Source organism: Serratia sp. PAMC26656, assembly GCF_016469055.2.
In the GTDB taxonomy this organism is placed as follows: Bacteria; Pseudomonadota; Gammaproteobacteria; order Enterobacterales; family Enterobacteriaceae; genus Serratia; species Serratia plymuthica.
In genome coordinates, this window is record NZ_CP150486.1 from 5,192,939 (window position 1) to 5,305,559 (window position 112,621).

The 112,621-nt window shown below is 55.2% G+C and carries 122 protein-coding genes, 2 tRNA genes and 4 rRNA genes (2 of these 128 cut by a window edge); 36 read left to right on the forward strand and 92 right to left on the reverse strand.

What is annotated here, in order from left to right; all coding sequences use genetic code 11:
- From aceA to JEM67_RS25310, 9 genes are all read right to left on the reverse strand, one after another.
- Positions 1–632: the 5' end (the start) of an isocitrate lyase gene (aceA, locus tag JEM67_RS25270; RefSeq protein ID WP_199635656.1), read on the reverse strand. 676 nt of this gene lie to the left of the window's left edge; the window shows 632 of its 1,308 coding nt (coding positions 1–632); it begins with the start codon at positions 630–632; its stop codon lies off the left edge, out of view.
- A 47-nt stretch (positions 633–679) separates the two neighbouring features.
- Positions 680–2,278 carry a malate synthase A gene (aceB, locus tag JEM67_RS25275; protein WP_199635655.1) on the reverse strand — a complete coding sequence of 533 codons (1,599 nt, stop codon included), beginning with the start codon at positions 2,276–2,278 and terminating at the stop codon, positions 680–682.
- Between the two features lie 387 nt (positions 2,279–2,665).
- Positions 2,666–3,595: a homoserine O-acetyltransferase MetA gene (gene metA, locus JEM67_RS25280; RefSeq protein ID WP_004948912.1), complete on the reverse strand. Its 930-nt coding sequence runs from the start codon at positions 3,593–3,595 to the stop codon at positions 2,666–2,668.
- A 382-nt stretch (positions 3,596–3,977) separates the two neighbouring features.
- A 5S ribosomal RNA gene (rrf, locus tag JEM67_RS25285) occupies positions 3,978–4,093 on the reverse strand.
- 51 nt (positions 4,094–4,144) lie between these two features.
- Positions 4,145–4,220 (reverse strand) — tRNA-Thr (locus tag JEM67_RS25290).
- 13 nt (positions 4,221–4,233) lie between these two features.
- A 5S ribosomal RNA gene (rrf, locus tag JEM67_RS25295) occupies positions 4,234–4,349 on the reverse strand.
- Between the two features lie 108 nt (positions 4,350–4,457).
- Positions 4,458–7,367: ribosomal RNA gene (locus JEM67_RS25300) — 23S ribosomal RNA — on the reverse strand.
- Between the two features lie 246 nt (positions 7,368–7,613).
- Positions 7,614–7,689, reverse strand: a tRNA-Glu gene (locus JEM67_RS25305).
- Positions 7,690–7,834: 145 nt separating this feature from the next.
- Positions 7,835–9,376, reverse strand: a 16S ribosomal RNA gene (locus tag JEM67_RS25310).
- Together the 16S, 23S and 5S rRNA genes with 2 tRNA genes alongside form the textbook arrangement of a ribosomal RNA operon.
- Before the next feature lie 507 nt (positions 9,377–9,883).
- Here JEM67_RS25310 and JEM67_RS25315 point away from each other — a divergent pair.
- Positions 9,884–10,426: a gamma carbonic anhydrase family protein gene (locus tag JEM67_RS25315; RefSeq protein WP_013814780.1), complete on the forward strand. Its 543-nt coding sequence runs from the start codon at positions 9,884–9,886 to the stop codon at positions 10,424–10,426.
- 36 nt (positions 10,427–10,462) lie between these two features.
- Here the strand turns inward: JEM67_RS25315 and aroE are convergent, their stop codons facing one another.
- From aroE to dprA, 5 genes are read right to left on the reverse strand one after another with little or no spacing between them, the layout of a single operon-like run.
- On the reverse strand, positions 10,463–11,281 hold the full coding sequence (gene aroE, locus JEM67_RS25320; RefSeq protein WP_013814781.1) for a shikimate dehydrogenase: 819 nt from the start codon (positions 11,279–11,281) through the stop codon (positions 10,463–10,465).
- 11 nt (positions 11,282–11,292) lie between these two features.
- A complete protein-coding gene (gene tsaC, locus JEM67_RS25325; protein WP_013814782.1) occupies positions 11,293–11,862 on the reverse strand; it encodes an L-threonylcarbamoyladenylate synthase type 1 TsaC in 570 nt (189 codons plus the stop codon).
- Positions 11,863–11,869: 7 nt separating this feature from the next.
- Complete coding sequence (locus JEM67_RS25330) at positions 11,870–12,415, reverse strand: DNA topoisomerase family protein (RefSeq protein WP_013814783.1); 546 nt, start codon at positions 12,413–12,415, stop codon at positions 11,870–11,872.
- A 25-nt stretch (positions 12,416–12,440) separates the two neighbouring features.
- Entirely contained in the window at positions 12,441–12,914 is a 474-nt protein-coding gene (gene smg, locus JEM67_RS25335) for a DUF494 family protein Smg (protein WP_012147203.1), read from the reverse strand.
- A complete protein-coding gene (dprA, locus tag JEM67_RS25340) occupies positions 12,886–14,007 on the reverse strand; it encodes a DNA-protecting protein DprA (RefSeq protein ID WP_199639682.1) in 1,122 nt (373 codons plus the stop codon). Before dprA ends, smg begins: the two co-directional genes overlap by 29 nt.
- Before the next feature lie 133 nt (positions 14,008–14,140).
- Between dprA and def the strand changes: the two genes are divergently transcribed.
- The 5 genes from def to mscL all read left to right on the forward strand — a co-directional run bounded on the left by def (position 14,141) and on the right by mscL (position 18,987).
- Positions 14,141–14,650 (forward strand): peptide deformylase, encoded by a 510-nt coding sequence (gene def / locus JEM67_RS25345; protein ID WP_013814785.1) that lies wholly within the window; start codon positions 14,141–14,143, stop codon positions 14,648–14,650.
- A 17-nt stretch (positions 14,651–14,667) separates the two neighbouring features.
- Positions 14,668–15,612, forward strand: coding sequence for a methionyl-tRNA formyltransferase (gene fmt / locus JEM67_RS25350; RefSeq protein WP_013814786.1), 945 nt, complete (start codon positions 14,668–14,670; stop codon positions 15,610–15,612).
- A 73-nt stretch (positions 15,613–15,685) separates the two neighbouring features.
- Positions 15,686–16,975, forward strand: coding sequence for a 16S rRNA (cytosine(967)-C(5))-methyltransferase RsmB (rsmB, locus tag JEM67_RS25355; protein WP_013814787.1), 1,290 nt, complete (start codon positions 15,686–15,688; stop codon positions 16,973–16,975).
- A 77-nt stretch (positions 16,976–17,052) separates the two neighbouring features.
- Entirely contained in the window at positions 17,053–18,429 is a 1,377-nt protein-coding gene (gene trkA, locus JEM67_RS25360; protein ID WP_004951116.1) for a Trk system potassium transporter TrkA, read from the forward strand.
- Between the two features lie 141 nt (positions 18,430–18,570).
- Positions 18,571–18,987 carry a large-conductance mechanosensitive channel protein MscL gene (gene mscL, locus JEM67_RS25365; RefSeq protein ID WP_013814788.1) on the forward strand — a complete coding sequence of 139 codons (417 nt, stop codon included), beginning with the start codon at positions 18,571–18,573 and terminating at the stop codon, positions 18,985–18,987.
- Positions 18,988–19,043: 56 nt separating this feature from the next.
- Here mscL and JEM67_RS25370 read toward each other — a convergent pair whose 3' ends face one another.
- From JEM67_RS25370 to fkpA, 42 genes are all read right to left on the reverse strand, one after another.
- Positions 19,044–19,250 (reverse strand): alternative ribosome-rescue factor A, encoded by a 207-nt coding sequence (locus JEM67_RS25370; protein WP_013814789.1) that lies wholly within the window; start codon positions 19,248–19,250, stop codon positions 19,044–19,046.
- A gap of 84 nt (positions 19,251–19,334) precedes the next feature.
- Complete coding sequence (gene zntR / locus JEM67_RS25375) at positions 19,335–19,766, reverse strand: Zn(2+)-responsive transcriptional regulator (RefSeq protein ID WP_199639684.1); 432 nt, start codon at positions 19,764–19,766, stop codon at positions 19,335–19,337.
- Positions 19,759–20,139, reverse strand: coding sequence for a DUF1992 domain-containing protein (locus JEM67_RS25380; RefSeq protein ID WP_199639686.1), 381 nt, complete (start codon positions 20,137–20,139; stop codon positions 19,759–19,761). The genes zntR and JEM67_RS25380 overlap by 8 nt, the downstream gene beginning before the upstream one ends.
- A 147-nt stretch (positions 20,140–20,286) precedes the next feature.
- Entirely contained in the window at positions 20,287–20,676 is a 390-nt protein-coding gene (rplQ, locus tag JEM67_RS25385) for a 50S ribosomal protein L17 (RefSeq protein WP_004929726.1), read from the reverse strand.
- A gap of 40 nt (positions 20,677–20,716) precedes the next feature.
- On the reverse strand, positions 20,717–21,706 hold the full coding sequence (locus JEM67_RS25390; protein ID WP_002919219.1) for a DNA-directed RNA polymerase subunit alpha: 990 nt from the start codon (positions 21,704–21,706) through the stop codon (positions 20,717–20,719).
- A 25-nt stretch (positions 21,707–21,731) separates the two neighbouring features.
- The gene (gene rpsD, locus JEM67_RS25395) at positions 21,732–22,352 is read right to left on the reverse strand and encodes a 30S ribosomal protein S4 (RefSeq protein ID WP_013814792.1); all 621 of its coding nucleotides are present in this window, start codon (positions 22,350–22,352) and stop codon (positions 21,732–21,734) included.
- Positions 22,353–22,382: 30 nt separating this feature from the next.
- Complete coding sequence (rpsK, locus tag JEM67_RS25400) at positions 22,383–22,772, reverse strand: 30S ribosomal protein S11 (RefSeq protein WP_004951128.1); 390 nt, start codon at positions 22,770–22,772, stop codon at positions 22,383–22,385.
- A gap of 16 nt (positions 22,773–22,788) precedes the next feature.
- A complete protein-coding gene (gene rpsM, locus JEM67_RS25405) occupies positions 22,789–23,145 on the reverse strand; it encodes a 30S ribosomal protein S13 (protein ID WP_004951130.1) in 357 nt (118 codons plus the stop codon).
- Between the two features lie 146 nt (positions 23,146–23,291).
- Complete coding sequence (rpmJ, locus tag JEM67_RS25410) at positions 23,292–23,408, reverse strand: 50S ribosomal protein L36 (RefSeq protein WP_002227352.1); 117 nt, start codon at positions 23,406–23,408, stop codon at positions 23,292–23,294.
- 33 nt (positions 23,409–23,441) lie between these two features.
- A complete protein-coding gene (gene secY, locus JEM67_RS25415; protein ID WP_004929740.1) occupies positions 23,442–24,773 on the reverse strand; it encodes a preprotein translocase subunit SecY in 1,332 nt (443 codons plus the stop codon).
- A 7-nt stretch (positions 24,774–24,780) separates the two neighbouring features.
- Positions 24,781–25,215, reverse strand: coding sequence for a 50S ribosomal protein L15 (rplO, locus tag JEM67_RS25420; protein WP_004951135.1), 435 nt, complete (start codon positions 25,213–25,215; stop codon positions 24,781–24,783).
- Between the two features lie 3 nt (positions 25,216–25,218).
- Positions 25,219–25,398, reverse strand: a complete 180-nt coding sequence (rpmD, locus tag JEM67_RS25425) for a 50S ribosomal protein L30 (protein ID WP_020439912.1) — start codon at positions 25,396–25,398, stop codon at positions 25,219–25,221.
- 2 nt (positions 25,399–25,400) lie between these two features.
- Positions 25,401–25,904 carry a 30S ribosomal protein S5 gene (rpsE, locus tag JEM67_RS25430; RefSeq protein ID WP_004951140.1) on the reverse strand — a complete coding sequence of 168 codons (504 nt, stop codon included), beginning with the start codon at positions 25,902–25,904 and terminating at the stop codon, positions 25,401–25,403.
- A gap of 14 nt (positions 25,905–25,918) precedes the next feature.
- On the reverse strand, positions 25,919–26,272 hold the full coding sequence (gene rplR / locus JEM67_RS25435) for a 50S ribosomal protein L18 (protein WP_004951143.1): 354 nt from the start codon (positions 26,270–26,272) through the stop codon (positions 25,919–25,921).
- 9 nt (positions 26,273–26,281) lie between these two features.
- Positions 26,282–26,815, reverse strand: coding sequence for a 50S ribosomal protein L6 (gene rplF / locus JEM67_RS25440; RefSeq protein WP_004951145.1), 534 nt, complete (start codon positions 26,813–26,815; stop codon positions 26,282–26,284).
- A gap of 14 nt (positions 26,816–26,829) precedes the next feature.
- Complete coding sequence (gene rpsH, locus JEM67_RS25445) at positions 26,830–27,222, reverse strand: 30S ribosomal protein S8 (RefSeq protein ID WP_004951149.1); 393 nt, start codon at positions 27,220–27,222, stop codon at positions 26,830–26,832.
- Positions 27,223–27,252: 30 nt separating this feature from the next.
- Positions 27,253–27,558: a 30S ribosomal protein S14 gene (gene rpsN / locus JEM67_RS25450; RefSeq protein ID WP_004951154.1), complete on the reverse strand. Its 306-nt coding sequence runs from the start codon at positions 27,556–27,558 to the stop codon at positions 27,253–27,255.
- A gap of 13 nt (positions 27,559–27,571) precedes the next feature.
- Positions 27,572–28,111, reverse strand: a complete 540-nt coding sequence (rplE, locus tag JEM67_RS25455; protein WP_004951155.1) for a 50S ribosomal protein L5 — start codon at positions 28,109–28,111, stop codon at positions 27,572–27,574.
- 14 nt (positions 28,112–28,125) lie between these two features.
- Positions 28,126–28,440, reverse strand: a complete 315-nt coding sequence (gene rplX, locus JEM67_RS25460; RefSeq protein WP_004951158.1) for a 50S ribosomal protein L24 — start codon at positions 28,438–28,440, stop codon at positions 28,126–28,128.
- A 10-nt stretch (positions 28,441–28,450) separates the two neighbouring features.
- Positions 28,451–28,822, reverse strand: a complete 372-nt coding sequence (gene rplN / locus JEM67_RS25465; RefSeq protein WP_004951161.1) for a 50S ribosomal protein L14 — start codon at positions 28,820–28,822, stop codon at positions 28,451–28,453.
- A gap of 166 nt (positions 28,823–28,988) precedes the next feature.
- On the reverse strand, positions 28,989–29,243 hold the full coding sequence (rpsQ, locus tag JEM67_RS25470; protein WP_012147219.1) for a 30S ribosomal protein S17: 255 nt from the start codon (positions 29,241–29,243) through the stop codon (positions 28,989–28,991).
- A complete protein-coding gene (gene rpmC / locus JEM67_RS25475; protein WP_004951169.1) occupies positions 29,244–29,435 on the reverse strand; it encodes a 50S ribosomal protein L29 in 192 nt (63 codons plus the stop codon).
- A complete protein-coding gene (rplP, locus tag JEM67_RS25480; protein WP_004951171.1) occupies positions 29,435–29,845 on the reverse strand; it encodes a 50S ribosomal protein L16 in 411 nt (136 codons plus the stop codon). Before rplP ends, rpmC begins: the two co-directional genes overlap by 1 nt.
- 12 nt (positions 29,846–29,857) lie before the next feature.
- Positions 29,858–30,556 carry a 30S ribosomal protein S3 gene (gene rpsC, locus JEM67_RS25485; RefSeq protein ID WP_004951172.1) on the reverse strand — a complete coding sequence of 233 codons (699 nt, stop codon included), beginning with the start codon at positions 30,554–30,556 and terminating at the stop codon, positions 29,858–29,860.
- Between the two features lie 17 nt (positions 30,557–30,573).
- On the reverse strand, positions 30,574–30,906 hold the full coding sequence (gene rplV, locus JEM67_RS25490; RefSeq protein ID WP_004951174.1) for a 50S ribosomal protein L22: 333 nt from the start codon (positions 30,904–30,906) through the stop codon (positions 30,574–30,576).
- Between the two features lie 14 nt (positions 30,907–30,920).
- On the reverse strand, positions 30,921–31,199 hold the full coding sequence (rpsS, locus tag JEM67_RS25495; protein ID WP_004929772.1) for a 30S ribosomal protein S19: 279 nt from the start codon (positions 31,197–31,199) through the stop codon (positions 30,921–30,923).
- Positions 31,200–31,213: 14 nt separating this feature from the next.
- Positions 31,214–32,038, reverse strand: a complete 825-nt coding sequence (gene rplB, locus JEM67_RS25500; RefSeq protein WP_004951177.1) for a 50S ribosomal protein L2 — start codon at positions 32,036–32,038, stop codon at positions 31,214–31,216.
- A gap of 18 nt (positions 32,039–32,056) precedes the next feature.
- Positions 32,057–32,359 carry a 50S ribosomal protein L23 gene (gene rplW, locus JEM67_RS25505; RefSeq protein ID WP_004951179.1) on the reverse strand — a complete coding sequence of 101 codons (303 nt, stop codon included), beginning with the start codon at positions 32,357–32,359 and terminating at the stop codon, positions 32,057–32,059.
- Complete coding sequence (rplD, locus tag JEM67_RS25510; protein ID WP_004929779.1) at positions 32,356–32,961, reverse strand: 50S ribosomal protein L4; 606 nt, start codon at positions 32,959–32,961, stop codon at positions 32,356–32,358. Before rplD ends, rplW begins: the two co-directional genes overlap by 4 nt.
- Before the next feature lie 10 nt (positions 32,962–32,971).
- Positions 32,972–33,601: a 50S ribosomal protein L3 gene (gene rplC, locus JEM67_RS25515; protein WP_004951181.1), complete on the reverse strand. Its 630-nt coding sequence runs from the start codon at positions 33,599–33,601 to the stop codon at positions 32,972–32,974.
- A gap of 32 nt (positions 33,602–33,633) precedes the next feature.
- A complete protein-coding gene (gene rpsJ, locus JEM67_RS25520) occupies positions 33,634–33,945 on the reverse strand; it encodes a 30S ribosomal protein S10 (RefSeq protein WP_001181005.1) in 312 nt (103 codons plus the stop codon).
- Positions 33,946–34,326: 381 nt separating this feature from the next.
- Positions 34,327–34,806 carry a bacterioferritin gene (bfr, locus tag JEM67_RS25525; protein WP_013814794.1) on the reverse strand — a complete coding sequence of 160 codons (480 nt, stop codon included), beginning with the start codon at positions 34,804–34,806 and terminating at the stop codon, positions 34,327–34,329.
- A 74-nt stretch (positions 34,807–34,880) separates the two neighbouring features.
- A complete protein-coding gene (bfd, locus tag JEM67_RS25530) occupies positions 34,881–35,075 on the reverse strand; it encodes a bacterioferritin-associated ferredoxin (protein WP_013814795.1) in 195 nt (64 codons plus the stop codon).
- Between the two features lie 132 nt (positions 35,076–35,207).
- Positions 35,208–36,392, reverse strand: a complete 1,185-nt coding sequence (tuf, locus tag JEM67_RS25535; RefSeq protein WP_013811124.1) for an elongation factor Tu — start codon at positions 36,390–36,392, stop codon at positions 35,208–35,210.
- A gap of 70 nt (positions 36,393–36,462) precedes the next feature.
- Positions 36,463–38,577 (reverse strand): elongation factor G, encoded by a 2,115-nt coding sequence (gene fusA / locus JEM67_RS25540; RefSeq protein WP_013814796.1) that lies wholly within the window; start codon positions 38,575–38,577, stop codon positions 36,463–36,465.
- A 97-nt stretch (positions 38,578–38,674) separates the two neighbouring features.
- Positions 38,675–39,145 (reverse strand): 30S ribosomal protein S7, encoded by a 471-nt coding sequence (rpsG, locus tag JEM67_RS25545; RefSeq protein WP_004951199.1) that lies wholly within the window; start codon positions 39,143–39,145, stop codon positions 38,675–38,677.
- Positions 39,146–39,241: 96 nt separating this feature from the next.
- Entirely contained in the window at positions 39,242–39,616 is a 375-nt protein-coding gene (rpsL, locus tag JEM67_RS25550) for a 30S ribosomal protein S12 (protein WP_004930426.1), read from the reverse strand.
- A 143-nt stretch (positions 39,617–39,759) separates the two neighbouring features.
- Positions 39,760–40,047, reverse strand: coding sequence for a sulfurtransferase complex subunit TusB (gene tusB, locus JEM67_RS25555; RefSeq protein ID WP_013814797.1), 288 nt, complete (start codon positions 40,045–40,047; stop codon positions 39,760–39,762).
- A gap of 9 nt (positions 40,048–40,056) precedes the next feature.
- Positions 40,057–40,416 (reverse strand): sulfurtransferase complex subunit TusC, encoded by a 360-nt coding sequence (tusC, locus tag JEM67_RS25560; protein ID WP_006328468.1) that lies wholly within the window; start codon positions 40,414–40,416, stop codon positions 40,057–40,059.
- 8 nt (positions 40,417–40,424) lie between these two features.
- On the reverse strand, positions 40,425–40,814 hold the full coding sequence (gene tusD, locus JEM67_RS25565) for a sulfurtransferase complex subunit TusD (protein ID WP_370576179.1): 390 nt from the start codon (positions 40,812–40,814) through the stop codon (positions 40,425–40,427).
- Entirely contained in the window at positions 40,814–41,536 is a 723-nt protein-coding gene (locus JEM67_RS25570) for a helix-turn-helix transcriptional regulator (RefSeq protein WP_013814799.1), read from the reverse strand. Before JEM67_RS25570 ends, tusD begins: the two co-directional genes overlap by 1 nt.
- 415 nt (positions 41,537–41,951) lie before the next feature.
- Positions 41,952–42,791 carry an FKBP-type peptidyl-prolyl cis-trans isomerase gene (fkpA, locus tag JEM67_RS25575; protein ID WP_004951215.1) on the reverse strand — a complete coding sequence of 280 codons (840 nt, stop codon included), beginning with the start codon at positions 42,789–42,791 and terminating at the stop codon, positions 41,952–41,954.
- A gap of 369 nt (positions 42,792–43,160) precedes the next feature.
- Between fkpA and JEM67_RS25580 the strand changes: the two genes are divergently transcribed.
- Positions 43,161–43,388 carry a SlyX family protein gene (locus JEM67_RS25580; protein ID WP_004951219.1) on the forward strand — a complete coding sequence of 76 codons (228 nt, stop codon included), beginning with the start codon at positions 43,161–43,163 and terminating at the stop codon, positions 43,386–43,388.
- A 58-nt stretch (positions 43,389–43,446) separates the two neighbouring features.
- Here JEM67_RS25580 and slyD read toward each other — a convergent pair whose 3' ends face one another.
- The 4 genes from slyD to kefG form a co-directional block, all read right to left on the reverse strand.
- On the reverse strand, positions 43,447–44,043 hold the full coding sequence (gene slyD, locus JEM67_RS25585; RefSeq protein WP_006318995.1) for a peptidylprolyl isomerase: 597 nt from the start codon (positions 44,041–44,043) through the stop codon (positions 43,447–43,449).
- Positions 44,044–44,167: 124 nt separating this feature from the next.
- The gene (locus JEM67_RS25590) at positions 44,168–44,371 is read right to left on the reverse strand and encodes a YheV family putative zinc ribbon protein (protein WP_004951224.1); all 204 of its coding nucleotides are present in this window, start codon (positions 44,369–44,371) and stop codon (positions 44,168–44,170) included.
- A 16-nt stretch (positions 44,372–44,387) separates the two neighbouring features.
- Complete coding sequence (gene kefB / locus JEM67_RS25595; RefSeq protein ID WP_199638500.1) at positions 44,388–46,196, reverse strand: glutathione-regulated potassium-efflux system protein KefB; 1,809 nt, start codon at positions 46,194–46,196, stop codon at positions 44,388–44,390.
- Positions 46,197–46,198: 2 nt separating this feature from the next.
- On the reverse strand, positions 46,199–46,750 hold the full coding sequence (kefG, locus tag JEM67_RS25600) for a glutathione-regulated potassium-efflux system ancillary protein KefG (protein ID WP_006328470.1): 552 nt from the start codon (positions 46,748–46,750) through the stop codon (positions 46,199–46,201).
- Between the two features lie 133 nt (positions 46,751–46,883).
- Here kefG and JEM67_RS25605 point away from each other — a divergent pair, with 133 nt between their 5' ends.
- Positions 46,884–48,797, forward strand: coding sequence for an ABC transporter ATP-binding protein (locus JEM67_RS25605; RefSeq protein ID WP_013814802.1), 1,914 nt, complete (start codon positions 46,884–46,886; stop codon positions 48,795–48,797).
- A gap of 26 nt (positions 48,798–48,823) precedes the next feature.
- Here JEM67_RS25605 and tauD read toward each other — a convergent pair whose 3' ends face one another.
- From tauD to JEM67_RS25635, 6 genes are all read right to left on the reverse strand, one after another.
- Entirely contained in the window at positions 48,824–49,672 is an 849-nt protein-coding gene (gene tauD / locus JEM67_RS25610) for a taurine dioxygenase (RefSeq protein WP_013814803.1), read from the reverse strand.
- A complete protein-coding gene (gene tauC / locus JEM67_RS25615) occupies positions 49,669–50,505 on the reverse strand; it encodes a taurine ABC transporter permease TauC (protein WP_199638502.1) in 837 nt (278 codons plus the stop codon). Before tauC ends, tauD begins: the two co-directional genes overlap by 4 nt.
- Positions 50,502–51,269 carry a taurine ABC transporter ATP-binding subunit gene (tauB, locus tag JEM67_RS25620; protein WP_013814805.1) on the reverse strand — a complete coding sequence of 256 codons (768 nt, stop codon included), beginning with the start codon at positions 51,267–51,269 and terminating at the stop codon, positions 50,502–50,504. The genes tauC and tauB overlap by 4 nt, the downstream gene beginning before the upstream one ends.
- A 9-nt stretch (positions 51,270–51,278) precedes the next feature.
- On the reverse strand, positions 51,279–52,274 hold the full coding sequence (gene tauA, locus JEM67_RS25625; protein WP_199638504.1) for a taurine ABC transporter substrate-binding protein: 996 nt from the start codon (positions 52,272–52,274) through the stop codon (positions 51,279–51,281).
- A gap of 115 nt (positions 52,275–52,389) precedes the next feature.
- Complete coding sequence (locus tag JEM67_RS25630) at positions 52,390–53,172, reverse strand: PhzF family phenazine biosynthesis protein (protein ID WP_199638506.1); 783 nt, start codon at positions 53,170–53,172, stop codon at positions 52,390–52,392.
- Between the two features lie 10 nt (positions 53,173–53,182).
- On the reverse strand, positions 53,183–53,785 hold the full coding sequence (locus tag JEM67_RS25635; RefSeq protein WP_199638508.1) for a LysE family translocator: 603 nt from the start codon (positions 53,783–53,785) through the stop codon (positions 53,183–53,185).
- A gap of 118 nt (positions 53,786–53,903) precedes the next feature.
- Here JEM67_RS25635 and JEM67_RS25640 point away from each other — a divergent pair, with 118 nt between their 5' ends.
- The 3 genes from JEM67_RS25640 to JEM67_RS25650 all read left to right on the forward strand — a co-directional run bounded on the left by JEM67_RS25640 (position 53,904) and on the right by JEM67_RS25650 (position 56,135).
- Positions 53,904–54,884 carry a hydrolase gene (locus JEM67_RS25640; RefSeq protein ID WP_199638510.1) on the forward strand — a complete coding sequence of 327 codons (981 nt, stop codon included), beginning with the start codon at positions 53,904–53,906 and terminating at the stop codon, positions 54,882–54,884.
- Positions 54,881–55,114, forward strand: a complete 234-nt coding sequence (locus tag JEM67_RS25645; protein ID WP_013814810.1) for a YheU family protein — start codon at positions 54,881–54,883, stop codon at positions 55,112–55,114. The genes JEM67_RS25640 and JEM67_RS25645 overlap by 4 nt, the downstream gene beginning before the upstream one ends.
- 151 nt (positions 55,115–55,265) lie before the next feature.
- Complete coding sequence (locus tag JEM67_RS25650) at positions 55,266–56,135, forward strand: phosphoribulokinase (RefSeq protein WP_013814811.1); 870 nt, start codon at positions 55,266–55,268, stop codon at positions 56,133–56,135.
- A 45-nt stretch (positions 56,136–56,180) separates the two neighbouring features.
- On the opposite strand, the gene JEM67_RS25655 is transcribed toward JEM67_RS25650, so the two are convergent.
- Positions 56,181–56,588 (reverse strand): OsmC family protein, encoded by a 408-nt coding sequence (locus JEM67_RS25655; RefSeq protein WP_004951254.1) that lies wholly within the window; start codon positions 56,586–56,588, stop codon positions 56,181–56,183.
- A gap of 379 nt (positions 56,589–56,967) precedes the next feature.
- Between JEM67_RS25655 and crp the strand changes: the two genes are divergently transcribed.
- Together crp and JEM67_RS25665 are read left to right on the forward strand one after the other, a co-directional pair.
- The gene (gene crp, locus JEM67_RS25660) at positions 56,968–57,600 is read left to right on the forward strand and encodes a cAMP-activated global transcriptional regulator CRP (RefSeq protein ID WP_005969523.1); all 633 of its coding nucleotides are present in this window, start codon (positions 56,968–56,970) and stop codon (positions 57,598–57,600) included.
- 54 nt (positions 57,601–57,654) lie between these two features.
- Positions 57,655–59,730: a YccS/YhfK family putative transporter gene (locus tag JEM67_RS25665; protein WP_199638512.1), complete on the forward strand. Its 2,076-nt coding sequence runs from the start codon at positions 57,655–57,657 to the stop codon at positions 59,728–59,730.
- Between the two features lie 38 nt (positions 59,731–59,768).
- On the opposite strand, the gene argD is transcribed toward JEM67_RS25665, so the two are convergent.
- The 6 genes from argD to ppiA all read right to left on the reverse strand — a co-directional run bounded on the left by argD (position 59,769) and on the right by ppiA (position 66,605).
- Positions 59,769–60,986, reverse strand: a complete 1,218-nt coding sequence (gene argD / locus JEM67_RS25670; RefSeq protein ID WP_199638514.1) for a bifunctional acetylornithine/succinyldiaminopimelate transaminase — start codon at positions 60,984–60,986, stop codon at positions 59,769–59,771.
- Between the two features lie 131 nt (positions 60,987–61,117).
- Entirely contained in the window at positions 61,118–61,693 is a 576-nt protein-coding gene (locus tag JEM67_RS25675; RefSeq protein ID WP_199638516.1) for an aminodeoxychorismate synthase component II, read from the reverse strand.
- A 105-nt stretch (positions 61,694–61,798) separates the two neighbouring features.
- Positions 61,799–63,325: a helicase HerA-like domain-containing protein gene (locus tag JEM67_RS25680; protein ID WP_037433749.1), complete on the reverse strand. Its 1,527-nt coding sequence runs from the start codon at positions 63,323–63,325 to the stop codon at positions 61,799–61,801.
- Between the two features lie 140 nt (positions 63,326–63,465).
- Positions 63,466–64,191 (reverse strand): two-component system response regulator BtsR, encoded by a 726-nt coding sequence (gene btsR, locus JEM67_RS25685; protein ID WP_013814819.1) that lies wholly within the window; start codon positions 64,189–64,191, stop codon positions 63,466–63,468.
- On the reverse strand, positions 64,191–65,876 hold the full coding sequence (locus JEM67_RS25690; RefSeq protein ID WP_199638518.1) for a sensor histidine kinase: 1,686 nt from the start codon (positions 65,874–65,876) through the stop codon (positions 64,191–64,193). Before JEM67_RS25690 ends, btsR begins: the two co-directional genes overlap by 1 nt.
- Positions 65,877–66,035: 159 nt before the next feature.
- A complete protein-coding gene (gene ppiA / locus JEM67_RS25695) occupies positions 66,036–66,605 on the reverse strand; it encodes a peptidylprolyl isomerase A (protein WP_199638520.1) in 570 nt (189 codons plus the stop codon).
- Positions 66,606–66,960: 355 nt separating this feature from the next.
- On the opposite strand from ppiA, the gene JEM67_RS25700 reads away from it, so the two are divergent.
- The 4 genes from JEM67_RS25700 (at position 66,961) to tsgA (ending at position 71,114) form a co-directional block, all read left to right on the forward strand.
- A complete protein-coding gene (locus tag JEM67_RS25700) occupies positions 66,961–67,299 on the forward strand; it encodes a PTS lactose/cellobiose transporter subunit IIA (protein WP_041416656.1) in 339 nt (112 codons plus the stop codon).
- Positions 67,296–68,603, forward strand: coding sequence for a 6-phospho-beta-glucosidase (locus JEM67_RS25705; RefSeq protein ID WP_199638522.1), 1,308 nt, complete (start codon positions 67,296–67,298; stop codon positions 68,601–68,603). Before JEM67_RS25700 ends, JEM67_RS25705 begins: the two co-directional genes overlap by 4 nt.
- A gap of 97 nt (positions 68,604–68,700) precedes the next feature.
- Positions 68,701–69,681, forward strand: coding sequence for a LacI family DNA-binding transcriptional regulator (locus JEM67_RS25710; protein ID WP_199638727.1), 981 nt, complete (start codon positions 68,701–68,703; stop codon positions 69,679–69,681).
- A 248-nt stretch (positions 69,682–69,929) separates the two neighbouring features.
- Entirely contained in the window at positions 69,930–71,114 is a 1,185-nt protein-coding gene (gene tsgA / locus JEM67_RS25715) for an MFS transporter TsgA (protein WP_013814825.1), read from the forward strand.
- Positions 71,115–71,177: 63 nt separating this feature from the next.
- On the opposite strand, the gene JEM67_RS25720 is transcribed toward tsgA, so the two are convergent.
- Positions 71,178–72,446, reverse strand: coding sequence for a cytosine deaminase (locus tag JEM67_RS25720; protein WP_233527850.1), 1,269 nt, complete (start codon positions 72,444–72,446; stop codon positions 71,178–71,180).
- Between the two features lie 303 nt (positions 72,447–72,749).
- Between JEM67_RS25720 and nirB the strand changes: the two genes are divergently transcribed.
- The 4 genes from nirB to cysG are packed head-to-tail and all read left to right on the forward strand — an operon-like array spanning position 72,750 to position 77,906.
- Positions 72,750–75,299, forward strand: a complete 2,550-nt coding sequence (nirB, locus tag JEM67_RS25725) for a nitrite reductase large subunit NirB (protein ID WP_199638526.1) — start codon at positions 72,750–72,752, stop codon at positions 75,297–75,299.
- Complete coding sequence (gene nirD / locus JEM67_RS25730; protein WP_199638528.1) at positions 75,296–75,622, forward strand: nitrite reductase small subunit NirD; 327 nt, start codon at positions 75,296–75,298, stop codon at positions 75,620–75,622. Before nirB ends, nirD begins: the two co-directional genes overlap by 4 nt.
- Before the next feature lie 30 nt (positions 75,623–75,652).
- Positions 75,653–76,453, forward strand: coding sequence for a nitrite transporter NirC (gene nirC, locus JEM67_RS25735; RefSeq protein ID WP_199638530.1), 801 nt, complete (start codon positions 75,653–75,655; stop codon positions 76,451–76,453).
- Positions 76,454–76,502: 49 nt separating this feature from the next.
- On the forward strand, positions 76,503–77,906 hold the full coding sequence (gene cysG, locus JEM67_RS25740) for a siroheme synthase CysG (RefSeq protein ID WP_199638532.1): 1,404 nt from the start codon (positions 76,503–76,505) through the stop codon (positions 77,904–77,906).
- Between the two features lie 51 nt (positions 77,907–77,957).
- Here the strand turns inward: cysG and trpS are convergent, their stop codons facing one another.
- From trpS to pilM, 12 genes are all read right to left on the reverse strand, one after another.
- Entirely contained in the window at positions 77,958–78,962 is a 1,005-nt protein-coding gene (gene trpS, locus JEM67_RS25745) for a tryptophan--tRNA ligase (RefSeq protein ID WP_004951301.1), read from the reverse strand.
- Between the two features lie 2 nt (positions 78,963–78,964).
- Positions 78,965–79,663, reverse strand: coding sequence for a phosphoglycolate phosphatase (locus JEM67_RS25750; RefSeq protein WP_199638534.1), 699 nt, complete (start codon positions 79,661–79,663; stop codon positions 78,965–78,967).
- Entirely contained in the window at positions 79,656–80,333 is a 678-nt protein-coding gene (rpe, locus tag JEM67_RS25755; RefSeq protein ID WP_199638536.1) for a ribulose-phosphate 3-epimerase, read from the reverse strand. The genes JEM67_RS25750 and rpe overlap by 8 nt, the downstream gene beginning before the upstream one ends.
- A gap of 112 nt (positions 80,334–80,445) precedes the next feature.
- Positions 80,446–81,258, reverse strand: coding sequence for an adenine-specific DNA-methyltransferase (gene dam / locus JEM67_RS25760; protein ID WP_004951307.1), 813 nt, complete (start codon positions 81,256–81,258; stop codon positions 80,446–80,448).
- Positions 81,259–81,577: 319 nt separating this feature from the next.
- Complete coding sequence (gene damX / locus JEM67_RS25765; RefSeq protein ID WP_199638538.1) at positions 81,578–82,648, reverse strand: cell division protein DamX; 1,071 nt, start codon at positions 82,646–82,648, stop codon at positions 81,578–81,580.
- A 158-nt stretch (positions 82,649–82,806) separates the two neighbouring features.
- Complete coding sequence (gene aroB, locus JEM67_RS25770; protein ID WP_199638540.1) at positions 82,807–83,904, reverse strand: 3-dehydroquinate synthase; 1,098 nt, start codon at positions 83,902–83,904, stop codon at positions 82,807–82,809.
- Positions 83,905–83,999: 95 nt separating this feature from the next.
- Positions 84,000–84,521, reverse strand: a complete 522-nt coding sequence (aroK, locus tag JEM67_RS25775; RefSeq protein WP_004391482.1) for a shikimate kinase AroK — start codon at positions 84,519–84,521, stop codon at positions 84,000–84,002.
- 348 nt (positions 84,522–84,869) lie between these two features.
- Positions 84,870–86,114, reverse strand: a complete 1,245-nt coding sequence (gene hofQ / locus JEM67_RS25780; protein ID WP_199638542.1) for a DNA uptake porin HofQ — start codon at positions 86,112–86,114, stop codon at positions 84,870–84,872.
- Positions 86,111–86,473, reverse strand: coding sequence for a DNA utilization family protein (locus JEM67_RS25785; protein WP_199638544.1), 363 nt, complete (start codon positions 86,471–86,473; stop codon positions 86,111–86,113). Before JEM67_RS25785 ends, hofQ begins: the two co-directional genes overlap by 4 nt.
- Positions 86,466–86,987 (reverse strand): hypothetical protein, encoded by a 522-nt coding sequence (locus tag JEM67_RS25790; protein ID WP_199638546.1) that lies wholly within the window; start codon positions 86,985–86,987, stop codon positions 86,466–86,468. Before JEM67_RS25790 ends, JEM67_RS25785 begins: the two co-directional genes overlap by 8 nt.
- Entirely contained in the window at positions 86,980–87,516 is a 537-nt protein-coding gene (locus tag JEM67_RS25795; protein ID WP_199638548.1) for a PilN domain-containing protein, read from the reverse strand. Before JEM67_RS25795 ends, JEM67_RS25790 begins: the two co-directional genes overlap by 8 nt.
- The gene (pilM, locus tag JEM67_RS25800; RefSeq protein ID WP_013814838.1) at positions 87,516–88,349 is read right to left on the reverse strand and encodes a type IV pilus biogenesis protein PilM; all 834 of its coding nucleotides are present in this window, start codon (positions 88,347–88,349) and stop codon (positions 87,516–87,518) included. The genes JEM67_RS25795 and pilM overlap by 1 nt, the downstream gene beginning before the upstream one ends.
- A gap of 122 nt (positions 88,350–88,471) precedes the next feature.
- On the opposite strand from pilM, the gene mrcA reads away from it, so the two are divergent.
- Positions 88,472–91,030: a peptidoglycan glycosyltransferase/peptidoglycan DD-transpeptidase MrcA gene (gene mrcA / locus JEM67_RS25805; protein ID WP_013814839.1), complete on the forward strand. Its 2,559-nt coding sequence runs from the start codon at positions 88,472–88,474 to the stop codon at positions 91,028–91,030.
- 59 nt (positions 91,031–91,089) lie between these two features.
- On the opposite strand, the gene nudE is transcribed toward mrcA, so the two are convergent.
- A complete protein-coding gene (gene nudE / locus JEM67_RS25810) occupies positions 91,090–91,644 on the reverse strand; it encodes an ADP compounds hydrolase NudE (protein WP_004951335.1) in 555 nt (184 codons plus the stop codon).
- Between the two features lie 459 nt (positions 91,645–92,103).
- Here nudE and JEM67_RS25815 point away from each other — a divergent pair, with 459 nt between their 5' ends.
- The 7 genes from JEM67_RS25815 to JEM67_RS25845 all read left to right on the forward strand — a co-directional run bounded on the left by JEM67_RS25815 (position 92,104) and on the right by JEM67_RS25845 (position 99,005).
- On the forward strand, positions 92,104–94,239 hold the full coding sequence (locus tag JEM67_RS25815; RefSeq protein ID WP_199638550.1) for an intracellular growth attenuator family protein: 2,136 nt from the start codon (positions 92,104–92,106) through the stop codon (positions 94,237–94,239).
- A 96-nt stretch (positions 94,240–94,335) separates the two neighbouring features.
- On the forward strand, positions 94,336–95,016 hold the full coding sequence (gene yrfG, locus JEM67_RS25820; protein WP_013814842.1) for a GMP/IMP nucleotidase: 681 nt from the start codon (positions 94,336–94,338) through the stop codon (positions 95,014–95,016).
- Positions 95,013–95,420, forward strand: coding sequence for a ribosome-associated heat shock protein Hsp15 (gene hslR, locus JEM67_RS25825; protein WP_199638552.1), 408 nt, complete (start codon positions 95,013–95,015; stop codon positions 95,418–95,420). Before yrfG ends, hslR begins: the two co-directional genes overlap by 4 nt.
- Positions 95,421–95,445: 25 nt before the next feature.
- Entirely contained in the window at positions 95,446–96,324 is an 879-nt protein-coding gene (gene hslO / locus JEM67_RS25830; RefSeq protein WP_004951344.1) for an Hsp33 family molecular chaperone HslO, read from the forward strand.
- 196 nt (positions 96,325–96,520) lie between these two features.
- Positions 96,521–98,140 carry a phosphoenolpyruvate carboxykinase (ATP) gene (gene pckA / locus JEM67_RS25835; protein WP_013814844.1) on the forward strand — a complete coding sequence of 540 codons (1,620 nt, stop codon included), beginning with the start codon at positions 96,521–96,523 and terminating at the stop codon, positions 98,138–98,140.
- A gap of 125 nt (positions 98,141–98,265) precedes the next feature.
- Positions 98,266–98,529, forward strand: coding sequence for a FitA-like ribbon-helix-helix domain-containing protein (locus JEM67_RS25840; RefSeq protein WP_013814845.1), 264 nt, complete (start codon positions 98,266–98,268; stop codon positions 98,527–98,529).
- Positions 98,526–99,005, forward strand: a complete 480-nt coding sequence (locus JEM67_RS25845) for a type II toxin-antitoxin system VapC family toxin (RefSeq protein WP_199638554.1) — start codon at positions 98,526–98,528, stop codon at positions 99,003–99,005. Before JEM67_RS25840 ends, JEM67_RS25845 begins: the two co-directional genes overlap by 4 nt.
- 36 nt (positions 99,006–99,041) lie before the next feature.
- Here the strand turns inward: JEM67_RS25845 and envZ are convergent, their stop codons facing one another.
- Both envZ and ompR read right to left on the reverse strand, forming a co-directional pair.
- Positions 99,042–100,412, reverse strand: a complete 1,371-nt coding sequence (gene envZ / locus JEM67_RS25850) for a two-component system sensor histidine kinase EnvZ (RefSeq protein ID WP_199638563.1) — start codon at positions 100,410–100,412, stop codon at positions 99,042–99,044.
- Complete coding sequence (gene ompR / locus JEM67_RS25855) at positions 100,409–101,128, reverse strand: two-component system response regulator OmpR (RefSeq protein ID WP_004709363.1); 720 nt, start codon at positions 101,126–101,128, stop codon at positions 100,409–100,411. The genes envZ and ompR overlap by 4 nt, the downstream gene beginning before the upstream one ends.
- A gap of 407 nt (positions 101,129–101,535) precedes the next feature.
- On the opposite strand from ompR, the gene greB reads away from it, so the two are divergent.
- The 5 genes from greB (at position 101,536) to JEM67_RS25880 (ending at position 108,051) form a co-directional block, all read left to right on the forward strand.
- Positions 101,536–102,009, forward strand: a complete 474-nt coding sequence (greB, locus tag JEM67_RS25860; RefSeq protein WP_013814848.1) for a transcription elongation factor GreB — start codon at positions 101,536–101,538, stop codon at positions 102,007–102,009.
- A 179-nt stretch (positions 102,010–102,188) separates the two neighbouring features.
- Entirely contained in the window at positions 102,189–104,513 is a 2,325-nt protein-coding gene (locus JEM67_RS25865) for a Tex family protein (RefSeq protein WP_199638565.1), read from the forward strand.
- A gap of 686 nt (positions 104,514–105,199) precedes the next feature.
- Entirely contained in the window at positions 105,200–105,424 is a 225-nt protein-coding gene (feoA, locus tag JEM67_RS25870; RefSeq protein WP_004951370.1) for a ferrous iron transporter A, read from the forward strand.
- 72 nt (positions 105,425–105,496) lie between these two features.
- A complete protein-coding gene (gene feoB, locus JEM67_RS25875; protein ID WP_199638729.1) occupies positions 105,497–107,812 on the forward strand; it encodes a Fe(2+) transporter permease subunit FeoB in 2,316 nt (771 codons plus the stop codon).
- Positions 107,812–108,051 carry a FeoC-like transcriptional regulator gene (locus tag JEM67_RS25880; RefSeq protein WP_199638567.1) on the forward strand — a complete coding sequence of 80 codons (240 nt, stop codon included), beginning with the start codon at positions 107,812–107,814 and terminating at the stop codon, positions 108,049–108,051. The genes feoB and JEM67_RS25880 overlap by 1 nt, the downstream gene beginning before the upstream one ends.
- Positions 108,052–108,097: 46 nt before the next feature.
- On the opposite strand, the gene JEM67_RS25885 is transcribed toward JEM67_RS25880, so the two are convergent.
- Positions 108,098–108,379, reverse strand: coding sequence for a YdgH/BhsA/McbA-like domain containing protein (locus JEM67_RS25885; protein WP_199638569.1), 282 nt, complete (start codon positions 108,377–108,379; stop codon positions 108,098–108,100).
- A gap of 259 nt (positions 108,380–108,638) precedes the next feature.
- Positions 108,639–109,421 (reverse strand): pimeloyl-ACP methyl ester esterase BioH, encoded by a 783-nt coding sequence (gene bioH / locus JEM67_RS25890; RefSeq protein WP_013814853.1) that lies wholly within the window; start codon positions 109,419–109,421, stop codon positions 108,639–108,641.
- A 43-nt stretch (positions 109,422–109,464) separates the two neighbouring features.
- Between bioH and gntX the strand changes: the two genes are divergently transcribed.
- Both gntX and nfuA read left to right on the forward strand, forming a co-directional pair.
- A complete protein-coding gene (gene gntX, locus JEM67_RS25895) occupies positions 109,465–110,148 on the forward strand; it encodes a DNA utilization protein GntX (protein ID WP_199638571.1) in 684 nt (227 codons plus the stop codon).
- A 58-nt stretch (positions 110,149–110,206) separates the two neighbouring features.
- Complete coding sequence (nfuA, locus tag JEM67_RS25900) at positions 110,207–110,782, forward strand: Fe-S biogenesis protein NfuA (RefSeq protein ID WP_012147309.1); 576 nt, start codon at positions 110,207–110,209, stop codon at positions 110,780–110,782.
- A 186-nt stretch (positions 110,783–110,968) separates the two neighbouring features.
- Here nfuA and malQ read toward each other — a convergent pair whose 3' ends face one another.
- Positions 110,969–112,621, reverse strand: partial view of a 4-alpha-glucanotransferase gene (malQ, locus tag JEM67_RS25905; RefSeq protein WP_199638573.1) — the 3' portion only. It continues 438 nt past the right edge of the window; the window shows 1,653 of its 2,091 coding nt (coding positions 439–2,091); its start codon lies beyond the right edge, outside the window — the gene reads right to left on this strand; it ends in the stop codon at positions 110,969–110,971.

Below are 112,621 nucleotides of genomic sequence, written 5' to 3' on the forward strand. Positions count from 1 at the left end.
ATCGCTTCCTGGGTTGGCACCAGCACTTTGCCGCCCATATGGCCGCATTTTTTTACCGCCGCCAACTGGTCTTCGAAATGCACCCCGGCGGCACCGGCTTCAATCATCGCTTTCATCAGTTCGTAGGCGTTCAGTACGCCGCCAAAGCCGGCTTCCGCATCGGCGACGATCGGCAGGAAGAAATCGGTGTAGCCTTTGCTGCCCGGTTCAATCTTGTTGGACCACTGGATCTGATCGGCGCGGCGGAAAGTGTTGTTGATACGCTCAACCACCGTCGGTACCGAGTCCACCGGGTACAGCGACTGGTCCGGGTACATCGCGGTCGCGGTGTTGGCATCCGCCGCCACCTGCCAGCCAGACAGGTAAATCGCCTCGACACCCGCTTTGGCCTGCTGCAACGCCTGGCCGCCAGTCAGCGCACCCAGGCAGTTAACGTAGCCTTTGCGTGATTTACCATTCAGCAGATCCCAAAGTTTGGCAGCGCCGTTCTGCGCCAGAGTGCAAACCGGGTTGACTGAGCCACGCAGGTTGATCACGTCTTCGGCGCTGTATGGGCGAGTGATGCCTTCCCAACGGGCCGATTTCCATTCCTGTTCCAGCTGTTGAATCTGTTGAGTACGTGAGGTAGACATAATTTTTATCCTTTTCAATAATGTAGGGTTAATGTTCAGGAATGTTTTCAGGCCAGTAATTCGTAGCCGGGCAATGTCAGGAAATCGATCAGCTCATCTGAAACGGTGATTTTCTCCATCAGACGCGCGGCCTCGGTAAAACGCCCGTGGCTGAAACGTTGCTCGCCGAGTTCTTCTTGAATAACGAGAACTTCTTCGGCAAGCATCTGACGGAACAGCGCTTTGGTGACCAATTGGCCGTCGCTGAGGGATTTTTCATGGTGGATCCACTGCCAGATCGAGGTACGGGAAATTTCTGCCGTCGCCGCATCCTCCATCAGCCCGTAAATCGGTACGCAGCCGTTGCCGGAGATCCAGGCCTCGATGTATTGCACCGCCACGCGAATGTTGGCACGCATACCGGCTTCGGTCCGTTCGCCGTCGCAAGGCTCCAGGAGTTGCGCGGCACTGATCGGCGCATCGTTTTCACGCAGCACTTCCAGCTGATTGCGGCGCTCGCCGAGTACCCGGCTGAACACCTCCATCACGGTGTCCGCCAGCCCTGGGTGCGCCACCCAGGTGCCGTCGTGGCCGTTATTGGCCTCCAGCTCTTTATCCGCCCGCACCTTGTTCAGCACCCAGGCGTTTTTCTCGGCATCTTTGCTCGGAATAAACGCCGCCATGCCGCCCATCGCGAAGGCGCCACGTTTGTGGCAGGTTTTGATCAGCAAGCGGGAATAGGCGCTGAGGAACGATTTGTCCATCGTGACCGACTGACGATCCGGCAACACCCGGTCAGCATGGTTTTTCAGCGTTTTGATGTAGCTGAAGATGTAATCCCAACGACCGCAGTTCAACCCGACGATATGGTCGCGCAGGTGATACAGGATCTCATCCATCTGGAAGACCGCCGGCAAGGTTTCGATCAGTACCGTGGCTTTGATGGTGCCGCGCGGCAAATCAAAACGATCCTCGGTAAAGCTGAATACCTCGCTCCACCAAGCCGCTTCCTGCCAGGACTGGGTTTTCGGCAGATAGAAGTAAGGGCCGCTGCCTTTTTCCAGCAGTTGGCGGTAGTTGTGAAAGAAATACAGTGCGAAATCAAACAGGCCGCCGGGGATCGCTTCCCCCTGCCACTGCACGTGTTTCTCCGGCAGATGCAGACCACGCACACGGGCGATCAATACTGCCGGGTTCGGCTTCAACTGATAAATCTTTCCGGCTTCGTTGGTATAGGAGATGGTGCCGTTCACCGCATCATGCAGGTTGATTTGCCCCTCGATCACTTTGTCCCAGCTAGGTGCAAGCGAGTCTTCGAAATCAGCCATAAACACCTTCACATTGGCGTTCAAGGCATTGATCACCATCTTGCGTTCAACCGGCCCGGTGATTTCTACCCTGCGGTCGCGCAGATCATCGGGAATACCCAGGATCTTCCACTCACTTTCACGAATGGAAGTGGTTTCCGAAATAAATCCTGGAAGATCGCCTTGATCGATCTTCTGCTGCCAGCAGGCGCGCGCAGCCAATAGCTTGTTGCGCTGTGGAGTAAATTTACCCACCAGTTCCGCCAGGAATTCGACCGCGTCATCCGTTAACACCTGTCGCTCAGCAGCGGTAAAACCCTGCGTAAATGTTAACTCCGTGCCTACTATCTGTTGCGTCATTGTCTTACTCCTTCCCATTGTTGCGCACCCACCGTTGCCAGGAGAGCAGCGCCTCTTCATCAGAAATCAGTGCGGATCAGGGCAGACAAAACGATCCCGACTGGTCAGATCTCAACCCCATTGGATCTAAGAATACTCAACTAAAAATAAAAATCAAAAACGATTTCCATTTTAATATTAAATATTTTATTAATCTTTTATTATCAATACGTTAAATTAACTAACAAACTTAACAGACAAGGAAACCGGTTCCATTAAATATAAAAAGATGAAACAAGTATTTGTTAACAAATGGATTTTATTGAAAATATGAAGGGGAAAATGGGTTCTGGCTAGAAGGGGAAAACATCGGCGGCCTCGATTCAGCCGCCGGTTAAGGTAAAAACGTTACTCGAGAGTGGGGTTCATATGGCGCAGATCGTACGGCGTGATCTGGTAAACATAGTAGTTCAGCCAGTTGGCGAACAGTAGATGGCCATGGCTGCGCCAGGACGCTTTTGGGGTGAGTTCGGGGTTATCATCGGGGAAGTAGTTTAGCGGAACAACAGGGTTAAGGCCGGCCTCGTTATCGCGACAATACTCACCCGCTAACGTCAACGCATCATACTCCGGGTGACCAGTCACAAATGCCAGCCGCTTGTCCTTGCTGGCGAATAAATAAGCCCCGGTTTGCTCCGACTCGGCCAGAATATCCAGATCCGTGTATTGACGAATAATCTCTGTAGGGAAGTCCGCATAGCGTGAATGCGGTGCCAGGAAGGTCTCATCAAAACCACGAGTCAGCAGTGCATGCTGCTGCAATGTCTGATGCTGATAAACGCCCGAGAGCTTCTCCTCACGCGTCATCTTCGGGATGCCGTAGAGGATATTCAGCGCGGCCTGTACCGCCCAGCACACGAACAGCGTAGAGGTGACGTGGTTCTTCGCCCAGTCGATAACGCGTTCTATCTGCGGCCAGTAGGCAACATCACAGAAATCAACCAACCCCAACGGGGCGCCGGTTACGATCAGGCCATCGAAGTTCTGATCCTGAATGTCTTCAAAATCACAGTAAAAATTGTTCAGATGCTCCGCCGGCGTATTCTTCGACTCACGGCTGTCGATACGCAGCAGCTGGATGTCAATTTGCAGCGAAGAGTTGGAAAGCAGACGCAAAAACTGGTTTTCCGTCTCGATCTTCTTTGGCATCAGGTTAAGGATCAGTACTTTCAACGGCCTGATTTCCTGTGTTTTTGCCCGAGAGGATGTCATCACAAAGACATTCTCATTGCGCAAGAAACTGACTGCAGGTAACTCATCAGGAACACGAATCGGCATTGCTTAATCCTCATACATCCGTTTATACGTTTAGACTTCTAGATGCCCAAAGATAGCGTTTTTTTGGCACAATGTCGAGTGTTCAACGGTAAGGTGAAAATGTTTCATTGCAGAGAGCCAGGGGGAGATGAGAGACCGTTATCGTGCAATGCTGAAAAGCCAAGAGGCCATCCTTTCAGATGGCCTCTTGGCTTAAGTGATGCTTGACAGTGTCCTACAATACTCGTCTCATCCTGAGACTCACCCCTTCGGGGCCGCCGCAAACGGCGTTGAAGCCCGTTCCCGACGGGCTTTTCGCATGCCCATGCTCGAGTAGAACGCCGAAAAATAGATAAAACAAAAAGCCCTACGCTTTCACGTAGGGCTTGTTGCTTTAATTGATGCTTGGCAGTGTCCTACTCTCGCATGGGGAGACCCCACACTACCATCGGCGCTACGGCGTTTCACTTCTGAGTTCGGCATGGGGTCAGGTGGGACCACCGCGCTATTGCCGCCAAGCAAATTCTTTTAATTCTTTTTGCCGAACTTCTAAACCCACTTTAAATAAAGTGGTGCTGATACCCAGAGTCGAACTGGGGACCTCACCCTTACCAAGGGTGCGCTCTACCAACTGAGCCATATCAGCACACTAATTTGATGCCTGGCAGTGTCCTACTCTCGCATGGGGAGACCCCACACTACCATCGGCGCTACGGCGTTTCACTTCTGAGTTCGGCATGGGGTCAGGTGGGACCACCGCGCTATTGCCGCCAGGCAAATTCTGTTTCATTCCAACCGCTTCACTCTCGTGTCGCCATTGAAATCAATCTCGGAACTTCGCTGAAAATCTACACCAATCTCTCTAAAACACCTTCGGTGTTGTAAGGTTAAGCCTCACGGATCATTAGTACTGGTTAGCTCAATGCATCGCTGCACTTACACACCCAGCCTATCAACGTCTTAGTCTTAAACGTTCCTTCAGGGGCCTTAAAGGCCCAGGGAAGACTCATCTCGAGGCAAGTTTCGCGCTTAGATGCTTTCAGCGCTTATCTTTTCCGCACTTAGCTACCGGGCAATGCCATTGGCATGACAACCCGAACACCAGTGGTGCGTTCACTCCGGTCCTCTCGTACTAGGAGCAACCCCTCTCAATCTTCCAACGCCCACGGCAGATAGGGACCGAACTGTCTCACGACGTTCTAAACCCAGCTCGCGTACCACTTTAAATGGCGAACAGCCATACCCTTGGGACCTACTTCAGCCCCAGGATGTGATGAGCCGACATCGAGGTGCCAAACACCGCCGTCGATATGAACTCTTGGGCGGTATCAGCCTGTTATCCCCGGAGTACCTTTTATCCGTTGAGCGATGGCCCTTCCATTCAGAACCACCGGATCACTAAGACCTACTTTCGTACCTGCTCGAGCCGTCACTCTCGCAGTCAAGCTAGCTTATGCCTTTGCACTAACCTCACGATGTCCGACCGTGATTAGCTAACCTTCGTGCTCCTCCGTTACTCTTTGGGAGGAGACCGCCCCAGTCAAACTACCCACCAGACACTGTCCTCACCCCGGATTACGGGGCCGAGTTAGAACATCAAACATTAAAGGGTGGTATTTCAAGGTTGGCTCCACGCAGACTGGCGTCCACGCTTCAAAGCCTCCCACCTATCCTACACATCAAGGCTCAATGTTCAGTGTCAAGCTATAGTAAAGGTTCACGGGGTCTTTCCGTCTTGCCGCGGGTACACTGCATCTTCACAGCGAGTTCAATTTCACTGAGTCTCGGGTGGAGACAGCCTGGCCATCATTACGCCATTCGTGCAGGTCGGAACTTACCCGACAAGGAATTTCGCTACCTTAGGACCGTTATAGTTACGGCCGCCGTTTACTGGGGCTTCGATCAAGAGCTTCGCCTTGCGGCTGACCCCATCAATTAACCTTCCAGCACCGGGCAGGCGTCACACCGTATACGTCCACTTTCGTGTTTGCACAGTGCTGTGTTTTTATTAAACAGTTGCAGCCAGCTGGTATCTGCGACTGGCTTCGGCTCCAAGAGCAAGTCTCTTCACCTACGCGCCAGCGTGCCTTCTCCCGAAGTTACGGCACCATTTTGCCTAGTTCCTTCACCCGAGTTCTCTCAAGCGCCTTGGTATTCTCTACCTGACCACCTGTGTCGGTTTGGGGTACGATTCTGTGTTACCTGATGCTTAGAGGCTTTTCCTGGAAGCTTGGCATCAACTACTTCTGCACCGTAGTGCATCGTCATCACGCCTCAGGGTTGAATAAGAGAACGGATTTACCAATTCTCTCCCCCTACACGCTTAAACCGGGACAACCGTCGCCCGGCTAGCCTAGCCTTCTCCGTCCCCCCTTCGCAGTAACACCGAGTACAGGAATATTAACCTGTTTCCCATCGACTACGCCTTTCGGCCTCGCCTTAGGGGTCGACTCACCCTGCCCCGATTAACGTTGGACAGGAACCCTTGGTCTTCCGGCGAGCGGGTTTTTCACCCGCTTTATCGTTACTTATGTCAGCATTCGCACTTCTGATACCTCCAGCAACCCTCACAGGCCACCTTCAACGGCTTACAGAACGCTCCCCTACCCAACAACGCCTAAGCGTCGCTGCCGCAGCTTCGGTGCATGGTTTAGCCCCGTTACATCTTCCGCGCAGGCCGACTCGACCAGTGAGCTATTACGCTTTCTTTAAATGATGGCTGCTTCTAAGCCAACATCCTGGCTGTCTATGCCTTCCCACATCGTTTCCCACTTAACCATGACTTTGGGACCTTAGCTGGCGGTCTGGGTTGTTTCCCTCTTCACGACGGACGTTAGCACCCGCCGTGTGTCTCCCGTGATAACATTCTTCGGTATTCGGAGTTTGCATCGGTTTGGTAAGCCGGGATGGCCCCCTAGCCGAAACAGTGCTCTACCCCCGAAGATGAGTTCACGAGGCGCTACCTAAATAGCTTTCGGGGAGAACCAGCTATCTCCCGGTTTGATTGGCCTTTCACCCCCAGCCACAAGTCATCCGCTAATTTTTCAACATTAGTCGGTTCGGTCCTCCAGTTAGTGTTACCCAACCTTCAACCTGCCCATGGCTAGATCACCGGGTTTCGGGTCTATACCTTGCAACTATTCGCCCAGTTAAGACTCGGTTTCCCTACGGCTCCCCTATACGGTTAACCTTGCTACAAAATATAAGTCGCTGACCCATTATACAAAAGGTACGCAGTCACCCAACAAAGTAGGCTCCCACTGCTTGTACGTACACGGTTTCAGGTTCTATTTCACTCCCCTCGCCGGGGTTCTTTTCGCCTTTCCCTCACGGTACTGGTTCACTATCGGTCAGTCAGGAGTATTTAGCCTTGGAGGATGGTCCCCCCATATTCAGACAGGATGTCACGTGTCCCGCCCTACTCATCGAACTCACAGAATGTGCATTTTAGTGTACGGGACTATCACCCTTTACTGTGCGACTTTCCAGACGCTTCCACTAACACACAAACTGATTCAGGTTCTGGGCTGTTCCCCGTTCGCTCGCCGCTACTGGGGGAATCTCGGTTGATTTCTTTTCCTCGGGGTACTTAGATGTTTCAGTTCCCCCGGTTCGCCTCATACGACTATGTATTCATCGTATGATAGTGCAACGGATTGCACTGGGTTTCCCCATTCGGGTATTGCCGGTTATAACGGTTCATATCACCTTACCGACACTTTTCGCAGATTAGCACGCCCTTCATCGCCTCTGACTGCCTAGGCATCCACCGTGTACGCTTAGTCACTTAACCTCACAACCCGAAGGTGTTTCTGTAAACAGAAAACACTGTCGTGCTGTTTATTTGAGAGACTCTATGACAGGTTACTCCTTACCCCAATACATCTACGGAGGGATAAGTTTCAGCTGTCATGTTTCAATTTTCAGCTTGTTCCAGATTGTTAAAGAGCAATATCTTAAACACGACTCGCAAGAGTCATCTTTAAGATTTTTTCGGTTATGACTAACCGGTGATAATGTCTTTCACTCATTATCGGATTGGCGTCCCCAAGGGGATTCGAACCCCTGTTACAGCCGTGAAAGGGCAGTGTCCTAGGCCTCTAGACGATGGGGACACGAAAATCCGATTAAACTGAACGTCTTAATCGGTTCGTATCAGCATGAGTCAGAGACTCATTACATCAACAGGTAGCGCTTTTGCTCATTACTTTTTCATCAGACAATCTGTGTGAGCACGCCACTCGAATCAATATCATTAGGTAAGGAGGTGATCCAACCGCAGGTTCCCCTACGGTTACCTTGTTACGACTTCACCCCAGTCATGAATCACAAAGTGGTAAGCGCCCTCCCGAAGGTTAAGCTACCTACTTCTTTTGCAACCCACTCCCATGGTGTGACGGGCGGTGTGTACAAGGCCCGGGAACGTATTCACCGTAGCATTCTGATCTACGATTACTAGCGATTCCGACTTCATGGAGTCGAGTTGCAGACTCCAATCCGGACTACGACGTACTTTATGAGGTCCGCTTGCTCTCGCGAGTTCGCTTCTCTTTGTATACGCCATTGTAGCACGTGTGTAGCCCTACTCGTAAGGGCCATGATGACTTGACGTCATCCCCACCTTCCTCCGGTTTATCACCGGCAGTCTCCTTTGAGTTCCCGACCGAATCGCTGGCAACAAAGGATAAGGGTTGCGCTCGTTGCGGGACTTAACCCAACATTTCACAACACGAGCTGACGACAGCCATGCAGCACCTGTCTCAGAGTTCCCGAAGGCACTAAGCTATCTCTAGCGAATTCTCTGGATGTCAAGAGTAGGTAAGGTTCTTCGCGTTGCATCGAATTAAACCACATGCTCCACCGCTTGTGCGGGCCCCCGTCAATTCATTTGAGTTTTAACCTTGCGGCCGTACTCCCCAGGCGGTCGATTTAACGCGTTAGCTCCGGAAGCCACGCCTCAAGGGCACAACCTCCAAATCGACATCGTTTACAGCGTGGACTACCAGGGTATCTAATCCTGTTTGCTCCCCACGCTTTCGCACCTGAGCGTCAGTCTTTGTCCAGGGGGCCGCCTTCGCCACCGGTATTCCTCCAGATCTCTACGCATTTCACCGCTACACCTGGAATTCTACCCCCCTCTACAAGACTCTAGCTTGCCAGTTTCAAATGCAGTTCCCACGTTAAGCGCGGGGATTTCACATCTGACTTAACAAACCGCCTGCGTGCGCTTTACGCCCAGTAATTCCGATTAACGCTTGCACCCTCCGTATTACCGCGGCTGCTGGCACGGAGTTAGCCGGTGCTTCTTCTGCGAGTAACGTCAATGCAATGTGCTATTAACACATTACCCTTCCTCCTCGCTGAAAGTGCTTTACAACCCTAAGGCCTTCTTCACACACGCGGCATGGCTGCATCAGGCTTGCGCCCATTGTGCAATATTCCCCACTGCTGCCTCCCGTAGGAGTCTGGACCGTGTCTCAGTTCCAGTGTGGCTGGTCATCCTCTCAGACCAGCTAGGGATCGTCGCCTAGGTGAGCCATTACCCCACCTACTAGCTAATCCCATCTGGGCACATCTGATGGCGTGAGGCCCGAAGGTCCCCCACTTTGGTCCGTAGACGTTATGCGGTATTAGCTACCGTTTCCAGTAGTTATCCCCCTCCATCAGGCAGTTTCCCAGACATTACTCACCCGTCCGCCGCTCGTCACCCAGAGAGCAAGCTCTCCTGTGCTACCGCTCGACTTGCATGTGTTAGGCCTGCCGCCAGCGTTCAATCTGAGCCATGATCAAACTCTTCAATTTAAAAGTTCGATTTGCTTCAACTCGTGAAGCGATGCTCAAAGGTTACTAAATGAATTTTACTTCAGTAGTCACTCTTCAAGACTTGATATTTTTTCGTACCCGAAGGTACTGGATATCGTCTTGTGGAGTGCCCACACAGATTGTCTGATAAATTGTTAAAGAGCAGTGAGTTAGCCGCCGTAGCTTGCTATCTCGAGGTGGCGTATATTACGCTTTCCTCTTTCAGAGTCAACCCCAATTTTCAGGATTTTTTCTCTTCGAACCCCGGAGACTCTGTGAAGTTGTTCACATGTTCCGTGTCGATGGAGGCGCATTATAGGGATCCAAGTTTTTTGCACAACCCCTTTTTTGATCTTTCCTTACCGTTTGCACACTTTTCAGCCCTTTCGGGTGGATCTTGCGCGATCGGGGCCATTTTCCGCAGGATCCGTCACTTCCATTGGTTGTAATTCCACCGCCAACGTCTAGTATTGCCGGTAAATATGATCCCGACCCGAGGCTATTCTCATGTCTGATGCAGTGCGTTCTTATCTTCATTACTCTCCTCAACTGGGTCAGCGCGTGATGATCGACCCTTCCAGCGTGGTGATCGGTAATGTTGAACTGGCCGATGACGTCAGTATCTGGCCGTTGGTTGCCATCCGCGGTGATGTAAACGCGGTAAAGATCGGTGCGCGCAGTAATGTTCAAGATGGCAGCGTGCTGCATGTTACCCATAAGTCCGATCATAATCCCGAAGGCTACCCATTGTTGATTGGTGAAGACGTAACCGTCGGCCATAAAGCGATGCTGCACGGCTGCGCGATCGGCAATCGAGTACTGGTAGGGATGGGATCGATCCTGCTGGATGGAGCAGTAATAGAAGATGATGTGATGATTGGTGCCGGAAGCCTGGTAGCTCCGGGCAAACGTCTGGCAAGCGGTTACCTTTATATGGGTAGCCCAGCGCGCCAAATTCGTCCGCTGAACACCGCTGAATTAGAAGGGCTGCTTTACTCTTCAAATAACTACGTGCGCTGGAAAGACGAATATTTGTCGGAAGACATCTGAAAGTCCCGTTCCCTTATATAGGGAACGGGAAGCAGGCTATGCCGCCAATTCGCTGCGCAGTTGGCGCAGCACCGGTTCTATGTCCGGCATAACGCCATGCCATAACAGAAACGAATGGGCGGCCTGCCCCACCAGCATCCCTAAACCATCGGCATACTCTTTCGCGCCCTGTTGTAGTGCCCAAGCCAAAAACGGTGTTAATCCCTGCTGATAAAACATGTCATAACAGCGAGTACGCTCGTTAACCGTCCCGGCCGGCAATGCCGGGATCTCTCCGCTGATGCCAGATGCCGTGGCGTTAATCACTAAATCAAACTGCCGCTCAGCGAGTTTATCCATTGGCAATGCGGATATTTCGCCCAGATGCTGGAATACCTGCGCCAGCAACTGCGCCCGGCTAAAAGTACGGTTGACGATCACCACCTCGCAGCCCAAGGATAATAGCGGCAGGATCACCCCGCGCGCCGCACCACCAGCGCCCACCAGCAAGATGCGATCCTTAGGCTGGATCAACTTCTGGCGTTCAAGATCGGTCAGTAAGCCGATCCCGTCGGTGTTATCACCCAACAGGCGGCCTTCCGGCAGTACCTTCAGCGTATTTACCGCACCTGCCAGCGAAGCACGCTCGCTCAGCTCCGTAGCAACCTTATAGGCCTGCTCTTTAAAGGGGACCGTAACGTTAGCTCCTTGGCCGCCCGCCTGGATAAAGGCCTGCAGAGTGGTTTCAAAACCGTCAAGCGGAGCCAACACCCTGCCGTAAGGATGTTCTAGCCCGGTCTGGGCGGCAAATAACGCATGAATACGCGGCGATTTACTGTGGCCGATAGGGTTGCCGAATACCGCAAACTTCTCCATGCATATAACCTCTAGCCCTGACGGATCAACTCACCGGTCAGGACATCTCTGATTTCGGAAGGATTAAGACGGCCACCAACGCTGCCGGCTAACACCGGAAACGCGGCGCCAAATTGTTGCAAAACCTCATCGGCGCTGCGGCAAGGCTCCTGTCCGCTGAGGTTAGCACTGGTCGACACCAAGGGTTTGCCAAACTGCCGGCACAGTTGTTGCACCAATGGATGATCGCTGACGCGCACCGCCAATGAATTGAAACGGCCGGTCAGCAGCCGAGGCGTTTCAGGCCGGGCGGGAATAACCCAGGTCACCGGACCTGGCCAACTGGCAAACATTGCAGCGCGCTGCTGTTCGCTCAGAGCGTCATCATCAATATAGGGTGTTAGCTGCGCATAATCAGCCGCAATCAGGATCAGTCCTTTTTCCCAGGGACGCTGTTTCAGAGCCAATAAGGCGTTGACCGCCAGCTCACTGTCAGGATCGCACCCCAGGCCAAATACCGCCTCGGTCGGGTAAGCAATGACCTGCTGGTTATACAGCGCGTCAATCATTGGCGTTAAGATAGAAGTGAATTCAGAGCTCATGATGTCATTATTCTGTGGTGACTACGGGTTTTCCGCAAAGTTTACTGGCGCAGCAAAGGGTGGGCCCTTTTGCCGTGCGTTTTTCCATCAGCAGCGGGTAGTGGCAATATTCGCACTCACCGGCGACAGGTTTAAAATTGAGGACAAACTGGCATTCAGGGTAGCGATCGCAGGAATGGAATACCTTGCCGTAGCGTGATTTGCGCTGCAGCAGTTTCCCCTGCTCGCACTGCGGACAACTGATGCTGGTTTCATCCGGCTTATCGATCACTTCAGTGTGATCGCACTCTGGGTAGTTGCTGCAGCCGACAAACATGCCATAACGCCCCTGGCGTAATACCAGCGTTGCCTGACATTTCGGGCATTCCTGCCCTTCCAATACCTTGACAATATGGCCATCGGTCTGCGCTTTAAGCGGCCGGATATGTTGGCATTCTGGATAACGGGAACAGCCGAGAAAGGGGCCGTGGCGACCACTGCGGATCACCAACTCGGCCCCACATTCCGGACAGGGTTCATTTTGCCTGGCGGCAAAAATCGCTGTTTTTGTCATAACATCTTCTATGCGTGTTACCGGCTCAGTGCAGATAACCTTCGTTTACTTCAAACAACAGTTCTTCCATTTGCTGATAGGCGCTTTCATATCCTGGGATGTTAAACAACACCATCAGCACCACCCATTTCAGATCTTCGAGATCGAATTCCGTGTTATCTAAAGCCATAACACGATCGATAACCATTTCACGGGTTTCGAGGTTCAATACTTGAATCTGTTCAAGGAACAGGAGGAAACCACGGCAACTGGCATCCAAACGCACGCCTTCTTCTTCGGTGTAGATCCGCATTGCCAGCGGATCGGCATCCATAAAATAGGGCGCATTTTCACCTTCTTGCAGGTCAGCGAGTTTTTCAAGCCAATTCAACGCGTTGTAGATATCATCCCGATGAAACCCCGCCTGAGCGAGATCATCGGTCAGTTGATCCTGATCGACGCGCATCTCTGGTTCATTGTGGATATAAGTTTCAAACAAGTACATGAGTACGTCGAACATGGCCTGCCCTCCTTATTCGGACATAGCCGCCGGGTACAGCTGCGATCCACCCTGCTAACTCCAGATCGAGTAACTTGATTACCACCTCTGGCACAGGTTGGCCGGCACGTTCAGCGACGACGTCAACAGGTGTCACCTCATCTCCTACGTTAGCCAACACATCAGCAAATGGCAATTCAACTTCGGCTTCAGACGCACAAATAGTTGTATTTTCGTTCAACGATAGCCAATGCAGGCCGCTTCCCAGTTGTTCAGCTATTTCTTTCGGCCCCGTGACCAGATAGGCTCCCTGTTGGATCAACCAATGCGTTCCTTCGCTCATCGGATTACCCAGAGCGCCAGGCAACGCGAAAACTTCACGCCCTTGTTCCAGCGCATAACGGGCCGTTATCAACGTTCCGCTACGTAGAGAGGCTTCAATCACCACTACACCCAAACTTAGACCGCTGATAATGCGGTTACGACGCGGAAAGTGATCGGCCATTGGCAGGTCGGTAACCAGATATTCAGAGATTATCGCCCCGCCGTGCTCGACAATTTGTTCGGCCAAACGGCGATGCCGGCGCGGATAGATATTAGCCAGACCGCTGCCCAGCACGGCTACCGTCTTTCCTTCAGCTGCCAGCGCCGCGCGGTGACAGATGCCATCAATGCCAATGGCCAACCCGCTGGTGATGGTAAAACCGCAGTTCACCAGTCCGGTGGCAAAATAACTGCCCCAGTGCTCACCGTAATGGCTGAACTGACGGCTGCCGACCATGGCGATTTGCGGTTGCAGCAAGGTCTCAGGGTTACCCTTCACCAGCAGTATCAACGGGGCATCATCGACAGGAAGCAATTGTTCGGGGTAACCGGCCTCACCATAGGTCAACAGCACGCTATCGGGTTGCTCGAGCCAGGTGAGCGTGGCGGCCAGATAACGTGAGTCAACCTGGCGAAACTGCGCCTGCTGCCGATCATTCAGCCCCAATGACCGTAACAAACGATAAGGATCGCCCCCGGCCGCGACCATTTGTTTTATCATCTGGCTAGCCTGTGTGGCCCCCACCCCTGTAACCCCACGCATCCGTAAGCCAATTTCCTCTGCCTGCATCGTCTGTTCCCTCGCAGAAAACGGTGGTATTACCAATTCGAGCAATTGGTGCGCAATGCTGTCAATCAGGCCGGGAAATGTCTAGAATAGAAGCTAAACCTCGTTTATCACTCGGAAACAGATCTCAAGATATATGTCAGTATTGCAGGTATTACATTACCCAGACGAGCGGCTACGCAAAGTTGCGGCCCCGGTAAAAGAAGTCAATGCAACTATCCAGCGCATCGTGGATGATATGTTTGAAACCATGTACGCAGAGGAAGGCATTGGCCTGGCTGCGACACAGGTGGATATCCATCAGCGGATTATCGTCATTGACGTTTCTGAGAACCGCGATGAGCGCCTCGTGCTGATCAACCCGGAACTGCTGGAAAAAAGCGGTGAAACCGGGATCGAGGAAGGCTGCCTTTCCATTCCTGAGCAACGTGCATTAGTTCCGCGTGCCGCCAACGTGAAAATCAGAGCGCTGGACCGTGACGGTAACCCTTTTGAGCTCGAAGCCGATGACCTGTTGGCCATCTGTATTCAGCACGAAATGGATCACCTGATGGGCAAGCTGTTCGTCGATTATTTGTCGCCGCTGAAGCGCCAGCGTATCCGTCAGAAACTGGAAAAAATGGCCAAGCTGAACGCACGCGCCTAACCGATCAGGAAATCAACGTGTCTGACACTTTACGGATTATTTTTGCCGGTACTCCAGACTTCGCAGCGCGTCACCTTGACGCGCTGTTGTCATCTGGGCACCAGATTGTCGGGGTATTTACCCAACCTGATCGTCCCGCAGGCCGTGGTAACAAACTGACGCCCAGCCCGGTTAAGGTACTGGCAGAACAGCACCAACTGCCGGTGTTTCAACCCAAATCATTGCGCCCGGAAGAGAACCAGCATCTGGTTGCCGATCTCAACGCCGATGTAATGGTGGTAGTGGCGTATGGCCTGATCTTGCCTAAAGCGGTGCTGGAAATGCCGCGCCTCGGTTGCATCAACGTGCACGGTTCGCTGTTGCCGCGTTGGCGTGGCGCAGCACCCATTCAACGTTCACTCTGGGCTGGCGACAACGAAACCGGCGTCACCATCATGCAGATGGATGTGGGCCTGGACACCGGCGATATGATGCACAAGATCGCATGCCCGATCGAATCCGATGACACCAGCGCCACCCTGTACGACAAGCTGGCAAAACTCGGCCCGCAAGGCATGCTGACCACGCTGCTGCAAATGGCCGAAGGTACGGCACAACGTGAAGTGCAAGACGAAGCGCTGGTGACCTACGCCGAGAAGCTGAGCAAAGAAGAAGCACGCCTGGATTGGAACCTGTCCGCCGTTCAGCTTGAGCGTTGCATCCGCGCCTTTAACCCATGGCCGGTCAGCTATTTCACCATTGACGATCAACCGGTGAAAGTGTGGCAGGCAACGGTGCTGGCAGAAACGCCTGGCGCAGAACCTGGCACCATCATCCATGCCGACAAGCACGGTATTCAGATAGCTACCGCGGACGGTATTCTTAACCTGACGCAACTGCAACCGGCGGGCAAAAAACCGATGTCGGCGCAGGATCTGCTGAATTCACGCCGCGAATGGTTTATGCCGGGTAACCGGTTATAAACCGCCCCCACTGCCCGGCAGATAATAGCCGGGCTGTTTCTTTCTTAACGCCGATCGTTATCAGCTTTAGCCTATGAAAAACAATTACAATCTCCGAAGCCACGCAGCCAAAGCCATCGGTCAGGTACTGGATCAAGGTCAGTCACTCAGCACTGTCCTGCCGGCACTGCAAAAAACCATTTCTGACAAGGACCGCGCACTCTTGCAGGAGCTGTGCTTCGGCACTCTGCGTGTACTGCCACAGCTTGAATGGTGCATTCAGCAATTAATGGCAAAGCCGATGACCGGCAAGCAGCGCACGCTGCACTATTTGCTGATGGTCGGGCTGTACCAGCTGCTGTATACCCGTATCCCTGCTCACGCGGTACTGGCAGAAACCGTGGAAGGCGCGGTGGCGTTGAAACGACCACAGCTTAAAGGGCTGATCAATGGCGTATTGCGCCAATTCCAACGCCAGCAGGAGGAATTACTGCAACGCGCCGCCAATAACGACAGCCGCTACCTGCACCCAAGTTGGCTTTTAAAACGCATTCAGCAAGCTTATCCCGCTCAGTGGGAACAGATTATTGATGCCAATAACCAGAAGCCGCCGATGTGGCTGCGCGTCAACCGCCTGCATCACACCCGCGAAGACTACTTGCGGTTGATGGAACAGGCCGGTATTGCCGCCGAACCGCATGCAGAGTACCGTGATGCGCTGCGTCTGCTGGTACCCTGCGCCGTTACCGACCTGCCTGGTTTTGCCGATGGCTGGGTCACGGTGCAAGACGCCTCCGCGCAGGGCTGTGTTGATCTGCTGGATCCACAGGACGGGGAACAGATCCTCGATCTGTGCGCAGCTCCGGGTGGCAAAACCACTCACATTCTGGAGGCTGCCCCCAAAGCCCATGTGATGGCGGTCGATATCGATGAGCAACGCCTGGGCCGGGTCAAAGAAAATCTGCAGCGCCTGCGTTTACATGCCGAAGTGAAACTGGGTGATGGCCGCACTCCGCAACAATGGTGCGGCGACAAGCAATTCGATCGCATTTTGCTGGATGCCCCCTGCTCTGCCACCGGCGTGATCCGTCGCCATCCAGATATCAAATGGCTGCGCCGTGACAGTGACATTGCTGAGCTGGCAAAGCTCCAGGCAGAGATCATTGATGCCATTTGGCCACATCTCAAAAGCGGTGGTGTGATGGTGTATGCCACCTGTTCTATCCTGCCAACGGAGAATGCTGAGCAGGTTACCGCCTTTCTCCAGCGTCATCCCGATGCCCGATTGGTTGAAACCGGTAACGAACAGCAGCCGGGTAGACAGAATCTTCCGCATCCAGAGGATGGGGATGGCTTCTTTTACGCTAAGCTGATTAAAATGTAGCTGTTCAGTGCTTAGGGTACGCCTGTTGTGCCCTATCAGAAAATATTCAGCGGTTTCAGTGTGAAGCAGAGAACCAAATGAAAATAATTATTCTTGGTGCAGGTCAGGTTGGCGGAACACTGGCAGAAAACCTGGTGGGTGAAAATAACGATATCACCGTCGTGGATACCGATTCCGGTCGCCTGCGTCAGTTACAGGATAAATTTGACCTGCGGGTCGTTCAGGGATACGGCTCCCATCCGCGAGTGTTACGTGAAGCCGGTGCGGAAGACGCCGACATGCTGGTCGCCGTTACCAATTCTGACGAGACCAACATGATTGCCTGTCAGATTGCCTACTCGCTGTTTAATACGCCTAACCGTATCGCACGTATCCGCGCACCGGAATATATCCGTGAATCGGAGAAACTTTTTCAGCCGGAAGCCGTTCCGATTGATCACCTGATTTCGCCGGAACAACTGGTTATCGATTACATCTATAAATTGATTGAGTACCCAGGCGCACTGCAGGTTGTCAATTTTGCCGAAGGGAAAGTCAGCATTGCTGCGGTAAAAGCCTACTACGGCGGTCCGCTGGTAGGTAACGCGTTGTCCGCAATGCGCGAGCATATGCCGCACATTGATACCCGCGTCGCCGCGATCTTCCGCCAGGACCGGCCGATTCGTCCTCAGGGGTCCACCATTATCGAAGCAGGGGACGAAGTGTTTTTCGTTGCCGCATCACAGCACATCCGTGCGGTGATGAGTGAATTGCAACGACTCGAGAAGCCTTATAAACGTATCATGATCGTCGGTGGCGGCAATGTAGGTGCAGGCCTGGCACAACGGTTAGAAAAATCTTATAACGTGAAACTGATTGAACGTAATCAGCAACGTGCCACAGAGCTGGCCGAGCAGTTGCATGACACCATCGTGTTTTATGGCGATGCCTCGGATCAGGAACTGTTAGCTGAAGAGCACGTTGATCAGGTAGACGTCTTTATTGCCATTACCAATGATGACGAAGCCAACATTATGTCCGCTATGCTAGCCAAACGCATGGGCGCCAAAAAAGTAATGGTGCTGATTCAGCGTCGCGCCTACGTCGATCTGGTGCAAGGCAGCGTAATCGATATTGCTATATCCCCACAACAAGCGACGATTTCTGCATTATTAGGCCACGTACGTAAAGCGGATATCGTAAGCGTTTCATCGCTGCGTCGCGGCGTCGCAGAAGCTATCGAAGCCATTGCGCACGGTGACGAAAGCACGTCAAAAGTGGTTGGCCGTATCGTTGAAGATATTAAATTGCCGCCAGGTACCACCATTGGTGCCATTGTGCGGGGTGACGACGTTATTATTGCCAATGGTCGCAGCAAGATTGAACAGGGGGACCATGTCATTATGTTTATTACCGATAAAAAGTTCGTTCCCGACGTTGAACGTTTGTTCCAACCAAGCCCATTCTTCCTTTAGAACAAATTTATTAACCGATAGTCTATAATCAGGTTGATATTCGCTGCGGTGGGAAGAGATAAAACACTTTTCTCTCCTTATTGTGGCAAAGGGAAATTGCTTTGTTAAACTTGTGTTATTAATTTCTTTGAGGGGTGTGCTATGAGTATGTTAAAAGAATTCCGCGAATTCGCCATGCGTGGCAACGTGGTTGATCTGGCAGTGGGTGTGATTATCGGTGCTGCTTTCGGTAAAATCGTATCGTCCTTCGTTGCAGATATCATCATGCCTCCGCTGGGTTTGCTGATCGGCGGCGTCGATTTCAAACAATTCCACCTGGTATTACGTGAAGCCCAAGGTGCAGTGCCCGCTGTGGTAATGAACTATGGTTCATTTATCCAGTCCGTTTTTGACTTCGTGATCGTTGCCTTCGCTATTTTCCTGGCCATTAAATTAATGAACAAAATGCGTCGCAAGCAGGCAGAAGAGCCGGCAGCAGCTCCGGCACCGACTGCGGAAGAAAAACTACTGACTGAAATCCGTGATTTGCTGAGCCAACAACAGCAGCCAAAATTGTAATTACGCTTTCCAGTGCCAATAAAAAGCCATCCTATTCAGATGGCTTTTTTAATGTCTTAAAACCAGAAGGCCAGTGGCAAATTATCGTTTAATAGCTTGCCACTGGCCTCCCAGTTACCGCCTTTTGCGTGCTTATCTTTACGCCGATAGCTGCCCTTTCCTTTGGTATTTTTTTCTATCCTTTGACGGAATAATGGATCGTGCAACAGTGCCTCAATGGCATTGTCCTGTATCCGGCCTTTGGTATGTCGATATTGAGTCATGGGAATTCACCTTGTTTGTGTATGGTTATAAAACGTACCGATATTACTGCCGCGCGCATAAAAACTAAAGGCCTATGAGTTCTTTTATGTTCCTTTTTTTACCTTTTCATCACTGGCTCCCTGCTCCAGCGCTTCCAAAATTGAACAATAGCTGCTGGTATGAGCGCTACCACAGCAAGCATCGCTCAGCCGCTTTAACGATGCACGCATCCGCATCAACTCAGTCAGCTTGTTCTCTACTTCGCTGAGCCTCGCGTCAACGATCGATTTAGACTCCTGACAGGTATGGTGCTCAGGATCGACACGGATCGACAGCAGTTCGGCGATGGTTTCCAATGTAAAGCCGAGCTGCTTGGCATAACGGATAAATCGTAACCGCTGCAGATCCTGATCGTTGTACAGCCGATAACCGCCCTCGGTACGAACGTTATGGTCCATCATTCCCTGCTTTTCGTAATAGCGCACAGTATCGGGCGTTACGTCAGCAAGCTTTGCCAGTTGACCGATCTTAAACATCACTCTGCTCCAGTGCGAATTTCTCGTTCAATGTCCGCTCATATTCACCGTGTAAAAAATCAGTGCTCATTCCTGCCTGCCGCAAGCGACATTCCAGTAAGGCCATACGTCTGCTGAGGCTGACATAGTCTGGATGCTCGCTGTTAATATCCTGCAGTAAACGAGCTACAGTGAGTGCCTCTTTACGATCTTCAAGTTCCGCAGGCAAATAGCCGGCGTTTTTAAGTAAGCGAAACCCTGAACGCAGTTCAGCAGGCACAGCGCTGTCATCATCCAACTTAAGCGGCTGTCCTCGGCCCGGCAAATTGTCCAGTTCACCTTTATCTTGCGCCTCACGAATATGACGCTCTGCCCATTCATCGAGTAACCACATAACATGATATCTCAGTTGACCTGACTAATAGCGTTAGCATAGCGGATAGAGGCGGGGATCTTAAGTCTTGCGGGGGAAGAGAGCACATTCGGCTAGCTCTGGACGTAAAAAAACCGGGCAAGCCCGGTTTCTTTACGCGTCTACAGATTACTCTGCAGTTGCCACTTCTGCTTGAGACTCAGCACGATCAACCAGCTCGATGTATGCCATCGGCGCGTTGTCGCCTGCGCGGAAGCCACACTTCAGAATGCGAGTGTAACCACCGGCACGGCTCGCGAAACGCGGGCCCAGCTCGTTAAACAGTTTTGCCACGATCTCGTTATCACGAGTACGGGCGAATGCCAGACGACGATTAGCTACGCTGTCGGTCTTGGCAAGAGTAATCAGCGGCTCAACAACGCGACGCAGCTCTTTCGCTTTTGGCAAGGTCGTCTTGATGATCTCATGACGAACCAAAGAGCCGGCCATGTTACGGAACATAGCCTGGCGGTGGCTGCTGTTACGGTTCAGTTGACGACCACTCTTACGATGGCGCATGACCTTATCCTTCTCAGTAAAACCTTAACCTGTGATCCGGTTACTCGTCAGCAATGCTTGCCGGTGGCCAGTTTTCCAGGCGCATGCCCAGAGACAGACCACGTGAGGCCAGCACGTCTTTAATCTCAGTAAGAGATTTTTTACCCAGGTTCGGCGTTTTCAGCAACTCAACCTCGGTACGCTGTACCAGATCACCGATGTAGTGGATAGCTTCTGCCTTAAGGCAGTTAGCAGAGCGGACAGTCAATTCCAGATCGTCAACAGGGCGCAGCAGGATCGGATCGAATTCTGGTTTCTCTTCTTTAACTTCTGGTTGACGAACATCACGTAAGTCAACAAAAGCTTCAAGTTGTTCAGCCAGGATGGTTGCCGCACGGCGGATCGCCTCTTCAGGATCGATCGTGCCATTGGTTTCCATTTCGATAACCAGCTTGTCCAGGTCAGTACGCTGTTCTACACGCGCTGCTTCAACATTGTAGGCAATACGCTCTACAGGGCTATAGCAGGCGTCAACCAACAGACGACCGATCGGGCGCTCATCTTCTTCCGAATGAATTCGGGCAGAAGCCGGCACGTAACCACGACCGCGCTGAACTTTGATACGCATGCTGATAGCAGCGTTCTCATCGGTCAGGTGGCAGATCACATGCTGAGGCTTGACGATTTCGACATCACCATCATGGGTAATGTCGGCAGCGGTCACAGGGCCAATGCCAGATTTATTCAGGGTAAGAATAACTTCGTCTTTGCCTTGAACTCTCACCGCCAGCCCTTTCAGGTTGAGCAGGATCTCCAGGATATCTTCCTGTACGCCTTCTTTGGTGCTGTACTCATGCAGTACACCATCAATCTCAACCTCGGTCACCGCGCAACCCGGCATAGATGAAAGCAGAATACGGCGCAGTGCGTTGCCAAGAGTATGGCCAAAGCCACGCTCTAAAGGCTCAAGGGTCACCTTGGCGTGCGTCGAACTGACTTGCTCGATATCTACCAGGCGCGGTTTTAGAAACTCTGTCACAGAACCCTGCATTGTGTCCTCTCTTTGGTACTAAGCTTTACTTGGAGTAAAGCTCGACGATCAGGTGTTCGTTAATGTCCGCAGACAGATCGGTACGTTCAGGCATACGCTTGAACACGCCTTCCATCTTAGCAGCATCAACTTCCAGCCAAGTCGGCTTTTCACGCTGCTCAGCCAGCTCCAGAGAAGCTTTAACACGAGATTGCTTTTTAGCCTTCTCGCGGATGCTGACTACGTCATTCGGAGATACCTGATAAGAAGCGATGTTAACAACGCGACCGTTTACCATAACTGCTTTGTGGCTAACCAACTGACGTGACTCTGCACGAGTAGCGCCGAAGCCCATACGGTAAACAACGTTGTCCAAACGACCTTCCAGCAGTTGCAACAGGTTTGCACCGGTGTTGCCCTTCAGGCGTGCTGCTTCTTTATAATAGTTACGGAATTGACGCTCCAGAACACCGTACATACGGCGAACTTTTTGCTTTTCACGTAACTGTACACCGTAGTCAGACAGACGCGGTTTACGCGCACCGTGTTGACCAGGCGGTTGCTCAATTTTACACTTGGTATCGATCGCGCGAACGCCAGACTTCAGGAACAGGTCTGTGCCCTCACGGCGGCTAAGCTTGAGCTTAGGACCCAAATATCTTGCCATTTTCTTTCTCCAACTAACCTAAAAGCAGCGTTATACGCGGCGCTTTTTCGGCGGACGACAACCGTTGTGAGGGATAGGAGTCACATCAGTAATATTAGTGATGCGGAAACCAGCGGCGTTCAGAGCACGAATAGTTGATTCGCGACCCGGACCCGGTCCCTTAACCATAACTTCCAGGTTCTTGATACCGTATTCTTTTACTGCGTCAGCACAACGTTCTGCTGCAACCTGAGCTGCAAACGGAGTTGACTTACGAGAACCACGGAAACCAGAACCACCGGCAGTTGCCCAACCCAATGCATTACCCTGACGATCGGTAATAGTTACAATGGTGTTGTTGAAAGAAGCATGGACATGAGCCACGCCGTCAGAGACTTGTTTTCTTACACGCTTACGTGTACGAACAGGTGCCTTTGCCATTATTCAATCACCCTGATTATTTCTTGATCGGTTTACGCGGACCCTTACGGGTACGTGCGTTGGTCTTCGTACGCTGACCGCGAACTGGCAGACCACGACGATGACGCAAACCACGGTAAGTACCAAGATCCATCAGACGCTTGATGCTCAGGGTAACTTCACGACGCAAATCACCTTCTACAGTGAATTTGGCGACTGCTTCACGCAGCTGTTCAATTTGCTCTTCAGACAGCTCACTGATCTTAACATTTTCAGCAATACCCGTAGACGCACAGATAGACTGTGAGCGGGTTTTACCGATTCCGAAGATCGACGTTAAGGCGATTACGGTATGTTTATGATCAGGAATGTTAATGCCTGCTATACGGGCCACTATGCACTCCTACTATTTTATACGGCAACACCATTCTGAAAAGCCCGTTTTCAGGATACTCAAATAATGTTGCAGCTACATACAAAAGATTGGCTGGCTAATCTAGCCAGCTCAACCCAACTTTGCAAGAAAAATATGCGAGATAATCAGCCTTGACGCTGTTTATGCTTCGGCTCGGCGCTGCAAATCACACGAACGACACCGTTACGCTTAACGATTTTGCAGTTACGACATAATTTCTTGACGGAAGCACGAACTTTCATTTTTACTCTCCGTAACTTCTCAAACGCGCCTGATTAGCGGTTATAGCCTTTCAGGTTTGCTTTCTTCAATGCAGACTCGTACTGACTTGACATCATCAGAGTTTGCACTTGAGCCATAAAGTCCATGATGACGACAACCACGATCAGTAGCGAGGTACCACCAAAGTAGAATGGTACTTTCATTGCATCACGCATGAACTCCGGGATCAGGCAGATGAAAGTAATGTACATCGCGCCCACCAGGGTTAAACGCGTCATTACTTTATCGATGTACTTCGCCGTTTGCTCTCCCGGACGAATTCCTGGTACGAAGGCACCGGACTTCTTCAGGTTATCTGCTGTTTCACGCGGGTTGAAAACCAACGCCGTGTAAAAGAAACAGAAGAAGATGATTGCAGATGCATAGAGTAACACATAAAGCGGTTGCCCTGGCTGCAAATACAGCGAAATCGTTGTCAGCCAGTTCCAACCGGTACCGCCCCCAAACCATGATGCAATCGTGGCAGGGAACAGAATAATGCTGGAAGCGAAGATTGCCGGGATAACCCCTGCCATGTTCACTTTCAACGGTAAGTGTGTGCTCTGTGCTGCATAAACACGACGACCTTGTTGACGCTTCGCATAGTTAACGACGATACGACGTTGACCACGCTCGATGAAAACAACGAAGAAGGTTACTGCAAACACTAATACTGCAACCAACAGCAACAGGAGGAAGTGCAGGTCGCCTTGCCGAGCTTGCTCAATGGTATGGGCCACTGCCGGCGGAAGTCCCGCTACAATACCTGCGAAGATAATGATCGAAATACCGTTACCGATACCGCGCTCAGTAATCTGTTCGCCCAGCCACATCAGGAACATTGTCCCAGTAACCAAACTAACTACTGCAGTAAAGTAGAACGCAAAGCCTGGATTTAACACCAGACCCTGCATACCAGGCATATTCGGCAAACCGGTAGCAATACCGATTGACTGGAATATGGCCAACACCAGCGTACCGTAGCGGGTGTACTGACTAATCTTGCGACGGCCAGCCTCCCCTTCTTTCTTGATTTCTGCTAACGCTGGATGAACCACCGTTAACAGCTGGATAATGATCGAGGCCGAAATATACGGCATGATCCCCAGAGCAAAGATAGAAGCACGGCTGAGTGCACCACCAGAGAACATGTTAAACATTTCAATGATGGTGCCTCTCTGCTGCTCGAGCAATTTGGCAAGCACAGTGGCATCGATACCAGGAATCGGAATAAAAGAGCCGATACGGAAGACAATCAGCGCGCCGATGACAAACAAAAGTCTGCGCTTCAGCTCGCCGAGCCCGCCTTTAGCACTTTGAAAATCTAATCCTGGTTGCTTAGCCATCTGCTACTTATTCCTCAATTTTACCGCCAGCAGCTTCGATAGCAGCACGAGCGCCTTTGGTGACACGCAGACCACGCAGGGTAACCGGACGAGCGACTTCGCCAGAAAGCATAACTTTCACGAACTCGATCTGGATACCAACAACGTTAGCGGCTTTCAGCGCGTTCAGGTCGATTACGTCGCCTTCAACAAGAGCCAGCTCAGACAGACGAACTTCTGCCGTGATCATAGCTTTGCGAGAGGTGAAGCCGAATTTCGGCAAACGACGATATAAAGGCATCTGACCACCTTCAAAACCACGACGTACGCCACCACCAGAACGAGAGTTCTGACCTTTGTGACCACGACCAGCGGTTTTACCCAGGCCAGAACCAATACCACGACCTACACGCTTCGGCGCATGCTTGGCACCTTCAGCCGGAGACAGAGTATTTAAACGCATCTGTTACTCCTCAACTTTAACCATGTAGGAAACCAAGTTGATCATACCGCGTACAGCAGGAGTATCCTCGCGCTCTACAGTGTGACCAATACGACGCAGACCTAAACCGATCAGAGTTGCCTTGTGCTTTGGCAAACGGCCGATGCTGCTTTTTGTTTGAGTTACTTTAATAGTCTTTGCCATGGTTATTTCCCTAGAATTTCTTCGACGGACTTACCACGCTTGGCAGCGACCATTTCTGGGGATTTCATATCTTCCAAAGCAGCGATAGTTGCACGAACCACGTTGATCGGGTTAGTAGAACCATATGCTTTAGCCAATACGTTATGAACCCCTGCAACTTCCAGGACGGCGCGCATTGCACCACCGGCGATAATACCGGTACCTTCGGAAGCTGGTTGCATGAATACACGGGAACCCGTATGAGCACCTTTAACAGGGTGCTGCAGAGTGCCGCTATTCAAAGCAACATTAATCATAGCGCGACGGGCTTTTTCCATCGCTTTCTGGATCGCTGCCGGAACTTCGCGTGCTTTGCCGTAGCCAAAACCAACGCGACCGTTACCATCACCAACTACTGTCAGTGCGGTAAAGCTGAAAATACGGCCACCTTTTACGGTTTTAGATACGCGGTTTACCGCGATCAGCTTTTCCTGCAGTTCGCCAGCTTGTTTTTCGATGTGAGCCATCTTAAACCTCTTCCTTAGAACTGAAGGCCAGCTTCACGGGCAGCATCTGCCAGTGCCTGGACTCGACCATGATATTGGAAACCGGAACGGTCAAAGGATACTTTAGAGATCCCTTTTTCCAACGCGCGCTCAGCCAGAGTTTTACCTACGGCCGCTGCTGCGTCTTTGTTACCGGAATACTTCAATTGCTCTGTGATAGCTTTTTCTAAAGTAGAAGCAGCTACCAGTACTTCAGAACCATTTGGAGCAATTACCTGTGCGTAAATGTGACGCGGGGTACGATGTACCACCAGGCGGGTTGCACCCAGTTCTTTGATCTTACGGCGTGCGCGGGTCGCACGACGGATACGAGCAGATTTCTTATCCATAGTGTTACCTTACTTCTTCTTAGCCTCTTTGGTACGCACGACTTCGTCGGCGTAACGGACACCCTTGCCTTTATAAGGCTCAGGACGGCGGTAGGCACGCAGATCTGCAGCAACCTGGCCAATAACTTGTTTATCAGCGCCTTTCAGCACGATTTCAGTTTGGCTTGGGCATTCAGCAGTAATACCTGCTGGCAGCTGGTGATCGACCGGGTGAGAGAAGCCTAAGGCTAAATTCACCACGTTGCCTTTAACAGCAGCACGATAACCAACACCTACCAGTTGAAGCTTCTTGGTGAAGCCTTCGGTAACACCAACGACCATTGCGTTCAGCAGAGCGCGCGTTGTACCCGCTTGGGCCCAAGCGTTAGCAAAACCTTCGCGCGGGGCGAAAGTTAGTGCATCACCTTCTTGCTTCACTTCAACGGCGTTGTGGACAGTACGAGTCAGCTCGCCGTTCTTACCCTTAATCGAAATAACCTGACCGTTGAGTTTTACCTCTACGCCGGCAGGAATGACGACGGGTGCTTTTGCAACACGAGACATTCTTTCCTCCCGAATTAAGCTACGTAGCAGATAATCTCGCCACCAAGACCAGCTTGGCGAGCTGCACGATCGGTCATAACACCTTTAGAGGTAGAAATAACAGCAATACCCAAACCAGCCATAACTTTTGGCAGTGCATCTTTTTTCTTATAGATGCGCAGACCTGGACGGCTGATTCGTTGAATGCTTTCTACCACTGCCTTACCCTGGAAGTACTTCAGTACCAGTTCCAGAACAGGCTTGGTGTCGCCTTCAATTTTAAAATCTTCAATAAAACCTTCTTCCTTCAGCAGGTTGGCAATTGCCACTTTCAGCTTGGAGGAAGGCATGGTGACCGCAACTTTGTTCGCGGCTTGACCGTTACGGATACGGGTCAGCATATCCGCGATCGGATCTTGCATGCTCATCTGTCTTTACTCCCGTGATTCAATTGGTAATTACCAGCTAGCCTTTTTCAAGCCTGGTACTTCACCGCGCATGGCGGCTTCACGTAACTTGATACGGCTCAACCCGAATTTGCCCACATAACCATGTGGACGGCCAGTTTGGCGGCAGCGTTTACGCTGACGAGACGGGCTGGAATCACGCGGCAGAGTTTGCAGCTTGAGAACAGCATCCCAACGATCTTCGTCGGAAGAGTTCACACTAGAAATGATAGCTTTCAATTCCTCGCGTTTAGCGCGGTACTTGTCAGCCAGTTTCACGCGAACGACTTCGCGTGCTTTCATTGATTGCTTAGCCATCAGTAACCCTGCCTTACTTACGGAACGGGAAGTTAAAAGCAGCCAACAGCGCGCGGCCTTCATCATCAGATTTCGCAGTAGTGGTAATGGTAATATCCAAACCACGAACGCGGTCGACTTTGTCATAGTCGATTTCTGGGAAGATGATTTGCTCACGCACACCCATGCTGTAGTTACCACGGCCATCGAATGACTTGGCGGACAAGCCACGGAAGTCACGGATACGTGGAACAGCAATGGAAATCAGTCGCTCAAAGAACTCCCACATGCGTTCGCCACGCAGAGTTACTTTACAGCCGATCGGATAGCCCTGGCGGATTTTGAAGCCTGCAACAGATTTGCGTGCTTTGGTGATGAACGGCTTTTGACCGGAGATTGCTGCCAAATCAGCTGCTGCATTATCCAGCAGTTTCTTGTCAGCGATCGCTTCACCAACACCCATATTCAGGGTGATCTTCTCGACCCGAGGGACTTGCATGACAGAGTTGTAATCAAACTGAGACATCAGTTGTTTGACTACCTCGTCTTTGTAGTAATCATGCAGTTTCGCCATCGTATTACTCCAAATTACTTGATAGTTTCGCTGTTAGACTTGAAGAAACGGACTTTTTTCCCGTCTTCGAATCTAAAGCCTACACGGTCAGCCTTACCGGTAGCCGCGTTGAAGAGAGCAATGTTAGAAACCTGAATTGCAGCTTCTTTTTCAACAATGCCACCTGGTTGGTTCAGGGCCGGAACCGGCTTCTGATGTTTCTTGACCAGGTTGATACCTTCAACAATGACCTTACCAGCAGACAGGACATTTTTTACTTTACCGCGTTTACCTTTGTCTTTCCCGGTAAGCACGATAATTTCGTCATCACGACGGATTTTCGCTGCCATGTTTCGCTCCTTAGAGTACTTCTGGTGCCAGAGAGATAATTTTCATGAACTTCTCATTACGCAGTTCACGAGTTACCGGCCCAAAAATACGCGTACCGATAGGTTGCTCGCTGTTATTGTTTAAAATAACGCATGCATTACCATCGAAGCGAATGACAGAACCGTCCGGGCGACGTACACCCTTCTTGGTGCGCACCACTACCGCCTTCAGCACATCGCCTTTCTTCACCTTACCGCGAGGAATTGCTTCCTTGATGGTAATTTTGATGACATCGCCGATGCCTGCGTAGCGACGGTGCGAGCCACCTAGAACCTTGATACACATTACGCGACGTGCACCGGAGTTGTCGGCCACGGTCAGCATAGTCTGTTCTTGGATCATGTTAGTGCTCCGCTAATGTCAACTACAACTTTAGGACCTATTACTAGATCGTTGAAAAGCCCCATAACCGAGGGCGCAGCATTATAACACCGCTTCCAGAGTATGGGTAGAAAAAATAAACGGCTCATTTTCTGAGCCGTTTATTAAGTTAGAGGCTGCTACTCTATTACAGAATCGCTTTCTCTACAACGCGAACCAACGTCCAAGACTTAGTCTTAGACAGTGGACGGCATTCGCGGATTTCTACCACGTCACCAATACCACATTCGTTGTTCTCGTCATGTACGTGCAGCTTGGTCGTACGCTTGATGAATTTCCCGTAGATCGGGTGCTTCACCGTGCGCTCGATAGCAACAACCATGGATTTCTCCATTTTGTCACTAATAACACGACCCTGCAGAGTACGGTTAATATCAGTCATTTACACACCCGCCTTTTCAGTCAGTAAAGTCTTAACGCGTGCGACGTTACGGCGCACTTGTTTCAACAGGTGAGTTTGTTGCAGCTGGCCACTTGCCGCCTGCATGCGCAAGTTAAATTGCTCACGCAGCAGGTTGAGCAGCTCAGTGTTCAGCTCTTCAACGCTTTTTTCACGCAGCTCTTGTGCTTTCATTACATCACCGTCTTAGTTACAAAGGTGGTTTTGATCGGCAATTTAGCTGCAGCCAGCTTGAATGCCTCACGGGCGACCTCTTCTGGTACACCGTCCATTTCGTACAGGACTTTACCAGGTTGGATCAGGGCAACCCAATACTCCACGTTACCCTTACCTTTACCCATACGCACTTCGAGCGGCTTCTCGGTAATTGGTTTGTCCGGGAATACACGGATCCAAATTTTACCTTGACGCTTAACTGCACGAGTCATTGCACGACGAGCTGCTTCGATTTGACGAGCAGTCAGACGGCCACGGCCAACAGCTTTCAGACCGAAAGTGCCGAAGCTAACATCCGTACCCTGCGCCAGACCACGGTTGCGGCCTTTGTGCATCTTACGGAATTTTGTACGCTTTGGTTGTAACATCAGCGACTCTCCTTACTTGCGGCCTTTACGCTGCTGCTTTTTAGGTTGAGCAGCCGGTTCCGGTTGTTCAACTGCAGCCATACCACCCAGGATCTCACCTTTGAAGATCCATACCTTAACGCCGATTACACCATAAGTGGTGTGCGCTTCAGATGTGTTGTAATCGATATCCGCACGCAGTGTGTGCAACGGAACACGACCTTCACGATACCATTCGGTACGCGCGATTTCAGCACCGCCAAGACGGCCGCTTACTTCAACTTTGATACCTTTAGCGCCAAGACGCATTGCGTTCTGTACAGCACGCTTCATAGCACGACGGAACATAACGCGACGTTCCAGCTGGGAAGTGATGCTGTCAGCAACCAATTTAGCGTCAAGTTCCGGTTTACGGACTTCGGCGATGTTAATCTGTGCAGGAACGCCAGCGATATCCGCTACGACCTTACGCAGTTTTTCGACATCTTCACCTTTCTTGCCGATAACGATGCCTGGACGAGCAGTGTGAATAGTCACACGGATGCTCTTCGCAGGACGTTCGATAACGATGCGAGAAACGGAAGCTTTCGCCAGTTCCTTAATCAGGAATTGACGAACTTTAAAGTCGCTGTCCAGGTTGTCAGCGAATTCTTTGGTATTCGCATACCAAGTAGAGTTCCAAGGTTTGACAATACCCAGGCGAATACCATTAGGATGTACTTTCTGACCCATTGCTAGTCTCCAGAGTCTCAGCGATCGGACACAACCACAGTAATGTGGCTGGTGCGCTTCAGGATGCGATCTGCACGACCTTTTGCACGCGGCATAATGCGCTTCATGCTTGGGCCTTCGTCTACGAAGATTTTCGTGACTTTCAGATCATCGATGTCAGCGCCATCGTTGTGTTCTGCGTTAGCAATGGCAGACTCCAGCACTTTCTTAACCAGACCGGCAGCTTTCTTGTCGGTGTAGGTCAGAGTTTCCAGAGCTTGCGACACTTTCTTACCGCGGATCAGGTCTGCAACAAGGCGAACCTTCTGAGCAGAAGAACGAGCGTGGCGATGTTTAGCGATAGTTTCCATCTCTTCCTCCTACCTTAGCGCTTTTTAGCTTTTTTATCAGCCGCATGGCCGCGATAAGTGCGAGTCGGCGCGAATTCACCCAGTTTGTGACCGACCATTTCGTCGGAAACAAACACTGGTACGTGCTGACGACCATTATGGACAGCGATGGTCAAACCGATCATGTTAGGAAAGATCGTTGAACGACGGGACCAAGTGCGCAAAGGCTTCTTGTCACCGCTTTCCACCGCTTTCTCTACCTTCTTCAGCAAGTGCAGGTCAATAAAAGGACCTTTCTTGAGAGAACGTGGCATGGCTTATCCTCTAATTATTTTTTGCTACGGCGACGTACGATGAACTTATCAGTACGCTTGTTGCTGCGGGTTTTCTTACCTTTGGTCTGAACGCCCCATGGAGTTACTGGGTGTTTACCAAAGTTTTTACCCTCACCACCACCGTGCGGGTGATCTACCGGGTTCATCGCCGTACCGCGGACGGTAGGACGAACACCACGCCAACGTGCAGCACCTGCTTTACCCAGAACGCGAAGCATATGTTCAGCGTTACCGACTTCACCCAAGGTGGCGCGGCAATCAACTGGAACTTTACGCATTTCGCCTGAGCGCAGACGCAGAGTTACGTAGGAACCGTCACGAGCAACGATTTGAACGTAGGCACCAGCAGAACGAGCCAGCTGGCCGCCTTTACCTGGTTTCATTTCTACGTTGTGGACCGTTGAACCAACCGGGATGTTGCGCATTGGCAGGGTGTTACCCGCTTTGATTGCAGCATCAACGCCAGATTGAATCTGGTCACCAGCTTTCAGGCCTTTCGGCGCCAGGATGTAACGGCGTTCGCCGTCTTTGTACAGAACCAGCGCGATGTTCGCGGAACGGTTCGGATCGTACTCCAGACGCTCAACCACAGCAGGAATACCATCTTTGTTGCGTTTGAAGTCAACCAGACGATAATGTTGCTTGTGGCCACCACCGATATGACGGGTGGTGATACGGCCATTGTTGTTACGACCACCGCTTTTGCTCAGTTTCTCAAGCAGCGGGGCATAAGGTTTACCCTTGTGCAGCTCAGGGTTAACCACTTTAACAACGTGGCGACGACCCGGAGATGTAGGTTTACATTTAACAATTGCCATTGTTCTTACTCCTCCGACTTACTCTGCGCCGCCGATGAAGTCCAGGTTCTGGCCTTCTTTCAGGGTGACGTAAGCTTTTTTCCAGTCGCTACGACGACCAACACGCTGACCGTGACGTTTCACTTTCCCTTTAACTACCAGGGTGTTCACGTCTTCGACTTCGACTTCAAACAGTTTCTGCACTGCAGCTTTGATTTCTGCTTTGGTCGCGTCTTTGGCAACTTTGAGTACGATGGTGTTGCTTTTTTCCATCGCAGCGGATGCTTTTTCAGATACGTGCGGTGCACGCAGCACTTTCAGCAAACGTTCTTCACGGATCATGCCAGCATCTCCTCAACTTGCTTCACAGCATCAGCAGTCATAACCACTTTGTCGAAGGCGATCAGGCTAACCGGGTCGATACCTGCTACATCGCGCACGTCAACCTTGTACAGGTTGCGAGCTGCCAGGAACAGATTCTCATCCAGTTCACCGGTCACGATCAGCACATCTTCCAGAGCCATATCTTTCAGTTTCTGTGCCAGCAGCTTAGTTTTAGGCGCTTCTACAGAGAACTTCTCGACAACGATCAGACGATCTTGACGTACCAGCTCGGACAGGATGCTTTTCAGCGCGCCGCGGTACATCTTTTTGTTTACTTTCTGACTGTGGTCCTGCGGTTTAGCAGCAAAGGTCACGCCGCCTGAACGCCAGATCGGGCTCTTTACAGAACCTGAACGCGCACGGCCGGTACCTTTCTGGCGCCACGGTTTTTTACCGGAACCAGTCACTTCAGCACGGGTCTTCTGAGCACGGGTACCTTGACGGGCACCTGCTGCATAAGCAACAACAACCTGGTGTACCAGCGCTTCGTTGAAATCACGACCGAAGGTAGTTTCGGAAACAGTCAGCGCGCTTTGCGCGTCTTTCAATACTAATTCCATTGCTATCCCCTTACGCCTTCACAGCTGGTTTAACGATCAGGTTGCCACCGGTTGCGCCCGGTACAGCACCCTTAACCAGCAGCAGGTTGCGCTCAGCGTCAACACGTACTACGTCCAGGCTTTGAACGGTTACACGCTCGTCACCCAGGTGGCCAGCCATTTTCTTGCCTTTGAACACTTTGCCCGGAGTCTGGTTCTGACCGATAGAACCCGGAACGCGGTGAGACAAGGAGTTACCGTGGGTAGCGTCTTGGGTACGGAAGTTCCAGCGCTTTACAGTGCCGGCAAAACCTTTACCTTTAGAAGTACCGGTAACATCGACTTTTTTAACGTCAGCGAAGATTTCTACGCTGATGTTTTGACCTGCAGTGAACTCTTCACCTTCTGCAAGGCGGAATTCCCACAGACCACGGCCAGCTTCAACGCCAGCTTTAGCGAAATGACCCGCTTCCGGTTTGGTCACACGGTTAGCTTTTTTGCTACCAGTGGTGACTTGAACGGCACGGTATCCGTCGTTAGCCAGGTCTTTAACCTGAGTCACGCGGTTCGCTTCAATTTCAATCACGGTTACTGGGATAGAAACGCCATCTTCAGTGAAGATACGAGTCATACCCACTTTTTTACCGACTAAACCAATCATTGTTTCAACCTCTCAATCGCTCAATGACCTGATTAACCCAGGCTGATCTGCACGTCTACACCGGCAGCCAGATCCAGACGCATCAGAGCATCAACGGTTTTCTCGGTTGGCTCAACGATGTCAACCAGACGCTTGTGAGTGCGAATCTCGTACTGATCACGCGCGTCTTTGTTAACGTGCGGAGAGATCAGAACGGTAAAGCGCTCTTTGCGAGTTGGCAGCGGGATCGGACCACGGACTTGCGCACCAGTGCGCTTGGCAGTCTCGACGATTTCCGCGGTTGATTGATCGATAAGACGATGATCAAACGCTTTCAGGCGGATACGGATTCTTTGGTTCTGCATGAGACCAGAGCTCCAATTATTTATAAACGTAAATAATTACTCCTCACACCCATTTCGATTGATGGGGGAGTGTAATCGTCAACATATAACCCCCATATCGGGAGTATTGTTCGATGAGCAGAAAGTCCTGCCTATCGACTGATTCGCTAAAATCAGGCTTACCAAGATTAGGTAAGCCCGCGCATTATACGCAAAACAGAACGGGAAGCAAGCCGTAGATGGAAATATGCTCAGGATATCGGCACTTTTTAACGATTTGCGAAGTCGCCTGCAAAAACAGGTCACGGAGAGGGGAATTAGGTATAGCAGGGAAGATGTTGCCGCTACTCCCCTGCCCTGTCTGGAAAACAGCTGCCGGCGGGGAGCGGTATCATAAGGAGACTAGTCTTTGCGTTCCAGTATCTGGGCTTGCGCGTAATTCTGGATACCCAGACGCGCAATCAAATCCAGCTCAGTTTCCAGCCAGTCGATATGCCCTTCTTCATCCGCCAGAATTTCTATCATCAAATCGCGGCTGACATAGTCATGAATCGAATCGGCATAGGCGATAGCTTCACGCAGATTCTTGGCGCCATCCAACTCCAGAGCCAGGTCTGAACGCAGTATTTCTTCGATATCTTCGCCAATATTCAGTTTGCCAAGATCTTGTAGATTCGGCAGGCCTTCAAGAAACAGAATGCGCTCGATGTAGCGATCGGCATGCTTCATTTCGTCGATCGACTCGTGATATTCCTTATCATTAAGGCGCATTAAGCCCCAGTTCTTGAACATTCGGGCGTGCAGGAAATATTGATTGATGGCAACCAGCTCGTTGCCGAGCAGTTTGTTGAGGTGAGCAATGATCTTTTTATCGCCTTTCATAGGTAACTCCTCCTGGCCAGTTCTCAAAGTGTAGAAGCTGTAAGCCAAGAGTCAAAAAATAGCCTTACCTTTAGTTAGGCAACTTCATGCATAGGGATAATGGTTCCGCTTTCCTCCACCATAATCTGTCTTGCCTGTCGAATGCATTTCCCGCAGTCGGTACCAATCGGCACCAATTCACGCAGCTGCTTCATGGTATGAGGGTTGTGCTGACGTACTGCTTTACGGATCGCTTTGTCAGTCACGGCATTACATAGGCATACATACATAGAGAGACTCACTTCTTAACCAATTCCATAATTCTAAATAGGAATGCTTTTTATTTCAATTAAGATTTGAGAAAATCACATAAAAAAAGGGCACCGAAGTGCCCTCATTTTGTGTCGAAAAATTATTCGCGATTAAGCGATAACTTTAGCAACAACACCAGCGCCAACAGTACGGCCGCCTTCACGGATTGCGAAACGCAGGCCGTCGTCCATCGCGATTGGGTGGATCAGGGTAACAACCATGTTCACGTTGTCACCTGGCATTACCATCTCTACGCCTTCTGGCAGTTCGATGGTACCGGTCACGTCAGTTGTACGGAAGTAGAACTGTGGACGGTAGCCTTTGAAGAATGGAGTATGACGACCACCTTCTTCTTTGCTCAGGATGTACACTTCTGAGTCAAACTTGGTGTGCGGCTTGATTGAACCTGGTTTAGCCAGAACCTGACCACGTTCGATATCTTCGCGCTTGATACCACGCAGCAGAACACCCACGTTCTCACCAGCACGGCCTTCGTCCAGCAGTTTGCGGAACATTTCAACGCCGGTACAGGTAGACTTAACGGTGTCTTTGATACCCACGATTTCAACTTCTTCGCCAACTTTAACGATACCGCGCTCAACACGACCGGTAACAACGGTACCACGACCGGAGATGGAGAATACGTCTTCGATTGGCAGCAGGAACGGCTTGTCGATAGCACGCTCTGGTTCTGGGATGTAAGAATCCAGGAAACCGGCCAGCTCGATGATTTTAGCTTCCCACTCAGGTTCGCCTTCCAGTGCTTTCAGCGCTGAACCACGAACAACCGGCAGGTCATCACCAGGGAAGTCGTAAGCAGACAGAAGTTCACGAACTTCCATTTCTACCAGCTCCAGCAGCTCTTCATCATCAACCATGTCGCATTTGTTCATGAATACGATGATGAAAGGAACGCCAACCTGACGACCCAGCAGGATGTGCTCACGGGTCTGAGGCATTGGGCCGTCAGTCGCAGCAACAACCAGGATTGCGCCGTCCATCTGAGCAGCACCGGTGATCATGTTTTTAACGTAGTCGGCGTGCCCTGGGCAGTCAACGTGCGCGTAGTGACGGCTTGGGGTGTCATATTCAACGTGAGAAGTGTTGATGGTGATACCACGAGCTTTTTCTTCTGGCGCGTTATCGATCTGGTCGAAAGCACGTGCAGAACCGCCGTAGGTTTTAGCCAGAACGGTGGTGATTGCTGCAGTCAGGGTAGTTTTACCGTGGTCAACGTGGCCGATAGTACCAACGTTAACGTGCGGTTTGGAACGTTCAAATTTTTCTTTAGACACGGCTATATTCCTTACTCTTATGCTCTCCCCTCATGGAGAGAGCACTGATCAATGTGTTAAACCCGAAAGCTTATTTACCACGGGCTTCGATAACGGCCTGAGCGACGTTGTTCGGCGCATCATCGTACTTCAAGAACTCCATGGAGTAAGAAGCACGGCCTTTGGTCAGAGAACGCAGTTGAGTTGCGTATCCGAACATCTCGGACAACGGAACTTCAGCGTGAATCTGAACGCCAGTAGCGTTGGATTCCTGACCTTTCAGTTGACCACGACGACGGCTAAGGTCACCGATGACGTCACCAGTGTTCTCTTCCGGCGTTTCAACTTCAACCTTCATAATCGGCTCAAGCAAAACAGGTTTCGCTTTCTTAAAGCCATCTTTAAAGGCGATAGACGCGGCCAGTTTAAACGCCAATTCGGAGGAGTCAACATCGTGGTAAGAACCGAAATGCAGACGCACACCGAGATCAACAACCGGGTAACCGGCCAGCGGACCAGACTTAAGCTGCTCCTGGAGACCTTTATCAATGGCAGAGATGTATTCCGTTGGGATCACACCACCTTTAATGTCATTGATGAACTCGTAGCCTTTCGGATTTGAGCCCGGCTCCAGCGGGTACATGTCGATAACAACATGACCATACTGACCACGACCACCAGACTGCTTGGCGTGTTTACCTTCGATATCGGTAACTTTCGAGCGAATCGCTTCACGGTAAGCAACCTGTGGTTTACCCACGTTCGCTTCAACGTTAAATTCACGACGCATACGGTCAACCAGGATGTCCAGGTGAAGTTCACCCATACCTGCGATGATAGTCTGACCAGATTCTTCGTCAGTCCATACGCGGAATGATGGGTCTTCTTTCGCCAGACGGCCCAGAGCCAGACCCATTTTTTCTTGGTCAGCTTTGGTTTTTGGTTCCACTGCAACGGAAATTACCGGCTCAGGGAACTCCATACGCTCCAGAATGATCACGTGGTTTGGATCACACAGAGTGTCACCGGTAGTCACGTCTTTCAGACCGATCGCAGCAGCGATGTCGCCTGCACGAACTTCTTTGATCTCTTCACGCTTGTTAGCATGCATCTGAACGATACGGCCCAGACGTTCACGCTGAGATTTCACTGGGTTAAATACAGTGTCACCTGAGTTGACGAGACCGGAGTAAACACGGAAGAACGTCAGGTTACCCACGAATGGGTCAGTAGCGATTTTGAACGCCAGAGCAGAGAACGGCTCAGAGTCGTCAGAATGGCGAACTGCTGGAGTGTCTTTACCGTCATCCAAAATACCGTTGATAGCTTCAACGTCAGTTGGTGCAGGCAGATACTCAACAACAGCATCCAGCATTGCCTGTACGCCTTTGTTTTTAAACGCAGAACCACAGGTAACCAGGATAACTTCATTGTTCAGAACGCGCTTACGCAGAGAACTTTTGATCTCTTCTTCAGTCAGCTCTTCGCCACCAAAGAATTTCTCCATCAGCTCATCAGAGCCTTCAGCAGCGGCCTCAACCAGTTTCTGACGCCATTCTTCAGCCAGTTCTTGCATATCAGCCGGGATCTCTTCGTATTCGAAGGTCACGCCCTGATCGGCTTCGTTCCAGTTGATTGCTTTCATCTTCACCAGGTCAACAACACCGGTGAATTTCTCTTCCGCGCCGATAGCCAGCTGCAGAGGGACCGGAGTTGCACCCAGACGTTGTTCAATCTGACCAACAACTTTCAGGAAGTTAGCACCCATACGGTCCATTTTGTTAACGAACGCGATGCGTGGAACTTTGTATTTGTTAGCCTGACGCCATACGGTTTCAGACTGTGGCTGAACGCCACCAACTGCACAGTAAACCATTACCGCGCCATCAAGAACACGCATGGAACGTTCTACTTCGATGGTGAAGTCAACGTGCCCTGGGGTGTCGATGATATTAATGTGGTGTGGTTCGAACTGCTTAGCCATACCAGACCAGAAACAGGTGGTCGCAGCAGACGTGATGGTAATACCACGTTCCTGCTCCTGCTCCATCCAGTCCATGGTAGCTGCGCCGTCGTGCACTTCACCGATTTTGTGGTTTACACCGGTGTAGAACAAAACACGTTCGGTAGTGGTCGTTTTACCGGCGTCGATGTGAGCGCTGATACCGATGTTACGATAGCGCTCAATGGGTGTTTTACGAGCCATTTGATTCCTCTATTGCCTTAGGCGTTCAAGTTCGGTTAACCCAAGCGGGTTGGCTTCTTGAAGCGCCCGCTTGGTTAGCATAACTACTGCGTGGCAATTACCAGCGGTAGTGGGCGAACGCCTTGTTGGCTTCTGCCATACGGTGAACGTCTTCACGTTTCTTAACAGCAGAACCTTTGTTCTCAACTGCATCAGAAAGTTCGTTCGCCAAGCGCAGAGCCATGGATTTATCACCGCGTTTACGAGCAGCATCAACGATCCAACGCATTGCCAGAGCATTACGACGGACCGGGCGGACTTCAACTGGTACCTGATAAGTAGAGCCACCAACGCGGCGCGACTTAACTTCTACAGTCGGGCGAACGTTGTCGAGAGCTACTTCGAAAGCTTCCAGGTGATTTTTACCAGAACGCTGAGCCAGGGTCTCCAGCGCGGTATACACGATAGCTTCTGCAGTAGATTTTTTACCGTCTACCATCAGGATATTTACAAATTTGGCCAACAGCTCGGATCCGAACTTAGGATCTGGCAGGATTTTACGTTGGCCTATTACGCGACGACGTGGCATGGAAATACTCCGTTGTTAATTCAGGATTGTCCAAAACTCTACGAGTTTATTTTGACATTAAAGTGAAAATGTTTGGCCTTACTTAACGGAGAACCATTAAGCCTTTGGCTTCTTCACGCCGTACTTGGAACGAGCTTGCTTACGGTCTTTAACGCCGGAGCAGTCAAGTGCACCACGGACGGTGTGGTAACGCACACCTGGCAAGTCTTTAACACGACCGCCACGGATCAGGATCACGGAGTGTTCCTGCAGGTTGTGACCTTCACCACCGATGTAGGAAGTCACTTCGAAACCGTTAGTCAAACGCACACGGCATACTTTACGCAGCGCGGAGTTTGGTTTTTTCGGAGTGGTGGTATATACGCGGGTACATACACCACGTTTCTGCGGGCAGGCTTCCAGCGCTGGAACGTTGCTTTTAGCAGCCTTCACAGAGCGTGGTTTGCGAACCAGCTGATTAATTGTTGCCATTAAAAAAGCTCCTGGTTTTGCTTCGTTTGTTGCTTCGTAAACATGTGATAAATCCCCTCGTATGCACTACTGGCAAAGTACGAGGCCGCAGAATTTTATGGCTGAGCGGTAGAGGTGTCAAGAAATATACAACATCACTCTCATCACCAAGCCATTTGGCTTCGATGTTTTTCGGTTAATTCAACGAAGTGATTATAGCCGATGACAGTGATTTTGTGTGAAAAATGACCAGCCAAGCCTCTGGCTTCCAGGTCGTCCTGCAGCGCATAAAGAGATATGGGGGCATTGAGCAGTAATTCAAGGTGCGCGCTGCCGGCCAACCCGGCCAGTACGCCATCCTGTATCAGCAGCAGATCGTCGCCTTGTGTGGTCAAGCGCAACAATGCCGGCAAATCGCATTGAGTGGGAGAGTGGCTAAGGGTATACAGCATCCGAATGTCCTAAAAAGTCATTACCGCGTCATAACCGGCCAACTGTTGACGCAACGCATCCGGTGCCAGCACCTCGGCCTCCAGCACCCAGTCGGTCACCTGACTCAGACCGCGCTCCTGCAAAGATGCCTGGCACAGATAACACTGCTCGACGTCATACAGCGGCAGCACGCCAAAGGTGGCGATATAGTTGCGCGCCAGAATTTTTTCCGGCTGCTGCCCCGGCAATAGCTGCAATACGCCATCGCCGATAAAAAACACGCCCAAATCTTCGCTCAGCGCCGAAGTCGCCAACAGCGCATCCAGCCCTTCCCTGCCGCCGGTGCCGCCGTGCGGGCCTTGGGTAAAAACAAAAGCGACTCGTTTCATAAATTATCTCAAAACTGCACCAGGCGATCACAACTTAGTGACGCCTCTGCCAGTGAGCCCAATCCTCTAAGGGTAAAACCGGGTTGCAGGTTAGCCGTTTCCAGCCCCTGCTGCGCAGCTTCCTGTTCATCGGTCACACCGCGCCGCAACGCCGCGGCCACACAAACGTTGAGCTCAATACCGTGCTGCTGCGCCAGCTGCGCCCAGCCGCGCACCAGATCGAACTCATCGCTGGCAGGGGATGTCAGTTGGTTGGCATTCAGCACCCCTTCACGGTAGAAAAACACGCTGGAGAGCCGATGCCCTTTCGCCAGCAGGGCTTGTGCGAATTGATAGGCGCTGCTGGCCTGCTGGGTGCCATACGCCGGGCCGGTGACCAAAAGGCAGTAATCCAGCATCAGCGCTCGGTTCCCAGCAGGTCACCGCTTTTGAACTGGCGGATATACAGATACACGGTGTGTTTGGAAATATTCAGGCGATCCGCCACCTGATTAATCGCATCTTTGATATCAAAAATGCCTTTTTCGTAAAGATTCAGCACCACCTGACGATTTTTGGCATTGTTGGAGACATTGCGATCGGCATTAACCTCCTCAATGGTGAACTCCAGCGTCTGCGCCACCAGATCGTCCACGGAAGAGGCAAAGTTGACTGAGGGGGCCACTTCCTGGGTTTCCGGCGGCATGAAAGTCTGCATTACCTGGGAGAACGGCACATCGAGGTTCATGTTGATGCACAACAGGCCGATCACCCGCTGCTCACGATTACGGATGGCGATAGTGACCGATTTCATCAGCACACCGCTCTTGGCGCGGGTGAAATAGGCCTTAGACACACTGCTGTCGTCGCCGGCCATATCATGTAGCATCCGCAGCGCCAGGTCGGTGATTGGCGAACCGATCTGCCGCCCGGTATGTTCGCCGTTGGCGATACGCACCGCCGAGCATTTCAAATCTTCCAGCGCGTGCAGCACGATCTCGCAGTGACCGCCGATCAGCATAGCGAGCCCATCGACCACGGCTTCATAAGACTTCAGGATTTCATGATCCGTCTGGCTAAACGGACGTTCATTCAGCAAATCAAGTTCGCTGGCTTCGCTGGATAAAAGCGAATTAGACATCGAAAATACCACCCTCAAAGATCGCCTGTGCCAGGGGGCGCAGCTAAAACTGCTCGTGCAGGCTCCCTCTTCCACAGGCGGCATACCCTTGAGGATCCACAGGGCAGGCAGGCTGGTATCAGCATGAAACAGCACGACGAGCGTCCGCAGGCCAAGACGGCCGGGAACAGTTTTAGGTACACGCCCTAAGGGGCAGGCGCATGACTCATAAGTCCGGATTATTAGTCTAGCAAAACTACCAGAGTAAAGTCCTTGCGTTTGCGCGTGGTATTGACGTTAAGCCCGATGCCCGGCAGGCGTCAAGCAATCAGTGGGAGGGAGAGTAAAAGTTACGCCTAATCGAGCATTAATCAGAGACACTGAAATGAACACCGCCGCGAAGAAGATTCGCGGCGGTGATGGCAATCAGACAGGCTTATTGCGCTTTGGCGTCAGCCGCTGCGTCAGCCGGTTTTTCAGCCTTGGCGTCTGCTTTCGGCGCAGCTTTCACATCCAGCAGCTCAACGTCGAATACCAGGGTAGAGTTAGCCGGAATACCCGGAACGCCCGTTTTACCGTAGGCCAGTGCCGGTGGAATTACCAGCTTGATTTTGCCGCCTTTCTTGAGGTGTTTCAGGCCTTCAGTCCAGCCTGGGATCACGCCGTCCAGACGGAATGACAGCGGCTCACCACGGGTATAGGAGTTGTCAAACTCGGTGCCGTCGGTCAGAGTGCCTTTGTAGTTCACTACCACGGTGTCGCTGTCTTTAGGCGCTTCACCCGCACCCGGTTTCTCTACCTTGTACAGCAGGCCAGATTCGGTTTTCTTCACGCCTTTTTCTTTGGCGAAGGTCTCACGGTACTTGGCGCCTTTCGTTTCGTTGTCTTTAGCGTCTTGTTCCATCTTCGCCTGAGCAGAAGCCTTCACGCGCGCTTCAAAGCTCTGCAGCGTTTTTTCGATGTCCGCATCGTTCAACTTGCTCTTGTTGGCGAAAGCGTCCTGAACGCCCGAGATCAACTGGTCTTTATCCAGTTTGATACCCAGTTTTTCTTGTTCTTTCAGAGAGTTGTCCATGTAACGGCCGAGGGATGCGCCCAGTGCGTAAGCCGCTTGCTCGTCATCGTTCTTGAACTTGCCGGTGCTTGGTGCTGCTGCAGCGTCCGCTGGTTTAGCGGCTTCGGCCGGTTTAGCCGCATCAGCAGCCATAACCTGAGTCGCATTCAGAGCAAAAGCCATGGTGGTTGCCAGAAGCGTGACTTTAAACAAAGATTTCATCCATTTCTCCAGTGTCTGAAGCGGTGCCCCAAACAGTCATTAAGTAAGATAACCGGGCTACTATAGCTGCCTGAAAGAAAACAAAACAGTCACACAGGTAACCAATCGAGTCAAAGTGTGACTCCAGGTTTAAGGAGAAGTTTCCTTTAATGTGCTACCTGCATGATAAATCAGATTATTCTTCCACCCGACACGATAACGGTAACAAAAACAGCCGCGATAAGCGCTCTATTTTTCAGCACTTTACACAGTGTTCAGCCGCCTGCGGTTATCCCTTGCTCTGCGGGGGCGAAATAGCGCAGCGCAAAGCCGGCGACAGCTGTTAACATAGTGCCAGATTCAGGATTAAACCGCGTCAGAGGTAACATCATGCACAACGCCGATACCCAAAGCCTGTTACTGCGGCTTGAGGAATTGGAAAGCCGCCAGGCCTTCCAGGAAGTCACCATTGAAGAACTCAACCAAACCGTGGTGCAGCACCAGCTTGAAATGCTGAAATTGCAGGAGCACCTGCGCGTGCTGACCGATAAACTGCGCTCGACCCAAACGTCGATGATCGCCTCGCAGTCGGAAGAGACTCCACCGCCACATTATTGATAACCCATAAAAAAGGGCAGCCCTGGGGCTGCCCTCTCTCGCTATTGCTGCGCCGCGATTAGTGGCAGCCGCAACCGCCGTTACCGCAACCGCCTTTCTTAGCCTGATCCTGGTCATGCGCATGGTCATGATCGTGATCGTGGCCATGACCGCCGCAGCAACCGTCACCGTGTTCGTGGTGGTGATCGTGCTCGCCGTGTACGTGACCGTGCGCCAGTTCTTCAGCGGTGGCTTCGCGGATCGCGACAACTTCCACGTTGAAGTTCAGGTTCTGACCCGCCAGCATGTGGTTACCGTCAACCACTACGTGATCGCCGTCCACTTCGGTGATTTCGACCGGAACCGGGCCCTGATCGGTGTCAGCCAGGAAACGCATGCCGACTTCCAACTCGTCAACGCCCATAAAGACGTCTTTCGGCACGCGCTGCACCAGGTTTTCGTCGTAGTTGCCGTACGCATCGTTGGCGCCAACATTAACGTCAAAACGATCGCCTGCTTCGTGGCCTTCGAGTGCTTTTTCCAGACCTGCAATCAGAGAACCATGCCCGTGCAGATAGTCCAGCGGCGCGCTCACCGGAGACTCATCAACCAAAACACCGTCTTCTGTACGTACTTGGTAAGCCAGGCTGACCACCAAGTCTTTTGCTACTTTCATGATATCTCCTACCGTTGGACACTTGGACGCAGCCCATCATCGGGTGCCGCGCCTTTACCGGACAGATTGTATCGGAAATCTGCCCCGCTGTACCCTCCAGCATAAAAAAACGCGCCCGATAACGCTACTCCGGATGGAAAATACCGATTACCTGCTCCTGCGGCCGGACGTGCTTTTCCACCTGTTGTTCGGTCTGGCGCTGATGATGACCGCACTTGACGCACTCCACCACTTCGACCTGGTCTTCACGCCAAACTGCCAGCGTATCCATAGCCTTACAGCTCGGGCAGACCGCACCGGCGATAAATCTTTTACGTGTAGCAGACATCTTTCTGTGCTCCAAATTATTCGTATTCATCCCAGCCGTCGAACTGGCGACTCTCTTTTTGCATTTCGCGATGGAAAAGTTCTTCAAGCTCGCGCCGCGCCTCTTTCACGCGGGAAATCTGCGCCACATCGCCATGATGCGGCGGCATCAGTTCACGCAGCATGCGCATGTCCAGCCGGCGAAAGTGCTGCTGCGCGCGATAGGCCTGATGAGGATGCATACCCAACTCCATCAGCGCCTTGCGTCCCAGTTCCAGTGCGCTGGAGAAGGTTTCGCGGCTGAACTGTTTGACCCCGGCCTGAAGCAGTTCGTGCGCCTCCACGCGGCCGCGTGCGCGTGCCAGAATGCTCAACTCCGGGAAGTGCTGTTGGCACAAACGCACGATTTCCATGGTGTCTTCCGGCTCATTGCAGGTGATGACAATCGACCTGGCCTTCGCCGCGCCGGCCGCACGCAGCAGCTCAAGTTCGGTGGCGTCGCCGTAATACACTTTATAGCCATAGCGACGCAGCACGCCGACCGCGCTGACATCGCGCTCCAATACGGTAATACGCATCTTGTTGGCCATCAACAAGCGGCCGATCACCTGGCCAAACCGCCCGAAACCGACAATGATCACCTGCGGATCGTCGTCCTCCACATACGGCGTTTCTTCGTCTTCATCCGGGGCGTTGTAACGGCGGGCCAGGATGCGATCGATAATCTGCATCAGCAGGGGTGTGGTCATCATCGACAAGGTCACCACCACCAACAGCAAGGCGAGTTGGTCAGATTGCAGCACCTTCTGCGCCCCCGCAGCGGAAAACAGCACGAAGGCAAACTCTCCGCCCTGGCTGAGCACACCGGCGAACTGCAAACGCACCGAACTGCGCAGGCCAAAGATGCGCGACAGCGAGTACAGCACCCCTGACTTGATCGCCACCAACAGCACCACACCCAGCAGCACTTCGACCAGATGGGTATAGAGCACGCCGATATTCAGCGCCATCCCCACCGAGATAAAGAACAGCCCCAGCAGCAGCCCTTTGAACGGCTCGATGGCAATCTCCAGCTCATGGCGATATTCGCTCTCCGCCAACAGCACACCGGCGATAAAGGTGCCAAGCGCCATCGACAGGCCGAGCGTATCCATAAACAACGCCGCCCCCAATACCACCAACAGTGCGGCGGCGGTGAAAATTTCGCGCACCCCGGAAGAAGCGATATAGCGGAACAATGGCCGCAGCAGAAAACGTCCGCCGATCAGCATGCCGCCGAACGCCGCGACCTTGATCGTGATTTCCGCCCAGTCGTCGCTGGTGCCACCGGCGCCGGCCAGGATAGGGATCAGCGCCAGCGCCGGGATCACCGCCATATCCTGGAACAGCAGTACCGAAAACCCTAACTGGCCGCCTTCATTGCGGTTCATGCCCTTCTCGCGCATCAGTTGCAACGCCATCGCCGTCGATGACATCGCCAGCCCGATCCCGCCGATAACGGCGGCCTGCCAGGCGAAATGGGTCAGATAAAGCAGCGCCCCCAACACCGCGGCGGTGATCAACACCTGCCCGGCGCCAACGCCGAATATCGAACGCCGCAGTTCCCAAAGTTTGGTCGGGTTCAGTTCCAGCCCGATGATAAACATCAGGAACACCACGCCCAACTCGGAAAAATGCAGGATCTCATCCACATCGCGGATAAAGCCCAATCCCCAAGGGCCGATGGCAATACCGGCGATCAGGTAGCCCAGCACCGCACCAATCCCCAGACGACGGGCGATCGGCACCGTGACCACGGCGGCAAACAGGAACAGCAAAATTGCGGTCAGTAACGTCGAGCCTTCCATGATCACCTTCCTCCCTGCGGCAGCGGGTTACGCAGCCAGTCGCCATAGGCCGTAGCGTGGCTTTCCAACACCTCCGGCTTCTGCCGACGCGCCCAATACACCAGCATCGGCGTCAGCCAGTGCATATGGCACATGGCGGCGGTCAGTTCGAACGGGCGCAGGATATCTTCCATTGGATAACGGTTATAACCGCCGGTGCGGTAGGCGCCTTCAGGTTCTCCGGTGGTGATCACCGAACGCCAGTATTTACCCGCCAGCGCATTGCCGCCCATGCCGCTGGCAAAACCGCGCGACAGCACGCGATCCAGCCATTCTTTCAGCAATGCCGGGCAACTGTAGGTATAGAGTGGATGTTGAAAAACAATGACCTGATGTTCACGCAGCAGTTGTTGTTCGTGGTGAATATCAATAAAAAAGTCAGGATAGTGCGCGTATAAATCGTGCACGGTGACATGTTCCAACTGCTGCGCCGGTCGAAGCAAAACCCGATTCGCGACCGAGTCATGGGATTCCGGATGGGCATACAGCAGCAAGACCTTGGGCGGCTGCGACATCATTCCCCTCCAAAGCGTCGTCAGGATAGCGGTTTTCCGTTACCATGCTTCGCAAAGACTAATAATAGGACAGTCTGTGTCCTGTTAACTTAGAATCCTCTCAATTTAACATACTCTGAACATACGGCGCTTTATGATTGTATTCTCCTCGCTACAAATCCGACGCGGTACCCGCGTCCTGTTGGACAACGCCACGGCGACGGTTAATCCAGGTCAGAAAGTCGGCCTGGTGGGTAAAAACGGTTGCGGCAAATCCACGCTGCTGGCGTTGCTGAAAGGCGAAATCGCCGCGGACGGGGGTACTCACACCTTCCCCACTAACTGGGCGCTGGCCTGGGTCAACCAGGAAACGCCGGCATTGGACGTGCCGGCCATTGAGTATGTTATCGACGGCGATCGCGAATTCCGCCAGCTTGAAGCCGAACTGGAATTGGCCAACGAGAAAAACGACGGCCACGCCATCGCCACGCTGCACGGCAAACTGGACGCCATCGACGCCTGGACCATCCGCTCCCGCGCCGCCAGCCTGCTGCACGGTCTTGGCTTCTCCAACGAGCAGTTGCAAAGCCCAGTGCGCGCTTTCTCGGGCGGCTGGCGCATGCGTTTGAACCTGGCACAGGCGCTGGTCTGCCGTTCAGATCTACTGCTGCTCGACGAACCGACCAACCACCTGGATCTGGACGCGGTCATTTGGCTGGAACGTTGGCTGAAAGGCTATCCGGGCACGCTGGTGCTGATTTCCCACGACCGCGACTTCCTCGATCCGATCGTCGATAAAATTCTGCATATCGAACAAGAAACCATCAACGAATATACCGGCAACTACTCCTCGTTCGAGCGTCAGCGCTCGACCAAACTGGCGCAGCAGCAGTCGCTGTATCAGCACCAGCAGGAGAAGGTGGCGCACCTGCAAAGCTATATCGATCGCTTCCGTGCGCAGGCCACCAAAGCCAAACAGGCACAGAGCCGCATTAAAATGCTCGAGCGCATGGAGCTTATCGCCCCGGCTCACGTCGATAACCCGTTCAGTTTCAGCTTCCGCCAGCCGGAAAGCTTGCCGAACCCGTTACTGCGCATGGAGAAGGTCAGCGCCGGTTACGGCGACAAAGTGATCCTGAAATCGATCAAGCTCAACCTGGTGCCCGGTTCGCGCATTGGCCTGCTGGGTCGTAATGGCGCCGGTAAATCTACCTTAATCAAAATGCTGGCCGGCTCGCTGGAACCGCTGAGCGGTGAGATTGGCCTGGCGAAGGGCATCAAACTGGGCTACTTCGCTCAACATCAGTTGGAGTTCTTGCGCGCCGACGAATCGCCGTTGCAACACCTGAGCCGCATCGCTCCCCGGGTGCTGGAACAGCAACTGCGCGACTACCTGGGCGGTTTCGGCTTCCAGGGCGACAAGGTCACCGAGGCCACCGAGCGTTTCTCCGGCGGCGAAAAAGCGCGGCTGGTGCTGGCCCTGATCGTCTGGCAGCGCCCTAACCTGCTGCTGCTCGACGAACCGACCAACCACCTGGATCTGGACATGCGCCAGGCGTTGACCGAAGCGCTGATCGATTTCGAAGGCGCGCTGGTGGTGGTTTCGCACGACCGCCACCTGCTGCGCTCCACCACCGACGATCTCTATCTGGTGCACGATGGCCAGGTGGAAGTTTTCGAAGGCGATCTGGATGACTACCAGCAATGGCTGAGCGACCTGCAACGGCAGGAAAACCAGCAGGATGCGCCGGAGAAAGAAAACAACGGCAACAGCGCACAAGCGCGTAAAGATCAGAAACGCCGTGAAGCCGAATTCCGCACCCAGACTCAACCGCTGCGCAAGCAAATCGCCAAGCTGGAACAGCAGATGGAAAAACTGGGCGCCGAACTGGCGGCGGTAGAAGAGAAGCTGGCGGACTCTGCGCTGTATGACATCAGCCGCAAAGCCGATCTGACCGAGTGCCTGCAAAAACAAAGCCAGGCCAAATCCGCCCTGGAAGAGACGGAAATGACCTGGCTGGATGCGCAGGAGCAGTTGGAACAGCTGACAAACGAGTTTGAATTGTAGGAGCGCAGCACGCTGCGCCCACGGCTTCACGCCTTGTAAAAAGGTTTATCCCCTAAAATGGTCGCACGGTGCATGATGCGCCGCTGCGGCAGATAATCCGCGTTGGCGTAATGCTGCGTCACGCGGTTATCCCAAATCGCGATGTCATTCTCCTGCCAGCGCCAGCGCACCTGGAACTCCGGCTTGGTGATGTGGGCGAACAGGAAGTTCAGCAATGCCTCGCTCTCCTTCGGCGCCAGATCCACAATCCGCGTAGTGAAACCTTCATTGACGAACAGCGCCTGTCGCCCGCTTACCGGATGAGTACGCACCACCGGGTGCAGCAGCGGCGGGTTTTTCTGCTTCGCCACCTGCCAACGCTGGTGCTCCTCGTCGCTCGACAAATGCTTATGCTCCGGGAATGACTTGGTGAAGTCATGTTCCGCCTTCAACCCGGCCAACAGTTGCCTGAAGGGTTCAGACAACGCTTCATAGGCCGCGATACCGCTGGCCCACAAGGTATCGCCACCGAAAGACGGCAACGTCTTCGCCGCCAGTATCGCCCCCTGCGGCGGGTTTTCGATAAAGGTGACGTCGGTATGCCAGTTGTCGTTGTCCGGCGGGTTATCGTCATGGGTATCCAGCACGATGATCTCTTCCACGTCGGTGGCGTGCGGGTAAACCGGATGGATGTGCAGATCGCCGAAGCGCCCAGCCAAATCACGCTGTTGCAGCGGAGTGATCGGTTGATTGCGGAAGAACAGCACCTGGTGTTTAAGCAATGCATGGTAAAGCTGCTCAAACTGGCCGTCGCCCAGAGGTCGCGCCAGTGCGACATTTTCCACCAGCGCGCCGATGTAGGGCCCCAGCGGGGTAATCTTCAGACGTTCGTTCATTGCTGTACTCCATGCCACGGGGTCAATCGGCGCTGCAAGGCACGCAGCCCCAGCTCCAGCCCAAATGCAATAATCGCAATCACGCCGATCCCGGCCAACACCACGTCGGTGGCCAGAAACTCACCGGCGGATTGCACCATAAATCCCAAACCGCGAGTAGCGGCGATCAGTTCGGCTGCCACCAGCGTCGACCAACCGACACCCAGCCCAATGCGGATGCCGGTCAAAATTTCCGGCAACGCACTCGGCAGCACCACAAAACGCAGCACCTGCCAGCGGTTGGCGCCTAAAGCGCGAGCGGCGCGCACCCGTACCTGTGCCACGCTGCGCACGCCGGCTACGGCAGATAGCGCAACCGGGGCGAAGATCGCCAGGTAAATAAGCAGAATTTTCGAGGTTTCGCCGATGCCGAACCAAATCACCATCAGCGGCAGATAGGCCAGCGGCGGCACCGGGCGGTAAATCTCAATCAGCGGGTCGAGAATGCCACGCACCGTGTCGTTCAGCCCCATGGCGATACCCACCGGAACGCCGATAATCACCGCCGCCAGCAATGCCACCAGAATGCGTCCCAAGCTGGCCGCCAGGTGCTGCCACAGCGTGGCGTCCATAAAGCCCTGCGGGCTGGCGATGACCAGCAACTGGTGCAACACCTGCTGCGGTGCCGGTAAAAATAACGGGCTGATCAGGTTCAGTGCGGTCACGCCCCACCAGACAGCCAAGACCACCAGCAAGGTAGCACCGCTCAGCAAAAGGTTGCGCGGTATGCGGAAACGACGCGGCGCCGCAACCTGCGGTTGGGCAACCTCTTTGAGGGCGGAATGCAGGCTCATAGCAATGCCTCGCGCTGTTGGAACACTTTGCCCAGCACATATTCGCGCTGCGCGATAAATTCCGGATCGGATTTGATCGAACGACATGCCTCGCCGCTGGCGTAGCGCTGGCCGAAGTTCAGCGAAAGGCGCTCCACCACCTGCCCCGGCCCCGGCGACAACAGCAACAGTTCGCTTGCGAGGAAAACCGCCTCTTCAATATCGTGGGTAATCAGCAATACCTGCTTGCCGGTATCACGCCAAATGGTCAGCAGCAGTTCCTGCATCTGCTCACGGGTGAAAGCATCCAGCGCGCCGAACGGCTCGTCCAACAGCAACAAGCGCGGATCGGCGGCCAGCGCGCGGGCAATGCCGACCCGCTGGCGCATGCCACCGGAAAGTTGCCAGATAAAGTGCCGCTCGTAACCCGCCAACCCCACGCGTTGCAACATCTGCTGCGCCACCTCTCGGCGCTCCTGCTTGCCGATACCGGCCAACTGCAGGCCAAACTCGACGTTATCCACCACGTTACGCCACGGAAGTAACCCCTCATGCTGGAACACCACGCCCCGCTCGGCTCCTGGGCCGTTAACGGACGCTCCATCCAACGTGATGCTGCCAGCTGAAGGCTCAATAAACCCGGCGATCAAATTCAGCAGCGTGGTTTTGCCGCAGCCCGACGGGCCGAGCACCACCACCAGTTGCCCGGCGGCAATCTGGAACGAGACGTCGCGCAGTGCGGGGCGCCCCTGGTAGTCTGCTGAAAGATGGTTAACGTTTAGCATGCGGCTCCCCTACGACTGCGGCGCAGCCTGCACCTGTTTCACAAAGCGGTCGGTCACATAGGCGCTGTAATCGCTGTCGACCTGCGGGATTTTGCCCTGCTGTTTGAGGAACGCGGCGGTATCGCGAATCGCCTTGTCCACCGGCTGACCAAGCTGGGTAATCTGCTCGGCCACCGGCAGATAGGTGTTGCCCTTTACCAGCACCGGCACCTGCTCCTCCGGCACGCCACTCAGGCGGGACAGCGTACCGAGATTGCTTTTGTCCTTCAGCCATTGCTCCGGTTGTGCCAGATAGGCTTTCTGGGCATTCAACGCGCTGGCGGCAAAGGCAGTCACCACCTCCGGGTGTTTTTCGGCGAAGTCCTTGCGCACCACCCAGACGTCGAGCGTCGGCGCCCCCCACTCCCCAACCTGTGCGGAATCTGTCAGGACCTTGCCCTGTTTGGCCAGCTCGTTGACCACCGGCGCCCAGACGTAGGCGCCGTCGATATCACCGCGCTGCCAGGCGGCAGCGATGGCCGGCGGCTGCAGATTGAGGATTTTGACCTGCTCAGGCTTGATGCCCCAATGCTTGAGAGAGGCCAGCAGGCTGTAGTGGGTGGTGGAGATAAAAGGCACCGCAATGCGTTTACCGATCAGATCTTGCGGGCCTTTAATGTCCTTCTTCACCACCAGCGCTTCAGAACTGCCAAGCTGCGAGGCGATCAGGAACACTTCGATAGGGAGTTTCTGGCTGGCGGCTACCGCCAGAGGGCTGGAGCCGATATTACCGATCTGCACGTCGCCGGAAGCCAGTGCGCGCAACACGCTGGAGCCGCTGTCGAATTTGCGCCAGTCAACGGTGGCACCGGACTGCTTGGCAAAGCTGTTTTCCGCTTGCGCCACCTTGGCCGGTTCCGCCGAGGTTTGATACGCCACGGTAACGTCGACCGCCTGCGCACTGGCCGCGCCGAGCGATAACACCAGCAGCGTTACGCCGCGTAATGAAAAGAGTTTGCTCGCCATGATCTGCCCCGTTGATAAAAGTCTGTTCAGTTGCTGACAGTTTTATCCGAGCGCTGACGAGCGATAAAAGAATAAAAAAAACCTCGTTATTACCTTGAGGAATATACCATGGCATTCAGAGCGATAACTCACCCCGTAAAAACGTCCGTGCATAACCGCCGAGCAGCGTGCGATCGCCTTTCCATTCGCAAAACAGCTCACCGCCGCGAGTGGAAATCTGCCGGGCATGCAGCTTATGGCGCCCCAGGCGTGCAGCCCAATAAGGTGCCAGCGTGCAGTGCGCGGAGCCGGTCACCGGGTCTTCACCGCCGTCGAGGGTAAAATAACGCGAGACAAAATCTACCTTTTCACCCGGGGCGCTGACGATGACCACGCGGCCGGCCAGCGCGATTAACGCCGGGATGTCCGGCTGCAACGCCCGCACCTGATCTTCGCTATCCAGCAGCACCAACAACGCGGTGGCCTGCCACACGTCCTGCGGTTTCACGCCGAGCAGCGCCGCCAGCCCAGCCGGTTCTGCCACCTTTTGCGGCAGTCGTGAAGGGAAATCCAGGATCAACCGCTCGCCGTCGGCAGCATCACGCTTAACGTACAGCTCGCCGCCGGCCGAGCGGAAGCGGATATCCTGCAGCGCCGGATTCACCGCGCTGAACATCACGTGCGCCGCCGCCAGCGTGCCGTGGCCGCAGAGATCCACTTCACGCTGAGGAGTGAACCAGCGAATCGCCGACATGTCGCCATCGTCCCAGACAAAGCTGGTTTCCGGCAGGCACAGCTCATTGGCAATGGCCTGCATCTCGGCAGCCGACAAGGGCTGCTTCAGCAGGCAGACGCCCGCCGGATTGCCACGTAAGCCTTCGCCGGTAAACGCCACTACGTGGAAGTAATTGTCCGTCATCCGCAATTCCTTAATGCCAGATAAGTAACACACAGGCCGCGGTTAACAGCCCCATGGAAAGGTTAAACAGGATCCAGGCCTTTTTGCTGCGCAGCAAACGGCCAATCACCGTGCCAAACCCCAGCCAAATAACCCCGGCGACGACATTCACCACGAAAATACCCAGCGCAATCGCCAGAATAGAAGCGTTATATTTATCGCCCGCCAGACTGAAGCTCGCCACCGCGCCCAATGCCATCAGCCAGGCCTTGGGGTTGAGGAACTGCAGCAGCCAGCCCTGATACAACCTGATAGGCTGCGGCGGCGCCACGTCGGTTTCCAGCTTTTCATAGGCGGCGGTAGCGACTTTCCACGCCAGCCATAACAGGTACAGGCTGCCGAGGACTTTCAGGATCAGGTGCAGCGCAGGGTAAACCAAAATCAGGCTACCGACGCCGAATGCCACCAGCAGCAAAATGCTTTGCATGCCGAGCATAATGCCCAGCATCAACAGCAGTGAGCGCATAAAGCCAAAATGGGCGCCGGAGGTGGTCAGTAACATATTGTTGGGGCCAGGCGTGATCGCGGCAACCCACAGGAAGCCTAACATCGAAAGAAATAAACTCGGTTCCATGAAGCGGGTGCTCCTCACCCGGGGCGTTTTTTGCAGTATTATTGTTAACTCATGGTATTGAAGCTAACAGTGCGCTATTGATCAGACAATAGCCGCCAATAAGATTTTCACTCAGGTTATGCATGAATCCTTTCGCCCTTTGACCGGGGCCAGTAACCCACATTTGCAAACGCTGCTGCCACGGCTGGTGCGCCGCCGCGTGCGGTTGAAACCGCACTGGCAGCGGCTGGAATTGCCCGACGGCGATTTTGTCGATCTCGCCTGGAGCGAAGATCCGGCACAGGCCGCCGGCAAGCCGCGCGTGGTACTGTTCCATGGGCTGGAAGGCAACTTCTACAGCCCCTATGCTCACGGCCTGCTCAACGCCTGGCGTGAAAAAGGCTGGCTCGGGGTGGTTATGCATTTTCGCGGTTGCAGCGGCGTACCGAACCGCAAACAGCGCATCTATCACTCCGGCGAGACGGAGGATGCACGCTTTTTTCTGCGGTGGCTGCACGCCACCCACGGCGAAGTGCCGACGGCGGCGGTTGGCATCTCGCTCGGCGGCAATATGCTGGCCTGCTACCTGGCTCAGCAAGGGGCAGACAGCCTGTTGCAGGCGGCGGTGATCGTGTCCGCTCCGCTGATGCTGGAGCCCTGTTCATTGCGAATGGATCAAGGATTCTCGCGCGTTTATCAGCACTATCTGCTCGGGCAGTTGAAACAAAACGCCACCCGCAAGCTGCTGCACTACCCCGACACTCTGCCGCTCAAGCTGCCGCAACTCCGGGCGCTGCGCCTTATCCGCGACTTTGACGATGCCATCACCTCACGCGTCCACGGCTTTAGCGACGCCACCGATTACTACCGCCGTTGCAGCGCGCTGCCGCTGTTACCGGCAATTCAGACGCCGCTGCTGATCATCCATGCCAAAGACGATCCCTTCATGACCGACGAAGTGATCCCCGACATCGCCGGCCTGCCGCGCAACATTGAATATCAGTTGACCGAGTTTGGCGGCCATGTCGGCTTTGTCGGCGGCAGTTTGAACAAACCCCACATGTGGCTGGAATACCGCATTCCATCCTGGCTTTCCCCTTATCTGGAACCCACAACGTGATTATCCCCTGGAAAGAACTGGAAACCGAGACCCTGAACAGCCTGATCGAGTCCTTTGTGCTGCGCGAAGGCACCGACTACGGCGAACACGAACGTTCGCTGGAGCAGAAAGTGGAAGACGTTCGCCGCCAGTTGAAAAACGGCGAGGTCCTGTTGGTCTGGTCAGAACTGCATGAAACCATCAACATCATGCCGCGCGGGCAGTTCCGTGCCGGGCAGGAAGAAAATTAGTGCCTGCCGGTTCTATGACTGACGGAAAAAATCAGGTAACAATGAACCATTGCAAACCCGCGCGCGGAATTTTGCCCTTGGCGAAAGGGCGTCAAACAGACCAATAACCCTACTCTGACGCCAGCGCATTTAACACGGAGTGACAACCACCATGTCCGCCAAACATCCCGTTATCGCAGTGACCGGCTCCAGCGGCGCCGGCACCACCACCACCAGCGTGGCGTTCCGTAAGATATTCCAGCAGTTGAACATCCGCGCTGCGGAGCTGGAAGGCGACAGCTTCCACCGTTATACCCGGCCGGAAATGGACGCGGCGATCCGCAAAGCACGCGATCTGGGTCGTCATATCAGCTATTTCGGGCCTGAGGCCAACGACTTCGGCCTGCTCCAACAGAGCTTTATCGAGTACGGCAAGAACGGCACTGGACGGTCACGCAAGTATCTTCATACCTACGACGAAGCGGTGCCCTATAACCAGGTACCCGGCTCCTTTACGCCGTGGGAAGCGCTGCCGGCGCCGACCGACGTGCTGTTCTATGAAGGGTTGCATGGCGGCGTGGTTGCCGAACATACCGACGTGGCCAAACACGTCGATCTGCTGGTCGGCGTGGTACCGATCGTTAACCTGGAGTGGATCCAAAAACTGATCCGCGATACCGGCGAGCGTGGCCATTCACGTGAGGCGGTGATGGATTCGGTGGTGCGTTCGATGGAAGACTATATCAACTACATCACGCCGCAGTTCTCGCGCACCCACATCAACTTCCAGCGCGTGCCGACGGTGGATACCTCCAACCCGTTCGCCGCCAAAGCCATTCCTTCACTGGATGAAAGCTTCGTGGTGATTCACTTCCGCGGGCTGGATCAGATCGATTTCCCTTACCTGCTGGCGATGCTGCAAGGCTCTTTTATCTCGCACATCAATACGCTGGTGGTGCCGGGAGGCAAAATGGGGCTGGCGATGGAGCTGATCATGGCGCCGCTGGTGCAGCAACTGCTGGAAGGCAAAAAAATCGGGTAATGGGTCGGAGCGCGGCGGCAAGCCGCGCCCCTTTAATCTTACGCGTTACGCTACGTCGCGGATTTCAAAGCTGTGAGTCACGCTGGCAGCCTTGTTCAGCATCAACGATACCGAGCAGTATTTCTCGGCGGAGAGGTTCACCGCACGTTCCACGATATTGTCGGTCAGATCTTTGCCGGTCACGATAAAATGCAGGTTGATATGGGTAAAGACGCGCGGCACTTCTTCACGCCGTTCGGAGGTCAATTTTACCTCGCAATCACGCACATCATTACGCCCTTTCTTCAGGATCGACACCACGTCGATAGCACTGCATCCCCCCACCGACATCAACACCATTTCCATCGGGCTGGGTGCTTTATCGCCGGCGTTGCCGTCCATCAACACCTGATGGCCAGACGCGGATTCCCCCAGAAACGTCAACCCTTCCACCCACTTAACTCTTGCCTGCATATTGGTCACTCCGATTAATTTCTTAAAATCAGAGTACGCTTTCGCATAGAAACTGGCAACGGAACCTGATGCTAGTCATGCGCGAGCAAGACAACACGAGACACCCGCCTCACTCTGTGCTACAAACAGAGCCGCAATAAATCTTTCCGGGACACTGATTTCAGGGAAACTCCCAGAGAAAGGCTCCTTTACCGGTATGTTAATAGAATGTAGCTTGCAGCTCTCCCGGCAAGTTAATATGCTAGAGCGACAGCGTATATTTATGACACGCCTCAAAACCTGCTGCCAGCCACCCTTAAAACAACGGCGACAGCACGTTTTACAGGGAACTCTGACCCCTGTGACACAAGGCAGCGATAACAACAGAGGATAACAGCGAATGGTTCTCGGCAAACCGCAAACAGACCCTACACTCGAATGGTTCCTGTCTCATTGCCATATCCACAAATATCCATCCAAAAGTACGCTGATTCACCAAGGTGAAAAAGCCGAAACGCTTTACTACATCGTAAAAGGCTCCGTCGCGGTGCTGATTAAAGATGAAGAGGGTAAAGAGATGATCCTGTCCTACCTTAACCAGGGGGATTTCATCGGCGAGCTTGGATTATTTGAAGAAGGCCAGGAGCGTAGCGCCTGGGTCAGGGCGAAAACCGCCTGTGAAGTGGCTGAGATTTCTTACAAGAAATTCCGCCAACTGATTCAGGTCAACCCGGACATCCTGATGCGCCTGTCAGCGCAGATGGCAAACCGCCTGCAAGTGACCTCAGAAAAAGTGGGTAACCTCGCCTTCCTTGACGTTACCGGCCGCATCGCGCAAACGCTGCTGAACCTGGCGAAACAGCCCGATGCCATGACCCACCCCGACGGCATGCAGATCAAAATCACCCGCCAGGAAATTGGTCAGATCGTCGGTTGTTCACGTGAAACCGTCGGCCGCATTCTGAAAATGCTGGAAGATCAAAACCTGATCTCCGCCCACGGCAAAACCATTGTCGTTTACGGCACGCGTTAATCACTGAAAAAACGGCGCGATGATTCGCGCCGTTTTTTTATGCCCCGACCGATCATGTGGCGTCGACTGATTTACCACCCGGAAGTCAATTACGCACTGCGGCAAACGCTGGTGCTGTGTCTGCCGGTGCTCCTTGGCCTGCTGATCGGCCACCTGCAACTCGGCCTGCTGTTTTCCCTGGTTCCCGCCTGCTGTAACATCGCCGGGCTGGACACGCCCCACAAACGTTTTTTCAAACGCCTGATCGTCGGCGGTTCACTGTTTGCACTCAGCAGCCTGTTGCTGCAACAGGCGTTGCTCTGGCAATTGCCGCTGCCGGCGTTGATGCTCAGCCTGGCTCTGCTGCTCGGTGTCAGCGGCGAAATCAGCCCATTACATGCCCGCCTGCTCCCCGCCGCGTTGATCGCCGCCATCTTTTCTCTCAGCATGGCTGGCACGGTGCCGCTGTGGTACGCCCCCTTACTGTATGTAGTGGGTACCGCCTGGTACGGCCTGTTCACCTGGTTCTGGTTCAAGCTGTGGAAAGAACAGCCGATGCGCGAATCGCTGAGCCAGCTTTATCTGGAACTGGCAGACTACTTTGAAGCCAAGTATTCCCTGTTAACCCAACATACCGATCCGCAAACCGCGTTACCGCCATTGCTGGTGCGCCAGCAAAAAGTGATGGACCTGATCAGCTTGCTGTATCAGCAACTCAACTTTTTGCCGCACGCCAATAATCTCGAGCAAAAACGCCTGCAGCGAACCTTTCAGGTCGCGCTGGATTTACAAGAACACATTACCGTCAGCCTGCACCTGCCGGAAGAAGTGCAAAAACTGGTAGAGCAAAGCCAGGCCGAAGCGATTATCCGCCGCAATGCGCAGGTGATTGCCGGCCGGCTGCGCACGGTGGCGCACGATATTCTCTATCATCAATACTCCCAGCGCTTCAGTATGACCAACGAGCTGGCAGCATTGGAAAAAGTGGCCGCACAGCATCCCGACAATCCAGTGGGTCAGTTCTGTTACTACCACTTCAGCCGCATCGCTCGCCTGCTGCGCACCCAGCATCCGTTATACCGTCGCGACCTGATGGCCAATCAAAACCGCCTGCCGTTCTGGCCGGCGCTGTTCAGCTACCTGTCGTTCAAATCCAACGCCCTGCGCAATGCGGCACGGCTGGGGGTAATGCTGGCAGCAGGCAGCAGCCTGGGAATGGTTTTCAATCTGCCAAAACCTTACTGGATCCTGCTGACCGTCATGCTGGTGAGCCAGAACGGCTACAACGCCACCCGGGTTCGTATCCAGCACCGTGCGCTCGGCACGTTGGCCGGGCTGGTAATCGCCGCCGGGTTGCTGCAGTTGCAAATGCCCGAGGGCGCTACCCTGAGCGTGATGCTGGTCATTACGCTGGCGGCCTATCTGGTTTCGCGTAAAAACTACGGGCTGGCGGTGATTGGCTTTACGGTGACGGCGGTCTATACCCTGCAACTGCTGGCGCTGAACGGCACACATTTCTTGATCCCCCGCCTGATAGACACCCTGATCGGCTGCGTGTTGGTGTTCGGCGGCACTATCTGGCTGTGGCCACAGTGGCAAAGCGGCCTGCTGCGCAAGAACGCCCATCAGGCGCTGGAGAAAGATCAACAGGCACTGCGCCTGCTACTGGAAGAGCAGGAACCTGATCCCAGCGCGCTGGCCTATGCGCGCATGCAGGTGAACCAGGCGCACAACGCGCTGTTCACCTCATTGAATCAGGCAATGCAGGAGCCGGGGTTTGAATCCAGCTATCTGGCGGATATGCGCCTGTGGGTAACGCACAGTCAGTTTATTGTCGAACACCTGAACGCGATGACCATTCTGGCGCGCGAGCACTATATGCTGACGCCCAAGCTGGCGCAGGAGTATCTGCAAACCTGCGAGATAGCGCTGCAAAGCTGCCAGCAGCGGCTGGAATACGATGGACCAAGCAGCGGCAACAGCATCATGCAGCCACCGGATTTGCACCCGGAAATGCCGGTTACCGAAATGGAGCGCCACCTGCGCCGCATTCTGTCCCACCTGAGCGTCATGCACACCATTTCGTCGCTGGCCTGGCGCCAGCGCCCCCATCATGGCATCTGGCTGAAACGTAAACTGCGCGATCAATAAGGGCGCCCTGCGGCGCCCCTTGTCATCCCGAAATAAGATTACGCGTTAATCACGTCCTGTACCGCCAGTTCAAACAGCGCCATGCCATCATCGATGTCTTTCAGCTCCACAACCAAAGAAGGCGCAAAGCGGATCACATTAGGGCCGGCGTTGAGGATCATCAGCCCGCGCGCGGCGGCGGCGGTGAGGAAATCGCGCGCCTTGCCGTGATACGGCGGAGTCAGCTCTGCGCCAATCAACAAGCCCATGCCGCGAATGTCGCTGAAAATATCGTATTTCTCGCCAATTTTCCGCAGTGCCTGCACGTACAGATGATGACGTTGTTCGATGCCGCTCAGCACTTCCGGGGTATTGATCACGTCCAGCGCCGCTTCCGCCACCGCACAGGCCAGCGGATTACCGCCGTAAGTGGTGCCATGCGTACCCACCTGCATCACCGAGGCAATCTCTTCGGTGGTCAACATGGCGCTGACCGGGAAACCGCCGCCCAGCGCTTTGGCGGTGGTGAGAATATCCGGCGTCACGCCATAATGCATATAGGCGAACAGCTTGCCGCTGCGGCCCATACCGCTTTGCACTTCGTCGAACACCAGCAGCGCCTGGTGCTTATCGCACAATTCGCGCACGCCTTTGAGGAATTCGGCGTCCACCGGGGTGATCCCCCCTTCGCCCTGGATCGGCTCCATCACCACCGCACAGGTGTGGTCGTCCATCACCGCTTTTACCGCCGCCAGATCGTTGAACGGCACATGCACGATATCCGCCGGTTTTGGGCCAAAACCATCAGAATATTTGGCCTGCCCGCCCACTGAAACGGTGAACAGCGTACGGCCGTGAAAGGCGTTATAAAACGCGATGATCTTGGTTTTATAGGGGCTGTGGCGACTAATGGCGTAGTGGCGCGCCAGCTTGAAGGCCGCTTCATTGGCTTCCGCGCCTGAGTTGGCGAAAAACACCCGATCGGCAAAGGTGGCATCAATCAGTTTGCCGGCCAGGCGCAACGCCGGTTCATTGGTAAAGACATTGCTGGTATGCCACAGAGTCTCGCCCTGCTGCTTCAGCGCCTCAACCAAGGCTGGATGGCAGTGCCCTAACGCCGTGACCGCAATACCGCCGGAGAAATCGATGTACTCTTTCCCCTGCTGGTCCCACACGCGGCTGCCTTTGCCCTTCACCGGGACAAACTGGGCAGGTGCATAAACAGGCAAGATAACCTGATCGAAAGTACTGCGGCTTACTGGGTATTTTTCAGTCATTATGGGGTCCACCCTAAAAGTGATTCGGTATTTTCACTGCCATTAAGTGAAAATATAATCACAAAATATGCATAAAAAACCAATAAAGGGCAAATGCAAATCGTCTTCGTCGGCAAAAAAAACCTAACTGATTAACTTTTAAGAAAATTATCCAGCAGTTGGTGACCCTGCTCGCTCAGGATACTCTCCGGATGGAACTGCACACCCTCCAGCGCCAACTGACGGTGGCGGATGCCCATGATTTCATCGCGAACCCCGTCGCGCTCGCTCCAGGCGGTGACGTCAAAGCAGGCCGGCAACGTGGCGGCTTCCAGCACCAGCGAGTGGTAGCGGGTAACGGTCAACGGGTTGTTCAGCCCGCGAAATACGCCGCTGTCGAGATGACGAATCGCCGAGGTTTTACCGTGCATCACCTCACGGGCGCGCACCACCTTTGCCCCAAACGCCTGGCCCAGCGCCTGATGCCCCAGGCAAACGCCGAGGATCGGCAATTTGCCGGCAAAATGACGGATCGCGGCCAGCGAGATGCCGGCTTCGTTCGGGGTGCAGGGGCCAGGGGAGATCACCAGACGCTGCGGCGCCAGCCGTTCGATATCGGCCAGTTGCAGCTCGTCGTTACGCTTTACCAGCACCTCGGCGCCTAATTCGCAAAAGTACTGGTAAAGGTTATAGGTAAAAGAGTCGTAGTTATCGATCAACAGCAGCATAGTGTTTCCAACGGACATCATCGTAGGGGGCAAATATCTCGCCCCGATTTACACGGGCGCAGTATACAACGCCCCTGCAATACTGCTGCTATCGATAATTTCCGCTTACTTTTTACGGCCGCCCATGATCGAGCCCAGCACGCCGCGCAGGATCTGGCGGCCGAGATCGCGCGCCATGCTCTTGGCGGCGGTCTGGACAATACCGTCGCGCTTGCCGCCGCGCGGGCCGGTGGAGCCGAACAGAATTTCGTTCAGGCCGCCCATCAGGCCACCGCCCGCCTGCTGCTGCGCCTGCGGTTGTTGCGCCGGCTGGCCCGGCTGCGGGCTGCCGACGGTGGCGAACCCTTCCGACGACAGCTTCTCATAAGCCGATTCGCGATCGACCATATCCTCGTAGCGGCCATACAGCGGTGACTTGTTAATTGCGCTGTTTAGCCCTTCAGCCCCCAGCATGCCCATTTTGGACTCCGGCGCGATCACCATCGCACGCTCCACCACGTTAGGCCGCCCTTTCTCGTCGAGGAATGACACCAGCGCCTCGCCCACGCCCAATTCGGTGATCGCCGTTTCCGCGTCGAAAGCCGGGTTGGCGCGTAGGGTTTGCGCTGCGGCTTTCACCGCTTTCTGATCGCGAGGAGTAAAGGCGCGCAGGGCATGCTGCACGCGGTTACCCAACTGACCAAGCACGCTGTCCGGGATATCCAACGGGTTTTGGGTAACAAAATAGATGCCGACGCCTTTGGAGCGGATCAGGCGCACCACCTGCTCGATTTTGGTCAGTAGCGCTGCCGGCGCGTCATTGAACAGCAGGTGCGCTTCGTCGAAGAAGAACACCAGCTTCGGCTGTTCCGGGTCGCCCACTTCCGGTAGATGTTCGAACAATTCGGCCAGCAGCCACAGCAGGAACACCGAATACAGCTTCGGCTGATTGATCAGCTTGTCCGCCGCCAGCAGGTTAATGATGCCGTGGCCGTTGGCGTCGGTTTTCATCAAATCATTGATGTCCAGCATCGGCTCGCCGAAGAACTGATTGGCGCCCTGCTCCTCCAGCGTCAACAGGCCGCGCTGGATAGCGCCGACCGAGGCAGAAGAGATATTGCCGTACTGGGTCTGGAACTGTTTGGCGTTGTCGCCCACGTATTGCACCATGGCACGCAGGTCTTTCATGTCCAGCAACAACAGCGCATTGTCGTCGGCGATTTTGAATACCAGTTGCAGCACGCCGCTTTGCACATCGTTCAGATCCAGCAAGCGCCCCAACAGCAGCGGCCCCAGATCGGAAACGGTAGCACGGATCGGGTGGCCTTTCTCGCCATAGATATCCCAGGGAATGAGGGTGCAGGCTTGCGGCTGCCAGTCGCTAACCCCAATCGCCGACAGGCGCGCTTGCAGCTTCTCGGAGGGCACGCCTTCCGCGCCAATCCCCGACAGATCGCCTTTCACGTCAGACAAGAACACCGGTACGCCGATGCGCGAAAACTGCTCAGCCATTCTTTGCAGCGTCACGGTTTTACCGGTCCCGGTCGCGCCGGTAATCAGGCCATGGCGGTTCGCCAAAGCGGGCAAGATCGCCAGATCCTGTACCGGTTTCCCGTCCTTCATCGCTTTGGCGATAATCCGTGCTTCACTCATTTTCTTTTCCTTTGACGCTGGCCCGGCGCGAAAAGCGCCTGTTGATGTCAATAAAGCTATAAGCGCGGCGTAACCCCGTCAAGGACAAACAAAAAGGGCGTCATCAAGACGCCCACAAAGCCAATAATTTCAGAATCGCCCTAACCCCGCAGCCCCAGCTCTTCCTTCAGCGCTTTCAGGTAGCGGCGGCTGACCGGCACCGGTTCTCCGGCCGGCATGATCATCTCCGCCGCGCCGCTGTCCTCGAAGCGAATTTCGCGCACTTGCTCCAGGTTGACCAGATACTGGCGGTGGCAGCGTACCAGCGGCGTGCGGAGCTCCAGCGTCCGCAGCGTCAGTTCGGTGAAACACTCCATGCCGTCATTACGCACCACGAATACCCCGCTCAACCGCGAGCGGACAGCCACCACCTCGTCAAAACGCAGCAGGTAAATGCGGCTGTGGCCGGTGCAGGGAATGTATTTCAGATAGCCGGCACTCTCATCCAGTGCGGCGATATTCTGCTGCCCACGATGCTGCTGCAGGCGCTGCAGCGTTTTGCTCAACCGCTTCGGCTCCGCCGGTTTCAGCAGATAGTCAAACGCGTGTTCTTCAAAAGCCTGCACCGCATACTCGTCATAGGCGGTCAGGAATACGATATGCGGCATGCGGTTGGGATCGAGCATACCCACCATCTCCAGCCCGGTAATGCGCGGCATCTGAATATCCAGGAACACCACGTCCGGCTGCAGGCGGTGGATCCCGCTAATGGCTTCTATCGCGTTGGCGCATTCGCCGACAATGCAGATACCGTCTTCCGCCTCCAGTAAATGCCGCAGGTTATCGCGTGCGGAAGGTTCATCATCAACAATCAGTACGTTTAACATCAGGCAGCCCTCGCCAGCGGCACGTTGAGCGTAATGCGGGTAAATGTTTGCGGTTCGCAGGCCACCTGCACGCCATAGCCCTCGCCGTAGCGTACGCGTATGCGCTTATCCACCAGGTTCATCCCCAGCCCGCTGTTATTCGGCTGCGGCTGGAACAAGCCGGCGTTATCGGTCACTTGCAGCAGCAGGCACTCGCCCTCAAGCCGTGCGCCGATATCAATCCGTCCCACACCCAACAGTTGCGAAGTGCCATGCTTGATGGCGTTCTCGACGATCGGTTGCAGCGAAAAGGCCGGCAGCCGTACGGCCAACAGCTCTTCCGGCAGCGAAACCGCGATCTCCAGCCGATCGACAAAACGCGCCTGCTCAATTTGCAGGTAGGCGTTCACATGTTCCAGCTCGTCAGCCAGGCTGACCTCGTCATCTGAACGTTTCAGGTTTTTGCGGAAAAAAGTCGAAAGGTACTGCACCAGCTCACAGGCCCGGTCGCCATCACGGCGGATCACCGCCACCAGCGTATTCAGGGCATTAAACAGGAAGTGCGGGTTAACCTGCGCATGCAGCAGTTTGATTTCGGACTGCGCCAGCAGCTGTTTATGACGCTCATACTGCCCGGCCATAATCTGCGCGGACAACAGGCTGGCGATACCCTCGCCCAGCGTGCGATTGATGGTGCTGAACAACCGGCTTTTCGGTTCGTACAGCTTGATGGTGCCGATCACCCGCTGATTCTCGCCGCGCAGCGGGATCACCAGCGTCGAGCCCAGCTTGCAGTTGGGGTTGATCGAGCAACAGTAGGAAAGCTCGTTACCGTCGGCGTACACCACTTCATTGTTGTCGATAGCGCGATGCGAATGCCCCGATGAGATTGGCGTGCCCGGCAGATGATGGTCATCGCCAATGCCGATAAACGCCAGCAGCTTCTCGCGATCGGTTATGGCCACCGCACCGATGCCCAACTCCTGATAGATCACCCGCGCCACCTTCATGCTGTTTTCCTGATCGAACCCCTGCCGTAAGATGCCCTCGGTACGTTCGGCGATCTTCAGCGCCTTGGCGGAAAACGCGCTGGTGTATTTCTCGAACATCGCCCGCCGGTCCAGCAGGATTTGCATGAACATCGCCGCCCCCAGGGTATTGGCGATCAACATCGGCAAGGCAATGTGTTCGACCAGCCGCAGCGCCTCGCCGAACGGCCGTGCAATCGCCAGGATGATCGCCATCTGCAACACTTCGGTGACCAACGCCACGCCGGCGACAAACAAGGGATTAAACAGCAGGTCGATACGCCTGCGGCGCATGGCGATGCTGTGCACCAGCCCGCCTACCAGCCCTTCCGCCACCGTGGATACCGCACAAGCGATGTCGGTCATGCCGCCCAGCGTGTAACGGTGCAGGCCACCGGTCAGCCCCACCAGAAAACCGACCGAAGGCCCGCCCAGCAGGCCCCCCAGCACGGCGCCGATGGCGCGGGTATTGGCTATCGAGCCTTCGACGTGCAAGCCGAAATAGGTGCCCATGATGCAGAACACCGAGAAGATGAGGTAGCACAACAGCTTATGCGGCAACCGGATGGTCACCTGCGTCAAAGGAATAAATAGCGGGGTTTTGCTCAGCAAATAAGCAATAACAAGATAAACGCACATCTGCTGCAACAACAGCAGAACCTGGTTAAATTCAAACATGGCAGCCGCTCATTCCGAGAGAAAACAAAGGCAAAACGCCGGGTTTCCGGTCTGATTATAAGCGGGCTATTAAAACATGCGGCGCGGAAGAAAACAGTGATGAAGGCAAAGCTTCGGAAGGAAGGAACGGCCGACCCCGACGGGATCGGCACAGAAAATTTATGGCAGCACTTTGGCTGACAGAATGACGATAGGCTTGCTCGGGACATTCTGGTACGGGCCCACATTGCCGGTCGGCGCCTGGGAAATTTTGTCCACCACGTCCATGCCTTTCACCACGTTACCGAACACCGCGTAACCGAAGTCGCGCTGGCCGTGATCCAGGAAGGCGTTATCCGCCACGTTCAGGAAGAACTGGCTGGTGGCGCTGTCTTTATCGGCGGTACGCGCCATCGAGATGGTGCCGCGCAGGTTGCGCAGGCCGTTATCGGCTTCGTTCTTGATTGGCGCGTTAGTGGTTTTTTGCTGCATATCCGCAGTAAAACCGCCGCCCTGAACCATAAAGCCCGGGATCACGCGGTGGAAAACGGTGTTGTTGTAATAGCCGCTGTTCACGTAGTCGACGAAGTTCTTGGTGGAAACCGGAGCCTTCTGACTGTCGAGCGCCAATTCGATATTCCCTGCCGAGGTGGTCAGCATGACATGAGTTTCACCGGCGGCGAACGCTGCGGGTGACATTGCTGTCAGGGAACACAGCGCAACGAAGGTCACTAAAGTACGTTTGAACATTAACGGGTCCTTTCTCTGAGAGACAAACAACGGAAAAGCGCTTTGATTCTAAAGAGCTGTACCTGGGAGTGCCAGCCATTTACCTATATTTACGCAACTGAGGGAGCATATCTTGGCCAGCCGCGATTTTTACTGCCAAAAGTATGATCGCCGATACCCTTTTTGCCAACTGCATCACGCATTTTTTGCCCTTTTCACACCTTCGTCGCTTTTTGCGACACAACTCCCGGTTTAGTTCTCGATTCCCGTTACTCTACACGAATGAGAGCGCTCTCATTTTAGAGAGACCGAGATTAACGCAGGTCCGCCGGCACCGCTGTCGCGCGATAACAGGAGAAATAACGTGAGTGAATTGATGACTGAAATCAGCCCAGATTTTGAAAGCACCATCATGGAACTGCTGGTGTTCTCCGGTGGCGCCCGCAGCAGTGCCCTGATGGCGCTGCAACAGGCGCGTGCCGGGGACTTTACTGCGTCAGCCAAACACATGGCCGAATCGAAACAGTCGGTGAAAAAAGCGCACCTTATCCAGACCCAGTTGATCGGCCTGGATGAAGGCTGCGGCAAACTGACCATCAACCTGATTACCGTTCATGCGCAGGACCACCTGATGAACGCCATGGTGATCCAGGATCTGGCAGACGACATGATTGAACTTTACCGCCGTCAGGCACTGTTGGAGACTCGCGCATGAATTCGTTGAAAATCGCCGTTATCGGCGGCGGCAGCAGCTACACGCCAGAGTTGGTCGATGGGCTAATCCAGCGCATCGAAGAACTGCCGGTGACCGAATTGGCGCTGGTTGACGTTGAACCGGGCCGCGAGAAGGTAGAGATCATCGCCGCGCTGACCCGGCGCATGCTGGCGCGCAATGGGCTGGAGCAGGTGAAGGTCAGTGTGCATTTCGAGCTGAATGACGCCATTCGCGGTGCCCACTTCGTCCTGACCCAGTTCCGCGTCGGCCAGTTACCGGCACGCGCCGCCGACGAGCGTCTCGGCCTGAAATACGATTTGATCGGCCAGGAAACTACCGGCGTGGGCGGCTTCGCCAAAGCGCTGCGCACCATCCCGGTCATGCTGGATATTGCGCGCAGAGTGGAAAAGCTGGCGCCGGACGCCTGGATCATTAACTTCACCAACCCGGCCGGCATCGTCACCGAAGCGGTCTCCCGCTATACCAAAGCGAAAATTATCGGCCTGTGCAACGTGCCGATCAGCATGCACCACATGATCGCCACTATGTTAAAAAGCCCCTATGAAGACGTGCAGTTGCAGTTCGCCGGGCTGAACCACATGGTGTGGGTGCATCAGGTGCTGCAAAACGGCCATGACGTGACCGACAAGGTGATCGACATGCTGTGCGACGGCGCGGCGCTGACCATGAACAACATCAAGGAAGAGCCATGGCAGCCGGACTTCCTGCGCGCCGTAGGCGCCATCCCCTGCCCGTATCATCGCTATTTCTACCAGACCAAAGAGATGCTGGCCGAAGAAGTGGCCGCGGCGGCCGAGCGCGGCACCCGTGCCGAGCAAGTGATGAAGGTGGAGAAAGAACTGTTTGAGCTGTATGCCGATCCTCAGCTCGACAGCAAGCCTGAACAACTGAGTTTTCGCGGTGGATCATACTATTCGGAAGTGGCGCTGGAGCTAATTCGTGCGATCCATAATAATCTCGGTACGCAATTAGTCGTCAATACCGCAAACCGGGGCGCCATTCGCGGCTTACCGGACGATGCCGTGATAGAAACCAACTGCATCGTCGATGCGCAGGGCGCGCACCCGCTGACCTTCGGCACGCTGCCGGATTCCATGCACGCGCTGACCCAGCAGGTGAAGGCCTACGAGCGTCTGACCATCGAAGCCGCAGTGCATGGCGATCGTCGCAGCGGGCTGCTGGCGCTGGTCACCAATCCGCTGGTGGCCAATGCCAACGTGGCGCAACCGCTGCTGGAAGACGTGCTGGCGGTGAATGCGCCTTATCTGCCGCAGTTTAAATAACCGCCTGGCGGGACGTGGTTGTTGATACATTGCTATACCTACTATGCAGGGGTTCGGTTCGCCGAACCCGGTTTTAGCCGTAATCAGGAGTCGGATGATGGTGACACTGGAAGATGTCGCAGCATTGGCGGGCGTGTCCCGCGCCACCGTGTCACGCGTAGTGAATGGCGATACCAACGTTAAAGCGCCGACCCGCGAGAAGGTTGAACGGGCAGTAGCCCAGCTCGGTTATACCCCCAACCCCGCCGCCCGCGCGCTGGCTTCCAGCCACAGCAATACGCTGGGCCTGGTCACCACCTCGTATCGCGGCGGTTTCTTCGGCGCGCTGATGGACTTTGTGCAAACCGAAGCCGAATCCCAGGGTAAACAGCTGCTGGTGACCCAGGGCCGCAACAGTGCGGAAAACGAATGGCGGGCGATCCATCGGCTGTTCAACCTGCGCTGTGACGGCGTGATCCTGCACGTGCGTTTCCTCAGCGACGACCAACTGCGCCAGTTGGCGGCGGAGCAACGCAGCTTTGTGCTGCTCGATCGCCTGGTGCCCGGTCTGGAAGACCGCTGCGTCACCTTTGATCACCCGCTGGCCAGCCGCATGGCAACGCAACAGTTGATCGATGCCGGTCACCGGCGCATCGCCTGCATCAGCGGCCCAAGCGAACGGATTTCCAGCCGGCTGCGGCTGCAGGGTTTCGAACAGGCGATGCAGGCCGCGCATATCAAGCCGCTGGCCTGCGTGGAAGGGGTTTACGACCTGGAAAGCGGCTACCGCTGCGCCGACCGACTGCTGCAACTGGAAACCCTGCCCACCGCCATTTACTGCTGCAACGAGGAGATGGCCATCGGCGCGCTGCTGGCGCTCAACGAGCACCGCCTGCGGGTACCGCAAGATATCTCGCTGATCTGCTACGACAGCGGCGAACGCGCGCCCTTCGTGCGACCGGCGCTGACCAGCATACATTTCCCGATTACCGAGATGGCGCAATACGCCACGCGGCTGCTGATTGATCCGACCACCCCGCACATCAGCTTCGCGCCGACGATCGTCAGCCGCGACTCGATTGTGACGATAAGCAAATAGATCACAAAAAAATTTCACAACCTTTCATTGATTGCATCAAAAAATCGACAGCCATCACAAAAACTCCCGTTGTCTGTGCTAGGATCCGCTCCCTGGTGGCCTGATCGGGACTTTTCTGCTTTTACAAGGAAAAGCCAGCGGCCTTAACCCAGTGTTATACCCCATGAATTTCAAATTGCAGCTGGGCACCCAACTGCGGTTTGAAAGACGACGGGTATAATCCTAACAGACATAATCAGGCCTATATAATGAATGACAGCAACCGTCTACGGCTTACCTGGATCAGCTATTTTTCTTACGCGCTGACCGGCGCTTTAGTTATCGTCACAGGGATGGTGATGGGGAACATTGCAGAGTACTTTAATCTGCCGGTTTCCAGCATGAGCAACACCTTTACTTTCCTTAACGCCGGCATCTTGATTTCGATCTTCCTCAACGCCTGGTTGATGGAAATCATCCCGCTGAAGCGTCAACTGATGTTTGGCTTTATCCTGATGGTACTGGCTGTCGCCGGGCTGATGGTGACCAAGAGCCTGACGATGTTCTCCCTGTGCATGTTTATCCTTGGCGTGGTCAGCGGCATCACCATGTCGATAGGCACCTTCCTGATCACCCATATGTACGCCGGCCGCCAGCGCGGTTCGCGCCTGCTGTTCACTGACTCTTTCTTCAGCATGGCCGGGATGATCTTCCCGATTGTCGCCGCGATGCTGCTGGCGCGTCAGATCGGCTGGTACTGGGTGTATGCCTGCATCGGCCTGCTGTACGTAGGCATCTTTGTGCTGACCCTGTTCTCCGAATTCCCGGTGCTGGGCAACAAAGGCGCCAATGCCGGCCAGCCGGTAGCGAAAGAGAAATGGGGTGTCGGCGTGCTGTTTCTGTCGATCGCCGCTCTGTGCTATATCCTCGGTCAGTTGGGCTTTATCCAATGGGTGCCGGAATACGCCACCAAGTCCTTCGGGATGGACATCGGCCAGGCCGGTAAGCTGGTGAGCGATTTCTGGACCTCGTACATGCTTGGCATGTGGGTGTTCAGCTTTATCCTGCGCTTCTTTGACTTGCAGCGTATCGTCACTGTTCTGGCCGCTCTGGCGACCGGCGCGATGTACCTGTTCGTCAGCACCGACAATCCGGAACACCTGGGCTACTACATTATGGCTTTGGGCTTCGTTTCCAGCGCGATCTACACCACGCTGATCACCCTAGGCTCGCTGCAAACCAAGGTGTCCTCACCGAAACTGGTTAACTTCATCCTGACCTGCGGCACCATCGGCACCATGCTGACCTTCGTGGTCACCGGCCCGATCGTGGCTAAAGGCGGCGCACACGCTGCGCTGACCACCGCCAACGGCCTGTACCTGGCGGTGTTCGTCATGTGTCTGCTGCTCGGTTTCGTTACCAAGCACCGCAGCCACGGTCACGTGACGCACTAATCTGTCGTCAGTGACATCAAAAAGGCGCCTCAGGCGCCTTTTTTTATGGCTGTTGCCCACGCCTTAGCGCCGGAAATCCACCTTCTCATCCTGCGCCAGATACAGCGTGGTTTCTGCCGGCCGGGTCTCGGCAATCACCGCCCCCTGACGAATCGAATAGCGCACCGGAGTCTGACGGCGTACCGCATCAAAGCCACTTTCCGCAGGCAGGATCACCAGGTTGGCGCTGTTGCCCGCCGCCAGGCCATAATCGGTCAGGTGCAGGGTGCGCGCACTGTGGCTGGTGATCAGTTTCAGCCCGTCGTCAATCTGGCCGTATCCCATCAGTTGGCAGACGTGCAGCCCCATGTGCAGGACTTGCAGCATATTGGCGGTCCCCAGCGGATACCAGGGATCGAAGACGTCGTCGTGGCCAAAGCAGACGTTAATCTCCGCTTCCAGCATTTCTTTCACCCGCGTGATGCCGCGCCGTTTCGGGTAGCTGTCGAAGCGCCCCTGCAGGTGAATATTAACCAGCGGGTTAGCGACAAAGTTGATGCCGGACATTTTCAACAGTCGGAACAGCCGCGAAGTGTAAGCACCGTTATAGGAGTGCATCGCGGTGGTATGGCTGGCGGTCACCTTGGCGCCCATATTCAGCTTCAGCGCCAGCGCCGCCACGGTTTCGACAAAGCGCGACTGCTCATCGTCAATCTCATCGCAGTGTACGTCCACCAGCCGATCGTACTTTTGCGCCAGCGCAAAGGCCTTGTGCAGCGATTCTACGCCGTATTCGCGCGTGAACTCGAAGTGCGGAATGGCCCCCACCACGTCAGCCCCCAGCCGCAGCGCCTCTTCCAGCAATGCCTCGCCGTTGGGATAGGACATAATGCCTTCCTGCGGGAAAGCGACGATTTGCAGCGTCACCCAGGGCGCAACCTCCTGCTTCACCTCCAGCATGGCGCGCAGCGCGGTCAGGGTCGGATCGGAGACGTCAACATGGGTACGCACGTACTGCACGCCGTTGGCGATCTGCCATTTCAGCGTCTGCCAGGCGCGTTGTTTGACGTCCTCGTGGGTCAGCAATGCCTTGCGCTCCGCCCAGCGCTCAATGCCTTCAAACAGGGTGCCGGACTGGTTCCAGGCCGGCTGTCCGGCGGTCTGGGTGGTGTCCAAATGGATATGCGGCTCGACAAACGCCGGCAGCGCCAGCCCACCCTGTGCATCAAGCACGTCGCTGCGCCACTCCTGCCCCTCAGGTTGTGGCACCAGATGGGCAATGCGCCCCTGCTCAATGGCCAGCTGCCACACCCCTTCATGCCCGCTCAAACGCAGGTTGTCGATAAACTTCAATGGATTCTTGGCCACCCTTCACCTCTGCTGTTGCGGCTCGTTTTATTCATCATACTGGCAGCGGATCCGGCTGACAAAGCCGCAGAAGGTTTATTACTCCCTCATCTACTCCCACAGGGGTAAGGTTCGCAGTAACTGGCTCGTTTCAGCTAAAGATGAATAAAAACCGCAACTTATCAAATATCGAGAAAAATCATCCATATACCACATTAGAGGTATATGAAGGTGCACTTGATTTGCATCAATAAATTGCCCGCGGGGAGGCATAAGGTAAGCCTAGGAAATCAGAATTTTGAGGCAATAATGAGCAGAGTCAAACTTGCTGTCATCGGGAACGGCATGGTCGGCCACCGGTTTATCGAAGATCTGCTGGAAAAAGCAGACAAAGACCAGTTTGAGATCACCGTATTTTGTGAAGAACCGCGCATCGCCTATGACCGCGTGCACCTGTCTTCTTATTTCGCCCACCATACTGCCGAAGAACTTTCGCTGGTACGCGAAGGCTTTTACGAAAAACAGGGGGTGAAGGTATTGGTTGGCGAGCGCGCCATTACCATCAACCGCAGTGAGAAGGTCATTCACTCCAATACCGGCCGCACCCTTTACTACGACAAGCTGATTATGGCCACCGGCTCCTACCCGTGGATCCCGCCGATTAAAGGCTCGGAAAGCCAGGATTGCTTCGTCTACCGCACCATTGAAGATCTGAACGCCATCGAAGCCTGCGCACGCCGCAGCAAACGCGGTGCGGTGGTTGGCGGCGGCCTGCTGGGGCTGGAAGCCGCCGGGGCGCTGAAAAGCCTGGGCGTCGAAACCCACGTCATTGAATTCGCCCCAATGCTGATGGCCGAACAGCTCGATCCTATGGGTGGCGATCAGTTGCGCCGCAAGATCGAACGCATGGGCGTCAAAGTGCATACCGGTAAAAACACGAAAGAGATCGTCAACGGCGGGGAACAGGCGCGTAAAACCATGCAGTTCGCCGACGGCACCGAGCTGGAAGTGGACTTTATCGTGTTTTCCACCGGCATCCGCGCTCAGGACAAGCTGGCTCACCAATGTGGCCTGGCTACCGCCCGCCGTGGCGGCATCGTGATTAACGACAGTTGCCAAACCTCCGATCCGGACGTTTACGCCATCGGCGAGTGCGCCTCCTGGCGTGAGCGTACCTTCGGCCTGGTGGCGCCGGGCTATAAAATGGCGCAGGTCACGGCCGATCATCTGCTGGGCCGTGAAAATGCCTTCCAGGGCGCCGATATGAGCGCCAAGCTGAAGCTGCTGGGCGTGGACGTTGGCGGCATTGGCGATGCCCACGGTCGCACTGAAGGCGCGCGCAGTTACGTTTATCTGGATGAAAGCAAAGAAGTCTATAAGCGCATCATCGTCAGCGCCGACAATAAAACCCTGCTCGGCGCAGTGTTGGTGGGCGATACCAGCGACTACGGCAATCTGTTGCAACTGGCGTTGAACGCCATTGAACTGCCGGAAAACCCGGACGGCCTGATCCTGCCGGCACATGCGGGCAGCAAGCCGGCCATCGGCGTGGATTCCCTGCCGGACACCGCGCAAATCTGTTCCTGCTTCGACGTCACCAAGGGTGACATCGTCAAGGCGGTCGGCATGGGCTGCCACACCGTCGCGGCGATAAAATCAGAAACCAAGGCCGGTACCGGCTGCGGCGGCTGTATTCCGCTGATCACCCAGGTGCTGAATGCCGAGCTGAGCAAACAGGGTATCGAGGTTAACCACCATCTGTGCGAACACTTCGCCTATTCACGCCAGGAGTTGTACCACCTGATCCGCGTTGAAGGCATCAAGTCCTTCGACGCACTGCTGGCCAAATACGGCAAAGGTTACGGTTGTGAAGTCTGTAAACCGACCGTCGGCTCGCTGCTGGCTTCCTGCTGGAATGAATTCGTGCTCAAACCGCAGCACACGCCGTTGCAGGACACCAACGACAACTTCCTCGGCAATATCCAGAAAGACGGCACTTATTCGGTGATCCCACGCTCCGCCGGCGGTGAAATTACGCCGGACGGGTTGATGGCGGTCGGCCAGATTGCCAAGGAATACAGCCTGTATACCAAGATGACCGGTTCTCAGCGCATCGGTATGTTCGGTGCGCAGAAAGACGACCTGCCGGCTATCTGGAGCAAGCTGATTGCCGCCGGTTTTGAAACCGGCCATGCCTACGCCAAGGCGTTGCGCATGTCGAAAACCTGTGTCGGCAGCACCTGGTGCCGCTTTGGCGTGGGTGACAGCGTCGGGTTTGGCGTCAAACTGGAACACCGCTACAAAGGCATCCGCACGCCGCACAAAATGAAGTTCGGCGTTTCCGGCTGTACCCGCGAATGTGCTGAAGCGCAGGGCAAGGACGTCGGCATCATCGCCACCGAGAACGGCTGGAACCTGTACGTATGCGGTAACGGTGGCATGAAACCTCGCCACGCCGACCTGCTGGCGGCGGATCTCGACAGCGCTACGCTGGAACGTTATCTGGACCGTTTCATGATGTTCTACATCCGCACCGCCGATAAGCTGCAACGCACTTCGGTGTGGCTGGAAAGCCTGGAAGGCGGCATCGATTATCTGCGTAAGGTGATCATTGACGACAAACTGGGCATCAACGATCAGTTGGAAACCGAAATCGCCCGCCTGCGCGATGCGGTTATCTGCGAGTGGAAAGAAGCCGTCGAAGATCCGCAGGCCCAGGTCCGTTTCGCCCACTTTATCAACAGCAGCCTGCGCGATCCGAACGTACAGATCGTGGCCGAGCGCGAACAACATCGGCCAGCGCGCCCGGATGAACGCATTCCCGTCACCCTGCTGGACGCTGAGGAGAACAACGTATGAGCCAGTGGATCACCCTTTGCCCCGTCACTGATATCCTGCCCGGCACCGGCGTGTGTGCCCTGATCGGCGAACAGCAGGTGGCGGTATTCCGCCCCCATGCCGATGAGCGGGTATTTGCTATCAGCAATATCGATCCCTTCGCCCAAGCCAGCGTGCTGTCACGCGGTCTGATCGCCGAACATCAGGGTGAACTGTGGGTCGCCAGCCCGCTGAAAAAACAGCATTTCCGCCTGCACGACGGCTACTGCCTGGAAGATGACAGCCGCTCAGTTGCGCATTTCACCAGCCGGGTAGTCGACGGCATGGTGCAGGTCGCGGCCTGATATTTTCACGTTAACCTCAGGGGAAGCAGCATGTTCACCGATACCATCAACAAATGCGCCGCCAACGCGGCGCGCATCGTCAGGCTGTCGAAAGACAGCCCGCTGGGCTTTTGGATCAGCTCGGCGATGGCCGGGGCTTACGTCGGCCTCGGCATCATTTTAATCTTCACCCTTGGCAATCTGGTCGATCCGTCCCTTCGGCCATTAGTGATGGGCGCCACCTTCGGCATCGCGTTGACGCTGGTGATCATCGCCGGTTCCGAGCTGTTTACCGGCCACATCATGTTCCTGACGCTGGGCGTCAAAGCCGGTACCATCCGCCAGAGCCAGATGTGGGCAGTCCTGCCGCAAACCTGGTTGGGTAACTTGCTGGGGTCGGTGCTGGTGGCACTGATGTACTACTACGGTGGCGGCAGCCTGCTGCCGGTGGACACCAGCCTGGTACATACTGTGGCGCTGGCGAAAACCACCGCCCCCGCCGAAGTGCTGTTCTTCAAGGGCGTGCTGTGCAACTGGCTGGTTTGCCTGGCCATTTGGATGGCGATTCGCGTCGAGGGCGCCGCCAAATTTATCGCCATCTGGTGGTGCCTGCTGGCCTTTATCGCCTCCGGCTACGAACACTCCGTCGCCAACATGACGCTGTTCGCCCTGTCCTGGTTCGGCCATCACAGCGAAGCCTACACGCTGAGCGGGATCGGCCATAACCTGCTGTGGGTGACGCTGGGCAATATCCTGTCCGGCTCGGTCCTGATGGGCCTGGGTTACTGGTACGCCACCCCGCGTGCCGAACGTCCGCAGGCCGAGAAAACCGCAGCGCGCCAGGCTGCATAATATTCCGGGGCGCACTGCGCCCCCGTTGCCAATTGCTCGAGGTTTGCCGATGGATTACCTGCCGATTTTCTGCCAACTCCAACACAAAGCCTGCCTGCTGGTCGGCGGCGGCGAGGTCGCCGAACGCAAGGCGCGCCTGCTGCTGGACGCCGGCGCGTTGCTGACCGTCAACGCCTGCGCATTCAGCCCCCAGTTCCACGAGTGGGCGGCCCTTGACCGGGTTACGTTGGTGGAAGGGGAATTCAGCGCGGCATTGCTGGCGGAAAAATGGCTGGTCATCGCCGCAACCGATCGACTCGAGGTCAACGCGCTGGTCTATCAGTGCGCCAACCAGCAACGGGTATTCTGCAATGTTGTCGACGATCCCAAACGCGCCAGTTTTATCATGCCTTCGATTATCGATCGCTCCCCGATCATGGTCGCGGTGTCCTCCGGCGGCAAGGCGCCGGTGCTGGCGCGGCTGCTGCGTGAAAAGCTGGAAGCCGTATTGCCGCAGCATCTTGGCAAGCTGGCGCAACTGGGCGGATCATTGCGCCAACGGGTGAAACGGCACTTTACCGGTGCAGGTGCCCGCCGTCGTTTTTGGGAGAAGTTGTTTGCCCATGACCGGCTGGCGCAGTCGCTGGCCAATGATGACCAGGCGCTGGCGCAACGGCAGATCGAACAGTTGTTCGACTGCCCTGCGGAGGAGTCCGGCGAAGTGGTGCTGGTGGGCGCAGGGCCGGGGGACGCCGGCTTGCTGACGCTCAAGGGGTTGCAACAGATCCAGCAGGCCGACGTGGTGGTTTACGATCGGCTGGTGTCCGACGAGATCATGACGCTGGTGCGCCGCGATGCCGAGCGTATCTTCGTCGGCAAACGCGCGGGCCATCATTGCGTACCGCAGGAGCAGATCAACCGCATCCTGCTGGAGCAAGCGCAACAGGGTAAACGCGTTGTACGGCTGAAAGGCGGTGACCCGTTTATTTTCGGCCGCGGCGGCGAAGAGCTGGAAACGCTGGCCGATGCCAATATCCCGTTCTCGGTGGTGCCGGGCATTACCGCCGCTTCCGGTTGTTCTGCCTACAGCGGCATTCCTCTCACCCATCGCGATCATGCGCAGAGCGTGCGGCTGGTGACCGGCCACGCCAAGAGCGGCGGCGGGCTGGACTGGGCGACGCTGGCCGCCGGGCAGCAAACGCTGGTGTTTTACATGGGCCTGACACAGGCCGCGGATATCCAACGCCAACTGATTGCCCACGGCATGCCCACGACCACGCCGGTGGCGCTGGTGGAAAACGGCACTTCATGCCGTCAACGGGTGATCGAAGGCGAGCTGAACCAACTGGGAACGCTGGCCCAACAGGCCGCCAGCCCAAGCCTGATTATCGTCGGCAGCGTGGTAAGTCTGCGCAGCAAGCTGAACTGGTTCTCCAGCCAGGAAACGCCGCAAAAGCTGGCTCAAATGGCCTGATACCGACGTAAAAAAAGCGGCTCATGGCCGCTTTTCTATCTGCGCAAAGCATTAAGGCTGTGACACGAAGCCTACCGCCTGGTAAACCTTCGCCAGCGTTTCTTGGGCGCGCGCACGCGCCTTGGCCGCACCGTCACGCATGACCTGCTGCAGCAAGGCCTCGTCATTGCGGAAGTTGTGATAACGCTCCTGCAACTCACCCAGCATACCGGATACTGCATCGGCAACCGCGCCTTTCAGGTGGCCGTACATCTGGCCTTCAAATTCGGCTTCCAGCTGAGCGATGCTTTTGCCGGTCACGCCCGAGAGAATATCCAGCAAGTTGGATACGCCCGGCTTGTTCGCCACGTCGTAACGAATCACCGGCGGCTCTTCGGAGTCGGTCATCGCACGCTTGATTTTCTTGGCTACCGCTTTCGGATCTTCCAGCAGGCCGATCACGTTATTGCGGTTATCGTCCGACTTGGACATCTTCTTGGTCGGATCCTGCAACGACATCACGCGCGCGCCAGACTTGGGAATGAACGGTTCAGGCACCTTGAACACATCGCCATACAGCGCGTTGAAACGCTGGCCGATGTCACGGCTCAATTCCAGATGCTGTTTCTGGTCTTCGCCGACCGGCACCTGGTTGGTCTGATACAGCAGAATGTCCGCCGCCATCAGCACCGGGTAGCTGAACAGGCCAGCATTGATGTTTTCCGCATAGCGCGCGGATTTGTCTTTGAACTGGGTCATGCGGCTCAGCTCGCCGAAATAGGTGTAGCAGTTCAGCACCCAGCTCAGTTGAGTGTGTTCCGGCACGTGCGACTGCACAAAGATGGTGCTCTTTTGCGGATCGATGCCGCAGGCCAGATACAGCGCCAGCGTATCCAGCGTAGCCTTGCGCAGTTTTTCCGCGTCCTGACGTACAGTGATGGCGTGCAGATCGACGATGCAGTAGATGCAGTCGTAATCGTCCTGCAGCTTAACCCACTGACGCAGCGCACCCATGTAGTTGCCAATGCTCAGTTCACCGGACGGCTGCGCGCCGCTAAATACGATGGGCTTACTCATGTTTAAATTTCCTGATTCTCTAAAGATGACAGCCCAAGAGAGGGCAACAAATCGGCAAAGCGCTCCAACACGCGGTCGGGATGGCTCAGGGCAATAGCCTCGCCGTAGTTATAACCGTAGGTCAGCGCAGCGCTTGGGCAACCCGCCCCCTGTGCCGCCTGAATATCGTTGCGCGAATCGCCCACGAACAGCAGTTCATTGGCGCGCAGGCCAAGCTTGCCGAGCACCAGATACAGCGGCGCCGGATGCGGTTTCTTTTCCACCACGTCGTCACCGCCGATGATCAGCGAGAAATAATCGATAATCCCCAACGCGGTCAGTAACGGCGCAACAAACGGCGTCGGTTTGTTGGTCACCAGCGCCATCGGATAACCCTGTGCAGCCAGGTGGGCCAGCGTTTCTTTCACCTGTGGGAACAGGCGGCTGCCGCTGTCGACGGTTTGCGCGTAGAAGTGATCGAAGCGCTCACGCAACTGACTGTTGTGTTCCGGCGTGGCTTCCACTTCAGCCCAACGCAGCGCACGCTGCACCAGCACATCGGCGCCATTGCCAATCCAGGTCCCCACGCGGGCTTCGCCGGCCTGCGGCAGACCCATTTCGGCCAGCGCCAGATCGATGGCTGCCGCCAACCCCGGCGCGCTGTCTACCAGCGTGCCGTCGAGATCGAAGGCCAGAGCGCGGATCACGCTGAAATCAGCCATGAGTCACTTTCGCCAGTTCGCTGCGCATCTCGTCGATCACCTTGCGGTAATCCGGCTTGCCGAAGATCGCTGAACCGGCGACAAACATGTCCGCGCCCGCCGCTGCAATCTCGGCGATATTGTCTACCTTCACGCCGCCATCGACTTCCAGACGGATATCACGGCCACTTTCGTCGATCAGCTTGCGCACCTGACGCAGCTTATCCAGGGTGCCGTGGATAAACGACTGGCCGCCAAAGCCCGGATTGACCGACATCAGCAGGATCACGTCGACTTTATCCATGACGTAATCCAGGTAGCTCAACGGCGTCGCCGGGTTGAATACCAGGCCGGCCTTGCAGCCGTGCTCTTTAATCAGCTGAATGGTGCGATCGACGTGTTCGGAGGCTTCCGGATGGAAAGAGATATAGTTGGCGCCCGCCGCAGCGAAATCCGGGACGATGCGATCGACCGGTTTCACCATCAGATGCACGTCAATCGGCTCGGTGATGCCATAGTCGCGCAGCGCCTGGCAAACCATCGGCCCGATGGTCAGATTGGGAACGTAGTGGTTATCCATCACGTCGAAGTGCACCACGTCGCCGCCTGCGGCCAGCACGTTAGCGGTATCTTCACCTAACCGGGCAAAATCTGCCGACAGAATGGACGGGGCAATTAAAAACTTTTTCATCCGCAATCTCCAAACGTAGGGTTCGAATTGTTATACCCTTCGCGTTTCAAGCCGCAGCGTTGTGGGCTGCACCTGAAATCCGCTGGGCATATACGCCGGGGCGTACCCCGGTTTAACGATAGAGCGCCAAAAGCTCGTTCACTTTACTGCGACCAAGAATATTACGGCTGATGGTGCGGCGCGCTTTTACCACGTACAGCGCGGCATGCTGGTACCAGTCACGCGTCAGCTCGGTGTCATGGTTGGAAATCAATACCGGCACCTGGCTTTCCACAGAAAGCTGATGCGCCATTAACGCCAGGCTTTGCTGATCGGCAATACTGAAGCTGTTGGTGTGGTAAGCGGTAAAATTCGCCGTCGCCGATAATGGCGCATACGGCGGATCGCAATATATCACTGTCCCGCGCTCGGCTTTTGCCATGGTATCGCGGTAATGCTCACAGACAAAAGTGGCGTTGCGGGATTTTTCAGCGAACCAGTACAGCTCTTCTTCCGGGAAGTACGGTTTCTTGTAACGTCCAAACGGGACATTGAACTCTCCACGCAGATTATACCGGCACAGGCCGTTATAACAGTGGCGGTTCAGATAGAGAAACAGCAGCGCGCGGCGATAGGCATCGGCACTGGTATTAAACTCTTCGCGCAGCAGGTAGAAGCGATCCGATTGATTGAACTCATCGGTGAAAAGAAGGCGGGCATCGCGCACGAAATCATCCGTACGCAGCTTAACGATGTTATACAGGTTGATAAGATCGCTGTTGATGTCGGCGAGAATATAGGCGTCGTACTCCGTGTTCAGGAAGACTGAACCCGCACCCACGAAGGGCTCGATTAAGCAGTCGCCCGCCGGCAGATGACGACGAATCTCGTCAACCAGCGGGTATTTTCCACCAGCCCATTTTAAAAAAGCGCGGTTTTTCTTCATGCCGTCAGTTAGCTACTTATACAATTCAGAGCGGCGGATTGTACTCTGTTTCAGACAGCACATCAGCGCACAAATTTAAATGATTATACCCTTCATCTTTCAAGCTGCAGCAATGTCGACTGCGTGCAGTTATTTGGCCTGTCCATGGGCCTACCCCTCTCGGAGCCACCGCAGGGGGCGGGCAAATCTGCTCACGGCAAACTTGCCACCCCCATCACCGTAGAGGCAAAAATCTTCGCCCCGCTTACTACGGCCGCAGCATCTACATCCCTACAATGCATGAAATCCATGCCCTGACTGCAGCTTGAAATCTATTGGGTTACTTTTTCAGGTCCTGCTGAACCTGACGTACAGGCTTGGCCCATGGCTTTTTCGCCTGAACATCCGCCGGCAGCGTCGCGATTGCGCGCTTGGCTTCAGCCGCAGAGGCGTAATTACCGCTCACCAGCACGTACCATGCTTTACCGTCACGCTGGGTCGCGTACACCTGATAATTCTGCAGTTTCTGCTGCTTGGCGTAGGCGTTCAACGTATCGGAACGCGAAGCGCTGCTCAACTGCAGGGTATAGTGGCTGGCCGGGGCAGACTGCAGCGAACTGCCGCTGCCGCTAACAACGCCCGCCTTGGCACCTGTCGTGTCCGCTTTGGCGCTCGTCGTGCCCGTTTTGCTGCTTGCCGCTCCCGGTTTGGCGGAAGGAGCCGGGGTATACACCGTGGTTGGCGCTTTATGCTGCTGCGTCGTCGCCGGTTTACTGACGGTTTTTGCCGGTGTCTTATGTTGCTGTGACCCAGTGCTCTGAACCGGGCGCGTTGCTTCTTTCGCTACGGTAGCGGCGGCGCCGTTCATCAGGGTGGCCGGAGCCGTAGGCAGCGTCGAAGCCGGGCCACTCATGCCCTGCGTCGCCGCGTCAACCTGGCCCTGCTGGGCGGATAACGCATCCGACATATTGCCCGGCAGATCGACACGCTGCTGCGCGCCATCTTGCGCCGGCTGCGGTTGCGCTTCTGTCGGCGTGCTGGAGATCGGTGGAACGCTGACGTTTTGCGGCTGTTGCGCAGAAGTGCTGCTCACGCCGTTATTGTCATTGGTATCGGTCGTGCCGCCTGGAACACCGGTATTACCGGCGGTCAGCGACGAAGAACCGGACAGGTTGATGTCTTTGGCCGCGCCGTTTTGCGCGGCTTCCTGTGTCGCTTCATGCTTGGTAGGCGCCTTCAACGCCGAGCCGATGCCGACAATCAGCAACAGCAGCACCAGAATACCGATGCCAATCATCAGGTGCTGACGCGAAACGGCGAAGCGTGGTCCCGGAGCTGGTTTACGCGAACGTGCAGGACGACGATCGCTGCTATCAGGTCTGAGATCGTCTTCCGGTTTAAACTCATCCATCTGAAACCCTCCAACTAGAGGCAAAAGCCCACCACCGTAGACCTACCGTGGTACGGGCAGATTAACCCGATGATGGCAAAGCGACATCAGTCATGCTTTGCACATTATTAATATAGATGTAAACAGCGGCTAAACCACTGTTACTTCGTCCGATTTACTCAGGCATTCCGTTCAGGCAAGCAAGCTGCGATAGAAGCAAGCACCACATCATGCCCAACTCCGCCACGAACTTCCGCCTGACCAATGGCCGTCGGCAGTACCAGACGCAGTTCGCCGGCCAACACTTTCTTGTCGCGCATCATGTGCGGCAAATAAGATTCCGGCGCCATTTCCTGCGGCCCGCACACCGGTAAACCAGCGCGCAACAACAGTGTTTTAATGCGTTCAATATCGTCGGCGGAGAACTGGCCGAGACGATGCGCGGTTTCCGCCGCCATCATCATGCCGGCAGCAACGGCTTCACCGTGCAGCCATACACCATAGCCCATTTCTGCTTCAATCGCATGGCCATAAGTATGGCCCAGATTCAGCAGCGCGCGCAGACCGCTTTCGCGTTCATCAGCGGCAACCACCTCGGCCTTCAGCTCACAGCAACGGCGGATACAATAGCCCAGGGCTGTCATATCCAGCGCAACCAACGCATCGATGTTGTTTTCCAGCCAGACGAAGAAATCACTGTCGAGAATGATCCCGTACTTGATCACTTCAGCCAGGCCAGAGGAGAGCTCACGCGCCGGTAAGGTTTTCAGGCAGTCCAGATCAACCACCACTGAAGCAGGCTGATAGAATGCGCCGATCATGTTTTTACCGAGCGGATGATTGACGGCGGTTTTACCGCCAACGGAAGAGTCCACCTGCGAAAGCAAGGTGGTAGGAACCTGAATAAAGCGGACACCGCGCTGATAGCAAGCCGCGGCAAAACCGGTAAGATCGCCCACCACGCCGCCGCCGAGCGCGATCAAAGTGGTATCGCGACCGTGAGGCTTTTGCAGCAGCGCCGAGAACACCTGCTCAAGCACGGCAAGGGATTTATACTGTTCGCCATCAGGCAGAATCACCTGATCCACCATTACGCCCGCCTGCTCAAGCACCTTCCGGACCCGGTCCAGATAGAGCGGCGCCAAGGTTTGGTTGGTGACCAGCATGACCTGTTCACCCGCCTTTAGCGGCATAAAAGAAGCCGGATCGTTAAACAATCCGGCGGCTATGGTAATCGGGTAGCTGCGCTCCCCAAGCGTTACGGTAATTCTCTCCATGTCGCGCTCAGTTCTCAATGTGTGGTTTATCCCCGCTGTTGCGGGGAACACAATCAGTCTTTCCGCATTTGCCGTGGCGAACACGGAAACCGCAATCAGTTGCTTTCCAGCATATTGATAATCTGGTTGGCAACCACTTTAGCGCTTTGATCGTCGGTGCGGATGGTGACATCTGCAATTTCTTCGTATAACGGATTGCGCTCTTTCGCCAACGCTTCCAGCACTTCGCGCGGAGGAGAATCAACCTGCAGCAACGGACGCTTTTTGTCGCGCTGAGTGCGGGCCAACTGCTTCTCGATGGTGGTTTCCAAATAAACCACGACACCGCGCGCCGACAGACGGTTACGCGTTTCACGCGATTTAACCGAACCACCGCCGGTAGCCAGCACAATCCCTTGCTTTTCCGTCAGTTCATTAATGACTTTTTCTTCACGATCGCGGAAACCTTCTTCACCTTCCACGTCGAATACCCAGCCCACGTCAGCTCCGGTACGTCGCTCAATTTCTTGATCGGAGTCGAAGAACTCCATATTGAGTTGCTGAGCTAACTGACGGCCAATAGTGCTTTTGCCGGCACCCATAGGCCCAACCAGAAAGATATTGCGTTTCTCTGCCATGTTTTTGGTATTACTAAGACTATTCGTTAATGTTAACCCGCCCCGCCAATCAAATCAGCGGCGGGACCTAAACTGAAACCTCATGAGCGATAGTGCGAGATCAGACGGAAAATTATCTCAACACTCTTGGTAGTTTGGCAACCGAATAAATCGCAATCCACGCCGCAGGAGGGAAACCATACGTTTTTAACGGCGTCTTGGCGTTAACAAAAAACCTCGGTGCTCAATTCGGTAACCCTTGTAAGCTAAATCGGCCGCAGCGTCAAACGCAGATGCCCCCAAGGTGAGAAAAAAGTGCATCTGCTCATCAACTTTAGGCGATTTCCACCGAACCTGACAGCTTGCTGCTCATGCCTTAATCAATGTCGGAGTAATGAATATCACCAGCTCGCGTCGTTTATGCTGTTTGGTGCTCTGTTTGAACAAGGAACCCAGCAGTGGAATATCCCCGAGCCCCGGTACCTTGTCCGCCCCCTGAGCGCTCTGGCGCTGAAATACGCCGCCCAATACAATGGTTTCACCGTCTTTCACCGTCACCTGGGTTTTGATCTCCTGCTTATCGATCGCCAGCGCCTCGCCGGCTGCCCGGGTGATTGAACGCCCAGGCATGTTCTGGCTGATTGTCAGCGTCAGAGTAATGCGGCCGTTCGGCAAAATTTTCGGCGTCACTTCCATGCCCAGCACCGCTTCCTTGAACTCCATTGATGTCGCCCCGCTGTTGCCGCTACTCACCTCATAGGGGATTTCCGTTCCCTGTTTAATGCTGGCGGTTTGCTGATGCGCAGTCAGCAAACGCGGGCTGGCGATGATTTCTACCTGGTTCTCTTGCTCGAGCGCCATTAACTCAAGGTCCAGCAGACGCCCGCCGATGCGCGCCAGGTGGAAACCGGCATTGACCGCGCTACTCCCCAGCGGCAGACTCACGTTAAAGTCCCCCATCCGCAATGGCTTTGCTGCACCTTCATCCGGGGCCAAACCCCAACGCACGCCGAGCTCGCGCAAACTCTCACTGTTGATGGTGACGATATGCGCCGCCAGCTGTACCTGCGCCAATGGCGCATCCATTTCCGCAATGCGTTTGGTTAATAACGCCACGACCGAGGCGGTATCGCGGATCAGCAACGCATTAGTGCGTTTATCCGCCACCACGCTGCCGCGCTCGCTCAGCAAAATACTGCCCTGGGCATTCAGATTTTCGGCAATCTCAACCGCATCTGCATGATTTAACGTCAAGGTTACGCTTTGCAGCGGCTGCTTTTGTGCCAAAGCCAACAGTTGTCGTTGTTTTTCCTGTTCATCCGGTTCGGGAAACACCATCATGACGTTGCCTTCCAGCGTCATCGACAGTTTTCCCATACGCAGGATCACCGCCAGCGCTTGCTGCCAGGGCACGTTATCCAACCGCAACGTCAGGTTGCCGCCCACGCCAGTCGCGGTGACCACATTGAGTTGTTGATAATCCGCCAGCGCCTGCAATACCAGGGTTACCGGGGCGTCCTGAAACGCCATCGATATCGGTTCCTTGTTCTGTGTCGCCATGCCGGCGGCAGCAATACCCCACAACACCGCGCCCAGCCAAGTGCCTCCTTTCATTTTTTTTCTTCCTTATGGTTTCCCAATGTCAGCACCAGGGTATTGTCAGCCGCCGGACAAGCCGGATCTTCAGGACCTGCTTTCAACACCAACCGCCCCTCAAACACCTGTTCCACTCGCCAGCGCCCGCCCAGCAGGCTTTGCCGAGACGCTAAACGCAACCACTGCCCTGCGGGCGTGACCACCCAGGCATGGCGCGACGCTGCCTGCCCGACGGTGCCCTTCAAAAGCCAGTTTGCCGGCGATTCTCTCTGCGTCAGGCAATCAGACACGGGTGGCGGCATAAAGGGATTGCGCGGTTGCGCCATCAACGCCCACGGCAGCAACAGCCACCAAACCCCGTAACCTTTTTTATTCATCTGCGTTTACCGGAATGACGTCTGCCGGTGCATCGAGTAAAGCGAAGTGCGCTGTCAGCCCTTCACCCTGCGCTTCAAGGGTCATGTGATCGATGCGAAATGCGGGAGGCAACGCCTCCAACAGCAGTAGTAAACCGCCGTAATGCATATGAATGCTCAGGGTTTGACGCTGGGGTTTCTCCTGCTGCTGCCAGCGTTGCAATGCAGCACCCGCCAACTGCAGCACTTGCGTCAAATCGCCATGAGCGGCGGGCTTGAGCGTATTCTGCTGCAGGCGAAGATTAATCTCCTCCAACGTTGGCATCTGGGCCAGTTGCTGTCTTAACGGCTCAATCTGCTCAATCAGACGCTGTTGCTCCGCCAATGTGCGCTCCCGCTGCTGCCATTTGCCGTGCAGAAAAAATATGCCGAACAGCAAAGCCAGGCAGCCCAACACCAATCCTTGCGCAACCAGCACCTTCCAACCCGGCAGGTTCAGCCAGTGCCTTGTCCAGAGCGGCAACGGCTTATCCATTCAGCCCCCATTGCGCCATCAGAGTGAATGAAAACAGGCCATCCTGGCGCTGTACCACGTCCGCCAGCCGGCAGCGCTGCAATAGCGGCAGTGCCGCCAACTGCTGCTCAAACTGAATGACAGCCCCATATCGGCGGCTGAGGCCCCGCAGCGTGATATTTTGTGCGTTGCTTTCCAAGGAGGTAAGCCACATCGGCGCAGGAAGAATGACCGAGAACTGCTGTAACAGCTGCAGATAACGCCGGTTGTGCACCTGGTTCTTCCCCTGCTGATCCGCCTGCGCGGTTAAGTGAGCCAAACGCGCCATCGCCTGCTGGAGACGCTGATAATGCTCCGCCAACGCCGCCTGTTGCCGGGACAGCGCCGACAAAGCCTCATGCCGCTGTGTTTGTTGATAACTCATCAGGACAAAAACAACCGCCATTGCCGCCAGCATCAACGCCAGTTGCAATACGAAAATTCGTAACCAGAAGGCACAGCGGCGGCGCTGGGCCAGCCTGCGCCAGGGCAGAAGGTTAACCTGATACATCAGCGGTCCCCGCTGCGCAGCGCCAGCCCCCCGGCCAACACAAATGCCCCCGGCAATCGGGGCAACGGGGGCCGCAATTGGTTGAACGCGCTGAACGGTGACCATGGCAAACACCCCTGCGGAGGCGGCTCGTCCACCACGCTGCTGTAATAAATCGGATGCTCACCGATTGACGGGCAGGCTGCATGCATCGCCGCCAGCGCCTGGCTAGCATCGCCCTCCGGCAAAATGCCATAGGCAAAGGCCGTGCGGCGCGGGGCGGTCCATAGCCACTCCCGATCGAGGCGGTGCAGCAAACCGGCTTCAGCCGGTACGCCTGCGGCAAATGCCATCATGTGCAAGGCACAAGGAGTGATGTCGACCACCTGCGGCCGTAAATTGGCCTGACGCAAACAATGCAGCCACTGCTGCAACTCTTGCTGACGCGCGGCGGTGAGCAACAAAGCGGCAGAGTCAGGTGGAGATTGGCGATAGTCCAGCGCCAACGTCTGGCTATCCAGCGGGAACTGCTTCAGGCCCTGACGGGTAATATAATCACCGCGCGCCGGCTCTTTCAGCCTGGCATCCGGCATCGGCATCAGATGCTGCAAAACTCGCTGGGCAGGCAAAGCAATGCGTAAGCAAATATGTCTTGGCAACTGGACCCGCCATTGCCGCAGCGCGTGAGTCAGCACCTCGGGCTGTTCGAGACTCCCCTCGCGCAGCACCGCTTGCGGCAACGTTTGCTGCCACCAGTGACGCAGTTGCCAACCGTTGCGGCGGCGCTGTGCCGCCAGGGCGCAAATGCGGTTACTTTGTATATCCAGCCCCACCTGCCATGCTTGAGATAACATATTTCGCCCGACCTCCATATCGTCAGATGATAAAAGAACATATCCATGTTGCAGGCTTGCCTTTATACTACCGCGCGGTTGTTTATAAACTGCCCAAATGACATGAAAATGGGAAATCTCAGGTGAAGTTCGTAAAGTATTTACTAATCCTTGCAGTGTGTTGCATCGTGTTGGGGGCAGCCTCGATTTTTGGCTTGTACAAATATGTCGAGCCGCAGCTGCCTGACGTTGCAACGCTGAAAGACGTACGGCTGCAGATACCGATGCAGGTTTACAGCGCCGATGGCGAACTGATCGCCCAATACGGTGAAAAACGTCGTATTCCGCTGAAGCTGAACCAAATTCCGCCGGTCATGGTGCATGCGTTTATCGCCACCGAAGACAGCCGTTTCTATGAACATCACGGCGTCGATCCGGTCGGTATCTTCCGTGCCGCCTCTATTGCACTGGTCTCCGGCCATGCGTCACAGGGGGCGAGTACCATTACCCAACAGTTGGCGAGAAACTTCTTTTTAAGCCCGGAACGCACCCTGATGCGCAAGATCAAGGAAGCCTTCCTGGCGGTACGCATCGAACAGATGCTGACCAAAGACGAAATCCTCGAGCTGTATCTGAACAAGATCTACCTGGGTTACCGCGCTTACGGCGTGGGCGCTGCAGCGCAGGTCTACTTCGGCAAAGACGTCAGCCAACTGACCTTGAGCGAAATGGCAACCATCGCCGGCTTGCCTAAGGCGCCATCAACCTTCAACCCGCTTTACTCGCACGATCGCGCCGTGGCTCGTCGCAATGTGGTGCTGTCGCGCATGCTGGACGAGCATTACATCACCCAGGCTCAGTACGATCAGGCCCGTGGCGAAGATCTGGTAGCCAACTACCATGCGCCGGAAATCAACTTCTCCGCACCCTATCTCTCCGAGATGGTGCGTCAGGAGATGATCAAGCGTTACGGTGAGAACGCCTATACCGACGGCTACAAGGTCTATACCACCGTCACCAAAAAGTTGCAGTTGGCGGCGCAGGAGTCGGTACGTAACAACGTGCTGGCCTATGACATGCGTCATGGCTACCGCGGCCCGTCCAACGTGCTGTGGAAAGTAGGTGAGGCGGCCTGGGATCAAAAACAGATCGTCGATTCACTGAAAAACCTGCCGAATTATGGCCCGCTGGTGCCTGCAGTCATCACCCAAGCGGCCGCCGATGAAGCAACGGCCATGCTGTCCGATGGCAGCAATGTTGCCTTGCCAATGGCCACCATGCGCTGGGCGCGGCCGTTCAAGTCCGACACGCAGCAAGGCCCAACGCCAAAACGCGTGACCGACGTGGTGCAGGCCGGCCAGCAGGTGTGGGTACGCAAGGTGAATGAAAACTGGTGGCTGTCACAGGTACCGGACGTCAACTCTGCGCTGGTGTCGATCAACCCGAATGATGGCGCCGTTAAAGCGCTGGTCGGCGGGTTTGACTTCAATCAGAGCAAGTTCAACCGCGTTACCCAGGCGCTGCGTCAGGTCGGCTCCAACATCAAGCCGTTCCTGTACACCGCAGCGATGGACAAAGGCCTGACCCTGGCCACTATCCTGAACGATCTGCCGGTCACCCGCTGGGATGCCGGTGCCGGTACTGACTGGCGGCCGAAGAACTCACCGCCAACCTACGACGGCCCTATTCGCCTGCGTCAGGGGTTGGGACAATCGAAGAACGTAGTGATGGTGCGCGCCATGCGTGCAATGGGTGTCGACTACGCGGCGGAATATCTGCAACGTTTCGGTTTCCCGGCGCAAAACATCGTGCACACCGAATCGCTGGCGCTGGGCTCGGCTTCGTTCACCCCGATGCAACTGGTGCGCGGTTATGCGGTACTGGCGAACGGCGGTTATCTGGTCGACCCGTATTTCATCACCAAAATCGAAGATGAAACCGGCAATACCGTGTTTGAAACCAGACCCAAAGTGGTCTGCGACAGCTGCAATCTGCCGGTGATTTATGGCGATACCCACCGTTCCGCCGTACTTTCCGACGATAACGTCGAAAACGTCGCGACGTCGCAGGAAGGCGGTAACGGTAACGTACCGATGCCGCAACTGGAACAGGTTACGCCGGCTCAGGTGCAGCAGGATGGCGATCTGCAATATGCGCCGCATGTAATCAGTACCCAGTTGGCGTTCCTGATGCACGATGCGCTGAACAGCAACATCTTTGGCGAACCGGGTTGGATGGGAACAGCCTGGCGCGCCGGACGCGATTTGAAGCGGCATGATATCGGCGGTAAAACCGGGACCACCAACAGTTCAAAAGACGCCTGGTTCTCCGGCTATGGCCCCGATACCGTCACGTCGGTCTGGATTGGTTTCGATGATCATCGCCGCGACCTCGGCCGTGCAACGGCTTCCGGCGCCATCGAAGATCAAATCTCCGGCGGTGAAGGCGGTGCGAAAAGCGCGCAACCGGCATGGGATGATTTTATGAAAATCGCGCTGGAAGGCATTCCTGAGCAAAAAGTCACCCCACCACCGGGTATTATCAGCGTCACCATCGACAAAAGCAGCGGCAAGCTTTCTGGTGGCGGCGGCGGCAGTCGCTCCGAATACTTTATCGAAGGTACTCAGCCGACAAGCTACCCGACGCGGGATACCGGCACTACGTTGACGGACCCCGGCGGCGAAAGCCACGAGCTGTTCTAATGGAAAAGGGCCAGAGAAATCTGGCCCTTTTTTTATCGACGGAGATAGGGGATTTATGTCTATCGCGAGCCGCGTAGAAATGCCTCGGTGAGGAACAGTGCACTGACATTGCGCGCCTCGCGGAAATCAGGCTCCGCCAGCAATGACATCATGTCGGCTATCGGCCAACGCACCTGCGGCAAGGGTTCAGGCTCATCGCCTTCCAGGCTCTGCAGATAGAGATCGTTCGCCAACACAATATTCATTTTGCTGGAAAAATAGGACGGCGCCATGGTCAGTTGGCTGAGGAAATCGAAGCGTTTGGCGCCAAAGCCCACCTCTTCCATCAGTTCGCGGTTGGCCGCCTCCAGCACGCCCTCTCCCGGGTCGATCAACCCTTTGGGGAAACCCAGCTCGTAAGATTCGGTACCCACCGCATATTCGCGGATCAGCAGCAGGTCGTCGCCAATCACCGGGACAATCATCACGGCTTCCCTTTCTGAAGGTCGCATCCGCTCATACACCCGCCGTACACCGTTACTGAACTCCAGATCGACCGACTCAACGTTAAATAAACGCGAACGTGCGACCGTTTCCACTTTCAGAATTTTAGGTTTTTGCAGGTGTTTATCCATGATTGCCTCAAATGAGTTATCCGGCGGTGCGCCACAGCATCAGAGATGATGGCGCGGATAACCAGAATAATGATTGGCGTGGCGCAGATGCGCTCAAACGCTGACCAAATTCGATCTTGATCACATTGTGCGTTAATGAGAACCTTTGTCGCAACGAGCACAAGCTGTAATTTACTTTTTTTTAACAAGCCTAGCCAGCTACCCGCCGATTTTCTGTACCCATTCAGCAAAAAGAGAGCATTAAAATAGGATAATGCCGATATCGACTGCTGCCCCCGGTTGCTATCATCGCGTAGAGGAGACACGGCAACCGAGCAGATATATTGCATCGATAAATGAGATCGCGACAGAAAATCTGTTCCTCCCTCATTGTTCTAAGTGCCTGCTGGCCGTTTACTCCGTATAATATTCAACGTTTCATCAGGTTGGTGAGGTTCACGGGTGCAAGATGGGGATAGCATGAGCACAATAGCGTTGATATTGGCCTTAGTGCTTGCCTGCCTGATTGCCGCCGGCCTGTATCTTTGGTTTAAAGCCCGCAATCAGCCGATGCTGACACGTGCCCTGCCCTTTATCAAACCCACGCACCGCAAGCTGTCCGGCGAAGAACGCATGGCTGTTGAACATTATCTCAGTCTGCAGAATATGCTCAGCAACAAACTGTTGCCCGGCAGCAGCCCGTCGCTGCCTTCCGCCAAACTGGCGCTGACCCCACAGAGCGATAACGTTTATCCCGTCACCCACGCCATTACTCGCTATGGGCTGGCCAGCGATGAACCCAATAAGTGGCGCTATTATCTCGATGCCGAAGAAGTGCATCTGCCGCCGTTCTGGGAGCAATACATCAGCGCCGATAACCACGTTGAAGTGATAAAAACCCAGACGCTGCCCCTGGTCATTTCACTCAATGGGCATTCGCTGAAAGATCATATCCACGATCGGCCGCAACCGCCGGTAGTGACGGCAACGCCAACCAAAAACGCCTCGATCCGCAAGGAAGAAAGCGAGCACATCGAGTTGGTGAACATCCGCAAGGAAACCCCCGAAGAACACACGCTGAATCGCCCGAACGGCATCAAGGAAGCCGGCATCATCTCCGCCGCCCTGCTGTTGCTGTTTTTCAGCCTGATAAGCCCGGTGTTGGTCATTCCCTGGATGATTTTCGTCGCCGTACTGACCATCGCCTGGGGCTGCTGGAACCTGTTCCGCCAGCCGGCCGCGCGTGAACTGAAAGAGGTGCACTGCCTGCGTGGCACCCCAAAACGTTGGGGACTGTTTGGCGAATCCAATCAGGGGCAGATAAGCAACATCTCGCTCGGTATCATCGATCTGATTTACCCACCGCACTGGCAGCCTTACATCACCCAGGATCTGGGGAAAACCACCGACGTAGATATCTATCTTAACCGTCAGGTGGTGCGTCAGGGGCGGTTTCTTTCCCTGCACGATGAGGTGAAAAACTTCCCGCTGCAGCAATGGGGCAAAAACGCGGTTCTGATGGCCAGTTCGTTGCTGATACTGGTGTTACTGCTGACCTATATCCCGCTGAGCCTGCCGCTGAAGCTGAGCACGGCCTGGCTGCAAGGCGCGCAAAAAATTGAGGTGACCAATGTGCAAGCGTTGGAAGGCACAACCTTGCGCATCGGGGACCAGTTGAAAGCCCAGGGTAACGGCATGTGTTATGTGCCACCGCTGACCAACGGCACAAACGCCTCCAACTTTATGCCTTTCGATTGCTCGGGGATTTACTGGAACACCGCCGCACCGCTGCCGCAACCGGAGTCGGAAGTCATCGACAAGGCCTCGGCGTTGCTGGCGGCAGTGAATACCCAGCTGCATCCTGAAGTTGCCGAACAGAAGCTCAACCCGCAACTGGCCAGCGCAATTGAAAAGTCGGGCATGATACTGCTGGATGATTTTTCCGGTATCGTGCTGAAAACGCAGGATCTGTGCCAAGCGGAAAATGACTGTGTCCGGCTCAAGAATGCGTTAGTGAACCTGGGCAACGTCAAAAACTGGAATACCCTGGTGAAACGAGCCAAATCAGGCTCGCTGCAAGGGGTTAACGTCCTGCTCCGGCCGGTGAGCGCCGAATCGCTGGAAAGCCTGACCAAAGTTGCCGCCTCCTCGTTCGTGTACAACGAAACCCGGCAGGCCGCAGCGGCGCTTAACAGCCCGCCACCGGGTGGCTTCCTGATCAGCAGCGATGAAGGCAAACAGTTGGTGAACCACCCACAGCCGGCAGTGCCGTTAAACGAATACAATGCGCTTGAGCAGTGGAATGAATTGCAACGCCTTGCCGGCATGTTGTTGCATACGCCATTCGAAGCCCAGGGCGTCATCACCAACATCAGCGTCGATGCCAACGGCACCCGCCACATCGCGCTGCATAGCGAACCGGATATGATCACCCTGTGGCGCTATCTGGGCACCAGCCTGCTGTTGCTGGCGGTCATGGTCATTCTGGGTTACAACGCCTGGCGGTTCGCGCAGCGTTATCGCCTCAACCAGCACCGTATCGCCGATATCCAGCGCTACTACGAAAGTTGCTTTAACCCGCAGCTCACCCCAATGTCATTGCGGCCGATGGCCTGAGTCACTCGCCGATTTCGGCCCTGTCATCAGCTTATGCTACGCTAACGCTATTATCCTTATCCTGCGGACCGCCGACGGTTCGCCTATGGAGTTTTCATGGTTCCCGAGTTTGACTGGCATGAGATCGACACCGTCCTGCTGGATATGGACGGCACCCTGCTCGATCTGGAGTTCGACAGCCATTTTTGGCTGCGTCTCGTGCCACAGGCATTAAGCGAGCAACGCGCTATCCCGCTCGACGAAGCAAGCCAGATTATTCATCAGGAATATGTGGCGGTGCAGCACACCATGAATTGGTACTGCTTCGATTACTGGAGCGAACGGCTCGATCTGGACATTTATCGCATGACCAGCGAAGTGGGCAACCGCGCCCGTCTGCGCGAGGATACCGAGCCCTTTTTACAGGCCTTACGCGCGGCTGGCCATCAGACTATTTTGCTGACCAATGCCCATCCGCACAGCCTGGCGGTAAAAATTGAGCATACCGGTTTGGATCGGCACCTTGATTTATTGCTTTCCACCCACACATTTGGTTATCCGAAAGAAGATCAGCGTTTGTGGCAGGCCGTTCAGCAGCACACCGGTTTTGATCCGCAGCGCACGCTGTTTATCGATGACGGCGAGCCTATTTTGGACGCCGCCCGCAGTTTTGGCATTCGCTACTGCCTGGGCGTACAGAACCCGGATTCCAGCATGGCGGAGAAAACCTTCCGGCACTATCCGTCGATGCGCGACTACCGCCTGTTGATACCGGCGCTGGAAAAGGGCAAACGATGAAAGAAAAAGCAACGCGGGACGACGCGGTCCGGCTGGACAAATGGCTCTGGGCGGCTCGTTTCTATAAGACTCGCGCGCTGGCGCGGGACATGATCGACGGCGGCAAGGTGCACTACAACGGACAACGCGGCAAGCCGAGCAAAATTGTCGAGATCAATGCAGAGATCAGACTGCGCCAGGGCAATGAAGAACGCACAGTGATCGTGCTGGCCATCACCGGTCAACGGCGCGGCGCCGACGAGGCGCAGCAAATGTATCAGGAAACCGAGGCCAGTATCGCCAACCGAGAGAAAATGGCGATCGCGCGCAAGATGAATGCGTTGACCATGCCGCACCCGGACCGCCGTCCGGACAAGAAAGAGCGGCGCGACCTGATTAAATTTAAATTTGGTGAGCAGGAATAAGCCCTCACCGCAATGAGAGAAAACTATGTCCAACCATGACCAATTGCACCGTTACCTGTTTGAAAACTACGCGGTGCGCGGTGAGCTGGTTACCGTCAGCGAAACCTATCAGCAGGTACTGAACAATCACGACTACCCGGCGCCGGTACAAAAGCTGTTGGGTGAACTGTTGGTCGCCACCAGCCTACTGACGGCAACCCTGAAGTTCGACGGCGACATCACCGTGCAAGTGCAGGGCGACGGTCCACTGAAGCTGGCGGTGATTAACGGCAACAATCGCCAGGAAATGCGGGGCGTGGCGCGCGTACAGAGCGACATTGCTGACGACAGCACGCTGCATCAGATGATTGGCAACGGCGTCATGGTGATCACCATCGCGCCTACCGAAGGCGAACGCTATCAGGGCGTGGTCGCGCTGGAAGGCGAAACCCTGGCCGAATGCCTTGAAGCCTACTTCCGTCAGTCCGAGCAGTTGCCAACCCGCCTGTTCATTCGTACCGGCGAGTCAGAGGGCAAACCGGCTGCGGGCGGTATGCTGTTGCAGGTACTGCCGGCGCAAGACGGCAATGCCGATGATTTCGATCATCTGGTGCAACTGACCAACACGGTGAAAAGCGAAGAACTGTTCGGCCTGCCGGCCAATGAGGTGCTGTATCGCCTGTACCATCAGGAAGAAGTCACCCTCTACGAACCGCAGGACGTGATCTTCCGTTGCACCTGTTCACGCCAGCGTTGCGCTGACGCCCTGATTACGCTGCCGGCCGAAGAAGTGGCTCAAATGCTGGAGCAGGACGGCAATATCGATATGCACTGTGACTACTGCGGCAATCACTATGTCTTTGACGCAGTGGATGTTGCAGCACTGTACACCGGTAATACCGGCGAAAGCGAACAGTTGCACTAAGTAACACCTCGCATCGGCGGGTGCACCCTGCACCTGCCGGTTTTCCCCGTTTGCACGCTTGCTTTTTTCCGTGGACTATCTCTCAGATCGTAACGAAAAACCGCCTAAAACGTTAATTATTTGATACCTATCGCGGTTACGCGCTGCTGAATCCCTACAATTGGCGCCAGAAATTCTGTGACCAAGGAGTAGTGACATGCGTGTTAAAGGTATAACCCCTCAGGAGCTGGCCGCTTATGGCATTCATAACGTCGGCGAAATCGTTTACAACCCGAGTTATGAACTGCTGTTCAAGGAAGAAACAGACCCGTCTCTGGAGGGTTTTGAACGTGGGGTCGTGACCAAGTTGGGCGCCGTATCCGTCGACACCGGTATTTTTACCGGCCGTTCCCCGAAAGATAAATACATCGTCCGTGACGACATCACCCGCGACACCGTCTGGTGGGCCGATCAAGGTAAAGGCAAAAACGACAACAAACCCCTCAGCCCTGAAATCTGGGCAGACCTGAAACAGCTGGTCACCACGCAGCTCTCCGGCAAACGTCTGTTTGTAGTAGATACTTTCTGCGGCGCCAACGCCGACTCCCGTCTGAAAGTGCGCTTTATCACTGAAGTAGCCTGGCAGGCACACTTCGTGAAAAACATGTTCATCCGCCCGTCTGACGAAGAGTTACAGGATTTCGAGCCGGACTTCGTGGTGATGAACGGCGCCAAGTGCACCAACCCGAACTGGCAGCAGCAGGGTCTGAACTCGGAAAACTTCGTCGCGTTCAACCTGACCGAACGCATGCAGCTGATTGGCGGCACCTGGTACGGCGGCGAAATGAAAAAGGGTATGTTCTCGATAATGAACTACCTGCTGCCGTTGAAAGGCATCGCTTCCATGCACTGCTCGGCCAACGTGGGTGAGAAAGGCGACGTGGCCGTGTTCTTCGGCCTGTCCGGCACCGGCAAAACCACTCTGTCCACCGATCCAAAACGCCAGTTGATTGGCGATGACGAACACGGCTGGGATGACGACGGCGTATTTAACTTCGAAGGTGGCTGCTACGCCAAAACCATCAAATTGTCTGAAGAAGCCGAGCCGGAAATCTATCACGCCATCAAGCGCGATGCGTTGCTGGAAAACGTTGCCGTGTTGGCAGACGGCACCATAGATTTCAACGACGGTTCAAAAACCGAGAACACCCGCGTTTCCTACCCGATCTACCACATCCACAACATCGTCAAACCGGTTTCCAAAGCGGGTCATGCCACCAAGGTGATTTTCCTGACTGCGGACGCCTTCGGCGTGTTGCCACCGGTCTCTCGCCTGACCGCGAACCAGACTCAGTACCACTTCCTGTCCGGTTTCACCGCCAAGCTGGCCGGTACCGAGCGCGGTGTGACCGAGCCAACACCGACCTTCTCCTCTTGCTTCGGCGCAGCTTTCCTGACGCTGCACCCAACGCAGTATGCTGAAGTGCTGGTAAAACGCATGCTGGCCGCCGGCGCACAAGCCTACCTGGTGAACACCGGCTGGAACGGCACCGGCAAACGCATCTCCATCAAGGATACTCGCGGCATTATTGACGCCATCCTCAACGGTGAAATCGATAAAGCAGAAACCATTACTCTGCCAATCTTCGATCTGGCGATGCCGACCTCACTGCCGGGCGTCAACCCGGATATCCTGGATCCACGCGCTACCTACGCCAACCCTGAACAGTGGCAGGAAAAAGCGCAGGATCTGGCCGAGCGTTTTATCACCAACTTCGACAAGTATACCGATACGCCTGCGGGCGCAGCGCTGGTCAGCGCCGGTCCAAAACTGTAACCTTCTCTTTTTACAGCTTCAGCTAAGGCGTGGATTCCACGCCTTTTTTTATTTTGACGGTTGTTTTTTAGCCAGACAAGCGAGATGATAATGCAGTGCAATCATTGACAGCAAAGGAGATTTCAATGGCTACCATAACCGTCAGAAATCTGGACGATGACATAAAGGAATTGCTGCGTATTTCGGCAGCGAAAAACGGCCACTCCATGGAGGAGGAAGCACGCATGATTTTGAAGCAGGCTCTGGTGAAAAAACCACCGCGCTATGGGCTGGGAACGCGTATCCATCAACATTTTGCCGAGTTGGGTGGCGTTGAGCTGGAGATCCCACCGCGCGATAAAACCCCGGCGCGCATTGTCACCTTTGACGATGATGATGACCAGGTATGATCATTCTCGATACTAACGTGGTTTCTGAACTACTGCGTCCAGCCCCTCACTACAATGTTTTAAAATGGCTGGATGAGCAGGATACCTACGAATTTTATCTCAGCGCGATCGTGGTTGCAGAACTCTATACCGGCGTTGCCTGTATGCCCGAGGGTAAAAAGCAGACTGAATTGCAAAACAATCTCAGCACAATGCTGCAAGAAGAGTTCGTAGAAAGGATTTTGCCCTTTGACGCCGAGTGCGCCATATGGCATGCGGAATTAATGGGTGCCAATCGCCGTCGGGGCACGACCGTCAGCATTCTTGATAATCAGATAGCCGCAACATGCCTGCATTACGGCGCTACCCTGGCCACGCGTAACACCAAGGACTTTATACACAACGGTGTCACCCTCACCGATCCCTGGTTAATGGGGCATACTCGTCGCCTGCATGAAGAAGCGGCGGAATACTACGTGATGAGCAGAAAACCCTGACGAGGCCGCAGCGAGGCGGCCTTCTGTCAGCAGATATCATGCGTTCTCTTTCGCCGCCTGATGCCCATTGGCCGACTCTTTTTTCTCCATCGGCAACGGAATATAAGCCCTGATCAACAGCCCGCCGCGTTCGCTGGTGCCAATATCCAACGCGCCGTGATGGCCGTCGATAATGCGCTGCACGATCGCCAGGCCAAGCCCGGTTCCGCTGGTGCTGCGCGCGCTGTCGCCGCGGACAAACGGCTGCAGCAGGTGTTTCAGCTCTTCAGGTTTGATGCCCGGGCCGTCGTCCTCCACCTGGAACCAACCGCGTTGCAGTTCACGCCCGCTACTGACCTTGATCCAGCCGTTACCGTAACGCGCCGCATTCACCACCATGTTCACCGCCGCACGCTTAATCGACAGCGGATGCACATTCATCATCAGTTCACCCGGCGCAATGGCGGTTTCGATAACCCGCTCATAGCCGCTCTCGGCCGCCACGACTTCGCCCAGAATCGAGTTCAGATCGCTGAGCTCGGTTTGCATCTCCTGGCCGGTACGCAGATAGTCGATAAACTGCTCGATGATGGCGTTGCACTCTTCGATATCTTTATTGATCGACTCCGCCAGATAGCCATCTTCGGTGCTCATCATCTCGGTCGCCAAGCGGATACGCGTCAGCGGCGTGCGAAGATCGTGACTAACGCCGGCCATCAGCAGCGTGCGGTCGTCGGCCAGTTGCTTGACGCCCGATGCCATCTGATTAAAGGCCCGCGTCACCGAACGCACTTCCGAAGCGCCGTATTCACGCAGCGGCGGCGGGATAATGCCTTTGCCCACCTGCAAAGCCGCGTGCTCCAACTCCACCAGCGGGCGGTTCTGGATGCGGATAAACAGCCAGGCACCGCCGATAGCCAGCAGCATAATCGCCAGGGTATAGCGGAACAGCGGCGAGAAATCGCCCTGGTGAATTTCAGTGAGCGGAACCCGCACCCAGATATCAGGTTGCAGCCAGGTTTTCAGCCACACCACCGGGGAGTTCTTGTTCACTTCCACCCGTACGTCGGTCGGCCCGCCGAGCTGCTGCGCCATCTGTTGGCTGAGGAATTGATAGTGCTGCGCCCAGCGCAGCCCGCTCTCCTCAGCCGCCGAGTTGGTGTACAGGGAAATCCCCAACTCACGGTAAATCTCACGGCGAAACGCCGGCGGTACTTCCAGCAATGTGCCATCTTCCAGCTGCAACCGATCGGTCATCAGCATACGCACTTCGTAGGCCAATACCTTGTTGAACTGCTGCAAACTGGGCAGGATGGCGAAGTTCAGCACCACCAGATAGGTCGTCACCAGGCTGACGAACAGCAAGGTGACGATCAACAGCAGGGTTCGGGCAAACGAGCTACGCGGTGAAAAGCGCAATCGTCTCATGCCTTGCTGCCGTCCGGGACGAAGACGTAGCCAAGACCCCAAACGGTCTGGATATAGCGTGGATGTGCCGGATCTTCTTCAACCATGCGGCGAAGACGGGAAATTTGCACGTCGATGGAGCGTTCCATCGCGCTGTATTCACGGCCGCGCGCCAGGTTCATCAGCTTGTCGCGCGAAAGCGGTTCACGCGGATGGCTCACCAACGCCTTCAGGACCGCAAACTCACCGCTGGTCAATGGCATAGGCTCGTCTTCGCGGAACATTTCACGGGTGCCCAGATTCAGTTTGAATTTGCCGAAGGCAATCACCGCTTCTTCCTGCGAAGGCGCGCCTGGCAGTTCGTTGGCCTGACGGCGCAATACCGCACGGATGCGGGCCAGCAGTTCACGCGGGTTGAAAGGTTTTGGGATGTAGTCGTCGGCGCCGATTTCCAGCCCAACGATACGGTCGACCTCTTCGCCTTTGGCGGTCACCATGATGATCGGCATCGGGTTGCTCTGGCTACGCAGACGGCGGCAGATGGACAGCCCATCTTCACCCGGCAACATCAGGTCCAGCACCATCAGGTGGAAAGATTCACGAGTCAGCAAGCGATCCATTTGCTCAGCGTTGGCGACGCTGCGAACCTGAAAACCCTGTTCGGTTAAATAACGCTCTAAAAGCGCACGCAGGCGCATGTCATCATCGACGACCAGAATCTTATGATTCTCTTGCATTGTATTACTCCCAAAGGCTTTATTGCCTGACGTGAATATTGTTAAAAAACCCTGTCATTTCGGACAGCGTTTAATGGTATATATTCTAGACGAAATTGTTACAAAGCTTATTCTTTTGCCCATTTATCAACAATTTTCATCAAAATGCCGGCGACGGTTCGTCAAAATCCCGATATTTTTAGACTGAATTTGGGATAACGCCGTTAATCGACCAAGGGCGATGCCCCATAAATTTCAAGTTGCGGCCGGGCGGCTGGTTCGGCAGTGTAACTCAGGCGAGGCGATAAAAAACGTCAGCGGTCGGCAATTTTGCGAGCCGATGCTTTATTGAGCGCTAATTGCATCCAGCAACGCCAAGCCAAAGCACCGTCATGCAACCTTTGATATCCCCATAAAGGCAGAAAACAATGAGAACGCAGCTGATAACCCGTGAGGGTTACGACAAGCTCAAGCAAGAGCTGGACTTTCTCTGGCGTGAAGAGCGACCGGAGGTCACCAAGAAAGTGACCTGGGCCGCCAGTCTCGGCGACAGAAGTGAAAATGCCGATTACCAGTACAACAAAAAACGATTGCGGGAAATCGATCGCCGCGTCCGCTACCTGACCAAATGTCTCGCGCAGTTGAAGATTGTCGACTATTCGCCGCAGCAGGAAGGCAAGGTGTTCTTCGGCGCCTGGGTGGAAGTGGAAAATGAGAATGGCGAGAGCAAGCGCTTTCGCATTGTGGGCTACGACGAAATTTTTGGCCGCCGGGACTACATCTCCATCGATTCGCCGATGGCCCGCGCCCTGCTGAAAAAAGAGGTGGGGGATGCCGCCACCGTCAACACCCCGGTGGGCGATGCGCTGTGGTATGTGAATGAGATCGAGTACGTGAAGTAAGATTCGGTTTTTTCCGAGCGGCCGCGCAGGTGGCCGCTGTCCCGCGGAACTTGCGGCAGCGGCCCCCCGCGTAACCTCGGCGCATCGGGCAAAGACGGGCAGCGCCACTGGCATTTTTGCCGATCAATCCGTATAACTGTCCCCCTGTTTCCTAACCGTTCTCAACAGATACCAGACCTATGAATGACCCACTGAGCCGCATTATTGCAACAGAACTGCAGGCCCGGCCGGAGCAAGTTGACTCCGCCATCCGTCTGCTGGATGAAGGTAATACCGTGCCTTTTATCGCACGCTATCGTAAGGAAGTCACCGGGGGCCTGGACGACACCCAACTGCGCCAGCTGGAAACCCGCCTGGGTTATCTGCGTGAACTGGAAGACCGCCGTCAGACCATCCTCAAATCGATCGACGAGCAGGGTAAACTGACCGAACAGCTGGCGGGGGCGATCAACGCCACGCAAAGCAAGACCGAGCTCGAAGACCTCTACCTGCCGTACAAACCCAAACGTCGTACCCGTGGCCAAATCGCTATCGAAGCCGGTCTGGAGCCATTGGCCGACATCCTGTGGCAGGATCCGCAGCAACAGCCGGAACAGTTGGCCGAAGGCTACGTTGACGCCGACAAGGGCGTGGCGGATGTCAAAGCCGCCCTCGACGGCGCGCGTTACATCCTGATGGAGCGCTTCGCCGAAGACGCCGCGCTGCTGGCCAAGGTACGTAACTACCTGTGGAAGCACGCACACCTGGTGTCCAAAGTGGTGGAAGGCAAAGAAGAAGCCGGTGCCAAGTTCCGCGACTACTTTGATCACCATGAACCTATTGCCCAGGTGCCTTCACACCGTGCATTGGCGATGTTCCGTGGCCGCAACGAAGGCGTGTTGCAGTTGGCGCTGAACGCCGATCCGCAGTTTGAAGAAGCCCCGCGCGAAAGCCAGGCGGAGCAAATCATCATCAGCCACCTCGACCTGCGCCTGAATAACGCCCCGGCCGACGCCTGGCGCAAAGCGGTGGTCAACTGGACCTGGCGCATCAAGGTGCTGTTGCATCTGGAAACCGAATTGATGGGCACGGTGCGCGAACGCGCGGAAGACGAAGCCATCAACGTTTTCGCCCGTAACATGCAAGATCTGCTGATGGCCGCACCGGCCGGCATGCGCGCCACCATGGGCCTGGACCCCGGTCTGCGCACCGGGGTAAAAGTGGCGGTGGTGGATGCAACCGGCAAGCTGGTTGCCACCGATACCGTCTACCCGCACACCGGCCAGGCCGCAAAAGCCGCCGCCATCGTCGCCGCGCTGTGCATCAAACACAAAGTGGAGCTGGTTGCTATCGGCAACGGCACAGCGTCGCGTGAGACGGAGCGTTTTTACCTTGAATTGCAGCAGCAGTTCAGCGACGTCAAAGCGCAGAAGGTGATCGTCAGCGAAGCCGGCGCCTCGGTGTATTCCGCCTCCGAACTGGCGGCGCTGGAATTCCCGAACCTCGACGTCTCGCTGCGCGGGGCCGTCTCCATCGCCCGCCGTTTGCAGGATCCGCTGGCCGAGCTGGTCAAAATCGACCCGAAATCCATCGGCGTCGGCCAGTACCAGCACGACGTCAGCCAAAGCCAACTGGCGAAAAAACTGGACTCGGTGGTGGAAGACTGCGTAAACGCCGTCGGCGTCGATCTGAACACCGCCTCAGTGCCGTTGCTGACCCGCGTGGCCGGCCTGACGCGCATGATGGCGCAGAACATCGTTACCTGGCGTGATGAAAACGGCCGCTTCAGCAACCGCGAACAACTGCTGAAAGTCAGCCGCCTGGGGCCGAAAGCCTTTGAACAGTGCGCCGGCTTCCTGCGCATCAACCACGGCGACAACCCGCTGGATGCCTCAACCGTTCACCCGGAAACCTACCCGGTGGTCGAACGCATTCTGGCCGCCACCCGGCAGGCGCTGCAGGATTTGATGGGTAACCCGGTGGCAGTGCGCAGTCTGAAGGCCAGCGACTTCACCGACGACAAATTCGGTGTACCGACGGTCACCGACATCCTGAAAGAGTTGGAGAAACCGGGCCGCGATCCGCGTCCGGAATTCAAAACCGCCACCTTTGCCGAGGGCGTGGAAACCCTCAACGATCTGCAGCCGGGCATGATTTTGGAAGGTTCGGTCACTAACGTCACCAACTTCGGCGCCTTTGTGGATATCGGCGTACATCAGGACGGCTTGGTGCATATCTCCTCGCTGGCGGACAAGTTCGTCGAAGATCCGCACACCGTGGTGAAAGCCGGCGACATCGTCAAAGTGAAGGTGATGGAAGTGGATCTGCAGCGTAAGCGCATCGCACTGAGCATGCGTCTGGACGAGCAACCGGGTGAAGGTTCGCCACGTCGCGGTGGCGGCAATGCACCGGCGAAGGATGCCCCATCCCGCGCGCCGGCCAATAAGGCCAAACCGCGCAACAGTTCACCGGCCGGCAACAGCGCCATGGGTGATGCGCTGGCTGCGGCATTCGGTAAGAAATAGCAGGTGAACGGCACGGCCGGGGCGAATACATTCGCCCCTGTCACTGGTGCAGTGTTGCATACGGAAAGACCAAAGGTACACAGGGCGGAGCCGGCTCCGCCCTTTCTCAAAAAATAGCGTCGCTATTTTTTGACCCGCCTCAATAAACCCGCTTATTTTTCCTGAGCGATAAATGCCCGGTTTTTAAGCCTGAAAATAACGTCGAATCCCGGTTCATTAACACCGTTATTAACATGGCGTTTTCATTTTGGCATTTCCCAGCGAAACACAAATGGTTAGCGCTCGTATTCCGCAGACAAGATGTTACCGAATAAAACGCCGGCTCGCCGCCACACCGTCTAAAAACCACTCAATCTGTCGTTAAGTTTTGCAAATCAGAAAAAATCGCTGCAATTACGTAACTGATTTAACTCGCCATTCGCATTTGCACCCCTGCAGACCAGGTGATAGAAATAAAGGCATCAGGCAATCCGATCGCTAAGTGTCGGTGCTATAACCGTTGGTTACCAATACCCCTACTTTTTGTATTGAATACGATAACTATTCTCACTATTATTGCGTTGCGTGTTCACTGCATTACCTCATGGATTGAAAACGTCGGCAGCCTGCGATCCTCATCGCGGCGCTTCGTCTGGAACGTTCTTTTATCGTCATCGGCCCAAGACCAGGGGCTCTGAGAAGGTTATATGCATCTTCAACCTAAACGCTCTTATAAAATTGCCGGTTTCTCCAATGACATCGGCCCGGCCTATCGCCAGAAACTGTTATCGCTCGGCATGCTGCCTGGCTCATCGTTCGAGGTGGTGCGCGTCGCGCCGCTGGGGGACCCGATAGAAATAAAAACCCGCCGCGTCAGCCTGGTGCTGCGCAGGAAAGATTTGGCCCTGATCCTGCTCGACGGCCAATCCTGACTCTGCGCCCTCTTGCCCCGGCCGCGCCCCACCGCCCGGCTCAATGTCCATTGACTGATATCACGCGAAATGATGAAAAAACTCACTATTGGCTTAATAGGCAACCCCAATTCCGGTAAAACTACGCTGTTCAATCAGTTGACCGGGGCTCGCCAGCGGGTCGGCAACTGGGCAGGCGTGACGGTAGAGCGTAAAGAAGGCCAGTTCACCACGCCGCAATCCCAGGTCAAACTGGTCGATCTGCCCGGCACCTATTCGCTGACCACCATCTCGGAGCAAACCTCGCTCGACGAGCAAATCGCCTGCCACTACATCCTGAGCGGCGATGCCGATCTGCTGATCAACGTCGTCGACGCCTCCAACCTTGAGCGCAACCTGTACCTGACGCTGCAACTGCTGGAACTGGGTATCCCCTGCATCCTCGCGCTGAACATGCTGGATATCGCCAGAAGCCAGCAAATCGACATTGATATCGCTGCGCTGTCGGCACGCCTCGGCTGCCCGGTGGTGCCTCTGATCTCCACCAAGGCCGACGGTATCGGGGCGTTGAAGCAAATAATCGACCATCACCGGTTTAACGATCTGAAAGCGCTGGTGGACTATCCACCGGTACTGTTGAAGGAAATGGCTACCCTGAGCGATGCCATGCCGGAGGCGCTGCCGACGGAACAACGCCGCTGGCTGGCGCTGCAAATGCTGGAGGGCGATATTTACGGCCATCAATTGGCCGGCAACGCCACCGCCCTGCTGCCTGCCGCCAGGCTGGCGCTGCAACAGCAGCAACAAGAAGATCCTGCGTTGGTGATTGCCGATGCGCGCTATCAGTCGATAGCCACCCTGTGTGATGCGGTCGGCAACTCGCAGCGGGCGATGCCAAACCGCCTGACCGAAGCGCTGGACAGGGTGATCCTCAACCGCTGGCTGGGGGTGCCCATCTTTTTGCTGGTGATGTACCTGATGTTCTTGCTGGCGATCAACCTCGGTGGCGCGCTGCAACCGATATTTGATATCGGTTCGGCGGCGATCTTCATCCAGGGCATTCAATGGCTGGGCTACAGCCTGCACTTCCCTGAATGGCTGACGATTTTCCTGGCGCAGGGCGTCGGCGGCGGCATCAACACCGTGCTGCCGCTGGTGCCGCAAATCGGCATGATGTACCTGTTTTTGTCCTTTCTCGAAGACTCCGGCTACATGGCGCGTGCGGCATTTGTCATGGACCGCCTGATGCAGGCGCTCGGGCTGCCCGGTAAATCCTTTGTGCCGCTGATTGTCGGCTTCGGCTGCAACGTGCCGTCCATCATGGGTGCCCGCACGCTGGATGCCCCGCGTGAACGCCTGATTACCATCATGATGGCGCCGTTCATGTCCTGCGGTGCCCGGTTGGCGATCTTCGCCGTCTTTGCCGCCGCCTTCTTCGGCCAGGACGGCGCGGGCGTGGTGTTCTCGCTGTATATGCTCGGCATCGTGGTGGCGATCCTCACCGGACTGGTGCTGAAGTACACCATCATGCGCGGCGAAGCCTCGCCGTTCGTCATGGAGTTGCCGGTTTATCACGTGCCGCACCTGAAAAGCCTGCTGCTGCAAACCTGGCAGCGGCTGAAAGGCTTTGTGCTGCGCGCCGGGAAAGTGATCGTGATCGCCAGCATCTTCATCGGCGGCCTGAACAGTTTTACGTTCAGCGGCAAGCCGGTCGATAACATCAATGATTCCGCGCTGGCGTCGGTGTCCAAAATGCTGACGCCGCTGCTGCAACCGATGGGCGTGCACAGCGACAACTGGCAAGCCACCGTCGGGCTGGTGACCGGGGCCATGGCGAAAGAAGTGGTGGTCGGCACGCTGAACACCCTGTACACCGCTGAACGCATCAATAACACCGAGTTTAATGCCGCCAACTTTACCCTTTTGGGCGAACTGAGCGGCGCAGTGGAGACTACCTGGCAAGGGCTGAAAGACACCTTCAGCCTGAGCGTACTGTCCAACCCCATCGAGGCCAGCAAGGGCGACGGGGAAATGGGCGTCAGTTCCATGGGCATGATGAGCAGCAAATTCGGCTCCGGCATCTCTGCCTACAGCTACCTGATCTTTGTGCTGCTGTACGTGCCCTGCGTCTCGGTGATGGGCGCTATCGCCCGTGAATCCAGCCGCGGCTGGATGACTTTCTCCATTCTCTGGGGGCTGAACGTCGCCTACTCGTTGGCCACACTGTTTTACCAGACAGCCACCTTTAGCCAGCATCCGCAGTACAGCCTGACGGTCATCGCGATCGTGGTGCTGGTCAATCTGTTGATTTTGTTCGGCCTGCGCCGGGCGCGCAGCCGGGTAACGGTGCGTCTGGGCAAAGCTACGCCTGCAGCCTGTTGCCAGGGCGCTCAGGGTAACTGCCACTGATGGCCGGCCTGTTGCAGCTCCGCGATGCGTTGGCGCTGCATGGCAGCGCTCAGGCGCAACAACTCAGCCGCCAGTTGACGACCCCACTGCCGCTGGTGCTGGCGATGCTGGAACGTTTAACGGCGATGGGAAAAGTGGAGCGGGTTGAGCAGGATAACAGCGCCTGTCTGAGCGGCAGTTGCAAAAGTTGCCCGGAGGGCAAAGGGTGCGATACGGTGGTGTATCGGTTAAAACGCTAAAAACCGGGGCGCAGTACGAAATGCGCCCCTTGTTAATCAAGAATGATTACTTGTCTTTATACACTTCGGCTGTCGCGCTGAACTTACCGTGTTCGCGGCCGGAGATAATCACATAATACTGACCACCTTTTTCATCGGCCTTCTTCGACAGTTCTTCTTTCGCATCCATCGGCGAAGTGGTTTCCGCGGTGGTGGTTACCGTACCGATCTTCTCGTATTTACCCGGATTCTTGTCCAGATCTTCTTTGGTCAGCAAGGTTGCCGCCAGGGAGCTGAAAGACACGGAACCGACGACCAACGCTGCAATAATCATTTTCAAAGATTTCATTACCATACCTCTCAAGGGAACATTTATTTGTTATGAAAGCCGTCCAGGGGTACATGCGTAATAACACCGGCTGCCGTGACATCTTCAGACCTCGTTGCTTTCCCTGACGAGAATCCTTTTCCCAGAGACGAAACGTCAAAGTGAAAAAATCCGCGAGCGGTTTTTCAGTTTTCAGCCAACGCATTCACCCCACTAAGTATCGAACAGGTTTCTTTTTTATCCACTGAGCGGCCATTTCTTTAGCGCTTTATTGTGCGTTTTAGCGCGGAATGCCACCTTCGGTCACAAAGGTGCGGATAATCTCGGCAAATTCATCGGGGTGAGAAATGAAGGGCGCATGAGCCGCTTTCGCCATGACCACCGACGATGAATGCGGCCAACTGACATCCAGCAGCCCGGCGACCTTGCGCGGCACCACCCCGTCCAGATACCCGTATATACGCAGCAGCGGCAGGGTCAATTCGGCCATCGACAGGCGTAAATCCGCGGTGCGCAGCATCTCCAGGCCGCCGTTCAGCACCTCGACGCTCGGCATCGGCTGATTCAACACCACCGATTTCAGCAGGCGGGCGTCCTGCCGTGCGCTTGCCGTGCCCAAGGTTTGTAATGCCAGAAAGCGTTCTACGGTGCGCTGGAAGTCCTGACTCAACTGATGCTGAAAACCGCTCAGCACCTCTGGGCGAATCCCCGGCCAGTCGTCCTGCGCGGCAAAACACGGCGAGGAAGCCACGGTGATCAGCCCGCGTACCCGCTGAGGCTGCGTCAGCGCAATCTGGCCGGCCACCAGCCCGCCGAGCGACCAGCCCAACCACCATGCCTGTGGCGGTGCGGCAGCCAGCACGATCTCCGCCATCTGCGCGAGCGACATGCCGCCAAATCCCTGACTGCGGCCATAGCCCGGCAGATCGACCAGATGCAGGCGAAAATGCGGCGTCAGCCGCTCAAGCGTGCAACCCCACACCTCCGCATTCAGTCCCCATCCGTGCAGCAGCACAAGATCGTGCTCACCTTCACCTATTGTTTGCCAGTACAGCGCGGTCATCAGTTATTGTCCTTTCATTACTCATCCGTCAGGGAGGACGGCCATGCTATCAATCCACAGCCGCTGTTGGCTATGCCGGCAGCCATTATGCCTCAGCCGCCACGGCATCTGTAGTTACTGCCTGCGCCATCTGCCGGCCAAACCGCTGTGCTGCCCCTGCTGCGGCCTGCCCGCCGGCGACGCCGCACACCCCTGCGGCCGCTGCCTGCAACGGCCACCGCCCTGGCAGGCGCTGGTGTTCGTCGGCGACTACGTCGCGCCGCTTCGTCAACTGATCAAAAAATTCAAGTTTCAGCACGCGCCGGAACTGGCGCCGCTGCTGGCACGGCTGATATTGCTAAACTGGCAACGGGCGCACAGAGAGCAGTATCTGAACAGACCCGATGTGATTTTAGCGGTACCCTTGCAGGCTAAACGTTGCTGGCGACGCGGCTATAACCAGAGCGATCTGCTGGCGCGGCCGCTGGCGCACTGGCTGGATTGCGATTATCGCCCTGCCGCTCTGAGGCGGGTGCGAAAAACCGCTCCACAGCAGCGGCTGCCTGCCCGTATGCGCAGGCGCAACCTGCGTGGCGCCTTTCGTTGCCATGAGCCGCTGGCAGGCCGACACGTTGCCCTGTTGGATGATGTGGTGACGACCGGCAGCACGGTGGCGGAAATCACCAGGCTCTTGCTGCGGCAAGGGGCGGCATCGATACAAATCTGGTGCGTTTGCCGCACATTGTAGTGCCACCGCAATGGGCGTATTATAACCGACAATAGAAGTCAACTACTGAGCTAATGCTATGATTCGTATAACAGATACCGCACAGGAACACTTTGCCAAACTGCTGGCAAATCAAGAAGAAGGCACCCAAATCCGCGTATTCGTGATCAACCCGGGTACGCCTACGGCCGAATGCGGTGTCTCTTATTGCCCGCCGGATGCCGTGGAAGCGACAGACACCGAGCTGAAATTCGAAAAGCTGTCCGCCTATATTGACGAGCTGAGCAAACCTTATCTGGACGATGCCGAAATCGACTTCGTCACCGACCAGTTGGGTTCGCAGCTGACGCTGAAAGCGCCAAACGCCAAAATGCGCAAGGTCGACGACAACGCCCCGCTGATGGAACGCGTTGAATACGTGCTGCAATCGCAGATCAACCCACAGCTGGCAGGCCACGGCGGCCGCGTAACGCTGATGGAAATCACCGACGACAGTTTGGCGATCCTGCAGTTCGGCGGCGGCTGTAACGGCTGTTCAATGGTCGACGTAACACTGAAGGAAGGGATCGAGAAAGAGTTGTTGCAGAAGTTCCCTGAGCTGAAAGGCGTGCGCGATCTGACCGAGCATCAGCGCGGCGAGCACTCTTACTACTGATACCCTTCTTACTTGAAGTTGCAGCGTTGTTGGCTGCATGCGTGCCCCCCAGTCACTTACCTGAGTAAGTTCCTGGGGATCCAAGCACTTGCCGCCGAGCTGCAACTCTAATTAATTTGGGTATCTATCATAAGAATGAAAGCCAAGGTTCCTATTTCTCGTCTTTAGTACAAGAATTCTTCTCTGTCACCCTACCGACACCTTGCGCCGCCGCTTGTCCAAATCCTTCAGCAGCCGGTTAACTTGCTGATCGGCAAACATCTCCTCAAGCGTTTTGTTCAGTTTACGCCGCCAGTTTGGGTACTGATCGCTGGTGCCGGGAATATTGACCGGTTCTGCCATGTCCAGCCAGTCTTCCGGCTGCAGGCCCAGCAGTGCGCTGGCGCTGTCGGCAACATAGCGCTGTAAGCCACGGTTCAGCAGTGGGCTCATGTTCAGCAACGCCGCCTTCTTGCCCACCTTCTGCGGCACACAGCCATAATGATGCAATCCGTCCAGCAACCCCTGCTTGGCGCGTTCACGATCGGCAAACAATGCTTTCAGGATCTCCGCATCCGGATACAGCCCCAGCTGGTTGCCCAGTTGCAGATCGCCGCTCTGCCAATAACCGCGCAGCGTCGGCAGGTCATGCGTGGTGATGGTCGCCATCGCCTGCACCGGGTAGGCCTGCGGCGCACGGAAGTGGTTCTCGCCGTCACGCTCGAAATACAGCACCTTATAAGAATAGACGCCGCTGTCACGCAGCTTGGCGACAATCTCGACCGGCACGGTACCGAGGTCTTCGCCAATCACCATACAGCGGTGACGCTGGCTCTCCAGCGCCAACACCGCCAACAGGTCATCCACCGGGTATTTCACGTAAGCGCCATGGTCGGCGGTTTCGCCGTAGGGGATCCACCACAGGCGCAGCAGCGCCATTACGTGGTCAATGCGCAGCGCACCGCAACTGGTCATATTGGCGCGCAACAGGTCGATAAACGGCTGGTAACCCCGCGCCGCCATCACGTGCGGATCCATCGGCGGCAGCCCCCAGTTTTGTCCCAGCGGGCCCAGAATGTCCGGCGGCGCGCCAACCGACGCTTTCAGGCAATAAAGATCCGGCTCGCACCAGGTTTCCGAACCGCCTTCCGCCACGCCCACCGCCAAATCACGGTACAGGCCAATCGGCATTTGCTGTTGTTGGCTTAGGCGGAAACAGTCGGCAAACTGGCTGGCGGCCAACCACTGCAACCACAGATAGAAGGTCACCGAATCCTGCTGTTGCCGGCAAAACTGCTTCACTGCGGCGCTGTCGCCCTGCCGATATTGCTCAGGCCAGGCTGGCCAACCCCACAGGCTGCCGTCAGCGGCGGCAAGATGAGCATGCAATGCGTCAAATGCCGCCTGCTGATACAGACTGGCGCCACCGTCGACAACGAACTGCTCGAACGCCTGACGCTGTTCGTCACCGGCTTTACGCCCCTGGAACAACGGGAACGCCAGCTTCAGCGCCGCCAGCTTGAGTTGCGTCACCGTGCTGTAATCCACCTGTTCGCTGCTGCGCGCTTTGGTCAGCTGTTTTTGCGTGGCCGGTTTCAGCCACCATTTTTGCGCCGCATCGCTACGCTGGAACTCTTCCACCGCGTTCACATCGATATACACCACGTTCAGCCAGCGTCGCGATGACGGGCTGTACGGGCTGGCGCTTTCCGGGTTCGCCGGATACAGCGCGTGGATCGGGTTCAGCCCGACAAAAGCGCCTCCCCGTTCTCCAACCTGCTCCACCATCTGCCGCAGATCGCCAAAATCGCCGATACCCCAGTTACGATCGGAGCGCAGGGTGTAAAGCTGGACGCAAGC

Bases quoted from the DNA above. Each gene is read 5' to 3' on its own strand.
- aceB (WP_199635655.1), bottom strand. From the start codon at position 2,278: ATGACGCAACAGATAGTAGGCACGGAGTTAACATTTACGCAGGGTTTT.
- metA (WP_004948912.1), bottom strand. From the start codon at position 3,595: ATGCCGATTCGTGTTCCTGATGAGTTACCTGCAGTCAGTTTCTTGCGC.
- JEM67_RS25315 (WP_013814780.1), top strand. From the start codon at position 9,884: ATGTCTGATGCAGTGCGTTCTTATCTTCATTACTCTCCTCAACTGGGT.
- aroE (WP_013814781.1), bottom strand. From the start codon at position 11,281: ATGGAGAAGTTTGCGGTATTCGGCAACCCTATCGGCCACAGTAAATCG.
- tsaC (WP_013814782.1), bottom strand. From the start codon at position 11,862: ATGAGCTCTGAATTCACTTCTATCTTAACGCCAATGATTGACGCGCTG.
- JEM67_RS25330 (WP_013814783.1), bottom strand. From the start codon at position 12,415: ATGACAAAAACAGCGATTTTTGCCGCCAGGCAAAATGAACCCTGTCCG.
- smg (WP_012147203.1), bottom strand. From the start codon at position 12,914: ATGTTCGACGTACTCATGTACTTGTTTGAAACTTATATCCACAATGAA.
- dprA (WP_199639682.1), bottom strand. From the start codon at position 14,007: ATGCAGGCAGAGGAAATTGGCTTACGGATGCGTGGGGTTACAGGGGTG.
- def (WP_013814785.1), top strand. From the start codon at position 14,141: ATGTCAGTATTGCAGGTATTACATTACCCAGACGAGCGGCTACGCAAA.
- rsmB (WP_013814787.1), top strand. From the start codon at position 15,686: ATGAAAAACAATTACAATCTCCGAAGCCACGCAGCCAAAGCCATCGGT.
- trkA (WP_004951116.1), top strand. From the start codon at position 17,053: ATGAAAATAATTATTCTTGGTGCAGGTCAGGTTGGCGGAACACTGGCA.
- mscL (WP_013814788.1), top strand. From the start codon at position 18,571: ATGAGTATGTTAAAAGAATTCCGCGAATTCGCCATGCGTGGCAACGTG.
- JEM67_RS25370 (WP_013814789.1), bottom strand. From the start codon at position 19,250: ATGACTCAATATCGACATACCAAAGGCCGGATACAGGACAATGCCATT.
- zntR (WP_199639684.1), bottom strand. From the start codon at position 19,766: ATGTTTAAGATCGGTCAACTGGCAAAGCTTGCTGACGTAACGCCCGAT.
- JEM67_RS25380 (WP_199639686.1), bottom strand. From the start codon at position 20,139: ATGTGGTTACTCGATGAATGGGCAGAGCGTCATATTCGTGAGGCGCAA.
- rplQ (WP_004929726.1), bottom strand. From the start codon at position 20,676: ATGCGCCATCGTAAGAGTGGTCGTCAACTGAACCGTAACAGCAGCCAC.
- JEM67_RS25390 (WP_002919219.1), bottom strand. From the start codon at position 21,706: ATGCAGGGTTCTGTGACAGAGTTTCTAAAACCGCGCCTGGTAGATATC.
- rpsD (WP_013814792.1), bottom strand. From the start codon at position 22,352: ATGGCAAGATATTTGGGTCCTAAGCTCAAGCTTAGCCGCCGTGAGGGC.
- rpsK (WP_004951128.1), bottom strand. From the start codon at position 22,772: ATGGCAAAGGCACCTGTTCGTACACGTAAGCGTGTAAGAAAACAAGTC.
- rpmJ (WP_002227352.1), bottom strand. From the start codon at position 23,408: ATGAAAGTTCGTGCTTCCGTCAAGAAATTATGTCGTAACTGCAAAATC.
- secY (WP_004929740.1), bottom strand. From the start codon at position 24,773: ATGGCTAAGCAACCAGGATTAGATTTTCAAAGTGCTAAAGGCGGGCTC.
- rplO (WP_004951135.1), bottom strand. From the start codon at position 25,215: ATGCGTTTAAATACTCTGTCTCCGGCTGAAGGTGCCAAGCATGCGCCG.
- rpmD (WP_020439912.1), bottom strand. From the start codon at position 25,398: ATGGCAAAGACTATTAAAGTAACTCAAACAAAAAGCAGCATCGGCCGT.
- rpsE (WP_004951140.1), bottom strand. From the start codon at position 25,904: ATGGCTCACATCGAAAAACAAGCTGGCGAACTGCAGGAAAAGCTGATC.
- rplR (WP_004951143.1), bottom strand. From the start codon at position 26,272: ATGGATAAGAAATCTGCTCGTATCCGTCGTGCGACCCGCGCACGCCGT.
- rplF (WP_004951145.1), bottom strand. From the start codon at position 26,815: ATGTCTCGTGTTGCAAAAGCACCCGTCGTCATTCCTGCCGGCGTAGAG.
- rpsH (WP_004951149.1), bottom strand. From the start codon at position 27,222: ATGAGCATGCAAGATCCGATCGCGGATATGCTGACCCGTATCCGTAAC.
- rpsN (WP_004951154.1), bottom strand. From the start codon at position 27,558: ATGGCTAAGCAATCAATGAAAGCACGCGAAGTCGTTCGCGTGAAACTG.
- rplE (WP_004951155.1), bottom strand. From the start codon at position 28,111: ATGGCGAAACTGCATGATTACTACAAAGACGAGGTAGTCAAACAACTG.
- rplX (WP_004951158.1), bottom strand. From the start codon at position 28,440: ATGGCAGCGAAAATCCGTCGTGATGACGAAATTATCGTGCTTACCGGG.
- rplN (WP_004951161.1), bottom strand. From the start codon at position 28,822: ATGATCCAAGAACAGACTATGCTGACCGTGGCCGACAACTCCGGTGCA.
- rpsQ (WP_012147219.1), bottom strand. From the start codon at position 29,243: ATGACTGATATTAACCGTACTCTGCAGGGTCGTGTTATTAGTGACAAA.
- rpmC (WP_004951169.1), bottom strand. From the start codon at position 29,435: ATGAAAGCACAAGAGCTGCGTGAAAAAAGCGTTGAAGAGCTGAACACT.
- rplP (WP_004951171.1), bottom strand. From the start codon at position 29,845: ATGTTACAACCAAAGCGTACAAAATTCCGTAAGATGCACAAAGGCCGC.
- rpsC (WP_004951172.1), bottom strand. From the start codon at position 30,556: ATGGGTCAGAAAGTACATCCTAATGGTATTCGCCTGGGTATTGTCAAA.
- rplV (WP_004951174.1), bottom strand. From the start codon at position 30,906: ATGGAAACTATCGCTAAACATCGCCACGCTCGTTCTTCTGCTCAGAAG.
- rpsS (WP_004929772.1), bottom strand. From the start codon at position 31,199: ATGCCACGTTCTCTCAAGAAAGGTCCTTTTATTGACCTGCACTTGCTG.
- rplB (WP_004951177.1), bottom strand. From the start codon at position 32,038: ATGGCAATTGTTAAATGTAAACCTACATCTCCGGGTCGTCGCCACGTT.
- rplW (WP_004951179.1), bottom strand. From the start codon at position 32,359: ATGATCCGTGAAGAACGTTTGCTGAAAGTGCTGCGTGCACCGCACGTA.
- rplD (WP_004929779.1), bottom strand. From the start codon at position 32,961: ATGGAATTAGTATTGAAAGACGCGCAAAGCGCGCTGACTGTTTCCGAA.
- rplC (WP_004951181.1), bottom strand. From the start codon at position 33,601: ATGATTGGTTTAGTCGGTAAAAAAGTGGGTATGACTCGTATCTTCACT.
- rpsJ (WP_001181005.1), bottom strand. From the start codon at position 33,945: ATGCAGAACCAAAGAATCCGTATCCGCCTGAAAGCGTTTGATCATCGT.
- bfr (WP_013814794.1), bottom strand. From the start codon at position 34,806: ATGAAAGGCGATAAAAAGATCATTGCTCACCTCAACAAACTGCTCGGC.
- bfd (WP_013814795.1), bottom strand. From the start codon at position 35,075: ATGTATGTATGCCTATGTAATGCCGTGACTGACAAAGCGATCCGTAAA.
- fusA (WP_013814796.1), bottom strand. From the start codon at position 38,577: ATGGCTCGTAAAACACCCATTGAGCGCTATCGTAACATCGGTATCAGC.
- rpsG (WP_004951199.1), bottom strand. From the start codon at position 39,145: ATGCCACGTCGTCGCGTAATAGGCCAACGTAAAATCCTGCCAGATCCT.
- rpsL (WP_004930426.1), bottom strand. From the start codon at position 39,616: ATGGCAACAATTAATCAGCTGGTTCGCAAACCACGCTCTGTGAAGGCT.
- tusB (WP_013814797.1), bottom strand. From the start codon at position 40,047: ATGCTGTATACCCTTAGCCACTCTCCCACTCAATGCGATTTGCCGGCA.
- tusC (WP_006328468.1), bottom strand. From the start codon at position 40,416: ATGAAACGAGTCGCTTTTGTTTTTACCCAAGGCCCGCACGGCGGCACC.
- tusD (WP_370576179.1), bottom strand. From the start codon at position 40,814: ATGCTGGATTACTGCCTTTTGGTCACCGGCCCGGCGTATGGCACCCAG.
- JEM67_RS25570 (WP_013814799.1), bottom strand. From the start codon at position 41,536: ATGTCTAATTCGCTTTTATCCAGCGAAGCCAGCGAACTTGATTTGCTG.
- fkpA (WP_004951215.1), bottom strand. From the start codon at position 42,791: ATGAAATCTTTGTTTAAAGTCACGCTTCTGGCAACCACCATGGCTTTT.
- JEM67_RS25580 (WP_004951219.1), top strand. From the start codon at position 43,161: ATGCACAACGCCGATACCCAAAGCCTGTTACTGCGGCTTGAGGAATTG.
- slyD (WP_006318995.1), bottom strand. From the start codon at position 44,043: ATGAAAGTAGCAAAAGACTTGGTGGTCAGCCTGGCTTACCAAGTACGT.
- JEM67_RS25590 (WP_004951224.1), bottom strand. From the start codon at position 44,371: ATGTCTGCTACACGTAAAAGATTTATCGCCGGTGCGGTCTGCCCGAGC.
- kefB (WP_199638500.1), bottom strand. From the start codon at position 46,196: ATGGAAGGCTCGACGTTACTGACCGCAATTTTGCTGTTCCTGTTTGCC.
- kefG (WP_006328470.1), bottom strand. From the start codon at position 46,750: ATGTCGCAGCCGCCCAAGGTCTTGCTGCTGTATGCCCATCCGGAATCC.
- JEM67_RS25605 (WP_013814802.1), top strand. From the start codon at position 46,884: ATGATTGTATTCTCCTCGCTACAAATCCGACGCGGTACCCGCGTCCTG.
- tauD (WP_013814803.1), bottom strand. From the start codon at position 49,672: ATGAACGAACGTCTGAAGATTACCCCGCTGGGGCCCTACATCGGCGCG.
- tauC (WP_199638502.1), bottom strand. From the start codon at position 50,505: ATGAGCCTGCATTCCGCCCTCAAAGAGGTTGCCCAACCGCAGGTTGCG.
- tauB (WP_013814805.1), bottom strand. From the start codon at position 51,269: ATGCTAAACGTTAACCATCTTTCAGCAGACTACCAGGGGCGCCCCGCA.
- tauA (WP_199638504.1), bottom strand. From the start codon at position 52,274: ATGGCGAGCAAACTCTTTTCATTACGCGGCGTAACGCTGCTGGTGTTA.
- JEM67_RS25630 (WP_199638506.1), bottom strand. From the start codon at position 53,172: ATGACGGACAATTACTTCCACGTAGTGGCGTTTACCGGCGAAGGCTTA.
- JEM67_RS25635 (WP_199638508.1), bottom strand. From the start codon at position 53,785: ATGGAACCGAGTTTATTTCTTTCGATGTTAGGCTTCCTGTGGGTTGCC.
- JEM67_RS25640 (WP_199638510.1), top strand. From the start codon at position 53,904: ATGCATGAATCCTTTCGCCCTTTGACCGGGGCCAGTAACCCACATTTG.
- JEM67_RS25650 (WP_013814811.1), top strand. From the start codon at position 55,266: ATGTCCGCCAAACATCCCGTTATCGCAGTGACCGGCTCCAGCGGCGCC.
- JEM67_RS25655 (WP_004951254.1), bottom strand. From the start codon at position 56,588: ATGCAGGCAAGAGTTAAGTGGGTGGAAGGGTTGACGTTTCTGGGGGAA.
- crp (WP_005969523.1), top strand. From the start codon at position 56,968: ATGGTTCTCGGCAAACCGCAAACAGACCCTACACTCGAATGGTTCCTG.
- JEM67_RS25665 (WP_199638512.1), top strand. From the start codon at position 57,655: ATGTGGCGTCGACTGATTTACCACCCGGAAGTCAATTACGCACTGCGG.
- argD (WP_199638514.1), bottom strand. From the start codon at position 60,986: ATGACTGAAAAATACCCAGTAAGCCGCAGTACTTTCGATCAGGTTATC.
- JEM67_RS25675 (WP_199638516.1), bottom strand. From the start codon at position 61,693: ATGCTGCTGTTGATCGATAACTACGACTCTTTTACCTATAACCTTTAC.
- JEM67_RS25680 (WP_037433749.1), bottom strand. From the start codon at position 63,325: ATGAGTGAAGCACGGATTATCGCCAAAGCGATGAAGGACGGGAAACCG.
- btsR (WP_013814819.1), bottom strand. From the start codon at position 64,191: ATGTTAAACGTACTGATTGTTGATGATGAACCTTCCGCACGCGATAAC.
- JEM67_RS25690 (WP_199638518.1), bottom strand. From the start codon at position 65,876: ATGTTTGAATTTAACCAGGTTCTGCTGTTGTTGCAGCAGATGTGCGTT.
- ppiA (WP_199638520.1), bottom strand. From the start codon at position 66,605: ATGTTCAAACGTACTTTAGTGACCTTCGTTGCGCTGTGTTCCCTGACA.
- JEM67_RS25700 (WP_041416656.1), top strand. From the start codon at position 66,961: ATGACTGAAATCAGCCCAGATTTTGAAAGCACCATCATGGAACTGCTG.
- JEM67_RS25705 (WP_199638522.1), top strand. From the start codon at position 67,296: ATGAATTCGTTGAAAATCGCCGTTATCGGCGGCGGCAGCAGCTACACG.
- JEM67_RS25710 (WP_199638727.1), top strand. From the start codon at position 68,701: ATGGTGACACTGGAAGATGTCGCAGCATTGGCGGGCGTGTCCCGCGCC.
- tsgA (WP_013814825.1), top strand. From the start codon at position 69,930: ATGAATGACAGCAACCGTCTACGGCTTACCTGGATCAGCTATTTTTCT.
- nirB (WP_199638526.1), top strand. From the start codon at position 72,750: ATGAGCAGAGTCAAACTTGCTGTCATCGGGAACGGCATGGTCGGCCAC.
- nirD (WP_199638528.1), top strand. From the start codon at position 75,296: ATGAGCCAGTGGATCACCCTTTGCCCCGTCACTGATATCCTGCCCGGC.
- nirC (WP_199638530.1), top strand. From the start codon at position 75,653: ATGTTCACCGATACCATCAACAAATGCGCCGCCAACGCGGCGCGCATC.
- cysG (WP_199638532.1), top strand. From the start codon at position 76,503: ATGGATTACCTGCCGATTTTCTGCCAACTCCAACACAAAGCCTGCCTG.
- trpS (WP_004951301.1), bottom strand. From the start codon at position 78,962: ATGAGTAAGCCCATCGTATTTAGCGGCGCGCAGCCGTCCGGTGAACTG.
- JEM67_RS25750 (WP_199638534.1), bottom strand. From the start codon at position 79,663: ATGGCTGATTTCAGCGTGATCCGCGCTCTGGCCTTCGATCTCGACGGC.
- rpe (WP_199638536.1), bottom strand. From the start codon at position 80,333: ATGAAAAAGTTTTTAATTGCCCCGTCCATTCTGTCGGCAGATTTTGCC.
- dam (WP_004951307.1), bottom strand. From the start codon at position 81,258: ATGAAGAAAAACCGCGCTTTTTTAAAATGGGCTGGTGGAAAATACCCG.
- damX (WP_199638538.1), bottom strand. From the start codon at position 82,648: ATGGATGAGTTTAAACCGGAAGACGATCTCAGACCTGATAGCAGCGAT.
- aroB (WP_199638540.1), bottom strand. From the start codon at position 83,904: ATGGAGAGAATTACCGTAACGCTTGGGGAGCGCAGCTACCCGATTACC.
- aroK (WP_004391482.1), bottom strand. From the start codon at position 84,521: ATGGCAGAGAAACGCAATATCTTTCTGGTTGGGCCTATGGGTGCCGGC.
- hofQ (WP_199638542.1), bottom strand. From the start codon at position 86,114: ATGAAAGGAGGCACTTGGCTGGGCGCGGTGTTGTGGGGTATTGCTGCC.
- JEM67_RS25785 (WP_199638544.1), bottom strand. From the start codon at position 86,473: ATGAATAAAAAAGGTTACGGGGTTTGGTGGCTGTTGCTGCCGTGGGCG.
- JEM67_RS25790 (WP_199638546.1), bottom strand. From the start codon at position 86,987: ATGGATAAGCCGTTGCCGCTCTGGACAAGGCACTGGCTGAACCTGCCG.
- JEM67_RS25795 (WP_199638548.1), bottom strand. From the start codon at position 87,516: ATGTATCAGGTTAACCTTCTGCCCTGGCGCAGGCTGGCCCAGCGCCGC.
- pilM (WP_013814838.1), bottom strand. From the start codon at position 88,349: ATGTTATCTCAAGCATGGCAGGTGGGGCTGGATATACAAAGTAACCGC.
- nudE (WP_004951335.1), bottom strand. From the start codon at position 91,644: ATGGATAAACACCTGCAAAAACCTAAAATTCTGAAAGTGGAAACGGTC.
- JEM67_RS25815 (WP_199638550.1), top strand. From the start codon at position 92,104: ATGAGCACAATAGCGTTGATATTGGCCTTAGTGCTTGCCTGCCTGATT.
- yrfG (WP_013814842.1), top strand. From the start codon at position 94,336: ATGGTTCCCGAGTTTGACTGGCATGAGATCGACACCGTCCTGCTGGAT.
- hslR (WP_199638552.1), top strand. From the start codon at position 95,013: ATGAAAGAAAAAGCAACGCGGGACGACGCGGTCCGGCTGGACAAATGG.
- hslO (WP_004951344.1), top strand. From the start codon at position 95,446: ATGTCCAACCATGACCAATTGCACCGTTACCTGTTTGAAAACTACGCG.
- pckA (WP_013814844.1), top strand. From the start codon at position 96,521: ATGCGTGTTAAAGGTATAACCCCTCAGGAGCTGGCCGCTTATGGCATT.
- JEM67_RS25840 (WP_013814845.1), top strand. From the start codon at position 98,266: ATGGCTACCATAACCGTCAGAAATCTGGACGATGACATAAAGGAATTG.
- JEM67_RS25845 (WP_199638554.1), top strand. From the start codon at position 98,526: ATGATCATTCTCGATACTAACGTGGTTTCTGAACTACTGCGTCCAGCC.
- envZ (WP_199638563.1), bottom strand. From the start codon at position 100,412: ATGAGACGATTGCGCTTTTCACCGCGTAGCTCGTTTGCCCGAACCCTG.
- ompR (WP_004709363.1), bottom strand. From the start codon at position 101,128: ATGCAAGAGAATCATAAGATTCTGGTCGTCGATGATGACATGCGCCTG.
- greB (WP_013814848.1), top strand. From the start codon at position 101,536: ATGAGAACGCAGCTGATAACCCGTGAGGGTTACGACAAGCTCAAGCAA.
- JEM67_RS25865 (WP_199638565.1), top strand. From the start codon at position 102,189: ATGAATGACCCACTGAGCCGCATTATTGCAACAGAACTGCAGGCCCGG.
- feoA (WP_004951370.1), top strand. From the start codon at position 105,200: ATGCATCTTCAACCTAAACGCTCTTATAAAATTGCCGGTTTCTCCAAT.
- feoB (WP_199638729.1), top strand. From the start codon at position 105,497: ATGAAAAAACTCACTATTGGCTTAATAGGCAACCCCAATTCCGGTAAA.
- JEM67_RS25880 (WP_199638567.1), top strand. From the start codon at position 107,812: ATGGCCGGCCTGTTGCAGCTCCGCGATGCGTTGGCGCTGCATGGCAGC.
- JEM67_RS25885 (WP_199638569.1), bottom strand. From the start codon at position 108,379: ATGAAATCTTTGAAAATGATTATTGCAGCGTTGGTCGTCGGTTCCGTG.
- bioH (WP_013814853.1), bottom strand. From the start codon at position 109,421: ATGACCGCGCTGTACTGGCAAACAATAGGTGAAGGTGAGCACGATCTT.
- gntX (WP_199638571.1), top strand. From the start codon at position 109,465: ATGCTATCAATCCACAGCCGCTGTTGGCTATGCCGGCAGCCATTATGC.
- nfuA (WP_012147309.1), top strand. From the start codon at position 110,207: ATGATTCGTATAACAGATACCGCACAGGAACACTTTGCCAAACTGCTG.